This window comes from Levilactobacillus lindianensis, from assembly GCF_003946095.1.
Taxonomy (GTDB): Bacteria; Bacillota; Bacilli; order Lactobacillales; family Lactobacillaceae; genus Levilactobacillus; species Levilactobacillus lindianensis.
The window spans coordinates 1-97317 of record NZ_RHOD01000010.1 but is presented as its reverse complement, the minus strand read 5'-3'; the positions used below and the strand labels follow the sequence as shown (position 1 = coordinate 97317).

The 97317-nt window shown below is 51.2% G+C and carries 92 protein-coding genes, 1 other RNA gene and 1 riboswitch; of the genes, 19 read left to right on the top strand and 74 right to left on the bottom strand.

What is annotated here, in order from left to right:
- Nucleotides 1-126: 126 nt before the first annotated feature.
- Nucleotides 127-297 (bottom strand): hypothetical protein, encoded by a 171-nt coding sequence (locus EKM70_RS11370; RefSeq protein ID WP_164506339.1) that lies wholly within the window; start codon nucleotides 295-297, stop codon nucleotides 127-129.
- A 486-nt stretch (nucleotides 298-783) separates the two neighbouring features.
- Here EKM70_RS11370 and EKM70_RS05905 point away from each other — a divergent pair, with 486 nt between their 5' ends.
- Complete coding sequence (locus tag EKM70_RS05905) at nucleotides 784-1320, top strand: hypothetical protein (RefSeq protein ID WP_125546140.1); 537 nt, start codon at nucleotides 784-786, stop codon at nucleotides 1318-1320.
- 113 nt (nucleotides 1321-1433) lie between these two features.
- The gene (locus EKM70_RS05900) at nucleotides 1434-2261 is read left to right on the top strand and encodes a hypothetical protein (RefSeq protein ID WP_225416387.1); all 828 of its coding nucleotides are present in this window, start codon (nucleotides 1434-1436) and stop codon (nucleotides 2259-2261) included.
- A 117-nt stretch (nucleotides 2262-2378) separates the two neighbouring features.
- Here EKM70_RS05900 and EKM70_RS05895 read toward each other — a convergent pair whose 3' ends face one another.
- Together EKM70_RS05895 and EKM70_RS05890 are read right to left on the bottom strand one after the other, a co-directional pair.
- A complete protein-coding gene (locus EKM70_RS05895) occupies nucleotides 2379-3920 on the bottom strand; it encodes an endonuclease MutS2 (RefSeq protein ID WP_125546138.1) in 1542 nt (513 codons plus the stop codon).
- A gap of 227 nt (nucleotides 3921-4147) precedes the next feature.
- Complete coding sequence (locus EKM70_RS05890; protein WP_125546136.1) at nucleotides 4148-4477, bottom strand: MazG nucleotide pyrophosphohydrolase domain-containing protein; 330 nt, start codon at nucleotides 4475-4477, stop codon at nucleotides 4148-4150.
- Between the two features lie 261 nt (nucleotides 4478-4738).
- Here EKM70_RS05890 and EKM70_RS05885 point away from each other — a divergent pair, with 261 nt between their 5' ends.
- Nucleotides 4739-5248, top strand: coding sequence for a VanZ family protein (locus EKM70_RS05885; protein ID WP_125546135.1), 510 nt, complete (start codon nucleotides 4739-4741; stop codon nucleotides 5246-5248).
- Nucleotides 5249-5409: 161 nt separating this feature from the next.
- Here EKM70_RS05885 and EKM70_RS05880 read toward each other — a convergent pair whose 3' ends face one another.
- The 4 genes from EKM70_RS05880 to EKM70_RS05865 all read right to left on the bottom strand — a co-directional run bounded on the left by EKM70_RS05880 (nucleotide 5410) and on the right by EKM70_RS05865 (nucleotide 8462).
- Nucleotides 5410-5850 carry a GtrA family protein gene (locus EKM70_RS05880; RefSeq protein WP_125546133.1) on the bottom strand — a complete coding sequence of 147 codons (441 nt, stop codon included), beginning with the start codon at nucleotides 5848-5850 and terminating at the stop codon, nucleotides 5410-5412.
- A gap of 278 nt (nucleotides 5851-6128) precedes the next feature.
- Nucleotides 6129-6653, bottom strand: coding sequence for a folate family ECF transporter S component (locus tag EKM70_RS05875; RefSeq protein WP_225416386.1), 525 nt, complete (start codon nucleotides 6651-6653; stop codon nucleotides 6129-6131).
- Nucleotides 6654-6695: 42 nt separating this feature from the next.
- Nucleotides 6696-6793: riboswitch (THF riboswitch) on the bottom strand.
- Between the two features lie 50 nt (nucleotides 6794-6843).
- A complete protein-coding gene (locus EKM70_RS05870) occupies nucleotides 6844-7710 on the bottom strand; it encodes a DegV family protein (RefSeq protein ID WP_125546129.1) in 867 nt (288 codons plus the stop codon).
- Between the two features lie 314 nt (nucleotides 7711-8024).
- Complete coding sequence (locus EKM70_RS05865) at nucleotides 8025-8462, bottom strand: MarR family winged helix-turn-helix transcriptional regulator (RefSeq protein WP_125546127.1); 438 nt, start codon at nucleotides 8460-8462, stop codon at nucleotides 8025-8027.
- A 200-nt stretch (nucleotides 8463-8662) separates the two neighbouring features.
- Here EKM70_RS05865 and EKM70_RS05860 point away from each other — a divergent pair, with 200 nt between their 5' ends.
- Entirely contained in the window at nucleotides 8663-10378 is a 1716-nt protein-coding gene (locus EKM70_RS05860) for an NFACT RNA binding domain-containing protein (protein WP_125546125.1), read from the top strand.
- 142 nt (nucleotides 10379-10520) lie between these two features.
- On the opposite strand, the gene EKM70_RS05855 is transcribed toward EKM70_RS05860, so the two are convergent.
- The 7 genes from EKM70_RS05855 to EKM70_RS05825 form a co-directional block, all read right to left on the bottom strand.
- Nucleotides 10521-13094 carry a carbamoyl phosphate synthase preATP-grasp domain-containing protein gene (locus EKM70_RS05855; protein ID WP_125546123.1) on the bottom strand — a complete coding sequence of 858 codons (2574 nt, stop codon included), beginning with the start codon at nucleotides 13092-13094 and terminating at the stop codon, nucleotides 10521-10523.
- A 2-nt stretch (nucleotides 13095-13096) separates the two neighbouring features.
- Nucleotides 13097-14173, bottom strand: a complete 1077-nt coding sequence (locus EKM70_RS05850; RefSeq protein WP_125546121.1) for a carbamoyl phosphate synthase small subunit — start codon at nucleotides 14171-14173, stop codon at nucleotides 13097-13099.
- A 23-nt stretch (nucleotides 14174-14196) separates the two neighbouring features.
- A complete protein-coding gene (gene pyrR / locus EKM70_RS05845) occupies nucleotides 14197-14730 on the bottom strand; it encodes a bifunctional pyr operon transcriptional regulator/uracil phosphoribosyltransferase PyrR (protein ID WP_125546119.1) in 534 nt (177 codons plus the stop codon).
- Nucleotides 14731-14866: 136 nt separating this feature from the next.
- Nucleotides 14867-15790: an RluA family pseudouridine synthase gene (locus EKM70_RS05840; protein WP_125546117.1), complete on the bottom strand. Its 924-nt coding sequence runs from the start codon at nucleotides 15788-15790 to the stop codon at nucleotides 14867-14869.
- Nucleotides 15790-16254, bottom strand: a complete 465-nt coding sequence (lspA, locus tag EKM70_RS05835; protein WP_125546115.1) for a signal peptidase II — start codon at nucleotides 16252-16254, stop codon at nucleotides 15790-15792. Before lspA ends, EKM70_RS05840 begins: the two co-directional genes overlap by 1 nt.
- A gap of 235 nt (nucleotides 16255-16489) precedes the next feature.
- Nucleotides 16490-18145: a formate--tetrahydrofolate ligase gene (locus EKM70_RS05830; protein ID WP_125546147.1), complete on the bottom strand. Its 1656-nt coding sequence runs from the start codon at nucleotides 18143-18145 to the stop codon at nucleotides 16490-16492.
- A 1-nt stretch (nucleotide 18146) separates the two neighbouring features.
- Nucleotides 18147-18563 (bottom strand): EbsA family protein, encoded by a 417-nt coding sequence (locus EKM70_RS05825; RefSeq protein ID WP_125546113.1) that lies wholly within the window; start codon nucleotides 18561-18563, stop codon nucleotides 18147-18149.
- Between the two features lie 39 nt (nucleotides 18564-18602).
- Between EKM70_RS05825 and EKM70_RS05820 the strand changes: the two genes are divergently transcribed.
- Nucleotides 18603-19010, top strand: a complete 408-nt coding sequence (locus EKM70_RS05820) for a ribonuclease HI family protein (protein WP_125546111.1) — start codon at nucleotides 18603-18605, stop codon at nucleotides 19008-19010.
- On the opposite strand, the gene EKM70_RS05815 is transcribed toward EKM70_RS05820, so the two are convergent.
- From EKM70_RS05815 to EKM70_RS05805, 3 genes are all read right to left on the bottom strand, one after another.
- A complete protein-coding gene (locus EKM70_RS05815; RefSeq protein ID WP_125546109.1) occupies nucleotides 18986-20110 on the bottom strand; it encodes an NAD(P)/FAD-dependent oxidoreductase in 1125 nt (374 codons plus the stop codon). The two genes, EKM70_RS05820 and EKM70_RS05815, sit on opposite strands and share 25 nt — an antisense overlap.
- Nucleotides 20111-20269: 159 nt before the next feature.
- Nucleotides 20270-20872: a nitroreductase family protein gene (locus tag EKM70_RS05810; protein ID WP_125546107.1), complete on the bottom strand. Its 603-nt coding sequence runs from the start codon at nucleotides 20870-20872 to the stop codon at nucleotides 20270-20272.
- Between the two features lie 117 nt (nucleotides 20873-20989).
- Nucleotides 20990-21511: a TetR/AcrR family transcriptional regulator gene (locus tag EKM70_RS05805; RefSeq protein WP_125546105.1), complete on the bottom strand. Its 522-nt coding sequence runs from the start codon at nucleotides 21509-21511 to the stop codon at nucleotides 20990-20992.
- 185 nt (nucleotides 21512-21696) lie between these two features.
- On the opposite strand from EKM70_RS05805, the gene EKM70_RS05800 reads away from it, so the two are divergent.
- Nucleotides 21697-22362, top strand: coding sequence for a CPBP family intramembrane glutamic endopeptidase (locus EKM70_RS05800; RefSeq protein ID WP_125546103.1), 666 nt, complete (start codon nucleotides 21697-21699; stop codon nucleotides 22360-22362).
- A gap of 170 nt (nucleotides 22363-22532) precedes the next feature.
- Here the strand turns inward: EKM70_RS05800 and EKM70_RS05795 are convergent, their stop codons facing one another.
- From EKM70_RS05795 to EKM70_RS05755, 9 genes are all read right to left on the bottom strand, one after another.
- On the bottom strand, nucleotides 22533-22868 hold the full coding sequence (locus EKM70_RS05795) for a hypothetical protein (RefSeq protein ID WP_125546101.1): 336 nt from the start codon (nucleotides 22866-22868) through the stop codon (nucleotides 22533-22535).
- A 72-nt stretch (nucleotides 22869-22940) separates the two neighbouring features.
- Nucleotides 22941-23411, bottom strand: coding sequence for an 8-oxo-dGTP diphosphatase (locus tag EKM70_RS05790; RefSeq protein ID WP_125546099.1), 471 nt, complete (start codon nucleotides 23409-23411; stop codon nucleotides 22941-22943).
- 282 nt (nucleotides 23412-23693) lie between these two features.
- Complete coding sequence (locus tag EKM70_RS05785) at nucleotides 23694-24488, bottom strand: acyltransferase family protein (protein WP_125546097.1); 795 nt, start codon at nucleotides 24486-24488, stop codon at nucleotides 23694-23696.
- A gap of 95 nt (nucleotides 24489-24583) precedes the next feature.
- Complete coding sequence (locus EKM70_RS05780) at nucleotides 24584-24778, bottom strand: hypothetical protein (protein ID WP_125546095.1); 195 nt, start codon at nucleotides 24776-24778, stop codon at nucleotides 24584-24586.
- 262 nt (nucleotides 24779-25040) lie between these two features.
- The gene (locus tag EKM70_RS05775; RefSeq protein WP_125546093.1) at nucleotides 25041-25421 is read right to left on the bottom strand and encodes an HIT family protein; all 381 of its coding nucleotides are present in this window, start codon (nucleotides 25419-25421) and stop codon (nucleotides 25041-25043) included.
- 5 nt (nucleotides 25422-25426) lie between these two features.
- Complete coding sequence (locus tag EKM70_RS05770; protein ID WP_125546091.1) at nucleotides 25427-26572, bottom strand: THUMP domain-containing class I SAM-dependent RNA methyltransferase; 1146 nt, start codon at nucleotides 26570-26572, stop codon at nucleotides 25427-25429.
- A 174-nt stretch (nucleotides 26573-26746) separates the two neighbouring features.
- Nucleotides 26747-27126, bottom strand: an RNA gene (gene rnpB, locus EKM70_RS05765) — RNase P RNA component class B.
- A gap of 19 nt (nucleotides 27127-27145) precedes the next feature.
- A complete protein-coding gene (gpsB, locus tag EKM70_RS05760; protein ID WP_125546089.1) occupies nucleotides 27146-27499 on the bottom strand; it encodes a cell division regulator GpsB in 354 nt (117 codons plus the stop codon).
- Between the two features lie 55 nt (nucleotides 27500-27554).
- Entirely contained in the window at nucleotides 27555-28124 is a 570-nt protein-coding gene (locus tag EKM70_RS05755; protein ID WP_125546087.1) for a DUF1273 domain-containing protein, read from the bottom strand.
- A 191-nt stretch (nucleotides 28125-28315) separates the two neighbouring features.
- Between EKM70_RS05755 and recU the strand changes: the two genes are divergently transcribed.
- Both recU and EKM70_RS05745 read left to right on the top strand, forming a co-directional pair.
- Nucleotides 28316-28918, top strand: coding sequence for a Holliday junction resolvase RecU (gene recU, locus EKM70_RS05750; protein ID WP_125546085.1), 603 nt, complete (start codon nucleotides 28316-28318; stop codon nucleotides 28916-28918).
- 33 nt (nucleotides 28919-28951) lie between these two features.
- On the top strand, nucleotides 28952-31228 hold the full coding sequence (locus EKM70_RS05745; protein ID WP_125546083.1) for a transglycosylase domain-containing protein: 2277 nt from the start codon (nucleotides 28952-28954) through the stop codon (nucleotides 31226-31228).
- A gap of 548 nt (nucleotides 31229-31776) precedes the next feature.
- Here EKM70_RS05745 and EKM70_RS05740 read toward each other — a convergent pair.
- The 5 genes from EKM70_RS05740 to EKM70_RS05720 form a co-directional block, all read right to left on the bottom strand.
- On the bottom strand, nucleotides 31777-32481 hold the full coding sequence (locus tag EKM70_RS05740; RefSeq protein WP_125546081.1) for a DnaD domain-containing protein: 705 nt from the start codon (nucleotides 32479-32481) through the stop codon (nucleotides 31777-31779).
- A gap of 103 nt (nucleotides 32482-32584) precedes the next feature.
- Nucleotides 32585-33880, bottom strand: coding sequence for an asparagine--tRNA ligase (gene asnS / locus EKM70_RS05735; RefSeq protein WP_164506338.1), 1296 nt, complete (start codon nucleotides 33878-33880; stop codon nucleotides 32585-32587).
- 28 nt (nucleotides 33881-33908) lie between these two features.
- Nucleotides 33909-35087 (bottom strand): pyridoxal phosphate-dependent aminotransferase, encoded by a 1179-nt coding sequence (locus EKM70_RS05730; protein WP_125546079.1) that lies wholly within the window; start codon nucleotides 35085-35087, stop codon nucleotides 33909-33911.
- A 14-nt stretch (nucleotides 35088-35101) separates the two neighbouring features.
- A complete protein-coding gene (locus EKM70_RS05725; RefSeq protein WP_125546078.1) occupies nucleotides 35102-35605 on the bottom strand; it encodes a cell wall elongation regulator TseB-like domain-containing protein in 504 nt (167 codons plus the stop codon).
- Nucleotides 35606-35653: 48 nt separating this feature from the next.
- Complete coding sequence (locus tag EKM70_RS05720) at nucleotides 35654-38497, bottom strand: helicase C-terminal domain-containing protein (protein WP_125546076.1); 2844 nt, start codon at nucleotides 38495-38497, stop codon at nucleotides 35654-35656.
- 225 nt (nucleotides 38498-38722) lie between these two features.
- Between EKM70_RS05720 and mvk the strand changes: the two genes are divergently transcribed.
- Genes mvk through fni form a run of 4 tightly spaced genes read left to right on the top strand, consistent with a single transcriptional unit; the run spans nucleotide 38723 to nucleotide 42809 of the window.
- Entirely contained in the window at nucleotides 38723-39670 is a 948-nt protein-coding gene (mvk, locus tag EKM70_RS05715; protein WP_125546074.1) for a mevalonate kinase, read from the top strand.
- The gene (gene mvaD / locus EKM70_RS05710) at nucleotides 39667-40644 is read left to right on the top strand and encodes a diphosphomevalonate decarboxylase (RefSeq protein WP_191985886.1); all 978 of its coding nucleotides are present in this window, start codon (nucleotides 39667-39669) and stop codon (nucleotides 40642-40644) included. The genes mvk and mvaD overlap by 4 nt, the downstream gene beginning before the upstream one ends.
- 42 nt (nucleotides 40645-40686) lie before the next feature.
- Nucleotides 40687-41760: a phosphomevalonate kinase gene (locus tag EKM70_RS05705; protein ID WP_057877898.1), complete on the top strand. Its 1074-nt coding sequence runs from the start codon at nucleotides 40687-40689 to the stop codon at nucleotides 41758-41760.
- Nucleotides 41761-41771: 11 nt separating this feature from the next.
- Nucleotides 41772-42809, top strand: coding sequence for a type 2 isopentenyl-diphosphate Delta-isomerase (gene fni / locus EKM70_RS05700; RefSeq protein ID WP_125546070.1), 1038 nt, complete (start codon nucleotides 41772-41774; stop codon nucleotides 42807-42809).
- Between the two features lie 72 nt (nucleotides 42810-42881).
- On the opposite strand, the gene EKM70_RS05695 is transcribed toward fni, so the two are convergent.
- Nucleotides 42882-44237, bottom strand: coding sequence for an RsmF rRNA methyltransferase first C-terminal domain-containing protein (locus EKM70_RS05695; RefSeq protein WP_125546068.1), 1356 nt, complete (start codon nucleotides 44235-44237; stop codon nucleotides 42882-42884).
- A gap of 222 nt (nucleotides 44238-44459) precedes the next feature.
- On the opposite strand from EKM70_RS05695, the gene EKM70_RS05690 reads away from it, so the two are divergent.
- The gene (locus EKM70_RS05690; RefSeq protein WP_125546066.1) at nucleotides 44460-45272 is read left to right on the top strand and encodes a Cof-type HAD-IIB family hydrolase; all 813 of its coding nucleotides are present in this window, start codon (nucleotides 44460-44462) and stop codon (nucleotides 45270-45272) included.
- A 42-nt stretch (nucleotides 45273-45314) separates the two neighbouring features.
- Here the strand turns inward: EKM70_RS05690 and EKM70_RS05685 are convergent, their stop codons facing one another.
- From EKM70_RS05685 to EKM70_RS05670, 4 genes are all read right to left on the bottom strand, one after another.
- On the bottom strand, nucleotides 45315-46460 hold the full coding sequence (locus EKM70_RS05685; RefSeq protein ID WP_125546064.1) for an ArgE/DapE family deacylase: 1146 nt from the start codon (nucleotides 46458-46460) through the stop codon (nucleotides 45315-45317).
- A 327-nt stretch (nucleotides 46461-46787) separates the two neighbouring features.
- Nucleotides 46788-48290, bottom strand: a complete 1503-nt coding sequence (gene glpK, locus EKM70_RS05680; protein ID WP_125546062.1) for a glycerol kinase GlpK — start codon at nucleotides 48288-48290, stop codon at nucleotides 46788-46790.
- 176 nt (nucleotides 48291-48466) lie between these two features.
- A complete protein-coding gene (locus EKM70_RS05675) occupies nucleotides 48467-48655 on the bottom strand; it encodes a 2-hydroxymuconate tautomerase (protein WP_048736130.1) in 189 nt (62 codons plus the stop codon).
- A 71-nt stretch (nucleotides 48656-48726) separates the two neighbouring features.
- Entirely contained in the window at nucleotides 48727-49680 is a 954-nt protein-coding gene (locus EKM70_RS05670) for a YitT family protein (protein ID WP_225416385.1), read from the bottom strand.
- 233 nt (nucleotides 49681-49913) lie between these two features.
- Between EKM70_RS05670 and EKM70_RS05665 the strand changes: the two genes are divergently transcribed.
- Both EKM70_RS05665 and yjeM read left to right on the top strand, forming a co-directional pair.
- Nucleotides 49914-51335, top strand: a complete 1422-nt coding sequence (locus EKM70_RS05665) for a C69 family dipeptidase (RefSeq protein ID WP_125546059.1) — start codon at nucleotides 49914-49916, stop codon at nucleotides 51333-51335.
- A 53-nt stretch (nucleotides 51336-51388) separates the two neighbouring features.
- Nucleotides 51389-52897, top strand: coding sequence for a glutamate/gamma-aminobutyrate family transporter YjeM (yjeM, locus tag EKM70_RS05660; protein WP_125546057.1), 1509 nt, complete (start codon nucleotides 51389-51391; stop codon nucleotides 52895-52897).
- A gap of 214 nt (nucleotides 52898-53111) precedes the next feature.
- Here yjeM and EKM70_RS05655 read toward each other — a convergent pair whose 3' ends face one another.
- The 6 genes from EKM70_RS05655 to EKM70_RS05630 form a co-directional block, all read right to left on the bottom strand.
- Nucleotides 53112-55109, bottom strand: a complete 1998-nt coding sequence (locus EKM70_RS05655; RefSeq protein ID WP_125546055.1) for a KUP/HAK/KT family potassium transporter — start codon at nucleotides 55107-55109, stop codon at nucleotides 53112-53114.
- 150 nt (nucleotides 55110-55259) lie between these two features.
- On the bottom strand, nucleotides 55260-55562 hold the full coding sequence (locus EKM70_RS05650; RefSeq protein ID WP_125546053.1) for an LlsX family protein: 303 nt from the start codon (nucleotides 55560-55562) through the stop codon (nucleotides 55260-55262).
- A 296-nt stretch (nucleotides 55563-55858) separates the two neighbouring features.
- On the bottom strand, nucleotides 55859-56245 hold the full coding sequence (locus EKM70_RS05645; protein ID WP_125546051.1) for a DUF3021 family protein: 387 nt from the start codon (nucleotides 56243-56245) through the stop codon (nucleotides 55859-55861).
- An 11-nt stretch (nucleotides 56246-56256) separates the two neighbouring features.
- A complete protein-coding gene (locus tag EKM70_RS05640) occupies nucleotides 56257-56712 on the bottom strand; it encodes a LytTR family DNA-binding domain-containing protein (protein WP_125546049.1) in 456 nt (151 codons plus the stop codon).
- A 20-nt stretch (nucleotides 56713-56732) separates the two neighbouring features.
- Nucleotides 56733-57608: an ABC transporter permease gene (locus EKM70_RS05635; protein WP_125546047.1), complete on the bottom strand. Its 876-nt coding sequence runs from the start codon at nucleotides 57606-57608 to the stop codon at nucleotides 56733-56735.
- 1 nt (nucleotide 57609) lies between these two features.
- Nucleotides 57610-58470, bottom strand: coding sequence for an ABC transporter ATP-binding protein (locus EKM70_RS05630; protein ID WP_125546045.1), 861 nt, complete (start codon nucleotides 58468-58470; stop codon nucleotides 57610-57612).
- A gap of 430 nt (nucleotides 58471-58900) precedes the next feature.
- On the opposite strand from EKM70_RS05630, the gene EKM70_RS05625 reads away from it, so the two are divergent.
- A complete protein-coding gene (locus tag EKM70_RS05625) occupies nucleotides 58901-59968 on the top strand; it encodes an acyltransferase family protein (protein WP_125546044.1) in 1068 nt (355 codons plus the stop codon).
- A gap of 170 nt (nucleotides 59969-60138) precedes the next feature.
- On the opposite strand, the gene rplS is transcribed toward EKM70_RS05625, so the two are convergent.
- The 12 genes from rplS to EKM70_RS05565 form a co-directional block, all read right to left on the bottom strand.
- Nucleotides 60139-60495: a 50S ribosomal protein L19 gene (gene rplS, locus EKM70_RS05620; RefSeq protein WP_057879180.1), complete on the bottom strand. Its 357-nt coding sequence runs from the start codon at nucleotides 60493-60495 to the stop codon at nucleotides 60139-60141.
- A gap of 112 nt (nucleotides 60496-60607) precedes the next feature.
- A complete protein-coding gene (trmD, locus tag EKM70_RS05615) occupies nucleotides 60608-61378 on the bottom strand; it encodes a tRNA (guanosine(37)-N1)-methyltransferase TrmD (protein ID WP_125546042.1) in 771 nt (256 codons plus the stop codon).
- The gene (gene rimM, locus EKM70_RS05610) at nucleotides 61378-61896 is read right to left on the bottom strand and encodes a ribosome maturation factor RimM (RefSeq protein ID WP_125546040.1); all 519 of its coding nucleotides are present in this window, start codon (nucleotides 61894-61896) and stop codon (nucleotides 61378-61380) included. Before rimM ends, trmD begins: the two co-directional genes overlap by 1 nt.
- Before the next feature lie 85 nt (nucleotides 61897-61981).
- On the bottom strand, nucleotides 61982-62242 hold the full coding sequence (locus EKM70_RS05605) for a KH domain-containing protein (RefSeq protein ID WP_057879183.1): 261 nt from the start codon (nucleotides 62240-62242) through the stop codon (nucleotides 61982-61984).
- Between the two features lie 9 nt (nucleotides 62243-62251).
- A complete protein-coding gene (gene rpsP / locus EKM70_RS05600) occupies nucleotides 62252-62527 on the bottom strand; it encodes a 30S ribosomal protein S16 (RefSeq protein ID WP_125546038.1) in 276 nt (91 codons plus the stop codon).
- An 87-nt stretch (nucleotides 62528-62614) separates the two neighbouring features.
- Nucleotides 62615-62911 carry a hypothetical protein gene (locus EKM70_RS05595; RefSeq protein ID WP_125546036.1) on the bottom strand — a complete coding sequence of 99 codons (297 nt, stop codon included), beginning with the start codon at nucleotides 62909-62911 and terminating at the stop codon, nucleotides 62615-62617.
- Nucleotides 62912-62913: 2 nt separating this feature from the next.
- Entirely contained in the window at nucleotides 62914-64260 is a 1347-nt protein-coding gene (locus tag EKM70_RS05590) for a vWA domain-containing protein (protein WP_125546034.1), read from the bottom strand.
- A 3-nt stretch (nucleotides 64261-64263) separates the two neighbouring features.
- Nucleotides 64264-65445 carry an ATP-binding protein gene (locus tag EKM70_RS05585; protein WP_125546032.1) on the bottom strand — a complete coding sequence of 394 codons (1182 nt, stop codon included), beginning with the start codon at nucleotides 65443-65445 and terminating at the stop codon, nucleotides 64264-64266.
- A gap of 120 nt (nucleotides 65446-65565) precedes the next feature.
- The gene (locus tag EKM70_RS05580) at nucleotides 65566-68214 is read right to left on the bottom strand and encodes a cation-translocating P-type ATPase (protein ID WP_125546030.1); all 2649 of its coding nucleotides are present in this window, start codon (nucleotides 68212-68214) and stop codon (nucleotides 65566-65568) included.
- Nucleotides 68215-68559: 345 nt separating this feature from the next.
- Nucleotides 68560-68862, bottom strand: coding sequence for a hypothetical protein (locus EKM70_RS05575; RefSeq protein ID WP_125546028.1), 303 nt, complete (start codon nucleotides 68860-68862; stop codon nucleotides 68560-68562).
- A gap of 111 nt (nucleotides 68863-68973) precedes the next feature.
- Nucleotides 68974-70431: a signal recognition particle protein gene (ffh, locus tag EKM70_RS05570; protein WP_125546026.1), complete on the bottom strand. Its 1458-nt coding sequence runs from the start codon at nucleotides 70429-70431 to the stop codon at nucleotides 68974-68976.
- Between the two features lie 19 nt (nucleotides 70432-70450).
- The gene (locus tag EKM70_RS05565; protein ID WP_057879191.1) at nucleotides 70451-70792 is read right to left on the bottom strand and encodes a putative DNA-binding protein; all 342 of its coding nucleotides are present in this window, start codon (nucleotides 70790-70792) and stop codon (nucleotides 70451-70453) included.
- Nucleotides 70793-71011: 219 nt separating this feature from the next.
- Here EKM70_RS05565 and EKM70_RS11500 point away from each other — a divergent pair, with 219 nt between their 5' ends.
- Nucleotides 71012-71203 carry a hypothetical protein gene (locus EKM70_RS11500; protein WP_125546024.1) on the top strand — a complete coding sequence of 64 codons (192 nt, stop codon included), beginning with the start codon at nucleotides 71012-71014 and terminating at the stop codon, nucleotides 71201-71203.
- Between the two features lie 54 nt (nucleotides 71204-71257).
- Here EKM70_RS11500 and ftsY read toward each other — a convergent pair whose 3' ends face one another.
- From ftsY to EKM70_RS05520, 8 genes are all read right to left on the bottom strand, one after another.
- Complete coding sequence (gene ftsY / locus EKM70_RS05555) at nucleotides 71258-72667, bottom strand: signal recognition particle-docking protein FtsY (protein WP_125546022.1); 1410 nt, start codon at nucleotides 72665-72667, stop codon at nucleotides 71258-71260.
- Nucleotides 72667-76221, bottom strand: coding sequence for a chromosome segregation protein SMC (smc, locus tag EKM70_RS05550; RefSeq protein WP_125546020.1), 3555 nt, complete (start codon nucleotides 76219-76221; stop codon nucleotides 72667-72669). The genes ftsY and smc overlap by 1 nt, the downstream gene beginning before the upstream one ends.
- Before the next feature lie 12 nt (nucleotides 76222-76233).
- Nucleotides 76234-76929 (bottom strand): ribonuclease III, encoded by a 696-nt coding sequence (gene rnc / locus EKM70_RS05545; protein WP_125546018.1) that lies wholly within the window; start codon nucleotides 76927-76929, stop codon nucleotides 76234-76236.
- Nucleotides 76930-77034: 105 nt separating this feature from the next.
- Entirely contained in the window at nucleotides 77035-77286 is a 252-nt protein-coding gene (acpP, locus tag EKM70_RS05540; protein WP_125546016.1) for an acyl carrier protein, read from the bottom strand.
- Between the two features lie 78 nt (nucleotides 77287-77364).
- A complete protein-coding gene (gene plsX / locus EKM70_RS05535) occupies nucleotides 77365-78399 on the bottom strand; it encodes a phosphate acyltransferase PlsX (RefSeq protein ID WP_125546014.1) in 1035 nt (344 codons plus the stop codon).
- Between the two features lie 15 nt (nucleotides 78400-78414).
- Nucleotides 78415-80448: an ATP-dependent DNA helicase RecG gene (recG, locus tag EKM70_RS05530; RefSeq protein WP_125546012.1), complete on the bottom strand. Its 2034-nt coding sequence runs from the start codon at nucleotides 80446-80448 to the stop codon at nucleotides 78415-78417.
- A 71-nt stretch (nucleotides 80449-80519) separates the two neighbouring features.
- The gene (locus tag EKM70_RS05525; protein ID WP_125546010.1) at nucleotides 80520-82208 is read right to left on the bottom strand and encodes a DAK2 domain-containing protein; all 1689 of its coding nucleotides are present in this window, start codon (nucleotides 82206-82208) and stop codon (nucleotides 80520-80522) included.
- A 32-nt stretch (nucleotides 82209-82240) separates the two neighbouring features.
- Complete coding sequence (locus tag EKM70_RS05520) at nucleotides 82241-82603, bottom strand: Asp23/Gls24 family envelope stress response protein (protein WP_057879200.1); 363 nt, start codon at nucleotides 82601-82603, stop codon at nucleotides 82241-82243.
- A 241-nt stretch (nucleotides 82604-82844) separates the two neighbouring features.
- Between EKM70_RS05520 and rpmB the strand changes: the two genes are divergently transcribed.
- Nucleotides 82845-83030: a 50S ribosomal protein L28 gene (gene rpmB / locus EKM70_RS05515; protein WP_057879201.1), complete on the top strand. Its 186-nt coding sequence runs from the start codon at nucleotides 82845-82847 to the stop codon at nucleotides 83028-83030.
- 133 nt (nucleotides 83031-83163) lie between these two features.
- On the opposite strand, the gene EKM70_RS05510 is transcribed toward rpmB, so the two are convergent.
- The 11 genes from EKM70_RS05510 to gmk form a co-directional block, all read right to left on the bottom strand.
- The gene (locus EKM70_RS05510; RefSeq protein WP_125546008.1) at nucleotides 83164-83841 is read right to left on the bottom strand and encodes a thiamine diphosphokinase; all 678 of its coding nucleotides are present in this window, start codon (nucleotides 83839-83841) and stop codon (nucleotides 83164-83166) included.
- Nucleotides 83841-84494: a ribulose-phosphate 3-epimerase gene (gene rpe, locus EKM70_RS05505; RefSeq protein WP_057879203.1), complete on the bottom strand. Its 654-nt coding sequence runs from the start codon at nucleotides 84492-84494 to the stop codon at nucleotides 83841-83843. Before rpe ends, EKM70_RS05510 begins: the two co-directional genes overlap by 1 nt.
- Before the next feature lie 12 nt (nucleotides 84495-84506).
- On the bottom strand, nucleotides 84507-85403 hold the full coding sequence (rsgA, locus tag EKM70_RS05500) for a ribosome small subunit-dependent GTPase A (RefSeq protein ID WP_125546006.1): 897 nt from the start codon (nucleotides 85401-85403) through the stop codon (nucleotides 84507-84509).
- An 85-nt stretch (nucleotides 85404-85488) separates the two neighbouring features.
- Nucleotides 85489-87513: a Stk1 family PASTA domain-containing Ser/Thr kinase gene (gene pknB / locus EKM70_RS05495; protein ID WP_125546004.1), complete on the bottom strand. Its 2025-nt coding sequence runs from the start codon at nucleotides 87511-87513 to the stop codon at nucleotides 85489-85491.
- A complete protein-coding gene (locus tag EKM70_RS05490) occupies nucleotides 87513-88256 on the bottom strand; it encodes a Stp1/IreP family PP2C-type Ser/Thr phosphatase (RefSeq protein ID WP_125546002.1) in 744 nt (247 codons plus the stop codon). Before EKM70_RS05490 ends, pknB begins: the two co-directional genes overlap by 1 nt.
- Before the next feature lie 12 nt (nucleotides 88257-88268).
- Nucleotides 88269-89612: a 16S rRNA (cytosine(967)-C(5))-methyltransferase RsmB gene (rsmB, locus tag EKM70_RS05485; RefSeq protein WP_125546000.1), complete on the bottom strand. Its 1344-nt coding sequence runs from the start codon at nucleotides 89610-89612 to the stop codon at nucleotides 88269-88271.
- Nucleotides 89612-90556 carry a methionyl-tRNA formyltransferase gene (gene fmt / locus EKM70_RS05480; protein ID WP_057877917.1) on the bottom strand — a complete coding sequence of 315 codons (945 nt, stop codon included), beginning with the start codon at nucleotides 90554-90556 and terminating at the stop codon, nucleotides 89612-89614. Before fmt ends, rsmB begins: the two co-directional genes overlap by 1 nt.
- 50 nt (nucleotides 90557-90606) lie before the next feature.
- Nucleotides 90607-93027, bottom strand: coding sequence for a primosomal protein N' (priA, locus tag EKM70_RS05475; protein WP_125545998.1), 2421 nt, complete (start codon nucleotides 93025-93027; stop codon nucleotides 90607-90609).
- Nucleotides 93028-93037: 10 nt separating this feature from the next.
- Entirely contained in the window at nucleotides 93038-94249 is a 1212-nt protein-coding gene (gene coaBC / locus EKM70_RS05470; RefSeq protein WP_125545996.1) for a bifunctional phosphopantothenoylcysteine decarboxylase/phosphopantothenate--cysteine ligase CoaBC, read from the bottom strand.
- Between the two features lie 95 nt (nucleotides 94250-94344).
- Nucleotides 94345-94560 carry a DNA-directed RNA polymerase subunit omega gene (gene rpoZ, locus EKM70_RS05465; RefSeq protein WP_020089007.1) on the bottom strand — a complete coding sequence of 72 codons (216 nt, stop codon included), beginning with the start codon at nucleotides 94558-94560 and terminating at the stop codon, nucleotides 94345-94347.
- 3 nt (nucleotides 94561-94563) lie between these two features.
- Nucleotides 94564-95178 (bottom strand): guanylate kinase, encoded by a 615-nt coding sequence (gene gmk / locus EKM70_RS05460; RefSeq protein WP_125545994.1) that lies wholly within the window; start codon nucleotides 95176-95178, stop codon nucleotides 94564-94566.
- Between the two features lie 265 nt (nucleotides 95179-95443).
- On the opposite strand from gmk, the gene EKM70_RS05455 reads away from it, so the two are divergent.
- Nucleotides 95444-95770, top strand: a complete 327-nt coding sequence (locus tag EKM70_RS05455) for a hypothetical protein (protein WP_057877921.1) — start codon at nucleotides 95444-95446, stop codon at nucleotides 95768-95770.
- 55 nt (nucleotides 95771-95825) lie between these two features.
- Here the strand turns inward: EKM70_RS05455 and EKM70_RS05450 are convergent, their stop codons facing one another.
- On the bottom strand, nucleotides 95826-97028 hold the full coding sequence (locus EKM70_RS05450; protein WP_125545992.1) for an MSCRAMM family protein: 1203 nt from the start codon (nucleotides 97026-97028) through the stop codon (nucleotides 95826-95828).
- Nucleotides 97029-97317 lie beyond the last annotated feature (289 nt).

The window sequence follows — 97317 nt, the reverse complement described above, 5'->3', positions numbered from 1 at the left end:
GTGCTAGTGCGCCACGTTGAAAACGTGATAAAGTAGATGTACCCAAAGTAATCACTCCCTATATTGGTTGGAATTAGCTACTACCATTGTAAGTGATTGCTTTGGGCTTTTTAATTTCTGTTCGGATTAATTATAGAATTTGCCGATATAATAAGCTTTTTCGGTTCGTAACTTTTGGTGACTCGGAGTCTTAGCTGCATCAGCTTTGATCACCGACAATCCCAAGCTTAGGGTTATGACAACGCCAAGAATTGCTACCCAAATTGGAAGTGATCTTCTAGATTCATCATGTTGCATGTCAATTCCTCCATTCAACTATGCCAATGTGTTGCTGCCAGATAAAAAATATGAGAGTTGATCCTACCCCATCTTTAGCAAATGTATATCTTTAAATTGATACTTAATAATTTTATTGTTGCTGTGTGCTGGCTAATAATAGCACTCATTTTGCCGCAGAAATCCTAGAGCCCCTAAACCTTATCATCCAGCAACTCTCCTGGCAAGCATCAAGAACGCGATGCCGTTCTTCCACCGAAGTATTAGCATATTGGTCTGGTCATCGGAACACCACACTAACCGATCAAAAGTCATACTTTCACAGATTGGGTCAGGAGAAGTTACAAATAAATTTGTACTGGTATTTTGACGCCATACCTTCACTTTCTGTTAACTGCCAAGAGGCACCTGTTCTTCAAATTAACTTTTAAAGCATTGTTCCTACACTCCTATAAAAGGTGTATACTCAAAATTCAAATTCAATAAATCATGTCAAGGAGTAAACTCATGCAAAACTTAGACTTAACCAATCTTGTTCTGGGAACTTGGCTACTATTTGTCGTTATCAAGCGACAGTTGGCACCCAAGATCGTTCGATTCAAAATTGAATCTTTCATTTTAGTGATCCTACTCGGTGCAGCCTCAATTGGGGATGCCTTCCAGAAACAACATTTACAAATTACGTTGCAACAAGCCTTGATTTTCGGTGGTTTGAGCTTGGCCAGTGCCGTGATATTCGCGGGATTACGGGCCTGGTCTTACCACTTTTGGGTGAACGATGAGGGAATTGTCATGCGCCAAGGAAATTGGCTCACCCTAGTTTGGTGGGCTGTCGGTATCATTGGTCACCTCGGTGTGGACCGTATTTGGACCGGGAGCTCGGTAACCTTGCTCCTCTATTTAGGCGTAACCTTGCTGGTTCAACGTGGCTGTGTCTGGCTACTAGCATCGCGACAGTACCCCACCGAAATGCGTCACAATGCGGCCCTGCAAGCGGAGAGCCGGCATGACCGCCACGAACAAAAGCGTTCAAGAAAAAAATAGATAAAGTCGTATGTAAGTTCTCAGAAAGCCATTTAATTTCCGAGGACTTTTTGCTATCAAACGATCGAATGTCCTATAATGTAGATGTATCGGAAAATCAGGGGGTAATTAGATTGTTAACGCTAAATCATAAAGTTCTTCGGGGATTACTTTTGTTTGGAACTGTTGTGGGGATGGGGCTTACATCCGCAACACTTCCGGCTCAAGCTTCCAATCACTACTTAAAGCTTCCATACCAGGGCTATGTTCGAACAAGAAAGACCATGTACGTGGGCATCTCTCAAAAACACGGGAAAAAATATAAGCCTCTCCTCGTAAAAAAAGGAACAGTTCTTCAACTTTATTCTCAAAGTGAAAACGGGCATAAAGTCAAGGCTTCCTTCACACTCGGTGCTGTCCATTACGATAAGATTAGAAACCTTCGATATGCGCAAAAGCCAACCATACCACTCACTAAATCTAACTTTAAAAGAGTTAACCTAAAAGCACCTATTCGGGCAACTGTTCTACGGCAAGGAACAGGTTTTAAACTCAGAAAACATGGCTACTCTTCGGCGCCATTATTTTATCTGACATTAGACAACTATATTCAATATTACAATATATCGACGGTTAATCGCTATGATCCTTGTTCCCAAGATATGTACGTCCTTGACGGCCTTCAAGAGGATGTTTACAAACCATCTGCGTCCGCCAAAATGATAAAAACGACGGTCAAAGGAAATACGACAACTGTCAAATATCGCCCTGCAATTAAGGGACTCCCCGGGAAAAAGATCGGGCGTAACACGTATCAACTTAAGATTAAAGATTTAAAAAAGCATGTTGTTTTTGATGACGGTACTGGTTCAGATGAGCCCATTTGGGACGGTGGATGGGACTGTTACACAGTTAATGGTAATCCCTACTACGCAGGAAGGATGGCCACAACAGACATCTAAGCTTGATTATCACACCCTCACTGAACCATTTTATTTAAATGATTCTAAACCAAAACTGGTTCCGAAGATCACAATAATCTCCGAAACCAGTTTTTTTCATCACTCAATCTGATTCACTCATCGACCGGCCTGTTCCATTCGGGACTTCGCGGCCAATCGGCGTCGTGTATCCTCTAAAATTGGCTTTGCCAGCCCTAAGCGTTCGGCCAACCAAACCGCCTCACTAGCTCCAACCTGATGCAGAAGCAAGCGATACGTGGGCCGTAACGTCTTGGGATCAAAGGCCATGGTAGCCGTCATAAATGTTGGACAATCCACTGCGTATTCCTTAATAGCACTGAAGTGGGTTGTCGCAATAATCGTCGCCTGTTGTTGGCGGAGATACTCAATAATCGAAATACTCAAGGCAGACCCTTCTTCAGGATCAGTCCCACTCCCAATTTCATCAAGTAAAACGAGAGCGTTGGCTTGAATATTAGCGGTCATATCCACCAAGGTCGTCATCTCAGCGGCAAAGGTACTCAGCTGAGCAGTCAGGCTTTGGTTATCCCCAATATCGACCCAGAACTGACTAAAGACCGCCATTTCTGTGCCCTTCTCAGCAGGTAGTTCCAAGCCAAATTGAACCATCAACGCAAATAGCGCAATCGTCTTCAACACCACAGTCTTCCCACCGGAGTTTGCCCCGGTAATCATCAGGCCTTGATGTGGTGTGAGTTCGATATCCAAGGGAACGGCATCCGGTCCCAACAAGGGATGGCGACCAGCCACAATCTTAATGTGTTGGTCGGTATTCAGTTTAGGCAAATGACTGTCCGTCTCCAAACCATACTGTCCTTTGGCCATCGTCTGATCGAAGTCACTGAGTAAGTCTTGATTTGCTTTCAGATCATCCCAATGATCCAGAACGTCTCCGGTCAATGTGGCCAGCAATTGATAGATTTCATCACTCTCGGCATTGATCAGACTGGTCAATACGGCTGACTTTTTCGCCGCAGCTTGTGGTTCGAAGAAGACCGTCGACCCGGTCCCAGATTGGTCGACAACCTGTCCTGGAAACCGGTTCTTATAACTCGCCTTCAACTGCACGCAGACCCGGTCATTTCGGGTAATCAGGCGATTGCTTTGAACCGCCTTAGCATGCTTCTGAACGAATTGGGTCAGCGTCGTTTGTACCTGTTGGCGTTGTTTCTTAATCTGACGCCGAATATCGGCCAACTGCGGCGTGGCATCATCTGCGACCTGCCCTCTGACAATCACATGCGCTAGGCGGCCTTGCAGGCCGCTCAGACCCTTGGCAGAGGCTAACATGGTCGTTAACCCCGGTGCGAGCTGCTCGTGCTCACGCAGCACCGTCGTCAATCGTTGGAGGTTTGTCAGAAAGTCACTCACCATTCCCAATTGTTCTGCCGTAAGTAAGAGTCCTTGGTCTAATTTTGTTTGTAGCGCTGTCAGCTGATCCAGATCAAAGTACGTCAACATGACATCGTTGGCAAGTAAGCGATGGGCCTCGGCCGTCAACTTTAACTGTTGTCGAACGGTCTTCATGTCCGTCACGTTAGGGGCCGTCTGCAGGGCATTAGCTGCTCGGTCACTATGAGTAAACTTGGCGACGGTCGTTAGGATCTGATCAAGCTGGGTAATTTGTTTTAAAGTCATTTTTTCTCCTTGCAGCAATCAGCATGGAGAAACATTCATTGGTTTGAATTGTCGGTCCTGCTGTTGCTAATTCATATACTTTGGGGTATCGGACATCGCGCGACAATTATGCACACTCATTAACTTCACTCCTTATAGCGTAGGTTTCCACCTTAGCACACCTAGGTTTTTCGAGCAAACGCACCAACTAAATAGCCACCGTCATCGCTGATGGTGGCTGTTAGGGTCTAATCTGGTTGACTATCCTTGAAACGTTCGGTTAGCTTAGTCTCACTGGCCGCCAACAGGTCACTAGCATCGATATCATACAGACTGCTGATCACTAAAACCTGATCGAGCACATCTGCCAGCTCCTCCCGTAAATTAGCCTGACGCACCGCGGGAGTGGTTTGCTTTTCGCCAGGATGATCCCGACCAATCTCAATTGCCCGAATGGCCCGCGAAACCTCGCCGGCCTCCTCAGTTAGGAAATTCAAATGAACGAAGGGTGAATACTGATACCAATGCCGCCGCTGGTAGAAATCGACTAGCCAATCTTGATGTTCCGTAATTGTCACGTGTTCGTCCCCCTTTTAGTGTTCTTTCAACTGTACCAGATCCCAGCTGCCAGCCCTGCACAGACGTCTTATAAATAAATAAGTAACCGCAACTCCCCGAAAAAGTGTGATGATTCTTTGCCTAAGTCCTTATGGTTTTCCTAAAGGAACCAAGAAACCTTAAAGCTCTCCCCAAAAACCACCAAAATTGGCACTTCTGTTGTAGTCTAGGAACATGTTAACCAACACGACAGATAAACAAAATTTCATGGAGGTGGTTCGATGCGTTGGGAACCCTTATTGCTCATCATCTTACTGGCTGGACTAAGTGGCCTACTCATCGTCGCAACCGGCCGCAAACGCCGCTGGTTCGCCCTCTTAGTGCTAGGCTACTTAACTGGCTTGGCCGCCATCCTCTTTACCCCAATCTCATTTTCTGGCACGGCGATTTATATCATGCCCATCGGGATTGGTCGAGTCAACTTAACCAATCTGGGCGTCTTCAACCTCGGCTTCCTAGAGAACATTGTTTTGACGATTCCATTGGGACTGCTGGTCAAGTGGATGTTACCTAAGCTTTCACTCCTGGACGTCAGTCTCTTGGGCCTCTTCGTTGGTGGCAGCGTCGAAACCATGCAATACGTGCTCTCCCATGACTGGCTGATCAACCGTAGCAGTGATATCAATGACGTCCTGGCCAACGCCTTAGGCATTCTGGTCGGCGGCCTAGTTGTTGTGATCTTCAACCGAATAACCGGTCGCAAAACCCATACGGACCGCGTAATAGCTTAAGTAAACACATCACTGGCATTTCTTACGAAATGCCAGTTTTTTTATGGTACTTTAACCTTAGAAACGCATAACAATAGGCTGCACAACAACGACTCACTGTTTTACAGTAAAGTAAAAACCATCACCAGCGCACACACGCCAGTGATGGTTCATCAAATGATTTAATTCTGTTCATTGACCGATGAGGCTTTATTCTTCTTGAATACAAACCACTTACTAAAGAAGTAGTTAGCCAAGACGACAACCACTTGATCGACTAATTTGGTCAGCATTTCATTTTGCTGGAGTAACGTGACCCCGGCCCACATGATAGCCATATCCATAATCAAGGTCGCTCCCCGCGCGAGAAAGAACGACACAACTTCGCTGAAAAGGGCTTTAGTCGTTGTAAAATGAGAATGGAAGACCCAAACCCGATTGGTCAGATAAGCAAATAACACTGATAGGAACCAGGCCCAGACGTTCCCGACCTGATAGTTCCAACCCCATAGTGTGGCCGTGACGTAAAAGACGACCAAATTAACCAGCGTCGTCAATCCCCCGAATATCAGGTAGGCCAGCACGTCCTGATATTTGTAGTAAAGTTGCAGTAATCGTTGCATGTTTCCAGTCCCCCCTGAATAATCCTTGTCTTCTTTCGTTATAGCTGAAAACCTTTAATGACGCAAGGTGCCGCCCCCATTTAATAGAAAAAATTAAGGGTTGGATCACTGACCTGTGCTTACCGTTAATTGCGAGTTAGGCTGTGTTGGCAGGTTGATCAGTGTGGCGGTAGTGGTGAAATCTGGCTATTATAAGTTAAAGTAATTAATTTAATTTCCCTAGATGTAAGCCATTTAAAAACACCATCCCGGCTTAACCGAAACGGTGCTCGTGTTAGTTATCGATTTAATCGTTCCTGAATCGTTTGGACCACTCGGCTCTTCAACAAGCCGTAGACCAAAACAATCTGAATGGGCGTCACAATGAGTTGCTTGATGACCCGTAACGGTAACAGACTCCAGAACGGCGTCCGGTACATGATGGTCACCCACAACGTATTGAGGAAGGCATTCACCACCACCGCAATAATCACGGAAGCTAGCGTGATGCGACCCCAACTCACCGGTTGCTTATAAAGAAACAGCGCGTAAATCAAGGACCCTAGGATCGCCGATACCGTAAATCCCAAGAAGAAGGGTCCCCCGGTCATCAGGGTTCCCACCACGTCCACCACTGCTGCGGTCATCATGCCCCACCAGGGACCAAACCACTTGGCGAGTAACGCCACAATCAAGAAAGTAAAACTAAACTTGATAAAGTTATTACCGATCGAGAAGCGACTGATCACCAGTTGCAGCGCCATCAATAACCCCATCGTAACCATACTCAACGTGTCCAGCTTGGGTAGCTGGGTTTTTGCCATTGTCTTCAATTCAGACATCTCCTAAGGGAGTTGCCACATTGCTGCGGTCAATGCGGAAATAAGATCGCGGGACACATTCCCTTCGTCCGGTGTTCACATTGCGTTCCACCAGCACTTGACGCCTTACTTCCTACTCCGTAAATTTAATTACAGAAGACAGCATACCATACCCATTCCAGACTTGCACGCGTTATGCGCGGTCAAAGTCCTTCAACCAAGCTAAAGCCAACGCCTTTTCTCCAAGATGCGTCCCGATGACTGGACCGAAGTAAGACCGTTCCACAGGGATCTCAGGATACTGAGTCGCAATTTTTTCCGCCCAAGCTTTTCCACCATCTGGATCGTTAGCGTCTAGAACTAACGCTCGCAACGGGTAGTCGACTTTAGCCTGCGCTTGGACAAATAAATCTTCAACTCGTGCCAAGGCTTTCTTCCGTGAGCGGACCTTCTCGAAGGCAACGATCTCATGCGTCTCATCATCAAAGGTCAATAATGGCTTAATCCGTAAAACACTCCCAATGAATCCGGAAGCATTGGACAACCGGCCCCCACGAACCAGATTTTGAAGATCATCAACGACGAAGTACTCACCGATCGTCGACCGCAAGTCATCTAGCCGGGCGATGATTTCGTCCGGTTCGGCACCTTTAGCAGCCATCCGCGAGGCCTCAATGGCCAGGTACCCCATCAATTTGACCGTAATTTGGGAATCATAAGGAATGACCTTAATTCGTTCAATGGTGGGTGCCAAGGCCTTCAATTGGTTAACGAAACCAGAAATGGTGCTAGCCAAATGAATACTAATCACCGCATCATAACCTTCGTCGGCCAACTGATCGTATAGATTAATCATTTCACCCAACGGTGGTTGGGACGTACTTGGAAATGACTTCGAATTGCGTAACCGCTCGTAGAATTCACTCGTGGTAATATCAACATCTTCATCATAGGAGCGACCATCAATGATCACCGGAATTGGTACGACGTGAATATGATACCGCTCGACCTCTTCTGCGGACAAATAGCTAGTACTATCGGTGACCACAGCAATCTTCATTTCTTACACCTACTTTGTTTTTATCATTTAGAAACTAAAATACCATAAAACGCCGGGAACGCCTAGAAATTGTGCGTTCTTGGAAACGTAATCATGGCAAATTTAGACCGTCGAGACCCTCATTCTCTGAAAACCACCGTCAGTGGCGATGAGCTAACTTTCGGATAGCTAGCCGGTAGCCAACTCAAACTGCCTATGTAAGCGTTCTGGGGCGTCTAAACAACCGTTCTGAGACTGGTTTCTCCCTTAAATTGTAACACCGCCAAAACCTAGAAAACAATCCAATTGTGGAACCTGCGGCCAGTCTCTTGGCGTTAAGCCAAGGGTTTTTTGACGTTTCGTTGCCGATCCATACTCTTATCTAAACGGTTCAATAATATTTGAAGTAAATTACGTTCATCGGTTGACCAGTGTTCGAAAACCTCATCCGAGAGCGCTTCGAAAGCCGAATTAATCGTTGCGGCCGTCTCGGTACCCACAGGGGTAATGCTGTAAATCAACTGACGTTTGTCCCGACCAATGGCTTCCTTAGAGACCATCTCTTTGGCCACTAAGCCCTTTAGTTGGCGACTAAGTGTCGACGTATCCAACCGGGTCTGTTGGGCAAGAATTTCTTGGGTGTTTTCACCACCGCCGATATGATCCAAGAGTTGCCACTCGGAAACGGTTAGGTGCTGTTGCTTGGTCATCCGTTGCAGTAACGTTTGCTGAACTTTGTTAATGGCCATAAGCGCCGCTAAACTGGATTTCATTTGCCCTCACTCCTTTGATTGTATTGTACAACGATTTGGTTGCTAATCACAAGTCAATTTGATGACGTTTTTTAACCGCTTCTCCCCGGTTTCCGAGGAAAGTTCTTTGCACTTCGTCTAACCGCCCGGTATACTTTGAGTTGTGTCGTTTTATTGAACGATTTATTTAAGACTCTCTAGATAGAAAGGTGTTGTTCTCCATGTCATTTGACGGATCCTTTACCCACGCAATGGTTCAGGAATTGGGTCAAACCCTCACGACCGGTCGGGTAAGTAAGATTAACCAACCTTACGCCAACGAAGTCGTCCTCACCATCCGGGCTAACAGCCATAACTATCCGATTCTGTTATCGGCTAACCCAACCTATGCGCGGATTCAAGTCACGCAGATCCCTTACGTGAACCCGCCCGTACCCACTAACTTTACCATGATCTTGCGGAAATACTTGCAAGGGGCAATCCTCAAGAACATCACTCAGGTAGCCAACGACCGCGTCGTGCACCTGCAATTTACCTCTCGTAATGAATTGGGGGATCAACAAGATCTCCTCCTTATTATTGAAATCATGGCCCGTCACAGCAACGTCATTTTGGTCGACGGTGCCGAAGGCAAGATTCTGGATGCCATCAAGCACGTTGGATCTGACCAAAACCGCTATCGGCTACTGCTTCCTGGGGCGCAATACATCAACCCACCGAAGCAGGATCTCACCGATCCTTTTACCGGCCCGCGGGCTGATTTAGCCGATACGCTTCGTGACTTCCCTAATCAGGAAGTACTCGCCCAGACCCTGCAGCATCAATATCAAGGACTAGGCAAGGACACAGTAGCCGCACTAGCGACCGCTCTACACCAGCCTGGTGATGTCGACCAGCACTTCCGCGAGTTCTTCGCAACCTTCGACGCCCCACAACCTACCCTGACTATCTCGCCCAAAGGTAAGACTAGTTTCACAGCCTTTCCTTATCCCGGTAAAGGGTCAACGCAACAGACCGCAGCCACGCTCAGTGAACTCCTGGATACCTACTACCAGGACAAGGCCGAACGCGACCGGGTTCAACAACAGGGTAGCGTGCTGATTCGAGTCGTTCGTAACGAACTCAAAAAGAATCGCACCAAATTAAAGAAGCTCCAGCGGACCCTCGCCGATACCGAGAATGCCGATGACTACCGCATCAAGGGTGAGATTTTGACCACCTACTTGCACCAGGTTGAACGTGGTGCAACCACGGTTTCGTTGCCGAACTTCTATGATGACAACAAGCCACTGAAGATTGCCCTCTCTAACCAGTTGTCACCGAACCAGAACGCGCAGAAATACTTCAAACGTTATCAAAAAGCCAAGAATGCCGTTATTTACGTTAACGAACAGTTAAAGATTACGCAAGCTAACGTGGACTACTTCGACAACATCATGGCGCAGATCGAACTGGCCGCACCCAAGGACCTCGTAGACATTCGCCTCGAACTCCAGCAAGGAGGTTACCTGCGCGATCACGATCACTTGAAGAAGGCTAAGAAACAACGGCGTCAAAAAGTCAGCAAGCCCGATCGCTTCACAGCGACAGATGGCACGAAGATCTCCGTCGGTAAGAACAACTTGCAAAATGATCAATTGAGTCTGCATACCGCCAAGCGAACCGATATCTGGCTTCACGTTAAGGATATGCCGGGTTCTCACGTGATCATTCACGACGCCGACCCGAGCGAAGCCACCATCCTTGAGGCTGCTAACCTCGCTGCCTACTTCTCTAAGGGCCGCGAATCAAGCAACGTTCCCGTGGACTATCTGCCCGTGAAACGCCTGCACAAGCCTAATGGGGCCAAGCCTGGCTACGTGATCTTCACTGGTCAGCGGACGGTCTATGTTACCCCAGAAAGCGCGCTAGTTGAAAAACTTGCCGACAACAATTAAGTGTAATTGCTATATACAACTAATTATATAACCAAAGCGTCCAGTCATTTAAAACTTGACTGGACGCTTTTTGCTATCTACAACTATCGATTTATTAAAAAACGAGCCCAGGAACACTCCCAGACTCGCTCTAACTTTACTTTCAAATGGTTCGATTGATAATCCGATCTAATTCTTCGGTATCGCTCAGGTTGCGTAACGTCAAGGCCTCGCTCGATCCAAAGGCAATGGTGGCGCCGACCTCTTGATCGGTCGTTCCCGGCCGATTCAACACGTGCAACTGACGGAATGGAAAGGCCGCGTTCATCAAGGCTACCCGCGTACTATTCAGGTCAATCTTGATCTCGCCGAGTTCCTCATCATCCAAAGTCCCAATGTGTTGACGGGTCAGCATTCGAACCCAGTTAATTCCGGTGACCTTACTCAAGAAGGCCATCTCGGTCAACCGGGTCGGTCGCACCCCGACCACCGCGAGAGCGTCACTCTTGTCGGACTTAGGCGCGAAGAGCACATGTACCATCCCCGTGATCTGCCGTTCACTCACAGCCTGTTTAGCCAGCTCGACCAACCGCACCCGATCGGCCTTGGGCAACTCGGCTGGCATTCGAAATGCCGTCACCTGGGCCAGGTTCTGGTTCATCCCCGGCGCAATCATGTCCATGACGCCGGCCGCAATCTTATGTTGTCCGTGGACAAACAGGCTAACGCCGATCGTCGCGCGCTTCGGTTGCGGTTCCCCGGTCTCCTGATCGGGTGGCAACACGTGCAGATTTAAGTCAAGCTTACGCAACTCACGCGTCAAGTAATGCCGATTCCCTGGCACGATCACAATGTCCGGACGCTCCACCTGAATCACATTGCGAATATCGCCCAATTGAATGGGATCGACATACTGCTTATCGGAGAACTCCGGTGCCACCGCTATGGCATTCGGATTGGTGTTCATCAGAATGGTGTGGTAACCGGCGCGCTTGAGTTGCTTCAACATTTCTGTCGTAAAGTACTCGGCAGCGGAGTTGGGCCCCAATTGGTTCCCACCCCGGCCAAGAACCAGCGCCGTGCGATCACCCAGGGGCTGACTCTCATTTTCAAATTCAAACGTGCTGTAGTAGCCGCTGGCCTCTTCGTCGAACTCACCCCCGGTAGGCTCGATCATCTTATAGGTGGGCCGAACGTCCGCCGAAGCGGAGAGTTCTCGAATAGCGGCGGTATCCGTTTGCCAGATTCGCGCAATCATCCCATCCCCAAAGCCGTAGTACCGGCCACACTTCAGAGTATCAACATCCATGGGATGATCCATGATCCGCTTCTCAATTTGTAGCAGGTGCTGCAACTTAACGAAATAAAAATTATCAATTTTAGTTAATTCACTTAGTTCGTCGGGATCGTATCCCCGGCGCAACGCTTCAATTAACACTAGAATCCGATTGGCCAGGGGGTGAATCAGTTGGCTAATCATTTCACCATCGGTTAGATTGCTAACACTCGGCAACACATCTCGCGGCGAGAATTGGGAACTTCTGACCGACTTCAACATGGCTTCTTCCACCGACCGGCCAATGCCGACCGTGGACCCGACGGCCTTCATGGCCGTATTCAGATGCTGATCGGCATCGGGCACCTCTTGAAACGGCCAAATGGGAATCCGGACACTGACGTGGTCAATCGTGGGTTCCATAATGGCTGTCTGCTTCACGTAGCGACTGGGAAGTTTGATGTCGACTAAACGTTGTCCCAGCATCAAGGGACCAGCGACCATGGCCACCGGATATCCCGTCGTCCGGGCCGCCAAAGCAACCCCGCGGGTAAAGTATGGGGCCAGCTTCGTGACATAGAAATGCTGGTTATCGGGATTGAGGGCAAAGTGAATGTGCATGACCCCCACAACTCCCAGCTCCCGGGCGATATGGAAGGTTGAGTCCCGTAAATCCTGATATTCCCGGTCATTTAACGTTTGTGGTGGCGCAATGACGATTGAGTCACCGGAGTGAATTCCTAGCGGATCGACGTTTTCAAGGCCAGAAATGAGAATCGTGGTATCGGCCGCATCCCGAATGGCCACCATTTCCACTTCCTTGTAGCCGACCACACTGCGCTCCAACGTGCATTGGTCGAATCGTGATTGCTGGAAGCCTTGGTTCAAGGCGACCAACATATCATCGACGTTGTCACAGATGGTTCGGTTCGAATCAATGCGTGGCGCAACCGGCTTCACAATCAGTGGAAAGCCAATTGACTCGACCAGACCGAGGGCTTCGTCTTCAGTCCCCACGATTTGCGCCTCAATGACCGGCTCCTGAATGTCCTTTAATGTGGCGTTCAAGGCTGCCGGATTATTAATCTGGCGAACCGTGCTAGCGGGCATCCCCAGAATAGTAATCCCAAACCGGCCAATGTCCCCGTTTTCAATCAACTCTTGGGTAATCCGAATGGCCAAGAGGCCTCCCAGACTAGGCAAAATGGCGTCCGGCTGGTCGCGCTCGATAATATGGCGGACGTTAGCCGTTGTCACCGCTTGAACATACATGTTGGTTGGCTGGATTTCCTCCAAAGCCACGGAGAAAGGATTGTTATCAATAATCATGGTCTTAATCCCATGACGCTTAAAGCTCGTAATAATTTGCACGGTGGCGCTATCTAGCTCGGTCTCGTGACCAATCTCCGTCGGACCACTCCCAATGATCAAAACCTTTTGTAAGTCATCCAAGTTCTGCAAGTCTATCCCTCCCGTGCTGTCATTGCTTCCATGAATTCATCGAATAGGTCCCGGCTCTCGTGGGGACCCGGCGCACCATCCGCGAAGAATTGTACGGAGAACGCCGGAAAGTCCCGGTGCCGCAATCCCTGAACGGTGCCGTTAATCAGGTCAACGTAGGTGGTGATCAACCGATTACGGTCAATCGACTTGGCCACCACGGCATATCCCTGACCCTGAGTTGCATAAATAATATCGTTGGTAATGATTCGGCGAATCGGATGGCTACTCCCATGATATTCGACCGGCAATGCCTCCAGCTTGGCCCCATTGGCCAGTGCAAAGAGTTCATGCCCCAAACCAATCGCAAAGAGTGGAATCTCCGCTTGGACCGCACGAATCATCTCGAGGACGCCTTCACCCAAATCAAGAGGTGATCCGGGACCCGTCGATAGCAAGACGCCATCCGGATCCAAGTTTAAGACATCCTGAGCACTCGCCGTCCACGGCAAGACGGTGACGTTACACCGTCGTTCGGAAAGTTGCCGAAGAATCCCATGTTTTAACCCAAAGTCGATGACCACCACGTTCTTCCCGGTATCCGGGTTGGGATATGGCTTGGGTGTGGCCACTTGATCGACCTGCCGGTTCGTCAGGACCGTCGCGTTCAACTGGTCAAAGGCGTGGGCGTCGGCAACGTCGACGATGCTCCCCTTGACCGGCCCAGCCATCTTACGTAACTTACGAATCAAATGACGGGTATCAATCCCACTAATCCCTGGAATATTGTGCTGCTGAAGAAATTCATCCAGTGACAGCCGGGAAAGTCGATTGGTGGAGATATTCGTGACATCTCGCACCACCATCCCCTTAGCCGTGGGCAAGATCGACTCATAGCTATCGTGGTTAATGCCGACATTACCGATGGCAGGTTGTGAAAAGATAATGATCTGGTTGTGATAGATCTGATCGGTAATCGTTTCCTGATAGCCAAGTAAATTTAAATTGGAAATGACTTCGCCGCTCGTAGTGGCGCCAGCACCAAAACCCTCACCGGCGTAGGCCGAGCCGTCTTCTAAAATTAAATAGCGTTTTGCCATGCTAAATCGGCCCCTTCGTCAGTTTATGCCTGCTGGATCTCTACAGCGTCGCGATCGTCAATCTCACTGACGGAAACTTTGATTCGTTCTCGCTGCGAGCTAGGAATGTTTTTCCCGACGAAATCCGCTCTGATCGGTAACTCACGGTGGCCTCTATCAACCAATACGGCCAAATTAATGGACTGTGGTCGCCCCAAGGCCATAACGGCACTCATAGCGGCTCTAATGGTTCTGCCAGTATAGAGCACATCATCGACTAAGATGACCTTTTTCCCCGCTACGGAGAAGTCGATGTTTTCGCCACTCACCTGGGGATCCCCTTGGGCATCGTGGTCAATGTCATCACGATAGGGCGTCACATCGAGATCACCCACCGGTACCGTGACATTTTCAAGCTGTTGCAAGCGACTGGCAATCCGCCGCGCCAAATAGACACCGCGCGTCTTAATTCCGAGAATGACCAAGTCATCCACGCCCTTATTGCGTTCAATTATTTCATATGTGATTCGGGTCAGGGCCCGTTGCATTGCCATTGCGTCCACAACTACCTTTGCCATCTTTATTTCCTCCTTAAAATTCCCCGGCGTCCGCCTATGTAGAAGGCGGGCGAGTCTCTTCGGCAACAATGGTGAAGAAACCCGCCCGCCGGAACACCGGTAAACCCGCTATTCTCGTACGTTTAGCATAAAAAAACTAGATTGGTTTGTCAACTGGCAAACCGGCCTGTAACCGCAGGTGCTTGACCGCGGCGGCGAAGTTCGCCGGCACAGGTGCCGTGAAGACCAATTGTTCGCCGGTCGTTGGCTGCTTGAAGCCCAACTCTCTGGCGTGTAAGAATTGTCCTGCACCCTTCAGGGTCTTCTTCGGTCCATAAAGTGGATCGCCGGCGACTGGGTGTTGAATATAGGCTAAGTGAACCCGAATCTGATGGGTCCGGCCGGTCTCTAAGCGACAAGCAATCAAGGTGTAATTGCCATAACGCTCCAGGACCCTAAAGTGCGTCACGGCCGGTCGACCATCGGCCACCACCGCCTGCTTCTTGCGGTCCTTGGGTGACCGACCTAATGGGGCGCGAATGACGCCTTCCTCTTCCTTAAAGTTGCCGTGGACGATGGCCACGTACTCCCGAAGATTGGTCTTGGCCTGGAGCTGTGCCGACAGGCTCTGATGCGCATGGTCGTTCTTGGCGACCATGAGAAGTCCTGAGGTATCCTTATCGATCCGGTGAACGATCCCCGGTCGTAAGGTCCCATTGATACTGGAGAGTGGACTGTGGTACAACAACGCGTTCACTAAGGTCTTGTCGGGATGACCCGGTGCGGGATGCACCACCATCCCCTGAGGCTTGTTGACGACGATCACGTCGTCATCCTCGTAGACGATGTATAAGGGAATATTTTCGGCGACTAGGTCCAAGGGCTGCGGGTCCGGTAAGCTAATGGTCACCGTCGCCCCCACCGCTGGCTTATCCTTTGGCCGGGCATCTTGTCCATCGACCTTAATCTGGCCGGCCTCGATGGCCCCTTTGGCCTGGGACCGTGAGATTGTTGGGACCGTCTCGGCAACTAACTTATCCAGCCGGGCAGTCGCCGTGACTTTAAATTCTTCGTTTTGCATTATTGTGCCTCCCGGCGATCGGCGAGAAAGACTCCGACCGCGATTAGAATCACGCCAACTGTTAAGCAACTGTCGGCAAAGTTGAAAATTGGAAAATTAATGAAGGTGAGTTGGAACATATCAACGACGTAACCGTTGATCAGCCGGTCAATGAAATTGCCGATGGTTCCGGCCATCATTAGGGCCAGGCCCAGTTCCTCAACCCAGTGTTCCCGCCGGTTACGGTACTGCCAGAAGAAAAATCCCATGACACCTAAGGCAATCACGGCGATGACCGCAAAGAACCACATCTGCCCCTGCAGGATACTCCAGGCTGCCCCATCGTTACGTAAGTGAGTCAAGGACATGATCCCCGGGATCAAAGGCTTCTCGCCACCCAACGCAATACTCAGGACCACCGCATGTTTGATCCACTGATCGATTCCGACCAGCACCACTATTAAAATAATATTGGCAATCAGCATAAGTTTATGAAACACCTTTCCTATAAGTCGTTGTTGAAAAGTATACCAGAAAACCGGCTGGTCCGGCGGCTTCTGGCCCAGAAAAGTTCGGGAAAAGGGCCGATTGGAAAAGTCATTCGCTCAGTAATCGATTTGAGGCGCGATTCATCCCCAGAACAGCTGATTTTACCGCCAAATTTTGTCCAAAAAAGACGAGGACCATTTCCGACCTCGTCTCGACTTTCAATTCAATTAACTAAAACAATCCGGTAATCTTACCGTCGGCGTCGATATCCATATCGAGGGCCGCTGGATGACTCGGCAGCCCAGGCATCGTTAACACATTACCCGTCAGAGCGACTACGAAGCCAGCCCCTAGCAGCGGCGCAAACTCCCGGACGTGAATCGTAAAGTTCGTGGGCGCCCCCAGCTGATGTGCATCATCGGTCAGTGAATATTGTGTCTTGGCCATGCAGACGGGTAACTTGTCCCAGCCCTGCTTGGCCAAGGTCTTCAACTGACGCTGTGCCTTGCCAGACAATTCAACCTTGGCCCCACCATAAATCTTTTGCGTGATGGCAGTCATCTGCGTCATCAGATCGGCTCCCGCCGGCACCAGGCGATGGAAGTCTTTGGCCTGTTGCGTGGCCGTGACGACCTTTTCTGCCAAATCAGTAGCTCCGGCCCCACCATCGGCCCAAACGGTCGTGGTGGCCACGGGAACGGCTAATGCGTCCACCTCAGCGGTCAGGGCAGCTACCTCGGCATCGGTATCACTAGTGAACCGGTTGATGGCAACTACCACTGGCACACCATACTGTTGCATACTCTGGATATGCCGTTTCAGGTTGGCACTGCCTTGCTTCAAAGCCGTGACATTCTCCTGTTCCAGATCGGCACGCTTAACACCACCGTTGTACTTCAAGGCTCTGATCGTTGCCACAATGACCACGGCGTCAGGCGTCTTCCCTAAAACAGGCGTCTTGATGTCCATGAACTTTTCGCCACCCAGGTCGGCCCCAAAGCCGGCTTCGGTCACCGCAAAGTCTCCAAGCTGTAGGGCCGTCTGCGTAGCCAGCACGGAGTTACAGCCGTGAGCGATATTGGCAAAGGGTCCCCCGTGAATAATTGCGGGATTATGGGCCAGCGTCTGAACCAGGTTGGGTTTGATCGCGTCCTTTAAGAGTAACGCGATGGCCCCACCGACCTTCAGATCGGCCACCGTGACCGGCTCACGGTCATAGGTATAGCCGATGAGAATCCGGTTCACCCGCCGCTTCAGGTCCGTTAGGTCTTTGCTGAGGCACAGCACCGCCATCAATTCACTGGCAACGGTAATGTCAAAGCCGTCCTGCCGGGGCGTACCGGATGTTCGGCCCCCCAGCCCAATGACGGTCTGCCGTAACTCACGATCGTTGATATCTAAGACCCGCTTCCAGACAATCTGGCGGGGATCCAGGTTTAAGGCGTTACCGTGGTGAATGTGGTTATCGATCAAGGCTGCCAAGGTGTCATGGGCCTCGGTCAGCGCGTGCATGTCGCCGGTAAAGTGAAGGTTAATATCCTCCATTGGAACCACTTGGGCGTAACCACCCCCGGTGGCGCCCCCCTTCATCCCCATCACGGGTCCCATTGAGGGTTCACGCAGGGCTAGTACGGTCTGATGGCCGGCACGGTTCAGCGCGTCGCCCAAGCCAACGACCACCGTGGACTTGCCTTCACCGGCTGGCGTGGGATTAATCGAGGTCACGAGGACTAATTTCCCCAAATCATGTTTCTCCGGTAGTGGCAAGGTAATCTTAGCCTTGGTGTGGCCATAGGGTTCAATATCGGCGGGACTAAGCCCAACCTTGGCCGCAATCTTTTCGATCGGTTCCAGTGATGTCGCCTGTGAAATTTCAATATCTTTCAAATTAGTCATCCTCTCGTTCAACCGTCTCGGGCATGGCCGCGCGAATCAGAGCGGCTAACTCGATCACCGAGTTTTGTGGTAATAAGAATTGATAGATCCGCCCCTGGGCCACGATTCCTAACCGAAAGCGCGCCACCCGAACCCCTTTAACTTCTGATAAGGGAATCACCAAGTGATGGTGATTAAGCACCCGACTGACGGTCAACACCCCGTTAGCCATGGTGATATTACGAAAGTGGATCTCGATCCAACTGAGTAAGGCAAAAGCCACGAAGAAACCCAGGGTTATCCAATTAAAATGGGTCACCTCAAGCCAGAAGATCACACCGAGTAGAAAAACTATCAGCGTCCAGCTCCAGTTGATGATGCTTCCCAGTGGATAGGGTTGATACAAAAAGCGTCGTTGTTGCGTTATCATTAGCTTCAACACCTCACGAAAAAAATTGGAGTGATTCTTGTGTATTCTTTATATACGGATGCGGCGACCCAACCACAAAGCGGGCTGAGCGCCGGGGGCATCCTCATCATTCACGATCATCACCAGATACAATTGAAGGTCCCCCTGTTGGCCAAGACCAACCACGCGGCCGAATTTGAAGTCGCGCGGCTAGGATTTGAAAAACTCAGCCAACTAGTGGGACCCGCAAGTGCATCGACTACCGTTTTATTCTACACCGATAGTCAGATCGTTAACGACAGTTTAACCAAACATTATGCAAAACATTACCAAGACCAGGTGGACCGCTTATTAGTGGCACAGACACCCTTTCAATTGGTACTGGCCCAATGGGTTCCCGAAAAACAAAATCAAGGGGCCCACACCCTGGCCAATCAGGCGCTTCACTCCGCGGAGGTCGCCAAGTAAGTTGTGAGGGGCTTCTCGTAGTCACTCCAGTCGGGGGTTCCCCCGTATAAGGCGGACCCGGCTAATAACCGACCAATCTGAACCCCGGTTGTCAGGCCTGAGGACCCGAGCCCCGAAGCAACTAAGATGGCCTCGTGTTCGGGAACCGGTCCGAAGAATGGCGCAAAGTCTTGGGTATAGGCCCGCGTGCCGACCCGTGTCGCCCTGACATCTTCGGCCGTCAACCCACTCATCAAGCGTTGCGCACTCGCCAACAGATCGGCGGTGACTTCTGCCGTGGCTTTCAGGTCAAATTTACCTTCATCATCGTGCGTGGCCCCAACGAGGAGCTTCCCGTGGCCAAATGGAATAAAGTCCCGTTCACCCTCGGGCATCACGACGGGCATCCGTTCTTGTGACTCAAAGTCCTTGACGGCTAATTCAATTAATTGGCCCTTCTGTGGCCGTACGTCAGCAATCACGCCCAGTGGTGCCAAGAGTTCCTTAACCCAAGCCCCAGCGGCAACGATCACACGGTCAAATCGCTTTAACCCGAGCGAGGTCAGGACATTGCCCTGCGAATCGAGCGTGACTCGTTCTCGCCGAATCGTTAGGTTCTGTGAAGTCGCTTGCGTTAACAGCCCATCTACCAGAGCGGCACCATCGACGCGGGCCCCACCACTGATAAAGACACCGGGATGACTTGTCGTCAGTAAGGGCACCTTGGCTTGCACGTCAGCGGCACTAAGGGACCGAACATCCCCCATCGTTGCGGCATCTTGCCGGCGTTCTTGGGCTAAGGCAAACAGGGCTTCAAGATCACTGTCATCTGACCGGGTGACGATGGTTCCCGTCTGCTGGTAAACCGCCGTCCCCAGCTTGGCATCGTGAATGAGTTCTGGGTAAAGGTCGGCCCCGGCCTTGGCTAAGCGGTACCACTGCTGGTTACGCCGCTTCGAGAGCCATGGCGAGATGATACCGGCCGCGGCGCTAGTGGCTTGGCCCACGCCGTCGTCAAACAGCGTCACTTGCACGTTCTGCCCGCCCGGTAATTGACTGAGATAATAAGCTGCGGTGGCCCCGACAATGCCGCCGCCAATAATGGCAATTCGTTTTTGCATGCTGACCTTGACCTCCGATAATTAAAAGATTCTGTTCTAGCCCTCATTTTAGCATACTTGCACCCAAAACACGTGACCGTCCCTCGACGATTACTCTAAGAAAAAAAGCGCCTGCCCAACACCAATCCGGTGCGGGCAGACGCCTTTATTTTGTGCGTTTTATTTGAAGATTAAGAAGCGTTCGTCATCCGCTAGGTAGTCCTTGTCAGCGGCCGGCGCCTCGATTGACCCGAAGTCCATTTCGGCCCGCAAACGCCAACTAGCCGGAATGTTAAAGGTACTGTGAACGTCATCATCGATCAGTGGATTGTAATGTTGGAGATTAGCCCCAACACCATTCTCCGCCAGTGACGTCCAAACCGCATACTGGGCATTCCCTTGCGATTGTTCTGACCAATCCTGGAAGTTAGCCGCATAGAGTGGGAAGTCGTGTTCGAACTTTGCGACCGTCTTCGTCTCGGTAAAGAACAGGATCGTCCCATAGGCTGCCTTGAAACGGTTAACCTTGGCCGCTGTCCGTTTGAAGGCGTCGGCGTTTGGCACCTCTTGCTTCAACCGGTTAATGACGATATCCCAAAGTTCTTCGTGTGAATCGCCAAATAAGATAGCGACCCGCGTCGTTTGGTTGTTAAAAGCCGAGGGGCCCTGCTTCACGTTGTTCTTAATTAAAGTAACCAGGTCGTCTTGACTGAGCTTCACATCTCGACCTAAGGCGTAGATGCTCCGCCGCTTTTTCGCAAGTTCCATAAATTTCGTTTCCATAGTTAAATGACCTCATTTCAAATTCCCGTGATTGGGAAGGCTAATTGTCGGCACGATGGCTTTAAGTTTATCACTTACTTTTTGAAAGTAAAGAACTTTCCCCTACTGATCGTTGCGCTAATTACCCAGTAGTCGTGCCAGTTGGGTGGCCACCCATTCCGCCGTCATCCCCGCATCACGGGTCAAGAGAACGCCCAGTAAAAAGGTCCAGCAGGCTTGTATCGGCTTCTCTGTAGCGTTCGTGACTGGATGTTGAGCCATGTATAGGGTCACCACCGTCTGGAGGCTCTGTGGTACCGCCAGTGGCGTCGTTAGAACGAAAGCAATCGCTTGGGGATGTTGATCCGCATAGGTCAAGAGGTTGGTCACCATCCGCGTCAACATGACCGTCGCATCCGCCGAATCCAATACACCTTCCCGCAAGGTCGCGGTCAGTTCATCCCCAATCGCAGTACGTAGCTGGCCCAGTAGACTGGCCTTATCCGGATAATGCCGGTAGACCGCGGCCGGCGTCACGTCCAAGAACCGGGCAATCTGGCGTAACGATAGCTTGCCGACCCCCTGATCTTCCAACTGAATCCGCGCCTGCTGGGCAATCGCCGCGGCTAAATTTTCTCGATGATAGGGTTTCTCCGTCATTTGCCTCAACCTCCTTAAAATCCCGTCAAAGCACTGTTCACACTTCATGTTAACACTGATTACTTAAAATGTATACACTGATTACATTATTAGTTAGTCGTGTTCCTTACCTAAACTTTACAGTCAACTCGGTAAAAGTGTTCTACAATATGGGTAAACCTTTATTTTAGAAAAGAGTGTCGTCCATGTCACGTTCAATCACCTCTCGACGACTGGTCTTCAACCTCATTGGCTTTTGGCTAGTCTGGTTAATCGTCCAGATCGTCCTCAACGTCCCTATCGAAAACCACCTTACGGGCTGGTCCCAGGAACTAGCCTTGGATGCCATCAAACTCACCGTCTGGCTAGGTGCCGGGGCTTGGTTCCTCCATCAGGCAGCACCGAGTGACTTGTATCTGGCGAACCGCGATCAATGGCACCCTAACTGGCGATTCATACCCGGTTATCTTGTCTTGGCTTTGGTCATCGTCTACCTAGTTGGCCAATTCATCTTGGCCCATCATGGCCTGAGAATCAATCACAGCTTCCGCCCCGAGTTCTGGGGACGCTACTTCTTAGTGGTGGGGATCAGTGAAGAGTTCGTCTTTCGGGGCTACTTCCTCAATGTTTTGTTGACGCGTTATTCCTTAACCACAGCTAACATCATTCAGGCCGTGGCCTTCGCCAGTCTACACATTCCCCGTTACCTCACGACAGTTCCCGCAATGAGCCCCATGGCTTGGATTAGTAATCTCGTCTCCGTTGCCGCGCTTGGGGTCCTCTTCGGTTGGCTCTACGCTCGTAGCAAATCTCTCTGGCCTGGAATTGCGGTTCACATGACCTGGGATATTCTGGTCACCCTATTCGCCTGATTTAGGTAGCCGTGATCGGCCGCAGTTGATCACCACCAGGTAGTGACATATTGTTAAAAGGCGTCGAACAATTATCTTCAAGATAGTTGTTCGACGCCTTTACTTATTTATAAATTAAAATTGCTGATATCTCGTTCCAGATACACTGGCAAAAACCAATTCGACCAGTCCTAGATTAATCGCCGTAGATAGCCCAAAAGCACCACCAAAAACGTCAGCGGTAACAAGAATTCCAGGAAGGTTAGGAACAATGCCGGCGTCATTAAGGCCACGACTAAATCCAAAAGAATTAGGCCACCACCTATAACAACCAGCGTCAGCCACCACCCCCGAGTCAATCGGGACTGGTAACTAATCCCATAGGCCATCAAGGTCACCGCAGTTGTCAAAATCAAAGCCCGCTCTACTAAGGCTAACGGTAGTAGCCCCGCCAAAATCAGGGCAAGAACGCTCAAACCAATGAAGAAATAGCCATACCACCGTTGGGTCTGTCTCGTTGTTTTCATCATCATCGCTTCCTTTACCCTAATTATACACGTTTCTAACCCTTGCGCGGTTCCGGTTGCCTGAAAATCGACCTAGACCTGCCAGCCAGCGTCCGCGGCCAGATCGCCGTTCCACTCGCCACTGACCACGGCTGGAAGTTCGTGGTTAAAGACCCGTAACAACGTCATGAGACTAGAGGCACTATTGGCCGCCGTCAATTCCGACAAGGGTAGCCATGAATTAGGTCCCTCATTGCTATCACGCAGTTCACCAGAAAAATCATCGCTACGGTACAACAAGCCTAGCTTCCGTTTTTCTCGGGTTGGGTCGAACCATTCGCAGGTACCACAGAAACGCAAACTATGTAAGTGTAAACCTGTTTCTTCGGCCACCTCCCGCATTGCCGCCGTGGCACAGCTTTCGCCGACCTCCACGTGACCACCGGGAAAGCTGTGGCCGGCCTTCCAAGGTACATTGACTTTATCCTCCACCAAGACACGCTTAGTGACAGGATCCGTCACGAGAATCATCGTGACAAGTTCTACCGGTTGTGTTCTGTCCATGGCTGTTTCCTCCATTTGATTAAATTGATAGGACGGGCAATCAAGGCGCTAAAGCTAAATGAAACGATCCACGTCAGTCCATAACATACGAGAATTCCCAGACCTAGGTGCGCCCTAGTCAGCGTTGCCCCACCGCCGCGCCAGATCAGCTGAAGCCAGAAGACATTGGCGAGATACGATGGATAGGCCAATTGTGCTAATTGGTGAACGCACCCTAATGACGGGGCCTGACGTCGTATTTGAAAACCAGCAAACGCCAAAATCAAGCCGATGACTCCCAAATCAAAAATCACCGTTGCCGGTAAATAATAACTCGTCTGGGTAAAACTGACCGGCATCTTCCACTGACGCAACGACCAGTTCTGAGCGATCCACGCCACACACGTTACCAGAAAAAAATCCCCAGTAGCGTGACAGCCATCGTTGCCAGGCTACCCAGTAGCGCCAACACAAAACGCCGCACACGGCGTACAAGAGAAAGCCTGGGAAAATCCGATCCAAAAGATACCAGTGGTCAAAACGACTGGTCGGATAGACGAACAACGTAAATTCTCCTATCCCGAGCGCACAGAGGATTCCGATGCCTAATCCCCAACGCTTCGCAGCTTGCGGTCGGTTCGCCCGAGCACGCAACCACCAAAAGGCCGGCATCAATAGAATGAACTGAAGCATCATCGTGTTATACCACAGATGCGGCGCGGCATTGCCACTCACGGCTTGCCAGAGAAGTCCTCCCCAACCGTGAGCCCAGCCATGCTGCTGAACACCGGGCATTAGCCATAGATAGAGCGCCGTCCAGATCACCGTCGGTAAAAACAGTGTTGGCGTCTGATTCTTCAGGTAAGTCCCGTAGCCGGGAGTTGGCCGGGTCGTTCGACTAGTTGTGAAGAGAATTCCCCAAATAAAGGCGGGGGCCGTGAACTTCACCGCCAAATAAATAGCGGCCATCACCGCCTGGGCCCTTGGGGTTGGCCGAACCGTTAAGGCCAGACTCAACACCGATTGCCCGATGACCGCTGTGCACGCGGCCACCTTCAGGTAGTCTCCACCATCCGCTTGCTCTTCTTGCCAATTCACATTGCGTCATCATCCTTTACTCGTTCATTCTACCAAGCTGTTTGGCTAACGTAAACCACGAAAAAAGAGGCTCACCGGCCTCTTTATTTTTACGATTAAGCTTTGCGCTCACTGCGCTGTTGTTTTTTATTTTCGACAATTCCTTCTACGCCGTAACATACGGCACCCAGAGCGGCAAACGCCAGTGGGAATGCCAACCAAAGTGGTGACTTCATTAAAACGAGCACCAGGCTTAAGAACATGACCGCAAAGACGACTAAGGTCGTTAAGACAATCCGATCTTTTTTCATTTTAAACTCCCCCTTAGCTTAATTAAACTCGTGTGGCCCCTAACCACAAAGCTAGCTTATCAGTTTCACCCCGAAATAACCACTACTTCGGATAACCTTAAGAAAGTCACTAACTTTAGCAACCATGCAAACCCGATTGAGCTGAGTCGTACAGTAATCTCTTCACGCCAAATATTTACGCCACTAATTCATTGCGCATCAGGCGCTTTAACTCGAAAGCTAACAAAAGAGTCTCAGCGAATTTGCCAAGACTCTCATGAATTTATTTTAGAATTCGCTTCACGGCTGCGGGGATGAGCTTCCGAACACCACCACGTGGATCGGGCACATCGCCCGTATAACGGGGAATCAGATGAACGTGCGCATGCATCACCGTTTGACCGGCGGCCGCTCCCACGTTAATCCCGATGTTATAGCCGGCTGGCTGATAGGTCCGGTCCAACAGAGATCGGCCATCTGCCAAGAGCGCATCCATGGCCCGTTTGGTCGGGCCCGGAATATCAAAATACGTGGCATAGTGCTGCTTGGGCACGATCAGGAGATGTCCCTTACGGACCGGATGTAGATCCCAGAAGGCCTTAGCCAAGTCATTCTCCAAAACAATGTCGCTCTTTTGACAGAAAACACAATCCGTCTTAATCACGCTATCTACTCCTTCGACCGCCGTGGTTGTCGCTGTGCCCAGAACTGGAAGTAATCTGTCCGAAGCGCCCCGTTATAAAGCTTCCGGGTCTTCGTGGCCTTCTTACCGTAGAAGTGTTCAAATTCCAGATCGGCTGTCAGCACGTAGGTTGACCAGTCGGTCATGGGCCGGAAGACTTCTCCCATTTGCTTGTAGAGTTCCCGAACACTAGCCTGGTCACTTAATCGTTCCCCATAAGGTGGGTTGGCGACAATGACCCCATGCTTCAGGTCAGTTTCAAAGTCTTGAACCGCTAACTGGCGGAAAGTGATATCTTGTGACAAGCCGGCCTCTTGGGCGTTCTTCTTGGCAATGGCGACCATGTTTTCGTCGATATCACTCCCAAAAATTTGTAAGGGGGTGTCGTAGTCGGCCTTGGCGTCGGCTTCGTCACGGACTTGGTCACTCAACTCTTGTGGCACCCAGTCCCAACTTTCACAGGTGAAGTCGCGATTGAAGCCCGGGGCCAAGTTACGGCCAATCAATGCGGCTTCAATGGGGATTGTCCCGGACCCACAGACGGGATCCCAGAATGGCATATCTTTGTGCCAGCTGGTCAGGGCAATCAAGGCCGCCGCCATGTTTTCCTTAATCGGCGCGCCACCCTTACCAACCCGGTAGCCGCGTTTAAAGAGACTCGGGCCGGTGGTATCGAGCGTTAACATCACGTGGTCCTTGTCGATCATCACTTCCAAAGGATACGTCGCACCCGTTTCCGGCATCCGCGTCCGCCGGTGATAGACCGCAGCCAACTTAGTGGCAACGGCCTTCTTCACGATCGCTTGGGCGTCAGGCACACTATGTAATTGCGACTTCTTGGAACGACCTTCAACGGGGAAGGCGGCGTCCATTGGGAGTAATTCATCCCAAGCAACGGCCCTGGTGGCTTCGAACAATTCATCGAAGGTTACGGCATCGAATTCGGCCACGATGATCCGCACCCGGTCGGCCGTTCTGAGCCAGAGGTTCGTTCGCAGAATATCTTCGATCGTCCCATCAAAGCGAACTCGGCCATTCTCAACCTGGGTATCATAGCCCAGTTCCCGTAATTCACGCCCAGCGATGGCTTCGATACCACTCGCAGTGGCGGCGTATAAATGAAATTTTTTCATAACATCCTCCTTGTTTCTGACTCCACGGTACAATGCTTTAAATGGCGAACGCCGTCGACCGCTACCGCGACAAGTCGACTTTACCTTCAGTGTACCACCGAAGGCCTTTCACCCCATAAATTAGCTATAAAAAAAGGTGGGAGCAAGCTCCCACCGACCTGACATGGTGTAAATCCCTGTAAGCCATGTTTTGTACCACCCAACCGTTTCAGGCAAACGATTGACTGGCAGTAATCATCTATCTCGAGAGTTTCCTCTCCCCCCACATTTCGTTCATTTCCATATGTGAAGCGCCCCTACCAAAAGTTTGGGTTGCCCGCTCGAGGGGTTTACCGCGTTCCACCGCCTAGGTTTTCCTAGACGTATCGTCACTGTGGCACTTTTCAGGGATACTCAAGCATAGCCGAAGCCTTAGCCGTTTTTTCCCGCCGTAACGTTATTGCTAACGCTCCCCGGCTTATTTTTTCACCGAGCACGAACACTACAGACATCGCAGTCTGTGCGAGCATGGACTTTCCTCAGCCGACATAAGCCGACCGCGATTACTCAGGATTTACACCAGTCTTTATAATTCTACAAACGATGTGACTCGTTTGGATCATTATCTAATTGTGAACCGAAAACGTGACGTTCCAAGTTGGATAAACGCTTGAGAATATCCATGTTGGTGACACTGGACGTTGGTTGGCTGGTTGTCGAAGTTTGCGGTTGGCTAACGCCAACTTGCACTTGCTTCGTTAATTCATCAACCTTCGCTAACAACCGTTCGTTTTCGTCTTGCAGGCGTTGATTTTCCTTAACAAAGGTGTCGTAGTCCTTGATCACGTTGTCCAAGAACGTATCAACGTCATCTGGATCGTAACCACGCATCTTTTGTCGAAATTGCTTTTGCAAAATTTCTTTTGGAGTGAACTTAATGTTTTCCATCGATTATTTACACCTCGTTGTCATATCAAACCGGCAATATTAATAATACCAGTTTTCATTCAAATTGGGAACCATTATTTAAATTTTCTTGATATTCATTGGCACTTTCTTGTAGCCATTCCATATCAACCATCGTCAGGGGGTAAGTATGTTGCTCCTGGAACTTTTCAATCGCCCGGTAATCATACTTAGGTTTGCCTTCAACCTCTAAATCATAAACCATCACGGCTTCATCTGTATGGGTCAACATAAATTCTTGATAGTTTCTTAACTGTTGGGGACTGTGATAAGGTTGGGCACTGACCGGTTCATGGAAGTCCGTGCGACTCATGATGCTGGCTAATTGGGCCTGATTGGCTTCATTCCAGTTGTTACCGAATTCGGCAAACGGCGTCATCATCGCGATCTTCAGCTCTGGATACTCATCTCTTAAGGTCAAGGCAACCTCGATGACCCACTGCTCGACTCCCAGTTGCCCCCCGGTAATCAGCCAATCAGTGCCATTTTCAATTTTACCAATGAGAACTTTTCTTAGCGCGTCCTTTAGAACCAGAAGTTTCTTATCCTCGGTGCCAAAGACCCCGAGTTCATAGCTTCGATAACCCGTCACCCACAGTCGACTCACCAGAATTCCCCCTTTGTTCTTCCTATAGTTTAGCGAAGATTTTCGGTGGGAGCAATGAAAAGACGTTAAATTATTGGAAAAGTCTGGCGTCCAGTCTGCTTGGGAGTTTTTATTTCTGCCCCACCTTGGTATAATGTCAATAACTGGGCCACAAATGCGAACCAGCTTTCGACAAGGAGTGTGAGGAGTCGATGACTATTCGGTATCCCAATGGGAATGCCTATCAAACACCAGTGACACCGTCGGGGCCCAAGTTTCCCAGTTCCTATACTAATTATGGGAAACGGGGCATGACGCTAGAGGAAGAGCTCAACCAGAGTAACACGTATTATGAGACCCGTGGATTGGCGGTGGTTCACAAGAAGCCAACCCCCATCCAAATCGTTAAGGTCGATTATCCCAAACGCAGTGCAGCTGTGATTAAGGAAGCCTACTTCAGCACCGCGTCCACGACTGATTACAACGGGGTCTATCGGGGCCACTACCTCGACTTCGACGCGAAGGAAACCAAGAACAAGTCCTCCTTCCCGTTGAAAAACTTTCATCAACACCAGATCGATCACATGCGAGCCTGCACGGCTCAGGGCGGCATTTGTTTTGCTATTATTAAGTTTGTCAGTCGCCATGAAACCTATCTGTACCGTGCCGAAGACCTGTTCACCTTCTGGGATCAACAAATTCAAGGCGGCCGTAAGTCCGTGCCCTATGCGGACATCGCTGCCAAGGGAATCCTTTTGCCTGCGCAATTGCAGCTACCGGTTCCCTATCTCAAAGCCGTGGATCAGCTGCTCTAGCAGCGAACACGTTTAAACGCAAAGGAGATTAACATGTCTAGTAACAATTCTACCGGTGGTACGCGGATGAGTCGCCATAACGCGTCCACCTCCGGCCCCAAACGACCGCACAACGGTTGGCGCACTTTTCGCCGGGTGCTGTTCGTTATCGTGGCAATCGGTGTCCTAGGAATCTTGGCCGGCGCCGGGCTTTTCTTCTTCTACGCCCAGAGCGCCCCGAAGATTACCCAGTCCGCCCTTTCCAGTGATACCTCCACACGCGTCTATGACGCCAACGGTAAGGTCATCTCCCGGTTGGGGGCTCAGAACCGAAACTACGTTAGAAATAACGGGATCCCGACCACTCTGAAACAAGCCGTGGTTTCCACCGAAGACCGGCGTTTCTACAAGAACAATGGGGTTGACCCTATTCGGATTGTCGGTGCCGCATTTGCTAACGTCACCGGGTCTTCTCTGGGGATGCAAGGTGGGAGTACCTTAACCCAGCAATTGGTTAAACTGTCCGTCTTCTCAACGGCGGCCGCCGATCGAACCTTGAAGCGTAAGGCCCAAGAAGCCTGGTTGGCCCTCAAGGTCGACCACAACTATTCCAAAGATCAGATCTTGGAATATTATATTAACAAGGTCTACATGGGTAACGGGGTCTACGGGATGCAAACAGCCGCAGAGTATTACTACGGTAAGGACCTGAAAGATCTCGAATTACCACAGTTGGCCCTCCTCGCTGGGATGCCTCAAGCCCCCAACGACTATGATCCGACGACTTACCCCCAATATGCCGAGAAGCGGCGGAACCTGGTGTTAGACGCCATGGCGAAGAACAATGCCATCACGTCCGCCCAGGCCGCGCAAGCTAAGGCCACGAACATCAAGACCGGGTTGGTTAAGACCCATCATTCAACCACAACCGACGCCAAGACGACCAAGGTCATCGACGCCTACTTGAAACAAGTGTACGCCGAACTCAAGGCTAAGGGTTACAACACCACTACCGGTGGGCTGAAGGTCTACACCAACCTCGACATGGGTGCCCAGAAGAAGCTTTACAGCATCGTCAACTCAGGTAACTACGTCAACTTTCCTTCCAGTAAGTTCCAAGTTGGGTCCACAATTGTGAACCCTAATAATGGTCAAGTGGTCGCCATGATTGGTGGCCGAAAGACTGGGAATGTTACCTTTGGGTTGAACCGTGCCGTCCAGACGGACCGGTCCAGTGCCTCAACGGCTAAGCCTCTGATGGACTATGGGCCAGCCATTGAACATCTCTACTACCCAACCTACGAACCCGTCAAGGATACGGCATTTACGTATCCTGGGACCGACAAGAGCCTCTATGACTGGGATAAGCAATATCAAGGCACGATTACCATGCGTAAGGCCCTCTACGAATCTCGGAACATTCCGGCGGTTCGGACCTTACAAAATGTTGGGATTTCTAAGGCCACAAAGTTCCTCGAAGGCTTAGGAATGACATTTGATAAGACGTTGACCTTACAAAATGGGATCGGGTTGTACATCTCCTCCGAACAGGAAGCTGCCGCCTACGCGGCCTTCGCCAACGGCGGGACCTACTACAAGCCTTACCTGGTCTCCAAGGTGGTCACACAGGATGGCAAGAAGCATAACTACGCTTCCACTGGTAAACGTGCTATGAGCGCCGCTACAGCCTTCATGTTGACCGATATGATGAAGGATGTCATTACCAATGAAAGTGGTTCCGGTCGTTCAGCCGCCATCTCCGGGCTTTACCAAGCCGGGAAGACTGGGACTGATTCCTATCCTGACGACTACGCCGACAAGGTCCCAGATGGCGCCACGATGGACTCCTGGTTCACGGGTTACACCAAGAACTATGCCGTCTCTGTCTGGACTGGTTATGATAAGCAGTTCCAGGCCGGCCACTACGTCAGTGAATCCCAGACCACGATTGCCCAAGAAATTTACAAGTATGAAATGAGCTATCTTGCCGCTAAGAGTACCAACACCGACTGGACAGCCCCAAGTACCGTCACTCGGACGACTCAAAATGGCAAGACAGAATACTACGTCACTGGCCACCCTGGCACCGTCACAGATACCACGGCAACCAGTCAATATGGGTCGACCAACAACACGAATTCCTCGGCCTACAGCAGTAACAATCAAGCGACGACCAGTTCCAGCTCTTCTAAGACGGAATCCTCAACGACTGAATCTAGCACCAGTAAGGAATCCTCAAGCACGGAGCAGAAGCCTAGCGGTAACGGAAATGACGATGATAACAACACGCAGACGTCATCTACGAATAACGCTGACGACAATAAAAATTAACACGATAGTCTAAACCTCCCCGACTCAACCGCTTATGGTTGCGTTGGGGAGGTTTTTTGTTGTCTCCTAGTTTAGTGATAAAGGGCCGCCTGCGGCTGCCAGGGATTACGCCTGCTGTGGGGCCGCTTCAGCCCCTAGGGCTTCTCGCTCGACTTTAAGCCCCGAACGCGGGTCTTAAAGGTCGCCCGTACTGTAAGGCCGAGAAAGCCCTCTCGGTCTAACAGTACCGCCACGGCTGGCTCCATCCCTGGTCTCCTCCGGCTAAATTTGTTTTTATCGGCCACAGTGACGAAAACAAAACACTGCTGAAAACTTTGAATCAAACGCGGTGCCTGATCAATGAATTAAATAAAAATTTTCCGTTCAACTTTTTTAAAATTGACAATTATCCCTGCCTGTTATCTGGCAAGATACCTCATAACTTGTCACGCTAATCTTGTCAGCACATTGTTATACCAGCCAACCTATAAGAGCTCCATAGGCAACGACAAAAAAATCCCCACCAATCGTCATTAAAAAACGATCAACGGGGATTCCCCTTAGGCTATCTAATTATCCGTTAACTTAAAGATTGGCACGTCAGGTACCTCACCACCGGGCGTCGTCGGTTTGGCACTTCGCCGTGGCTGTTGGCGTTCCTTGTCACGTTGGACTTGGACTGCCGTTGTGAGGTTCTTCTTTTCCCAATTCAGTAGAATTCGGTCCATGTACTTGAGGTTATAGACCTGGTTGAGGACGGCCTCCTTTAAGGCTAGTTGGATCAGCTCGGGCTTGTAATGGTCGTCATCTAACCAATGGTTAATGCTCTCCATCTCCAGAGGCGAGAGTGGCCGACCAAATTCGGTTTCGATCTGGCCAAACACGGTGGCCCGGTCGGTGGTTTCGGCTTGTCTAGCGGCCTTAGCCACGACCGTTTTCTCTTGGACTGACAATTGGCTAAGCTTCTCGATTAGCAAACGGAAGTCATAGGCATCCTGACTCTGGCCTTGAGATGTTGTGACACTTTCAATGGTCATCAACTTATTTTCAATCATCTCATGTAATACCTGATAGACGCGCTGCTGGTTCCAGCCCAGTCTCTTGGCGAGCTTATCGGCATCGGGCATAAGCACGCCTCGATCCATCTCGCGACGCAACTGAATGTATACCAATAACTGATCCGTGGTCATCCCCACCGCTCGAAAATTATCGAGGAGATAGTTGGCCACACTGGTCTGACCACCCTGAATATAGCGTCGCATAAAATCATCCATTTATCATGACCCCCTATCATTGACACGTTACGGCTCACAAATCGCCGTATAAAGGAAACGACCGAACGCCAACAGGCAGTCCGGTCGTGTGATCCGTTAATTTCTATGGGTAAATACGGTTCAACAACCGTGGGAATGGAATCGCCTCACGGACGTGTTCCTCACCGGTAATCCAGGTCAGGAAGCGTTCGAGACCCATCCCGAAACCAGAGTGAGGCACGGACCCGTACTTCCGCAAGTCAAGGTACCAGCTGTATTCCTCTGGATCGAGGCCAGCCTTCTTAACTTGTTCGAGTAACTTGTCGTAGTCTACTTCACGTTCGGACCCACCAATGATTTCCCCATAGCCTTCTGGGGCTAAGAGGTCAGCACAGATGTAAACATCGTCACGCGTTGGATGTGGCTTCATGTAGAATGGCTTGATAGCCTTCGGGTAGTTCAACACGAAGACGGGCTTGTCAAAATGATCGGCCAGGAAGGTTTCTTCTGGTGATCCGAAGTCGACACCCCAGTCCACGTCAAAGCCATTAGCCTTCAACAACTCAATAGCTTCATCGTAGCTGATTCGTGGGTAAGGCAGGTGCGTGTACTTCTTCAGAACGTCAACGTCACGGTCCAAGGTCTTCAAGTCAGCGGCACAGTGGTCAATGACATTTTGAACCAAGAAAGCCACGTATTGTTCTTGAACTTCAAGACTTTGTTCTTGGTGCATGAAGGCCATTTCGGGTTCAATCATCCAGAATTCGATCAAGTGACGACGCGTCTTGGACTTTTCAGCCCGGAACGTTGGACCAAAGGTGAAGACCTTGTTAAAGGCCATGGCCCCGGCTTCGGCGTAAAGTTGCCCGGATTGTGACAGGTAAGCGTCACGATCAAAGTATTCCGTGTGGAACAAGTCGGTCGTTCCTTCAGGCGCACTCCCCGTCAAGATTGGGGAATCAATCTTGGTGAAACCTTCCTTGTTGTAGAATTCATAAGTGGCCCGGATAACCTCGTTACGAATCCGCATCAGAGCGTGTGGCTTAGATGAACGCAGCCAAAGGTGACGGTGGTCCATTAAGAAATCAACCCCGTGTTCTTTAGGTGTAATAGGATAGTCTTCACTTTCGCCAATAACTTCGATCGATTCAACTTCGATTTCATAGCCAAAGTGTGACCGGTCATCCTGGTGAATGATCCCTGTGATCCACATACTGGTTTCTTGACGAATTTCCTTTGCTAATTCAAAGGTTGCTTCGTCGACGGCTTTTTTAAGAACGACACCTTGGAAAAAAGCGGTTCCGTCCCGCAATTGTAGGAAAGCAATCTTCCCACTGGAACGCTTATTGGTGAGCCAGACACCAATTTTTACTTTTTCATCGACGTGCTTGCTGGCATCAATAATGTTGATCTGTTCCACAATCATTCCTCCATCTCACAATAAATTTTTAATCTTGCATAAACTGTTTTAAACGGTCCATCGCCGTCAAGAGCACGGGCAGACTAGACGCGTAGCTGAGGCGAATATGCCCCGGCATGCCGAAGGCTTCTCCCGCGACGACCGCCACGTGAGCTTCTTCTAACACCTTGGCGACAAACTCACTCGACGTGGCCACCTGTTTGATGGCCATCGCCGCCGTAATATCTGGGAAGAAGTAGAAGGCCCCCTGCGGCTTACCCGCTAAATGAAAGCCAGGCAAGGCCGTCAGCAGTGGGTAAATTGCATCACGTCGCCGTTTGAAATCAGCGCGCATGGTAACAACCGATGCTTGGTCCATGGTCAACGCCGCCTGAGCGGCCACCTGACTCACGGCAGCCGTATTCCCGGTCATATGGGATAACACGGTCTTCATCGCTTGCATCAGTGCTGGTTGGCCAATGGCATAGCCAATCCGCCAGCCGGTCATCGCATAGGTCTTGGAGACCCCACCGATCAACACGGTCTGCGCCGTAATGGCCGGGGTAATCCCCACGATCGACGGCGCTACTGTCGAGCCATCATAAACGAGTTCACCATAAATATCATCGGCAATGACCAGCACATCTCGGGCAACTGCCCATTCACCAATCGCCTGTAATTCCGCTTGAGAGTAGACTACCCCGCTGGGATTCTGTGGCGAATTGAGAATCAAGGCCCGGGTACGTGGCGTATAGGCTTGTGCCAATTGGTCTGGTGTCACCTTCAAGTTTGCCTGAGGATCGACCGTTACCGGACGACCTCCGGCCAGCCCCACTTGTTCAGCATAACTGACCCAGTAGGGTTTTGGCAAGAGGACTTCGTCACCGGGATCCAATAAAACTTGGCAAAGGGCATACAAGGCCAACTTGGCCCCAGTCGTCACGACTACCTGATTGGCGGACACGTCAATCCCATGTAACCGCCGAACCTGCTGGCTGACAGCCTCGCGCAGTGGGAGGATTCCCGCCGTATCCGTATAACCGTCGACCGTTCCGGCATTAATGGCCGCCACGGCCTTGGCATTGATGGGCGCCGGCGTCGGGAAATCCGGCTGGCCCACACTCAGATTGATCACGTCGACTCCTGCTGCTTGGAGTTCTCTGGCCCGTTGGCCGGTTGCTAAAGTTGCCGAAGGGCGCACTGCTTGTGCTCGCTTAGAAAGTCGCATCGTCATCCTCCTTGCTAAATGTTGGCGATCTGCTGGAGAACCTTTCCATTACTGTACTGGAAGGTCACGTAGCAGAGCTTACCACTCTGATTGAGATAACCCACTTGCCAGGCCGGCTTGCCGTTAAAGATCCGTAGAGCAGCCGACAGCACCTTCTTGGGATTACGTTTCCAGACCTGCTGGAGTGCCGTATTCCGTGACATCCCCGCACTTTGTTTTAGTACGGTGACATCCTTGCCCGACTTGGAGATAACCGCATAAACATCCTGTTTCTGCTTATTCTTACCGGCTACCGTGTAATAGGTGGAATTTAAATTCGTCCAGTAAAAATCACTGGTACTCGTCAGATGACCTGATTTCTGGGCGATTCGTTCCGCCCTAATCTGATCCTGGCTGAGCGGCTTAGTAGCCCGCCGAATCACATAGCCTGCACTGATTAACAGCACTAGGACAATGACCAGAATGCTCAGGAGCACCCAGTGGCGTGGCCGCCGACGCCGTTGATATTGTTGTCTCATCAATTCTCTTCGTACTCCCTTATCAGAATTCAATCTTTTCCAATTATATCAAACTTCCGGGGGCGTCACCGGGTTGTTCGGCTTTTTTTCAAAAAATTTAACCAACCCTTGTGAAATGGTGGTAATGTCGCCGTCCGTCCGGCTAAGATCGGCGGGTAAGGCTCGCAGAATACTCTTGCCATATTGTCGCTCTAGGAGCCGTTGATCCAAAATCACAATGGCTCCGCGATCGGTCGGCGTTCGAATCAATCGACCTACCCCTTGACGCAGGCGTAAGGTGGCCGCCGGTAATGCCGCATTGTAGAACGGGTTCTTCCCCGCTGCCTCCAAACGCGCATAATTGGCCTTCACGAAGACCCGGTCAGGCGAATCAAATGGCAGGCGCGTCACAATCAGAAGTTCCAGCTGCTCTGCGGGCAGGTCAATCCCTTCCCAAAAACTAGCTGCGCCTAACAAGATGGCGCCATGACTGGTCGCAAATCGTTTGGCAATTCGTTCGCGACTCCCACTGATCCCCTGGGCAAAGATCTCCCGATTAGCAAATTCGGGTTGCTTGACCAACTGCTGGTAGACCTGTTCGATCACACTCAGCGAGTTGAAAAGGACCAACGTTTGCTTGTTTACAGATCCCGCCAATTGGGTTATTGCAGTAGACAAATAGACAATATAGTCACGTGTTGACACCTTACTCAAGTCTGGACCATCGTCCGCCACAAACAACTCGGCCTGTTCACTGTAGTCAAAACTCGACCGCATGCGATGCGTGGTCGTCTCATCCCGTTCGAGGTCGAACTGATCGAGAATGTATTGTGAACGTCCCGAGGAGAACAGGGTCGCCCCGGTTAACAAGACCGGCTGGAAATGCGTGTAAATCTGACGGCGCAAGAAACCTTCCGTCGCCAATAAACCACTAGCCAGTTGCAGGCTATTGCGATCACCAACGTGGTTAATCGTCAGCCAGAATAGACTAGCCGGTCCCTGTTGCGTCACCTGATCGAAGATCGCCACTAGCTGCACCACGTCATCATCAATCACGTGAACCCGCGTGTCAACTTGTTCGAAGATGTAACGTTCTGAAGATGCAAACCGATCACGGTGCTGTTCAAACTGTTGCCGCAGTCGACCCAACTGAATCAGTAAGGTTGTATTATCCTTCTGAATCGTATCGAGAAGTGGCTGAGTCTGTTGACTCATGGCTGCTAGTTTAGCGGTCGGGATAAGTTGTTCAATGACTTGGTTTTGGGTATTTCCCCTTTGACCGGCTAAGAAGGTCAAGAAGAGTTGGTTAACCAATTGGCGCAGCGTCTTCTCTAGGTTCTGGCTGGTAACCAACAGGCTATTGAGACTGCGGACTGCCGCGGTATTCCCATGGAACAACCGCAGGAGACTCGTCCCCATCTCACGACTGATCTCGCGTTGAATATGATGTAGTTCATTGACGATGTTGGCAAACTTCACCTGAGTCCGTCGCTGACGTAGCGTACTGTCGGCCAAGTGTTGGGCTTCATCGATGACCAGATATGGCCGCGAGAGGTTCTGGCCCAACTCACTTGCATGCTCACTCAGATAGGCATGATTGACAATCACAATCTGGGCCTGGGCGACCCGCTGATCCCGGCGTCGAACGAAATCATCTTCATAGAAGGGGTTATCGTTAGCCACGGTCCCCTCGTGGACAATCTCTTGGAAGTATGGGGCACGATAAGTTGCTAGATGTAACTCATCAAGATCACCGGTGGTCGTCATGGTCAGCCAGACCAAGAGCCGGAGTTTCAGCAATTGCGTCTGCTTGGAACTTTCGGCCACCTTGAGAGTCGTGGCAAACCGTTGTAGATCCAGGTAGTGCCGCCCGCCCTTAACCAAAACGGCATTCATGGTGAAAGGCACGATTTGATTAAGCAGTGGCACCGTTTGTGTCAATAATTGTTCTTGGAGTAATGTTGTGGCCGTGCTGATCACGACCGTTCGGTTGCCCTGCGTCAGGTAAGCCATCGGCAAAAGATACCCGAGACTCTTCCCAATGCCCGTTGGGGCCTCCACAATCATCTGTTTAACCGGATGAAGATCACTGTGGGCGTAATTGTTGTAAATGTAATTCATCATCTTAGCTTGTTCCGGACGCCATTCCAGGTTATCCGGCATCAGCCGCTGTTTTTGTTTCTTTGTTTTCGGATACGTGCTCGGTTCAGCCAGTGTTGCCGTTGGTAACGGCTGTGTCTGCCGCAAGGCTAAACCATTCTTCACATAAAGATAGTCCGGCAGCTTGCGTGGTGTCGCCGTATTCAATCGCACCGCCACGTCAAAAAGAGCCGCCGTTTGGAGCGGTAGTTCCGGTCGTAAATCAATCATCTGTTGAAGCGTCACCAGTGGTAACCCCCGCAACCGACGGAAGAGAAAGATAAATAATTCCGCGGTCGCCCCGGCGTCACTGTCCGCCGAATGGGGGTTGTCATGTTCGATGTTGAAGTAGCTACTCAGATCTCGTAACCGAAAGCTTGGGGCTGTCGGCAAGAGAATCTGGCTGAGAGAAACGGTATCCACCGCCGCAATGTTTAATTCTGGATAACCCACCCGAGCGAATTCCGAGTTGATGAAGGGTAAATCAAAATTAACGTTGTGGGCTACAAACACCGTATCCGTCAACAGGCTATAGAGAGTCCCGGCCACGTCGTCAAAGAGTGGCGCGTGACGAACCCGTTTGTTGGTGATTCCCGTTAGCCTTGAGATGGCCGCGGGGATCTCTCGAAGCGGATTCACATCCGTTTCAAAATGATTGATCACCTGATTATGCTGGACGAAGACGCACCCAATTTGGATAATGCGGTCGCCATCTTTCACACTGGTCCCGGTAGTTTCAATATCCACCACCGCATAAACCGTGTCTTTATCCATAATATGCTCACCAATTTCTGCACAATTGCGATTATAACTGGCACTATGATACACCACTTAGCCAGGCAACGCTATCGTGGCGTTACCCCGATCGGACGGTAATTCTATAGAAAGGGTTAATTTTTGACAGATTGGCAGTTTTTCAGGGGCAAAGCTAGCGCAATAGTTATCAGTAGAGTATGATATTCTGGTAGATAATTTCATGAAGAAAGCGAGCGAGTAGACGTGGCTAGAACCGTTACCGGGCAAAGTAATGCCAAAATTATTCTTATTGGTGATCACAGTGTTGTTTATGGGCAACCAGCCATCGCCTTACCCCTGCCTTCGGTCCAAACCAACGTGACGATGCGCCCAACCACTACCGGCCAAACGATCTCGAGCCGTTACTTTGACGGCCCAATCGACGAACTGGGACAGAACCTTGCGGGCGTGGCGAAGCTCATTCACACACTGCTAGACCGATTCAATGGCCATCAAACGCCTTTTGCCATGCGGATCGAGAGTGATTTGCCTGCCGAACGTGGCATGGGATCCTCAGCCGCTGTGGCCGTGGCGATCACGCGCGCAATGACTGCTTTTTTTGATCGGACAATGACCCGCGACCAACTCTTGGCCACCGCCGCCATCGCTGAGAAGATCACTCACGGGAATCCAAGTGGGATCGATGCGGCTACGGTCAGTTCGGCTGTGCCGATCTGGTTCGTGCCGCACCAAGCCATTACGCAGATCCCCTTTGCCTTAAATGGCACCCTGGTCATTGCCGACAGTGGGATCAAGGGCCAGACGGGTAAGGCCGTCGCCGCCGTCGCCCAACGCAAAACCTTATTTCCACAGGAAACGACCCGCCAGATTGACACGTTAGGTCTGCTCGCACAAGAAGCTAGAGTCGCATTAGCCCAACCAGACCTCCCCGCACTTGGACACGTCATGAGTGCCGCTCAGGAGCAGCTCCGTGGGCTAGGCGTTAGTTCCCCGGAACTGGACCAACTGACGGCCATTGCCACCGCTAACGGCGCTTTAGGGGCCAAATTAACTGGTGGTGGCATGGGGGGCTGCCTGATTGCCCTGTGTGCCGACCTACCAACTGCAAAACACGTGCAACAAGAATTGACGGCCGCCGGAGCCACTCAGACCTGGCTGGAAAGCTTTAACTTAGAGGAGGAACCCGAATGATGCCTGCTGTTACAGCTCGTGCTCACACCAACATCGCCCTCGTTAAATACTGGGGAAAAGCCGATACCGAGTTCATCTTACCTCAGACCAGTAGCCTTTCCCTGACCCTCGACCAGTTTTACACCGACACCACCGTCGAATTTGACGATCGCCTGTCTGCCGATGAGGTCACGTTAAATGGCCAACGGCTCTCAGAAAAAGCCAGTCAAAAAGTTCATACGTTTCTTAACTTGGTGCGCCAAATGACTGCGGGCACCTCTTTTGCGCGAGTATCCTCGACGAATCACGTGCCAACCGCGGCCGGCCTAGCATCTTCAGCCTCAGCTTTTGCGGCCTTGGCCGGCGCGGCCAGCAAGGCTGCCGGCCTTAGCTTGGACAAGCCTGCCCTGTCACGGCTTGCGCGTCGCGGCTCTGGATCGGCAACCCGTTCCATCTATGGTGGCTTCGTTGAATGGCAGGCAGGACATCGCGATGCCGATTCCTACGCCGTCCCCATTGCTGAACAGGTCGATTGGCCACTAGCAGTCGTGGCCCTCGTCTTGGACCCGCACCATAAGAAGGTCAGCTCACGTCAAGGAATGCAGAGTAGCGTGACCACGTCGCCCTATTACGCGGCCTGGCGTGACGTCGTGGCTCAGGATCTCGCAGCCATCAAGCCTGCGATCCACGACCATGACTTCCAGACGCTGGGCGAGATTCTCGAAAGTAACGCCATGCGGATGCATGCGCTGACCCTAAGCGCCCAGCCACCCTATACTTACTTTAATGGCGACACGCTAACGGCCATGGCCGCCGTTCAAGAACTGCGCGACCAAGGCGTCCCCTGTTATTACACCCTGGATGCCGGTCCTAACCTCAAGGTTTTCTGCGAGGAACCGACCGTTCCCGCCATCACGCAGCGCTTCAGTGAACTCTTTGGCGCTACCAATGTTATCGTCGCCCACCCGGGCCCCGGTCTGAAATACTTATCCTAAACCATCAAATTTATTGAACAGCAACAGAAGGGACCTGATCTTTTGATTTCCGCGCAAGCACCCGGAAAACTTTATATTGCCGGTGAATATGCCGTCGTTGAACCCGGTTACCCGGCAATTATTGTCGCACTTAACCAGTTCGTGACGGTAACCATCACACCAAGCCACGATTACGGGCGAATTGCTTCCAAGCAGTACCAAGAAAACTCACTCTACTGGCAACGTCAAGGGAACGAGTTGGTTTTTGACAACCGAGACAATCCCTTTCACTATATTTTGTCGGCCATCCGGCTCACGGAACAATATGCCCAGTCACTGGGTAAACCCCTGGCTATCTACCACTTAAACGTCAACAGTGACCTCGACAGCGCCGACGGCAAAAAGTACGGTCTGGGTTCTTCGGCCGCCGTCACCGTTGCCACGATCAAGGCCCTGTGCCAATTCTACGGTCTCGAAATGAGTAAGGACCGGCTCTTTAAGTTAGCCGCCATCGCCCACCTCGACGTCCAAGGGAACGGATCCCTGGGAGACATCGCCGCCTCTGTTTACGGTGGTTGGATTGCCTATCAGGCCTTTGACCGCGATTGGTTGGCCTCCGCTCGGCGTGAACTCAGCCTAACGGACCTCTTGAATACCGACTGGCCAGGGCTCCAGATTGAACTGTTGACCCCACCAGAATCTCTACGTTTGATGATCGGGTGGACTGGAACACCAGCTTCCACCTCCCATCTCGTCGACAAGGTCGCCCTCTTCAAGGCCACGCAACGACACGAATACCACACCTTCCTGCGCGAAAGCAAGGCCTGCCTGCAACGCATGATTGACGGGTTCCACGATCAGGATCTTCAGGCCATTCAACGCGAGATTGCGGTTAACCGTAACCTGTTGGATCACTTGGCTACCCTGAGCCACGTCACCATTGAAACCAAGTTACTCAAGACGATGTGTGACATCGCCGTGGGTATCGGTGGCGCCGCCAAATCCTCCGGAGCCGGTGGCGGCGACTGTGGCATTGTCATTATTGATGCCGCTCGCGATCTTGCCAGTCTGCTCCACGAATGGGAACAACGCGGGATTGAACCCTTGAAATTAAACGTCCATCACGTGATCGAATAAGGAGTTTTATCATGGAAATTTCACGCCACGCCCACCGCAAGGACGAACACCTGTCGCTGGCGGAAAAATTTTATACGCCGGTGGCCGCTAGTCAGTTCGACGAGCTCCGTTTCATCCACCAAAGTCTGCCCGAAATGGCTGTGACGGATGTGGATCTCACGACTCATCTCGGCCCCTTGTCCCTGCCAGTGCCCCTGCTGATCGAAGCCATGACCGGTGGTTCACCACGTACGGGCAAGGTCAATGCGAGTCTGGGACGGATTGCCGCTTTGACCGGCATGGCTGTGGCCAGTGGTTCGCAGAGCATTGCACTCAAGGATTCGCAAGCTATCGCCACCTTCACGCCCTTACGAGAAAATAACCCCGACGGTTTAGTCTTCGCAAACATTGGCGCCGGTCACGGCTCGCGGGACGCTCGAACCGTGGTGGACATGCTGGCAGCCGACGCCCTAGAAATTCACATTAATACGGCTCAGGAACTGGTCATGCCCGAGGGCGACCGGACCTTTCACTGGTTAGACAACATCGGCGAGACCGTGGCGCGCCTCGACGTGCCGATCATCGTCAAGGAGGTTGGTTTCGGTATGGCCCATGAGACTCTTCGACAATTAGCTGCGGTCGGCGTCACCTTAGTCGACCTGGGTGGTCGTGGAGGCACAAATTTCGCTCAAATCGAAAACTTTCGGCGACCTGGCAAGGATCTCGATTACCTAGCCGGTTGGGGCCAGACAACCGTGGAGTCGCTCCTAGAAGCCCGGAGACAGCCTGAGTTACAGGTGATCGCCACCGGTGGTGTTCGCCAACCGTTAGACATTGCCAAGGCATTAGCGCTAGGAGCCAACGTCGTCGGTAGCGCGGGACAAATTCTCCACCACCTGATCAAGACGGATGAGGCCACCACGACGCAGTTCCTCTTGGACTGGCAAACGGGTCTCAAAACCATCATGACACTGCTGGGAACGGCGTCTATTGACGAGCTTCAGCAACAACACCTTTTGCTCTCACGAGAACTGCGAGACTATTGTGAACAACGACAACTGACTTATTAAGCTAAAATCAATCGCCATTATACAAAAAAACGTGAGCACAATAGTTGTGTTCACGCTTTTTGCTATTAGCAATTAATCATCATACACCATGAAACGTAAGCCCTTAGGGAAGAAATTCTTCACCGTATTCCCCACAACCTTGCCGAAACCAACTGGCTGTTCCTGGCAGGTCAAGAGGTACCAGCCCTTAGTTGGGGCTGACGCCAAGCTAAAGGTGTCACCGTGGACCCATTTGCGCCACTGCTGATCATCAATGGTCAGGGTGTGGGCTGTGGTCCGGGGATCACTGGCCAGGGCTAAGGCATAGGCTGGTTCGAAACGATTCTTCTTGAAAGTTCCGAGATGTAGCCCTGGGCGGAAGACGTGACACCGCTTGAGGTCCGGCAGATTAGCTGGCACCGCAAAGAGTTGGTCTTTAACCGTGACAAGATCGGTAAAGTCGGCGGTACCCAACACATCCTGGGCGAAGTCGGCCCACAAGTGACGTTGATCGGCGGTAAGTGGCGTCCCTAATTTAGCCTTGCCCCGCGGTTGCCGGGACTCACCGGCATCCCGTTCGAGCTTAGCCACGAAGTGCCCTTCACCTTTCATCAGATGGGGAAACAGACGCGCTGCCTTCTTCAACTCGGGATTACCATCGGCCCATTCGGGGATGGCATCAATCACACCAGCCGTCTTCTCGATCGGTACCAGGTGGAAATCTGGATAATTGTCTAGTACCCAGGCCATGGTCTGTTCGTCCTCTTCGGGGGCAAACGTACAGGTCGAGTAAATCAACTGACCACCCGGCTTAACCATCTTGAGAGCTTCCGTTAGGATTTGGTGCTGACGTTCCGCACACTCCTGAACATAGTCCAGTGACCAATAATCCATGGCCCCTGGATCCTTACGAAACATGCCCTCACCGGAACAAGGCGCGTCGACTAGAACCTTATCGAAGAAGTCCGGGAAAACAGGACTGAGTTGTTCGGGCGCATCATTTAAAATCAAGGCATTCTTAACACCGAATCGTTCGACGTTTTCGGCCAAGACACTGACCCGTTTACGATTGATTTCATTGGTGACCAATAACCCGGTCCCTTCTAGGTAACTTGCCAGGTGCGTGGTCTTGCCGCCGGGAGCCGCACACAGGTCAAGAACTCGCTCGCCACGTTGGGGGGCAGCCGTTGCGCCAACAAACATGGCACTCGGTTCCTGACTGTACACGGCGCCACTCTGGTGAGCGAGACTTCGCCCACTGACCGGACCATAGTAGCCAAACTTAGCATAGGGCACAGCCGGGGCAGCAGTTAGTGCCGGCACCTCGGGACGTGACGGATTAACGCGGTAGCCCCCTTCACTTGTTTCATCGAAACTTGCAAAAAATGCCGGGGCATCCGGTCCCAAGAGGCGCTGATATTTTGTGATAAAATCTTTTGGCAAATCCACCGTTATTCCTCCATTTTGTAGCTTACAAATTGTTGTTTTTAGGGTTCAAACTGTCGGTTTTTTCAAACTTCTCCAATCATTATACGCGTTTCAATGGCGATCGACTACCCCTGTAAAGAGGTGTTCCGGTCGCTTCTTTTCGCGGAATATGGTACATTGAATGGGCTAGCTTAATTATCGGTCAACAACCAAAACTATCAATTTACTGTGAGGTGTCCTTTGATGGAACGAAAATTAATTGCGATTGATCTCGATGGCACAACGCTCAATGCGGCCGCTCAGGTCTCTGCCAAAACTAAGGCCGTTCTGACCCAAGCCCGTGAAGCCGGCCACATTGTCAGCATTGTGACGGGACGGCCCAACCGGATCTCCGCCGACATTTACGACGAACTCAACCTTGATGGCCCCATGATTAACTTTAACGGGAGCCTTGGCCACATTCCCCACCACCAATGGGCAGACGAATATCAGTATACTTTTAACCGTGAGGTCGCTTTCGACCTGTTGGCTCACCGTGAAGAACTGGGTATCAACATGTTGGCCGCGGAAGGTAAGAATCTCTTCTTAGCCGTACGTGACCATCCCGTTGAATTAGGCTTCTTCCCCTCAATTCTTCAGACAAACCAAATTCTCAATCAAAAAACGTTAACAGAAAACCCCACGAGCTTGACCGTTGCCGTCGACCGATCACACCAAGAACACCTGTTGAGCTACATTCAACACCAGTTCAGTGATGAGATCGACGCCGCACCTTGGGGTGGCCCCAATGCGGTCGTTGAACTCGGCGTCAAGGGCGTGCAAAAGGCAACTGGTATGGAGGTTCTCGCCCATCATTACCACATCAAACGCGAAAACATTATCGCCTTTGGTGACGAACACAATGACACCGCGATGATTGACTACGCCGGCTGGGGAGTCGCGATGCAAAATGCCACGCCACAGATTAAGGCCCTGGCCAGTGACGTGACGCCACTAGATAACGATCACGATGGTCTCGCGACCTATCTCCAAGATTATCTAAAATTAGCTAAATAAGCACAAACGAAAGCGCCGATCATTGTGATCGACGCTTTTTCTTTACTGGAGATAAGCCTCCAGCAACTGTTCATATAACGTAGTAAAGTTCAAATACATCTGACGGTCCACGTGTTCATCGATCTGATGTGCCGTTTCGTTACCCGGTCCAAAGACGATGAATGGGAACTGATCGCCCTTCTTCTTTAAAAGATTCGAGGCATCCGTCACCGCCGGCAAGGCCAAACGCGGAATTGCCTGTCCGGAGAAGGTTTCACCGACTCGCGCGGCAACTCGGCTTAGCGGGTTGTCTCGTGGTTCCACGACAGGTGACTGGGACATGTAGATGTCCATCACCACGTGACCCCCTTGATCATTTTGCTGGGTCACCAATTGCTGTAAAGTCTGAATGACTAATTGATTGTTAAATTCTGGAATCGTACGCACGTTAATCTCAGCCACGGCCTGACCCGGAATCGAATTAACCTGATCCCCGGCATTGAAGACCGTCGTGTTAAAGGTGAGATCTCCCAGGAGGTCGTTGTGATGGTCGGTGTCTCTGAACGCAACGTTAGCTTGACTCAACAAGGCTAATAAGGGGTCAATCGCATTGGAACCTAACTCTGGCATGGAGCTGTGAGCGGTCTTGCCCGTCGAAGTTAACTTGATATCCATCGACCCTTTGTGTGCGGAGAAGATCCGATACCCCGTTGGTTCTCCAATCAGTAAAGCATCAACGTCGTCCATGTCACCGGCTTCAAAGAAGGCTTCGGAACCCAGTTCCCCGACCTCTTCACCAACAGTGGCCAGCAACCGAATGGTCCCATGAATCGGTTTCCCCGCCGCATGAAGCTCGATCATGGCGATCACCAGCGCGGCTAGACCCGCCTTCATATCGGTGACCCCGCGACCATAGAGGCTACCCTCACGTTCAGTCAGCGTAAATGGGGCGCTGTGCCACGTTGACACATCACCCGGCGCCACGACATCCATATGGCCGGAAATTCCCAGAACGGGACTCCCTTGGCCAATTTCCGCAATGAGGTTCGAACGGGTAGCGCTTAACGGAATTAACCGTGCCGCAATCCCATGTTCACCCAAGATTCGTTGTAAATATTGGGCGACATCCAACTCGTGATCGTTCACCGATTGAATGGCGACCAGATCTGACAATAACTGCACTTTTTGTTCATCTGTAAACACTGCCATCGCTGATTCCTCCTTCTAAAATAATTGTACCGCTTTTATGGTAAAAGCTCATTTATTGCGTTTGACTTGGCAAGCGATGTTCTTGAGCTTAACACGGAAGTTGCTACATACAACAAGCTGATATCAAGCCGTTCGTATTCGACGGCAGGTTGCCTAAAATCTTATCGTTTTATCCTGTAAGCGCTTGATAAGCCGTCAAAATGGACCTGTCTGCCTCTGTGCTATGTTATGCGACTAGCATTCTCCAACTTTGTATTTTACAAAAACCGATTTAACAACAAAAATCGCACCTCAGCGTTATCCGAGATGCGACCATTTATAAGTGTTTTATTCAGCTTGGAACGCTTGCGTTGCCTTGATGGCTGCCTGCCAACCGGAGTAGCATTTATCTCGCCGGTCCGCCGCCATTTGTGGCGTGAACTCATCGCGTAAAGCGTGCATCTTCCGAATGACATCCATGTCGGGCCAGAAGCCAACGGCTAATCCAGCCAGATAGGCTGCCCCGAGCGCCGTGGTTTCGTTGATGGCAGCCCGCTTGATTGGCGTGTTCAAAATATCCGCCTGGAACTGCATGAGGAAGTTGTTATTCGCTGCCCCACCATCGACACTGAGCGATTGGATGTCCAGGCCAGTTTCGTTGGTCATGGTGTCCACGACGTCTCGCGTCTGGTAGGCAATGGCCTCAACCGTGGCCCGCACAAATTGTTCTCGCGTCGTCCCCCGTGTCAGACCGAAGACGGCCCCACGAGTTTCTTGGTTCCAGTATGGAGCTCCGAGTCCCGTAAAGGCTGGGACCACATAGACGTTCCCGGTCGTCTTGGCATCGACGGCCATCTTTTCGGATTCACTGGCATGTTCGAAGAAACGCATCCCGTCACGGAGCCATTGAACGGCGGACCCAGCGACGAAGATGGACCCTTCAAGCGCATAGGTTACCTTACCGTTTAAACCATAGGCAATGGTGGTTAACAACCCATTGTGGGACAACGTTGGCTCTTCACCGGTGTTCATCACGATGAACGCCCCGGTCCCATACGTGTTCTTGACCATCCCTTTGTCAAAAGCGGTTTGCCCGAATAAGGCGGCCTGTTGGTCCCCAGCGATCCCAGCGATTGGCACCTGAACCCCAGAGAACGTGTAACCGGCGGTGTACCCGTAAATTTCGGATGATGAACGCACGTCTGGCAACATGGCGGCTGGAATGTTTAACCAACCCAAAATATCGTCATCCCACTTCAAGTCATGAATGTTGTACAGCATGGTCCGACTGGCATTGGTGTAGTCAGTAGCGTGTACCCGGCCGCCTGTGAGCTTCCAGAGAATCCAGGTATCAATGGTCCCAAAGAGGAGTTCACCGCGTTCAGCGCGCTCCTGGGCCCCCTCTACGTGGTCCAGAATCCAACGAATCTTGGTGGCAGAGAAGTAGGAGTCGATGACTAACCCTGTCTTGTCGTGAATGGCGTCGGTGTACCCGTCAGCCTTCAACTGATCCGCAATTTCACTGGTCTGCTTGGATTGCCAAACGATGGCGTGATAGATGGGTTCCCCCGTCTTCTTATCCCAAATAATGGCGGTTTCCCGTTGATTGGTGATCCCAATCCCACGAACCTTGTAAGGTTGCACGTCGGAATCAATCAGCGCATCGGAGATAACCGATTGAACCGCATTCCAGATCTCGTCTGCGTCATGTTCAACCCAGCCTGGTTGGGGGAAGTATTGGTGAAATTCCCGTTGTGCCTGCCCCGCAATTTGGCCGTGCCGGTCGAATAAAATAGCCCGGGTACTCGTCGTCCCTTCGTCAATTGCCATCATGTATTGTTGATCATTCATTGTCATAGACTCTCCATTCATTCGTTGTTAGCAACGGCCTAAAAACACCGTGATGTTGCGCATGGGTCTAGTATACCGAAAAGTGTGCCCCACGCCAAACGTTTTTATAAATGAAACCGCCACCAAGCCCGATGTAACGAGAATGGTGGCGGTTTATAAGATTTCGGAAATGTTTTTTACTTTTCGTCGCTCTTCAAAACACCCGCAACCCCGTAACGGTTGGGCTGCATCTCACGTAAAATGACGTGCACGTGTTCAGCTGGCGCCCCGGTATTCTTGGTGACCGCGGCAGTAACGTCTTGCACTAAGGCCTTGAGTTGGTCCTGTGAGCGGCCGGCGATTAAGTCGATATTAACGATTGGCATGGTTGGTCCATTCCCTTCTGTTTTTGGATAGGGCTATTATACCGATAACGTCCTGTTAGAACAAGCCTCGCCTATTGTTGACTGTCTTTCGCGGCTTTCAATGAGGTCGCCTGCTTCAACTTCAGCTGTTCCGTTTCATTATAGAAGTTCCCCTCGATATCCACGGTATTCACTAGGTTCACGAAAGCGTGCGGATCGACGTCCTTCACGGCATGTTCCAATGCATAAAGTTCATAGCGCGAAATGACCGTCATGAGGACGGTACTGGCCTTGCCGGTGTACGCCCCAAAGGAAGGAATAGCCGTGATCCCCCGGATTAATGTCCGATTTAACTCGGCAATGACCTGTTCTTGATGAGCGGTCACGATAAATGCCGTCAGTTTCTGATGCCGCGTGTGAATGCTATCCACCACCCGTGACATTGCATAAATTGAGATAATTGTGTATAAAGCACTCTCCCAGCCAAAGAGAAAGCCGGCAACTAACACGATGCCAAAATTAATCATCAGCATCAGCGTCCCAATGGTTCGGCCCGTCGTCTTCTCCAAGACCACGGCGATGATATCCATCCCCCCGGTAGAGAACCCATTCTTCAACGGGTAGGCCACGCCAACCCCGGTCAGAATCCCCCCAAATAACGCCGCTAGTAGTGGGTTGTTAGCAATATTATGAACCGGAATCACGATTGCCAAGACGGAGGTCAGAATCGCCACCAGGATGGAATACAGGGTAAATCCGCGCCCCACCTTGAACCAACCTAACAACCCGATCGGTACGTTGAATAGTAGAATAAACCACCCGGTACTGAGGTTAAGCCCCACGCCCTGCAACAGCATGGCAATAATTTGGGAGATCCCATTGATCCCCGCACTAAATATCTTTCCCGGAACCAAAAACTCATTCAGGGCAATGGCACTAATGACGGCAGATCCCACCATAATTAAGAGGTGCGTCACAACCTCACGGCGATTCTCTAACAGGCTTCTCATCTTGGTACCCCTTTTCTGGCCAATTTCTTTCATCATTTAACCACATCTAGCCGTCATTAGCTAGCCCCAAATAGCCACCAAACCGCGCATGATGTCGCGGATTAAGGCAAATTCGCCGACAGACGGGCATACAGTGGAATGTATAAATATTTATTTTTATGAGAATTCTCGAGAAAATAATTAAAGTTCCCCGGAAAGGCAACCGGTTCGATTATAAAAATGATAAAATAAGATCGTTAATTTATTCAACTTGCGAAAGGAGCGCTCCCATGAATTATTCTGCATGTACCAGTATTTTAATTGGGCCGCGGGCCACCATGGATGGCTCAGTCATCATCGGTCGAAACGAAGATTCCAAGGCCGCTTGGCCAAAGCACTTCATCGTCCACCCAGCCACCACGGCAACTACCCCGCAGACCTTTGTCAGCAAGGATAAAGATAATGGCTTCACCATGCCTCTACCCCTGCATGCGGCAAAATACACCGCCACACCCGAATGGACCGATGAATACGGCCTGTTTGAAGAAGATGGTTTTAACGAATACGGTGTTGCCATGAGTGCCACCGAAAGTACCTACTCCAACGAACGCGTCTTAGGCGCCGATCCCCTCGTGAAGAACGGGATTGGTGAGGAAGCCATGGTTACCGTGGTCTTACCTTACGTCAAGACGGCTCGTGAAGGGGTCGCCCTGCTGGGTCAAATCGTTGAACTCTACGGAACCAGCGAATCTAGTGGGATTCTCTTCGCCGACCAGAAGGAAGCTTGGTACCTCGAAACGGGGGCCGGCCATAACTGGGTTGCCCAACGCATCCCCGACAATGGCTACGCCGTCATCGCCAACCAAATGGCCATTCAGACCATTGACTTCAATGATCCTGACAACTTCATGTTTGCCCGGAACCTGCAGTCCTTCGTTGCCGAAAACCACTTGAACCCCCATTCCGATCGGTTTAACTGGCGTGAAATCTTCGGGACGCAAGACCAATCTGACCTGTACTACAACACCCCACGGGTCTGGTACGGTCAGAAACAATTTACCCCGGCCGTCGAAGCGCAACCGCAATCATTTGATTTACCATTTATTCAGTACGCCGACCGGCTCTTATCCGTAGACGACGCCCAGGATTACCTGAGCAGTCACTATCAAGAAACCCCTTATGATCCGGTGGGATCTGGTACTAAGGAACAGCGGACCAAGTTCCGGCCAATCAGTTTGGCTAAGACTCAAGAATCACACGTCTTACAGGTTCGACCCGATATGGACCCAGCCTTAGCTGGTATTCAGTGGCTCGCCATGGGTGTGGCCGCTGAGAGTGTCTACGTGCCGTTCTACTCCGGTATTGAGAGCACACCGGAGTCATACCACTCCGGTAAGGTCACCTACGACAGTGAGTCAGCCTACTGGGTTTACAAGCACGTCGGGGTCCTTCTAGATGCCCACTACCACGACGCCTTGCCTGCCGTAGCGGCTGTGCAAAAGGAATTACGGATCGCCTTCAAGCAATCCGTCAAGCACACCGATGCCGTTGGGCGCCAATTATCCGGCCCCGAATTGAATCATTTCTTAACGCAACAAGCCAACGAGAACGCCGCATTGGGAATTCGGCGTTACCGTGAGCTAGCGGCGACCTTGATTACGCAGGCCACCGACCTGGGTCCTTTGAACTATCATCAGGACCTCAATTTATAACACGGTCGGGACTGGTCTGTGACTAGCCCTCACCATTAATGGGAGATTAAATAATGGAAAATCAAAAAAAGATTAAATTATCGAATTTAATCTTGATGATCTTTACGGCCATTTACGGCTTCGCCAACACGACGGTTGCCTATGACCAAATGGGATATGCAAGTATTATTTGGTACGTTTTAGCTGCTTTACTGTTCTTCTTACCGAGTGCCTTGATGCTGGCCGAATATGGTTCAACATTTAAGGAAGCCAAGGGGGGAATCTACTCCTGGCTAGCCGGTTCCATCGGTGAAAAGTGGGCCTTCATTGGGACCTTCATCTGGTTATCATCCTGGATTATTTGGATGGTTTCCACGTCAACGAAGGTTTGGATCCCACTTTCAACGTTGCTATCCGGTGGCGACAAGACGCAGACCTGGAGTGTCTTAGGCCTGTCTTCCACCCAAACGGTGGGCCTCTTGGGGATCTTCTGGATCCTCGCCGTCACCTTCTTCGCTAATCGGGGGATGAATTCCATCGCCAAGATTTCTTCATTGGGGGGAATCTTCGTGATGTTCCTGACTGGTCTGTTCTTGGTAGCCAGTGTGATTATCTTCTTCTTGAATGGTGGTCAACTCGCTGAACCAATCAACGGTGCCCACAGTTTCATCGCCTCACCAAATCCTGGGTTCTCCTCACCGATGGCCCTACTCTCCTTCATCACATACGCGGTCTTTGCCTACGCGGGGATGGAATCCATGGGTGGGATTACTGATAGTATGGACAAGCCCGAGAAGACGTTCCCTAAGGGGTTAATCATCTCGACCATTGCCATTACCATCATGTACTCTCTGTCCATCTTCCTCTGGGGGATCAGTGCTAACTGGCACAGTGTCCTGGGCAAGAGCCAAGTGAACTTGGGAAACATCACTTACGTCTTAATGAATAATCTTGGGGTCGTTTTAGGCCACGGGATGAACTTATCAACAGCTTCTTCCGTTGGTCTGGGTCATTTATTAGCCCGGTTAACTGGACTGAGCATGTTCATGGCTTACTTAGGGTCCTTCTTCGTTCTGGTATACTCCCCATTGAAGTCCTTCATCTTAGGGTCATCACCAAAACTCTGGCCCAAGAAGATGACGCAACTCAACAAGGTGGGCATGCCTGCCTACTCGATGTGGATTCAAGCCATCGTCGTGGCTGTCTTCATCTTCCTCGTGGCCTTTGGGGGCTCCGCCGCTAATGAATTTTACTTAATCTTGACCGATATGGGGAACGTTTCCACGTCCTTCCCTTACCTGTTCTTGATTGGGGCCTTCCCATTCTTCAAACGTCGGCAAGACCTAGAACGGCCCTTTGTCATCTTTAAGAGTCGCCTCTGGACGAACATCATCGTTGGTCTGGTTCTGGTTATCTTGGTCGGTGGGATTGGCTTCACCTGTCTCCAACCAATCTTGGATCACGACTACATGACAGCCTTCTGGACCATCATCGGTCCGATCTTCTTCGGGGCTGTTGCCTGGATCTTCTACTACAACGGTCAGAAACGCACTGCCGCAGATACGAGTACTAGCGAAAACTAATTGCGTCTATTTGAAAAGGTGGTTTACCGAGAGATCGGTGAACCACCTTTTTTGGTGTACTGCTATTTTTCTGGAGACAATCTGCGCGTCAGTTTTATCTGGCCGAAACGTGCGCCCAAGGGCAGCTGACTCCGCTTAAACCTGATAAGCAAATAATCCAAACCCAGGATTATCTGCTTATCAGCCTTAATGCTCGCCAGCTAACCGCCCTTGGTCACACTCTTCTCTTCAGTGTCCGATCAGGCGCCTGGCCAATAAACAATGGCACTCGTTCCTCAACGACGTCACTGAAGCCCAGTCCATACCACCGTTGTGGGGACAGACTGATGCGTTGCAACAAGAGCCGACCACCAATCAGGATCAGATCGCCAGTTGGAATGTTCTCTTGGGCGCCCAGATCCTGGAACTGTTGATTCAACATGATGAATTTGAAGTTACCGACCTGCCGGTTAGGCATGCTGGAATACCGCGGCGTCTGATCCGTCAGTACCCCTTCCGCCAAAAGATCATTCACGATCTGACGGAGATAAACGTTCAGTCGTTGTGGCTTCTTGAAGCCCAGGTAGAGTTGGACGTCCACTACGTTACTCGTGCCCAGCGTATTTACCGAATAGGAGCACTCATAAGGCGTATCGGTCTCGTTAACCGTCACGAACCAGTAAACCGCGGCTCGTTTAGGCTGTTGATCCAAGATGGAGTAAACGATCGCACGTTTAATCTGGTAACCCGGGGTCACTTTACTGATATAGACCAGATTCGTGGCAAACGAAGGAATCTGGTCGTCTTTACTGAGCGCTGTCAACTGCGGTAAGAAGTCTAAGAGTGACACATCTTCCGTATCCTCCAAGTAGGCGTCACGCCGTAAGTTACCGTAGTACCAGAAGACCATAACCGTCAGGATCACCACCGTAATCAGCAGGGTGACGTACCCGCCGTGAACGAACTTGGCGAGACTGGCCAGTAAGAACAGACTCTCCAATAAACCAAAGCTGACCACGTAAACCTTGGCCAGCACCGGGTGGTGTCGTTGCATGAGAAAGGCGTGCAGTAATAGCGTCGTCATCAACATGGTCATCGTAATCGCTAGCCCGTAAGCCGCCTCCATGTGACTAGATGTTCTGAAGTACCAAACGACACTCAAGGTTACCGCACACAAGAGCCAGTTCACGGCACCCACATACAGTTGACTCTTAACCTTGCCCGGAAACTTAATCCGTAACCGTGGCAGGAGTTTGAGCCCGATGGCTTCGTGAACTAAGGTATAGGACCCGGTGATCAACGCTTGTGAAGCGATGATGGCCGCCACCGTCGCAATGATGATGGCAAATAACCGCCACGCCGCTGGTACCATCGCATAGAAGGGATTGACCCCCTGCGTCGCCAGCACCTGTTCAGCGTGACGAATGACCCAGGCGCCCTGACCCAGATAACTCAACATCAATGTGACATAGACAAACGGCCAGGTCCCGTAAATGTTCTGCTTACCAACCTGACCCATATCCGAGTACAAAGCTTCTGCCCCGGTCGTTGCCAGAAAGACACTGCCCAGGATGAAGATCCCCTGCTTATTCAATGGGCTCATCAGAAAGGTTACGGCATACACTGGTGACAAAGCCTTTAAAATAGCCGGATAGGCCCAAAGATTGTGGAGGCCTACTAAACCAATGAAACTAAACCAGATAAACATCATCGGCCCAAAGGACCAGCCAATTCGCTCCGTTCCGAAGCGTTGGACTAGAAAGAGTCCCAGTAGAATTCCTGTGACTACCAGGAGTACCCAGCCCTGACCGTCACTAAAGTGTAATGGGCCGATGGTCTGGCCCTTCAATCCTTCAATGGCCGACGTCACCGTTACAGCTGGTGTCAGCGTGCCATCGGCCAATAACGCCGCCCCACCAATCAGAGCGGGCACAATCAGCCATTTCGCATGCGGCCGAACCAGGGCATACAGGGCGAAGATCCCCCCTTCATGCCGGTTATCAGCGCGCATGGCCAGTAAGATGTATTTAATCGTCGTAATCAACATCAGCGTCCAAAAAATCAAGGAGATACTCCCCAACATGATCGGTGCCGTCGCCGAAAGCGAATGCTTCCCCGACTGAACTAAAATGGCATTCATCACATACAATGGCGACGTCCCAATGTCTCCATACACGATCCCCAACGTGATGAGCATCCCCACTGCGGACAATGTCCGTGTCGATTTTTTCATGATTGACCCCCCTCGTCTGACGCTACCCCCATCATAGCGGGTCATCCGAGGAACCCCAAGTAAGCGGGCGCAATTGGTGCGGTGACTAACCTAAGTTGGGTCACAATAAAAAAGGTCACCAATCGTTTAGGCCACCCAACTAATTTACAGCTAAACTGAACGCTGGTGGCGACCATGATCCCGGTGACTCTCAACGAAGATTCCCATAATAATAATTAGGCTTCCCAACCAGGTAATCACCATCCCCGGATTCAACCTCTGACCGGTCACACTGGTTGTGCCCTTGCTAATTCGATAAAAAGCCAGATGTCCCAGCCTCAAGGTTAATTCACCACGACCAGTGGCGTAGAAGGTCGCGTATCCTAAGAAAATCACCACGGAGAGTCCCAGCGTCGCGAGTAACAAACTCTCTAAAATCCAGGTTGCCCATTGAATCATCACTTTTTGACGCATCGTCCCCACCTCCTAGTCGCAGACTACACCCCACCGTGTGGCTCGACAAAACGCCTCGACCCCATAACCGCAATGAACAAACGAACGCAAAAAAAGCCGCCCCCCATTCCTGCGAATGAGCGAGCGGCTTTTAAAATCTAAGAAACTCCGGCTTGCTAATCAATCTCTCTGAATTACGTTATTAGCATCTCTTAAACTCTAATAAGTAACTATACAGGATAAAGTGGCTATCGTCAAGGATTATTTTAATTTTCTTTTCCATGACGATCAATTCTTGCTATCCGACCTGCTTCCAGCTACTTATTTCGTTTCTGCAGGGCCCGATTGATCTTGACCACCCGAAAATGCTGATCGACGCTGACGACGAGCCAAACAACAACATAAAGCAGAACGAAGATGCCCCAGAAGGACCAGTCAAGTGACCAGCCATTGAACAGCATGTACCCCATGACCAGAAAAGCGGTCCCAACGAGGTGAATGCCCAATTCCAGCGGCCACGGCAACCCTTGATAATCCTCATCAAAAATCATACTGAGAACACCAATCACCGCGCTCACTAGGAGCAAACTGATCGCATTTTTTGGGGAGACATGCGCGGGAACCTCCTGCATGGCCAGCAGAACCAGATAAGACACGGCCCCATAACCCATGCCATTCATGGCATAGTGGAAAATCTTTGTCATATCCACCCCTCCTACAGACCTAATTGGCCCATTAATTGTTTGACGTATTTGCGACTGACTGGAGCCTTCACCTGATCCGTCAAGATCGCCGTCATGTTCCCAGAAAAACTGTCCTCTAATGATTGAAGGTGATCTAAATTCAAAACCCCATGCTTGGAGACTTGCACGAAGGTCGGATCCCCCAGACGTTGGACCAGGTGTCGCAACGTTTCATGCGTGGTGACCGTGCCAGTCGTCGTGTACAACAGAAGCGTCTCGTGTTGCACATCGGCGAGAATAATCGTGGCCGTCTTCACCATCACCAGGCGATCAGGCGTCTTCACCGGGATAATTCCCGGATGTGGCGCCTGATAACTATCGAGATAGGCCGAAATGGCCGCGGTAGCGGGACTCTCAGCGGCTGCTTGGACGACCACCAGTGGATCCGCGGGATCGATCGCCGCATTCTCTTCAAATTTATGTCGCACCTGGATCCCCCCATTTTTACTTACCGTTCACGGACGACGCGCCGCCGACGCCGGATTCGTAACCATTCCGGACCAAACGCCAGGGCGGCCGCCCCAATCAACATTAATCCCATTATGTGGTAAGTTTCCTGCTGGGTCAATAAAGTTGACCAGTTTAACCGGATACCCATCAATTTATCAAAACTGGTCCGCGCTGCCGCATTTCTACCAAAAGCCGCATCCAACTTTCTTCCCATCAAAAATTCGCGATAGAGTGCTGCCACGTAACTTCCCGGAATAAACTTGACCAGATTCTGAGCGAAGCTGGGGAGGAGCCCAATGGGGATGTAAGTTCCCACCAGAAACCCAGCCGCGGTTCCGATGATGGTGGCCAACTTACCCAGACTATCTACCGAATGGATGCCGCGAATAAAGACGGCATTGACCATCGTCGCCAAGAGTGAACTGAACACCATGAGCCCCAAGGTATTCAGAACCGCTGTAACTGACAGGGTCAGGCCGTCCGTCACGTAGAAGCCGCCCCACATGATGCCAAACATGGCAAGTTGCATCAGAAAGCCAATCACGGCCGCACTACCGAGATAGCTGGCAAACAGTCGTAATGGCCCAGCATCGGTCAACTCGAGGTCTTCAGCGACGTGGTCCGCCCTATCGGTCACCATGAGCGCTAGGCTACTCAGCGTCGTGGTAATGCCCGTGATGGCTAACGTGCCGCCAATCAACCAAGTATCCAAGAGCGCTTTGGCATCGGGTACCCGGTGCCAACTTGACAGCATATTTTGTTTCAAGAAGACCAGGTACAAGACAAATGAGATGAGAGCGCCTAGAAGTGAGAAGAAGACCCCACTCCAATCCCGAAAGTATAAGAGCAAATTGCGTTTAATCATGGCTGTCATGCTAACGCATCTCCTTTCCAGTTAAGGCCAGGAAGGCATCATCCATGGTGCCCGGCCGAAATTCAAAGTTACTGATGAGGGCCCGATTGGCCGTCAGAATATCCAGGGCATCCTGCATGTTCGGGAGACTAAAGGCCACCTGGGTACCCGTCATTTGCGTTGGCTTCCAGGCAACCTTGGCCGCCACCTGAGCGACATCCGGGGAGGTTATTGTCAAAAGATCCGCCGCATAGCGATCCTTAATCTCGGCCGCTGTCCCGTGAGCCAACACCTTACCGTGGTCAATGACAATCACGTTATCCGCAGAATCGGCTTCATCCAAGTAGTGTGTGGTCAGAATTACCGTCATATTTTGTTCCCGCTGGAGGCGCTGGACGAGGGTCCAAATGGCCCGGCGCGTCTGAATATCGAGGCCGGTTGTGGGTTCATCCAGAAAGAGAATATCAGGATTGTTGAGTAAGGCCCGGGCAATGTCGACCCGCCGTCGTTGACCACCGGATAAGGTGCCATAGCGTTGTGCCATGAACCCCGTCAGTCCCAACTGGCGGCTAAGGACCGTGACGCGATCAGCCGGGATATGACGATACTGACCCGCCCGAATCTGGAGGTTCTCTCGGACCGTCAGCATGCTATCGAGGACGCTTCCCTGGAAGACGACTCCCAGTCTGGGCTGCTGGTCATAGACCACCTGCCCAGCGGTTGGTTGGCTCAACCCAATCAACAGGTTCAACGTCGTCGACTTCCCTGCGCCGTTTGGTCCGAGTAGCGCTGTGAAGCTACCCTTTTCAATCTGTAAGTCCACCGCGTTCACGGCGACCTTTTCCCCAAAGGTCTCCGTTAAGTGTTTCGTTTCTAATAGCATCTGCCTCATCTCCTATGCCCGGAGAATACACCCCTAATCACCGCACCGTCTCGATAATCGGGATAAGTGGTTATTTTGGAAGTGTAAGTGGTGCGAATGGCCCCGTAAAATTTTCGCCCCCCAATAGACTAAGCTCAGCGCTATTCAACTTGTCTCGCCCATTGTAATCTCGCCCTGTTCTCACTATAATGGTACTTATCCCAAATTAAGAACAGCGTGAGCTATTTAGAACTTAAATCGGCTAAGTTACCCATCATGACGCCATAAGTTTAGGTCTTGGTCTTAGTGTTTCAGATATTTCAATTACATAACTACTGGTAATGACGCGATCATTGCCTAGGCCAAGTCTCATCGGGGAACGCGTTTTCTGAAAAATCTGGCCGAACAACTGCCAGACTTTTAAGGGGTATGAGGAGAGGTTTTCAGTCAAATGGATTTAATTTTGTTAATCATTATCATTAGTTTCGCAGCGTCTCTACGTTATCGATCAAGTGGGCCGGACGTGGAAGACCTGAACCGCCAGACGACTATTACGATCAATGGTTTATTCTTATTGTTAGTGGTTTTTAGTCACTTCATGACGTACATTCCCATGCCCCACGACTTGGCCAAGCTCACCCGAATCTGGATGCTGGTCAAGGGCCAACTCATTGTCACCACGTTTCTCTTTTTCTCGGGTTACGGTATCTACGTCCAATTTGAGAAACGGGGTCGGCAATATTTAAAAACCTTCCCCAAACATCGACTCTTATTTTTATGGCTAAAATTTGCGGTGGCTGTAACCATTTACCTAATCACCGGCCTGCTGGCACAACGTCCGATGACCCTACCGCACGTGCTACTGAGTTACTTGGGACTCGCCACAATTGGAAATAGTGCCTGGTACATCTTTATCATCTTATTTCTCTACCTGCTCACCTACCTGGCATGGGAACTCTTCCCCACCAATAACCGCCGCGCCATTGCCTTTATCATTATCGGTAGCGGCGCCTACATGTTAATTGCCGGCTGGTTACTCCCAGAGTATTATGCCAACACGGTCTTCTGTTACGTTGCAGGGATGCTCTATGCCCACTATAAAACGGCGATTGAACGGGCCGTTTGTCGCAACTGGTTCCGCTATCTGGTCGTGGGATTAGGCGCGTTCATCGTATTTGCTGTCAGCTATCTGGTCTGTGCCAAGACGTCTGGCTTGATTCGCCTCGCCAGCTATCAAGTTGCTGGCATCATGTTTGCCTTTTGCTTTGTCTGGTTGGCCATGCGCTTTAAGATTCATAATCCGGTTCTGGCCTACATTGGGGGCCCTGGCATGTTCTCCATCTATATCCTCCAACGACTTCCCATGATGCTCTTAAAGCAAACGGAACTGGCTGGTCAGCCCGTGCTGTACTTTGTCAGCGTCTTGGTAAGTGCCCTGCTACTAGGCTGGCTGTTCGATAAGGCGTATGGGGCCGTCTGGTCCTATGGGCTCGGCCACCGAAAAACCAGTGCCGCATGATAAGTTAATTTCTGAAATTTTTGGATTTTAAAATGGCATGACGCCGACTAAATATCGGAATCATGCCATTTTGTCTTTTCTTGGGATCATTTAGCTACTAGTCGACTTCATTAAATTCATTTCAAATAAAAAACACCAATCGCCTAAACGATTGGTGTTTTTTGCTGAAACTACTTGCGACGGCGTTCGGTAATCCGAGCAGCCTTACCATTACGGTCACGTAAGTAGTAGAGCTTAGCACGACGTACCCGACCTTGACGGATAACATCGATTTGAGCAACACGTGGTGAGTGAAGTGGGAAGATCCGTTCAACCCCAACACCGTTACTGATCTTACGTACAGTGTAGGTAGCTTGGATACCGGCACCCTTACGCTTGATTACGACACCTTCGAACAATTGGATACGTTCGCGGGTACCTTCGACGATCCGGGCGTGAACCCGAACAGTGTCTCCGGCACGGAAGTTAGGAACATCGTCCCGCAATTGTTCGTTGTTGATCTTTGCAATTAAAGTATTTTGGCGCATATTTTATTCTTTCCTTTCGCCAACATTCATTCTCAGTCTCGACAGCGGAATGTTGTTTCTGTGGCTAAACAGCCAAAAGTAAGTGTAACATAATCGAAAATGCCTGTAAAGGTTATTTTCTTGACTCGTTATGGCGTTCCTCTTCCTCGATCCGCACGTCGGCCAACAGATGTTTCTGTTCCTTGGTCAGCTTGCTATGGTCGATGAGATCGGGCCGTCTGAGATAAGTCCGCCGCAGGGCCTCTTTCTGGCGCCATTCGTCGATCTTACCGTGATTGCCGCTAATCAAGACATCCGGTACCGGCATCCCCCGGAAGTCGGCTGGTCGCGTGTATTGTGGGTATTCCAGCAGACCTGAGGAGAAAGAATCGCCCGGTGCTGATTCGGCATTGCCAAGCACGCCTGGCAACAGGCGCACCGTGGCGTCGATCATGACCATAGCGGCGAGCTCGCCCCCGGTCAGGACAAAGTCTCCCAGGGAAACCTCATCGGTAACCAGACTGCGAATACGTTCGTCATAGCCCTCGTAGTGCCCACACAGGAAGGTTAAATGGTCCTCGTGCGCAAATTCTTCGGCCACGTGCTGGTTGAAGGTCACACCGGCCGGATCCATCAGAATCACGCGACCCTTACCAAGACCCTCCGCCGCGGCCTGCTTCTCGGTCGCGGCAACGGCATCGAAGATTGGTTGGGGTTGCAGAAGCATCCCCGCGCCACCACCGAATGGGTAGTCATCGACGTTGCCATGTTTGTTCGTTGAATAGTCCCGAAAGTTGGTGACGGGCATGGTCAGATGACCATTCTCAATGGCCTTGCCGACGATTGAGTCATGCATGGGACCCGTGAACATATCTGGAAATAAACTTAATACATCGATCCGCATTACTCGAGTCCCTCCATTAATTCCACCGTAACCTGGTGCTGATCGAGGTCGACGCCCTTGATCACCTGTTTAATCTTCGGTAACAATAGATCCGGCTTGCCGGGACGCGCCACGACCCAAACATCATTGGCGCCGGTCTGCATGATATCCTTGATGGTGCCTAGCTTCTCGCCATCTTCGGTGACCGCATCCAACCCAATGATCTGGTGGTAGTAATACTCGCCAGGCTTCAAATCGTCGTCTTCCAATTGGTCGGCGGCGATCTTTAAGGTGCTTTGCTTCAGGTACTCCACGTCGTTAATGGACGGCTTACCCTTAAAGCTCAGCAGGATAAAGTTCTTATGTTGCCGCACGGAGGCAATCTCAAAAACCTCTGGCGTTGGTTGGTCCTTGCGAAAGGCGTAGACCTTGTGCCCCACCACAAACCGTTTCTCGGGGAAATCCGTGGTAGCAATCACCCGAACTTCACCCTTAATGCCGTGGGTATTCACAATTGTCCCAATCGTATAGTAGGTCATCTGACCCGCCTCCATTCGTTTTAAATTAATTTTGTATTATTTACTTATTTATGAGAACAAAAAAACTCGAGGAAACGTTACCGCCTCACTCGAGAGTCTTTGTCGGGCGGTCATCAATGATGAGTCGAACCCGTTTATTGCCTTGAACGCGAACGCTATAGACGATCGTACGAATCGCCTGCGCCACGCGGCCTTGTTTACCGATCACCCGGCCGATATCGTCCGGATGCACGGTTAACCGATATTCGTAGAAACGCTCCGTCTCCTGAGGTGTAACCACCAGAGCTTCGGGATGTTCCACGAGTGGGCTAACAATTGCTAGAATTAATGCCTTAAAATCGGTCATGGCTAATCACTACTTTTTAGTGTATTTAGCTTCGTGGTATTGCTTCATGATCCCGGCGTTAGAAAGCAAGTTCTTAACCGTATCTGAAGGTTGAGCACCATTGTTCAACCAGTTCAAGATAGATTCTTCTTCTAACGTGATTTGGGCAGGTTGGGTAACTGGATTGTAAGTACCAACTTGTTCGATGAAACGACCATCACGAGGGCTCCGTGAATCGGCAACCACAATTCGGTAGAATGGGCGCTTCTTTGAACCCATCCGCTTTAAACGAATCTTTACTGACATGTAGACACCTCCTGTATTTCTTTCAACGTGTAATAATATACCAGTTTCTCAATGTGATGTAAAGGGTTTTTTCTTTACACCTGCAATTTATTCAAATGGGCGTTGTAACCAGGCCCGATCGTCCGGGGTTAAATAGGACCGATTGGCGGCGATCCACCGCTGAACTGCACCGTAGTCCCTGAAGTCCAGTCGGCTCTTGAACAGCCCGGCCTGACTCAGGTCACGGGCAAATTGTAAGTCGGCTACCGTAACGGGCGCCTGAAAGAGTGGATTTTCCTGCGCCCGAGCACCCCACTCGTCGGCGAGAATGGCACGGGCGTTTTTAAACCACACCGTTTGATTAATCAAAGCACGTAATTCCTTACCCGATAATTGAGTTGTCATGGCTACGACCTCCTTAAGGCTTGCCACTGTGGATCAGCACTCAGACTGATGACCGTTCCTGGTGGATTTTTAACAGAAAATTGGTCCGTGGGACTCGTGAGTAGCCAAATGATCGGCACCGGGAGCGTCGGTCGCAAGTGCTGTTCGCCATAGCCATCCGTGAGAATCAGGACCAGTTGACCACTAGTCGTTGTCAGTAGGCGTGGCAACCCATCCAACACGGCTTGAAAGGCCGTTCCACCGCCACCCGTTCGTACAAGGTGCTGAGGACGCCTCTCCAGCGTAAAGCGTTGATCGAGATGAACGACAGCATCGAAGGGATAGACGGTCACCTGCGCCGGATAAACGGCCAATAACGCCGCCAATTGGCCCAGGAGATAGGCAACCTCCCGATCACCCATTGAGCCCGACTCGTCGACAAAAACCGACAACTGTTGCCAGGTCGCAACTATTTGCCCCGGCAACTCCATACGAGCGGGTTGGCGGCGATTGAACCGACCATAGGCCGCCTGCCGTCCCGCAGGAACCTGTCCTAGGCCCCGTTTAAGCAGGGTTTGCCAATTTAGTGGAGACGTAGCCACGATTGGCGTCAACGCCGCTTGTACGGCCCCAGGAAGCGTCCCACGTTGCTTAGCGGTTAGACTCTCGGCCGTCTGGGCCAGGACTTGTTGGCGCCACTGTTCCCTGGCAGCCTGGGTTGTGACTGATCCCGACTGCCAAGCATTGTGGCCGTCCAAGACTGTTTCAGTGGTCGGATCTGGCGTCAGATCGTGCGTCACGCGGTCGCCAGTCCGTTGTGGCCCACCGGTTTCACGAGTGTGATCTGTCGGGGACTGTTGGGCCTGCCACTCTCTGAGCTGTTGAAAATACACCGCCGAATCCTGTTTAGCCGCCACCGGTTGTCCCAACAGCTGTTCCAAGGTTCGACTGGTGATCGCTCCGGCCGGCAAATCTGACAAATAATCGTTAACGGCGGCATCGGTCGCCCATCGCGCTAGCCCGGCCTGCGCTGGCGTCTTGAGCGCCGTGGCATAGCGGTCAGGATGTTGCCATAACAGATGAAGCACCGTGTGCCGTAGCATCGCCAACCACTCCGCACTGGTCCAATTACGTTTAACGAGTGCGGCTGGATTGACCTGAAGTTGCCACTCACGATCCGTAGGCAACAAGGCCAACGGTGCGCGCTCAGTCCCCACTTGTACCGTAAGTTGGCTTAACACTCGGCCGTAGAAGGGATCATCTCGTAACAGCACCATCACGGCCTCGCGATAGAGCTGTCGGGTCGCCTGAACTCGTTCACCCGTAGCCAAGGTTGTTAATTGTTTTAAATCGTGCGTAAGACTCGTCATGTATTACACCTCAATCTGACTCCCACGTTGGCCAATCGTTGTCAATGCTTGATAGAGTTCGGCAACACCGGGTTCATTCGCCGTCCGATCGGCTAGGCTTTCAAACAGATCGGCAATTCCTGCCATGTCTCGAGCCACCGCATACTGGGCATCGGCCGGACAAAGTTGCAGCAACGTCACAAACCGATGGGCATTCGCATCCTGCGTCAGTGGCCAGGCCGCCAACTCATTCAGGCACTGCCGCAGAATCTGCTGCTGTTGGGCTGGCGTCAAATCGGCAAAGATCGTCGTCGCATTGGCCGCCGTATAGGCCTCCTCTACCGTTAAACCTGGTCGTCGTTTCTGCACGTAGCTCGCAAAGGTGGTCCCGACCGTGGTTCCCAGGTTTCCCTGTAGGATGGCGGCCAGAATAGCCGTTTGGCCCAGCAGCTGCTGACGATCCATCTCACGTAAGGCGTCTGAGACCCGTTCCCAGGCCCGTGGCGTTGGTTGCAGGTCTGCGTCAGCCATTGCTGTGCCTTGCGCCACCAGGTGCAAATCAGCGGGGTTCTCAGCCACGTAGTCCGTGACCAGTGGTGTCAAACGGGGTTCACCGGCAACCCTCGTTGTCGCCCAATCTAGCCAACTGTCACTATCGGCCGTCAAGATCAGCCGAGTCGTCCGATCGGCAATGGCCGCGTCTCCGGGCGTCACGCCGTAGTGACTCTGTTCAAATCCCGCCATGGTGGCATCCGGATTTTCGGCCAACACCAGGTGAACCTGCTGCGGTAATTTAAGCGTATTAATTTGGCGTTGCAAAACCAGGTTCATCAGCTCACTCTGCACGGCTTGAGTCCCACGATTGAACTCATCTAGAAACCAAATAATCTCCTGTTGCGGATGGTCCTGGGCATAACGAATCATTGCCACCAGCGTATGCGAATAACCGAACTGAACATCCGCCAGTGACCCATAATCCGCCGTTTGAACGAAAGAATCACTGGTCAGTGGGGGCACAGGAATCACTAGATCTCCCTTTTCCACCAGGCTAACCACGGTCGTGAAGAGCTTGGCCCCACGTTGCCGAGCCAAGTCGGCGACCAAAGCCGATTTCCCGATACCGGCTTCCCCCACAATCGTGGGCACACTGCCACTGGCAATGACCACGTTGACGGCTTGTAGACAGGCTTGATAAGTTAAGGCCAAGCGACTCACTCCATTTCCTTTAGATATAAAAGAGGTTGCGCCAGAGCCTCCCGTTCCAGGTTCAGAACGGCAGTCACGCGCAACCCCTTTTTAATTTGTACTTAGTTGTAACGCGTCGTCTTATTTTACCACGCGACGCTGGAAGAATTTAACAATTTCCACAATCACAACCATCATGAAGGACGCTGCCAAAACGATCGCCCACTGGAAGAGATCCAGATGAGCCACGTGGAACATGCTGTTAAGTCCGGGAACCAGGATGGTCATGGCCAGTAACGCGAAGGCAATCACGATCGCTCCGTTGAAGAATTTGTTCTTAAACAAACCAACCGAGAAGATGGACCCGTGAATCGACTTGGAGTTAAAGGCATGGAACAGCTGAATCAGTCCCAGCGTGGCAAAGGCCATGGTTAAGGCATCGGCGTGAGCCAGTTGTGTGGCTTGGTGAACCGGGTAGGTAATTGCCAGCCAGTAGACAAACAGTGTAATACCACCTTCAAGCAGTCCCTGGTAAATGATTCCTCCCAGCACACCACCGGAGAAGAAGTTCGACTTCCGCCCGCGTGGCTTCTGTTTCATAATGTTCTTTTCCATCGGTTCAATTCCCAAGGCAATTGCTGGTAACGTGTCGGTCACCAGATTAATCCACAGAATATGCACCGGTGCCAGAATTTGCCAGCCTAACATGGTCATCATGAAGAGCGTCAGGACTTCCCCCAGATTGGCGGATAACAAGTACTGGATGGCCTTTTGAATGTTAGCGAAGACCTTCCGTCCCTCTTCAACCGCCACCACAATAGTGGAGAAATTATCGTCGGCAAGGACCATGTCACTGGCCCCTTTGGAAACTTCGGTCCCGGTGATTCCCATTCCAATTCCGATGTCGGCAGCCTTCAACGCTGGTGCGTCGTTGACCCCATCACCGGTCATGGCTACGACCTTACCGCGTTTCTGCCAAGCCTTCACGATACGAACCTTGTGCTCGGGAGCAACTCGCGCGTAGACTGCGTAATCACTAACCTTTTTGGCAAAGGTAGCATCATCCATCGCATCGAGTTCGGCTCCGGTAATTACGGCGTCGGTCTCGCCGGCATCAATGATCCCCAGTCGCACGGCAATTGCGGCCGCCGTGTCGCGGTGGTCTCCAGTAATCATCATCGGGCGAATCCCTGCCGCCTTGGCATCCGCCACGGCTTGGGCCACCTCTGGCCGTTCGGGATCAATCATGCCGACCATCCCAGCAAGGATCAAGTCATTTTCCACGTTTTCGCTGGTCAGATCTGTTGGCACCTGATCGACAATCCGATAGGCAAAGGCCAAGACACGAAGCGCCTGAGTGGCCATATCATGGTTGGTCTCTAAGATTTGTTGCCGGTCGGCCTCGGTTAGCGGTGACACATCACCGCTCTTCGCCAACTGTGTCACGCGTTTCAGCAGTTCATCCGGTGCGCCCTTCACGGCAATCAGGAACCGACCATCGGTCAAAGGATGGACCGTTGACATCAATTTTCGTTCGGAATCGAAGGGAATTTCAGCAACTCGGGGCATGGCACTCAATACCTGACTCACTGGGTAGTTTCGGTCCATCTGATACTGGACTAAAGCCGTTTCTGTCGGATCACCAGCCAAACCATCGGCGGTAACCTTGGTATCATTACTAAGAATCATGACCTGGGCCAAGCGATTCTCGCGGTCAAAATCAACCTTGTGGGCATCAACGAGGTTTAAGTCTTCATAAACCTTCTCAACAGTCATCTTGTTTTGCGTCAGCGTCCCGGTCTTATCCGAGGCAATAATATCGGTACTGCCCAACGTTTCCACAGCCGGTAACTTGCGGACAATGGCGTGACGTTTGGCCATCCGCTGGGTTCCTAAGGCCAAAGTAATCGTGACGATGGCCGGTAACCCTTCTGGAATGGCCGCAACGGCTAAGGAGATGGCTGTCAACAACATGTCAATCAGACTCTCGGCCTGACGCCACATACCCATCCCAAAGACAATAGCGGCGATCACGAGGATTAGAATCGTTAAGGACTTTCCAAGTTGCGTCAAATTAGCTTGTAATGGCGTAGTAGTCTCGTCGGCAGCTTCAATCATGCCGGCGATCCGACCCACTTCCGTCTGCATCCCCGTGGCCACAACCACCCCGGTTGCGCGGCCATAGGTCACATTGGAATTCATGAACGCCATGTTGTGGCGATCACCAATCGGTAAGTCGTCGCCGGTCAACACGGCCGCGGCCTTTTCAACGGGAACCGATTCACCGGTCAGTGCGGATTCCTCAACCTTGAGGGAAGCCACGTCGAGGAGCCGCAAGTCAGCGGGGATAATGTCCCCAGCTTCTAACAACACGATGTCCCCCACCACCAGCTCGTCAGACTTAACGGTCATTACCTGACCGTCTCGACGAATCGTGGCATTAGGTGCCGACATTTCCTTTAGCGCGTTGATGGCTTCTTCGGCCTTAGCCTCCTGGAAGACCCCGAAGATAGCGTTTAACACGACCACGATCAGGATAATCACGGCATCCACAACTTCTCCGGTCAACCCGGCAATCAGGGCCGCTACTAGCAGGACGATAATCATGAAATCCCTAAACTGGGCGATAAACTTCTGTAATAGGGACGAGGTCTTCTGTTGGTTCAGCGCATTGTGGCCATTGGTTGCGAGTCGCTCACTGGCGGTTGCGCTACTCAGCCCCTGATCACTTGTCTGAAGTCGCTGATACAGGGTATCTTTTGATTCTTGATATAACGGTATTTTGGCCATTGCCAATTCCTCCTGAGGTGTGCTCGTCAGCCCATCTTTATCCCATTTAAGGGGTAAAAAAAGAGACTCACGCGTGCACACAAATAAGTTTGTGAACACACATAAGTCTCACTATTTAAGGCAATCCCGGATTGGCAACCGACTGACAAACAGTCAATTCCAAAGAAATCTTGCTGACGGGTATTGCCGCAGAGTTGCACTGCTAGTTACTCCCTTATGGTTGCTTGTAGGAACAGTATACCGGAATGATTTCGCCGCGTCTACCCAAAAGCCCTTAAATTATTAATAGTATCAGTAAGCTGAGTCCAATCATTGTTGCGATGGTAATTCACTCAAACTATCGGGTTATTCAGACAGTGGGCGATAATCAATTGCCACCACGTGACTCGTGATTCGCATGGTATGGTCACTGGATCCCAAAGGTTCTAAGAGGATCTGAGCGCTCTGGCCCACCTGCGCATTCACCAGGTCGAGAATCTTGATCGGCTGGTTGTCTCGCCGCAAGTTTCCTTCTGGCGTCCTGGGCCGACGCACCAACGTCTTGTTGGCACCATCGAGAACAATTTCATACTGTGACCCCGTAGCCGTTGTGAATTGGTAACGACCCGCTATCGCCGGATTAATGACCTTTACCTGTGTCATATGCATCACGCTCTCCTTACTGTCTGAGATTAACCAAAAGTGACCATCCAAATTTAGAAAAAAGGCCCAGAGTCAACAAATAGATTGCCACCTCTAGACCTTAGGATCAGTCAAAGCTTACTTCCGCTTCTTACGCTTCAGTCGCTTACGTTTATTCTTCTTCATTTGCCGTGTCATGCGGTTCATGGCCATCTTTTGCATCCGGCCACCGATGCCACCACCCATGCCACCGCCCATTCCTGAGTTGCCCATGAGTTGCTCCATGCCAGACATGTTTCCCTTCGACATTTGATTCATCATTTTTTTCATTTGGTTAAACTGCTTAATCATCCGGTTCACTTCATGAATCGGCCGACCAGCACCACCTGCAATCCGGCGGCGACGGGAAGGGTTCAACAGGTCAGGATTCGTCCGCTCTTGCGGCGTCATCGAGTAGACTACGGCCTTCAAGTGTGCCATGTCCTTAGGATCCATCTGAACATTCTTCATAGCGGGGTTATTAGCCATCCCCGGAATCATCTTCATCAGGTCCTCCATGGGCCCCATTTTCTGGATCTGTTCGATCTGATCCAAGAAATCATTGAAATCAAAGGAGTTTTCCTGAATCTTGGTGGTTAACTCCTCAGCCTGCTTGGCATCGTATTCCTTCTGGGTCTTTTCGATCAGGGACAGCATGTCCCCCATGCCCAGAATACGAGAAGCCATTCGGTCTGGGTGGAAGATGTCCAGCGCGGTCATCTTTTCCCCTTGCCCAATGAACTTGATTGGCTTGCCCGTGACGGCGCGAATTGAAAGGGCAGCCCCACCACGGGTGTCCCCATCTAACTTGGTGAGCACAACCCCAGTAACATCGAGCTTGTCATTGAAACCTTCAGCCGTGGCAACGGCGTTTTGCCCCGTCATCGCATCAACCGTCAGGAGGATTTCGTCGGGATGCGCGAGATCCTTGATCTCTGCCAACTCGTTCATGAGTTGTTCGTCGATCTGCAAACGACCGGCGGTATCAATGATCACGTAGTCATTGTGATCTTCTTGGGCCTTAGCTAACCCTTGCCGAACGATTTCGACTGGGTTCACGTCTGTCCCTAGTTCAAAGACGGGCACGTCAATACCGGCAGCGACCTGGACCAATTGGTCGATGGCGGCTGGCCGGTAAACGTCGGCGGCAATCATTAATGGTCGAGCGTTTTCTTCATTTTTGAGTTTCAGGGCTAGCTTGCCGGCCGTGGTCGTTTTCCCGGCCCCTTGAAGCCCAACCATCATGATAATCGTTGGAATCTTCTCGGACTTGTTCAGTGGGACGGCTTCGTCCCCCATAGTTTTCGTCAGTTCTTCGTCAACAATCTTAACGATTTGTTGGGCAGGGTTTAACCCTTCGAGAACGTCGGCACCCATGGCTCTGTCACGGACTTGCTTAACGAAGTCCTTAACTACCGTAAAGTTAACGTCGGCTTCCAATAAAGCGAGCCGAATTTCTCGCATTGTTTCTCGTAAATCACTCTCGGAGACCTTACCCTTGCCCCGAAGCTTGCGCATTGCGTTTTGCAGTCGTTCAGTTAATCCTTCAAACGCCATTCGTTTTGCCACCTAACTTTCATTGTTCTTCTAGATTTTCAAGTCCCGCGACTAGCCGATTTAACTTGGCATCCTGCGGGTAATTCTGCGCCACGTAGGTCTGAATCTCATCGGCCTGTTGGTTGCGCGCGGTAAATTCCTGGTAGAGATGCAACTTACTCTCGTAGTCCTCCAGGATTTTTTCGGTCCGTCTCAAATTGTCGTAGACCGCCTGGCGGCTCACATTGAACTCCTCGGCAATCTCTCCTAAGGAGTAGTCATCACCGTAATAGAGTTGCATGTAGTTATTCTGCTTCACCGTCAACAGCGGCTGGTAGAACGCAAATAAGGAATTAATCCGATAGTTTTTTTCAATCTCCATGCTTGGTCCTCCAGTTCGTGTCACACTCTACCAGAATACCGATTTTTAGCCGTTTCGTCAATTTTTTCGGTAAGTTCTGGGCGAACCTCATGACATAAGAAAGCTATCGTGCCGAGTAAGCAGGATAGTTTACTGGCCGGCCTTTTCAATCCGCCCACCTATACCTAAAATTCAGAACGGCTTTATGATGAGCGCAACACCACTGGAGGAGATGGGCTCATGCACTTATATTTTAACAAGCACTTTTTATCCAACCGTCATTTTTGGACCGGAGTGGTGGTCATCTTTGTCTTTTGGCCGATACGCGCGAGTCATAACCCCTTGGCACTAATTGCAAGTCTACTATTGCTAGCATTTGGCCTAACCGAAGTTGGCATCGCTCTCTTTCAGAATCCCGACAACACCGACTAAATCGATTTAAAAATGACCACCCCAGCAATCCACTGGAGTGGCCGTTTCTATCAATTAAGCTTTTTTGTCCAACGCCTTGACGTCAATCAAGCCCTTGAACAGACCGTAAACGAACTCGTTTGGGTCAAATGGCCGCAGATCCGAGATCTGTTCACCCAATCCAATGAACTTCACGGGCACGTGGAGTTCATTACGAATGGCAAGCACGATCCCCCCACGAGCAGTCCCGTCCAACTTGGTGAGGACGATCCCGGTAACATCGGTGGATTCCTTGAATAATTTAGCCTGGGTCAATGCGTTCTGACCCGTCGTCGCATCCAACACGAGTAAGACCTCGTGCGGGGCGTCTGGAATCTCACGCGTGATGATCCGTTTCATCTTTTCCAACTCATTCATCAGGTTAACCTTGTTCTGTAAACGACCGGCGGTGTCCACGAATAGGATGTCATAATCCTCTCGTTTAGCCTTTTGCACGGCGTCAAAGACCACCGCGGCCGGATCCGATTGGGACTTTCCCTTCACGATATCCACGTCGGCACGTTGCGCCCAAACGTTCAGTTGTTCGGTAGCCCCGGCTCTAAAGGTGTCGGCCGCGGCCAACAAGACCTTCTTACCAGCCTGGTGATAACGATTGGCCATCTTTCCGATGGTCGTGGTCTTCCCAACCCCGTTAACCCCGACAAAGAGGATAACGGTTGGACCCTCGGGTGCCATGTTCATAGCTGTGGTTTCGTTGTTGCCAGCGGCCTCATAAATCTCGACCAGCTTCTCAACCACGACGTTCTGCACGTCGGCCGACTTCTTGGCATTCCGTAATTTAACTTCGTCACGAAGTTCATCACTGATCTTCACGGCCATGTCAAAGCCGACATCGGCCCCAATCAAGGTCTCTTCCAAATCGTCGAAAAAGCCCTCATCAACGTGACGGAAGTTCGCCAGTAAGGCATTCAAACGTTCGCCAAAGGTATGGCGGGTCTTCTCAAGCCCCTTATCGTAGAGTTGCTCATCACTGACTGGTTGAGCTATCTCGTCGGTCGTTGGCTTTTCAGTTGTCGCTGCTTCTGAAGCTGTTTTCTCGGCAGGTTCGGCCTCTGACGAAGTCGCCGTAGAAGTTACGGCAGACTCGGGAGCTACCTCGGATTCCGGCGCTACCGTGGATTCCGCATTCGCCGCACTAGCTGGCGTAACGGCCTTGTCAGATCCCGTGGTGGCATTGGATTCAGCAACCGGTTCGGCGGACACAGGTTCATCGACCGCATCACTGCTTGCCTCGGGTTCGGTCGTGGCTGCCGCGCTGCTCTCAGTTTCGGGCGCAACACTCTCAACCGAGCTAGCAACACTTGTTTCAGTGGCCGCACTAGACGACGTGGCTTCGGCTTCACTGCCGGCCGGCGCCGTGGATTCAGGTGCTTGGCTATCGGGCTCTTGCTTAGCCCGACGGCGAAAAATATCAAATAATCCCATTAGGATTGCTTCCTTTCCGTAGTGGTTTCTTGGTCCAGATCAACGGCGACCATTTTGGAAACGCCGGACTCCTGCATCGTCACCCCGTAAAGAATATCGGCCTGCACCATGGTTTCCTTCCGGTGAGTAATGACAATGAACTGCGTCTGATCTTGGAACTGATGGATGTAACGGGCGAACCGGGTCACGTTGGCCGGGTCCAGTGCCGCCTCCACCTCATCTAAAATACAAAATGGCACGGGTTGTACCTGTAAAATTGCGAACAGTAACGTAATCGCCGTTAACGCTCGTTCACCCCCAGAAAGCAGTCCCATGTTCTGGAACTTCTTGCCAGGTGGTTGCGCCATGATATCAATTCCCGTTGTCAGGAGATTGTCTGGCTCGGTCAGCACTAATTTTGCTGTACCCCCGCCAAACATCTGACGGAAGGTTTGGGTAAACTTGGCGGCAATCTGATCGAAGCTGTGCTTAAAACGCCGCTTGACCTGTCCATCCAATTCATCCATGGTGGCGGTCAATTGGTCCTTAGCTGTCAAGAGATCATCGCGTTGCTTCGTTAAGAAATCGTAGCGCTCACGCACCGCTTGATACTCTTCAATTGCACCCACATTGACCGAACCAATCTCATCTAACCCCCGCTTCAGCAACTTCAGCTGGACGGCCAACTCGTTATCGGGTAGGTCACTCACATCCGTTTCCGCAGCGGCCAGACTGAGTTGGTACTTCTCAGACAACTGGTTCTGTTGTTGGTCGATTAAAGCGGCTAGCTGGGTCTGCTGGACCTGCGCCTGCTGTAACTCATCATTTGCCAGTTGCAGCAGGCCACTGGTTCGTTGGTTCGCCGTCTCGGCCGCTTCCAGATCATCATTAACCGTGGTTAACGTGGCATTCAACTTTTTGAGCTGTGCCTCAATCTGGTCACGATCAGCCTGTGCCTGAACCAACTGTTGTTTAGCCGCAGCCGGGGTCAGTGCCTGTTGCTGATCGCGACGTTGTTGTTCCGCATTAAGCGACGCCACTTTTTCCTGAGCCACGGCAATTTGATCGGCCAAGGCCTCACAGCTCGCTTGTTGCTGTTGTTGCCGTTCTAAAGCCCCAGCACGCCAAGTTTGCTTGGCAGTCAGTGCGGTCTGATTGGTGGCTTGTTCGGCAGTGACCATTTTAATTCGCTGTTGGACTGCCTTAACCTGCTCTTCGGTCGCCGTAATCTGCTTCTCACCGGTCAGAATCTGCTCGGCCAAGTGGGCATCCTGCTGGTCATCCCCCGCATTCTTCGCCTGGTCGATATCCAACTGAGCCGCCTTAACCTGGCGACTAGCCTGTTCCAAGGCCGTTTTGGCCCCGGCTAACTGGTCATCCAGTTGACGACACTTAGGTTGCAGATCGGTAATCCTAGCCTGGAAACGTTGGCTCCGTTGTTCACTGGCCAGCAAAGCCTCTCTAGCGGCCTTAATTTTACTTTCTTGCTGCGATAATTGCTGTTTCATTGTCACGATCGACGCTTGTAATTGTTGTAAATCTTGTTGTTGGCGCAACACACTGTTGTGGTTTTGCCGCGACTGGCCCCCGGTAATGGCTCCACTGGCACTGACCACATCCCCCGCCAGACTCACCACGCGATAACGGTGATGGATCTGCTGGCTAATGGCCACTGCCGCATCCAGATTGGCGGCAAAAATTGTCGTTCCTAAGAGATAGCCTAGAATGCCCTGAGCTCGTGAGTCAATCTTAACCAGATCACTCCCAATTCCCAGAAAGCCACTGAGCGTCGCCAAGGTCTGACGAGTGGTGTGATCGATCTGTCGACCACGAATCGCGGTCAGGGGCAGAAAGGTGGCTCGCCCGGCCCGCTGGTTACGCAGGTAGGTCACGGCCGCCTTAGCCGTCCGTTCCGAATCGACGACGACCTGTTGGAGCTGGCCTCCTAAGGCATACTCGACAGCCGTCGTATACCGTTCCGGCACCTCTAGCAATTCGGAAACGGCCCCTAACAGCCCGGAAAATTGGTCACGGTGCTTCAAGATCGCCCGAACACCTTGATAAAAACCGCCGTACTCAGCCGAAGCCGCCTGTTGACTCGCGGCCTTAGTCTGTGCCCGTTGGTAAACTTCAAGCGCCGCCTGCCAGTTATGTTGTAGCTGACGGTACTGTTGCTGCTGTTGTTGGTAATCTCCAGCCTCGGCATCGAGCCCGTGTTCGGCCTCATTGAGCTGTTGCCGTTGCCCGGCTGCCTGTTGTTGAACAGCAGTCACCTTGTCCTGAGCAGCCTTTTCGCCAGCCTGGAGATCGGAGAGTTGCCGGGCCACCCGTTGCCCCTTCTGGAGCAAGCGTTCTTGGTTCTGCTGGATATACTGTCGCTCATTACGCCAATTGGCTACAGCCTGCTTCTGATCGAAATAGGTGGTTCGGAGTTGTTCCAACTGATCGCGGAGATCGGTGACTGTCTTGGGATCGGTGGCCTGCTTTAACTGTTTGATTTCAGCTTTTGCCGTCACAAGTTCGGCATCTAAGGATTTTAACCGGGCTTGTGTCGTTGCTAACTTTTCCTGAGTCGTCGTGATCGCTTGCTTGAGCTGGGCCAACTGTTCTTGCGCCTGTTGCTTTTGCTCCGCTTGATGGCGTTGCTGTTCACCCGACAGGTTAACCTGTCCCTGACACTGTTCAACCTTCTGGGTGGCGGCCACCAGTTTAGCTTGAAGGTCATCCTTCTCACTCAGTAGGTCGGCCTGTCGTTGCTTGAGACCTTGAACCTTCGCCGTTTGCTGTTTCGCAGCGGCTTGATGACTTGCCACTTGTTGTTGCTTGGTAGCTACCGCATCATCCGCAGACCCCTTCTGATCCAGCTCTGTATGTAGTTGGCGAACCAATTGGGTTTTCTCCAATTGGACAAACTTTTTTTGCTGGTCGAGATAATCCTGAGCCAGGCTACTCTGTTGCTCGAGTGGCTCCAGACGACCTTCCAGTTCGGCGATGATGTCCTCCACTCGGTGAAGATACGTCATCGTTTCTTCAAGCTCACGTTGAGCCTTTTCCTTATGCTTCCGGTATTTGTAGACCCCTGCAACTTCTTCGATGATGTTACGGCGATCTTCCGGTTTGCTGTTAAAGATGGCCTCAACCCGGCCTTGAGAAATGATCGAAAAGGAATCCTGGCCCATGCCAGAATCCATTAGGAGTTCCGTAATATCCCGGAGCCGACAAATCTGTCCGTTGATTTGATAGTCGCTTTCCCCGGAGCGATACAGGACACGACTCAAGGTCAGCTCCGTATAGTCACTCTTCAGATAGTGATCACTGTTATCCAGGGTGATCGCCACCGCGGCACGATTCAACGGGTGCCGGTCGGCGGACCCCGCGAAGATCACATCAGGCATCTTACTTCCCCGCAAACTCTTGGCGGATTGTTCCCCCAAAACCCACCGTACGGCTTCCGAAATGTTGCTCTTCCCACTACCGTTAGGGCCGACGATGCCGGTCATCCCCGGCAAAAATTCAATTCGAGTCTTATCCGCAAAGGACTTGAACCCGCTAATTTCTAATGTCTTTAGCCGCATCGTTAGTCATCCTTACTCTTCTTTCAAATTCTCCAAGGCGTGGCGCGCCGCGTTCTGTTCGGCGTGTTTCTTGGAATGGCCGTGGCCCTCACCAAGTAGCTTGTCGTCAACATAGACGGCAACCTTAAAGGCCCGATCATTGTCCGGTCCCTTTTCATCCAGTAAGCGATAGTCAATCGTGACTGACCCGTTCTTCTGAACTAATTCCTGTAATTCGGTCTTGTGATCGAAGAATTCGTCGAACCGGCCCTCATCGAGCTTAGGAAAGACCACCTTGGTCACAAAGGGCACAACGGCGTCGAGACCCTGATCCATGTAGAGCGCCCCAATAAAGGACTCAAAAATGTCACATAGAAGTGAATCTCTGTGCCGAGCCTGTGCCTTCTCTTCACCGCGCCCCAAGCGAATGTATTGATCGAAGTGGCATTCTCGCGCAAAGCTGGCAAAGCTCTGTTCGTTCACCATGGCTGCCCGCAGTCGGGTCAACCGACCTTGTGGCATCTTCGGATAACGTCGGAAGATGTAGTTGGAAACAACCAACTGCATGACGGCATCCCCCAAAAATTCGATCCGTTCGTAGAACTTCAACCCTTGATTAGGGTGTTCGTTAACGTATGATGCCTGCGTAAAGGCTTCATCCAATAAGGATTGGTCCTTGAAATGAATCCCAAAATTATCCTGTAACTCTTGATTTAATCCCGCAATCACGTGTGACCCCTCATTTCTTTGTTACTTGATCCGCTCACGCCTTTTTAGGGGCATGAGATTGAAAAAGCCCGGGACGAAAAGTTGCGGCCCGGACTCGCTCAATCATTATTTTTGTTCTGCTTGATGGGCAACGATGTAATCCACCACTTCACCGATCGTATTTAATTTCTCGGCGTCCTCATCGGAAATTTCAGACCCAAAGGTGTCTTCCAATTCCAGGACAAATTCCACAAAATCAATGGAATCTGCGTCTAAGTCTTGCTTGAAGTTTAACTGTTCGTTAATGCCATCGCGTTCGACTTCAAAATGGTCGGCAATGATATCTGCTACCTGATCAAAAATTTCTGTTCTCGTCATAATTTAATCCCTCGCTCACAGTATTCAATAAGTAGTCTAACCGTTTTAACGGGCCTTGTCTAGCAAATTAATGGCTGCCTACTTAAGCGATTCCTTTAAGGCCGCCATTTCATCGGTATGCTGGTCGAAATAGCTCACCAATTTAGCTGCACTCTCGGTCTGAATCAGTTCGTGAATCTGGCCGATCGTGTTCTTAATGGTTGGTGCCTTACTGGACCCGTGGGTCTTCACCACGGGGGCCTTCAAGCCCAACAGTACGGCCCCACCATATTGAGAATAATCCATGGCTTGTTGGACGTTCTTGAAGACTGGCTTCAACATGCTGGCCCCGATCTTACCACCCAGGCCACCACTCATGATTTCACCCTTGATCAGCTTGAGCATCGACAGCGCCGTACCCTCAATAGCCTTGAGCGTCGCATTTCCGGTAAAGCCATCGGTCACGACCACATCGGCCGCCCCGTTCAGGAGCTCACGAGATTCCACGTTCCCAATAAAGTTCAGGTCGTTAATTCCACTCAGGGCTTGGTAAATCGCCTGATGGGCCTTATCACCCTTGTCGGCTTCGGTCCCGTTGTTCAGGAGACCCACTCGAGGGTGGTCGACGTGCATCACGGACTGGGCATAGTACTGACCCATGACCGCATATTGCACAACGTTAAACGGCTTAGTGTCCGCATTGGCCCCGACGTCTAACATCACAAAGCTCGACTGATCAGGTTTGCGCAGGACAGGGAGTGTCGTCGTCAAGCCGGGACGGTCAATTCCCTTGATCCGACCGACAATCAGGAGTCCCGCAGCCAAAACGGCCCCGGAATTTCCGGCAGAGAAAAAGGCATCCGCTTGGCCTTCCTTAACCGCCGTCGCCGCGAGCACAATGCTCGACTGTTTCTTACGGCGAATGGCCCGAACGGGTTCGTCCTCCATCGTAATCACTTCACTGGCTGGAACCAGGGTGATCCGTGTATCATTTTGAATCAACGGCTTGACCTGGTCCTCCTGACCAAACACCAGAAATTCAATGTCTGGATAGGCATCGCGTGCCTGCTCAATTCCTTTAATAATCTCGGCGGGGGCGTAGTCGCCTCCCATTGCGTCAACGGCAATTTTCATGATTCGTCTCCTTATCTAATCCATGGTGGTGTTCTGATGAGCCGTGGTACTGAGAAAGGCAGCCAAAGCAAGATTAGCATCCTTATCAGCCCAATTTGGCGAGGCCACCGTCTCCTTGGCCGCCTGCTGAGCAGCACTCAAGACGTTCAGATCCGCCACCGGGTCTCCCACCTTGAAGTCGGGAACACCGGACTGCTTTTTACCCAGAATATCACCTGGGCCTCGTAATTCCAAATCCTTTTGCGACAAAACAAAGCCATCGTTGGTACTGGTCATCGTCGTCATCCGCTCTACGGCCAATTCATTTTTCGGATCGGCGATGAGGATGCAGGCCGAGGCCTTCTTGCCTCGACCAACCCGTCCTCGTAATTGATGCAGCTGGGCCAACCCAAAGTGATCGGCATCGTAGATCATCATGACCGTCGCGTTGGGCACGTCCACCCCAACTTCAATCACGGTTGTCGCCACTAACACTTGAAATTCATTATTTTTAAACGCGTCCATGACAGCGTTCTTTTCATCATTTTTCATGCGACCGTGCAGTAGTCCCACCCGATACGTGGGTTCAAACTGTTCCTTGAACCGCTCGTAAATTGCCTCGGCATTCTTCATGTCGACGGCTTCCGATTCTTCAATCAACGGCGTCACCACGTAGGCCTGAGACCCACTGCTCAACTCCGCCTTAACCTCACGCAACGTGGAATCAACCTGATTGCTGCGAATCCAACTGGTCTTGATCGGTTGCCGCCCGGCTGGCAGTTCATTAATCACAGAGACATCCATCTCACCGTAGGCGGTAATCGCCAGGGTCCGGGGGATGGGTGTGGCCGTCATCGCTAGAACATCGGGCTGTTGACCCTTCTCCCGCAACGCCTGTCGTTGATTAACCCCGAAACGATGTTGTTCGTCAATGACCGCTAGCCCGAGATCGGCATAGTCGACCTCAGGTTGGATCAGGGCATGGGTCCCGACAATCAAGTTGACAGTTCCCTTGGCAATCTGGGGCAGCAAGGTCTTACGGGCCGCGGGTTTGGTGGCTCCCGTTAACAAGGCCACGTTGACCGGAAAATCAGCAAAGAGTTTGGCCAAGTTGTTGGCATGTTGCTCCGCCAAAATTTCGGTTGGGGCCATCAGTGCTGCCTGAGCCCCGGCAGTAATCGCGGCGTACATAGCGATCGCCGCCACCACCGTTTTCCCACTGCCAACATCCCCCTGCAACAACCGATTCATGTGGATCGGCCGCTTCAAGTCATAACAGATCTCGTTGACTACCCGTTTCTGGGCATTTGTCAACTCGTAGGGTAAGGCCGCGATAAAGTCTTTGAGCCGCGGCAAATCGTAGGTCAACGCCTGTCCGTGTAAGGTGTGGTCCTGTTGTTTGACCACTTGAAGACGGACCTCAAACAGATAAAATTCTTCAAATTTAGCCGTTCTTCGGGCCGCCTGAGCCGCGCGATCACTTGCCGGAAAGTGCATGTCGTGAATCATCTCACGCCGATGTAATAACCGATACTCATCGCGCAACGGTTCCGGAATCAGATCCACAATCACCGGAGCATAGGTTTCATAGGCGCTCTCAACCAGCTTCTGAATAGTGCCCTGGCGAACTTCCTTATTAGCGGGATAGATCGACCCCATACCACCATCGGCACTTGCAATAATCTTCATGCCCGAAAGACTCTGGCGCTTGGCATCGAACCGACCATAAACGGCGAGCTCCTTACCAACCTCCACCTTGTCCTTCAACCACGGCTGATTGAAGAAGGTCACTGGGATAATCGTGTGCTCGTCCAATAGCAGGCGAAAGGTCAGGCGCGTTTTCCGGCGACCAAATCGTGAGATTACCGGGGCAGCCGCCACCGTTCCCTTTAACGTCACCTTGGCTTGATCCGTCAATTCCGTGGGATCCTTAGCCTGCAAGTCTTCGTAGCGAAATGGAAAGTACGTCAATAGATCATTCACATTTTCAATGTCTAATGCCCGCAACGCTTGTGCGCGCTTAGGACCAACACCCGCCAAATCACTAACCGGATCACTTAAACTCGTCACACCCAGTACCTCCTCTCTTAAAATTGAAAAAAGATTGGACCAACTAGCCCAATCTTCCTGCCGTCAATCGGCTATTCAACGGAAATTAAGAACGGATAGACCGGTTGGCCCCCCGCGTGAATTTCTGTCTCTAATTCATCATCCATGCCTTCAATGGCCGTTTGTAACTCTTGAGCAACAGCCTCGGTCGTATCGGCACCGTAAATAATCGTCACAATTTCGCTATCATCATCGAGCATGGCTTGAACGGTCTCTTCGGCCGTCTTCAGGAGATCGGCATCGGTAACCTTAATGGTTCCGTCGACAATTCCCATGAAGTTACCTTCCTTGATATCAAAGCCATCAAGTTCGGTATCGCGAATGGCGTGGGTCACTTGACCACTCTTAACCGCGGCCAGGTTCTCTTCCATGGCGGATTGGTTATCGGCCAATTCGGCGTCGGGATTGTAGCCTAACATTGCCGTCATTCCTTGAGAAACCGTCGTTGAATGCACGATAACCGTTGGAATATCCGTTACCTTAGCCGCTTGTTCGGCAGCTAGGAAGATGTTCTTGTTGTTAGGCAAAACAATGGCCCGTTTAGCCTTACTCTGGTTCACAGCATCCACGATGTCCTGCGTACTTGGGTTCATCGTTTGACCACCGTTAACCACGTAGGTCACACCCAGACTCTTAAAAAGCTTAGCGAGCCCATCACCGGCAGCGATCGCGATGATGGCCGTATCGGTCTCTTCACTCTCGGCTGGCACGGCGTCTGATTCAGCCGGTTGGTCGTCGTGTTCCATGATGGTTTCTTGTTGCATCCGCATGTTATCAACCTTGACCTTAGCCAGGTCCCCGAACTCTTGACCCCAAGCAATGACCTTGCCTGGGTGTTCGGTATGCACGTGGACCTTCACAATTTCCTCATCGTTAACGACTAACAGTGAGTCACCTAAGCCGGCGAGGTACTTGTAGAAGGTATCGTAATCGAAGTCGTGTTGGATTTGCTTCCCCCGACCGATTCGTACCATGATTTCGGTACAGTAACCATACTTGATACTGTTAGGATCGAGCTTCCCTTGCACACTCTGGTGGTGGGCAGCATCGATCATTTCATCCATTTCGGCGTCGTCTGGCTTGTAGTCGCCTTCCTCGGCAACCCGGCCATTCAGCGAGTCGTTAAAGGCTTCCAGCACAAAGGTCAACCCTTGACCACCGGAATCCACAACGCCCACCTGCTTCAAAACCGGCAACAGATCTGGCGTCGTTGCCAAAGCTGCCTTAGCAGCCTCGTAAACGGCATCCATAACAGCCAAGACATCGTCAGAGTCTTTAGCGGCGTTTAAACCGGCCTGTGCGCCTTCACGAACCACCGTCAGGATTGTTCCTTCAGTTGGTTTCATAACGGCCTTATACGCCGTTTCTGCACCCGCAGCGAAGCCATCAGCTAGGTCTTGAGCCGTCAACGTCTGGTTGTCGGCTAATTTCCGAGAAAAGCCCCGGAAAATCTGTGACAGGATAACCCCAGAGTTTCCCCGGGCACCCATCAATAAACCTTTAGCCAAAGCCACAGCTAAGACACCCACAGCCGTGCTGTCGGCGTCACGTTCATACTTGGCCCCACTCTGCAGTGACAGGCTCATATTGGTCCCCGTGTCCCCATCAGGAACCGGGAAAACATTCAGTGAATTAATAAAATCAGCGTTTTGGTTTAGCTTTTGCGAGGCGGCTTGGACCATCTTACCAAACTCAAGATTAGTAATTTCTGTTACTTTCAACTAAGTATCCTCCTTGATTTCAGTACGTCTGGCTAGTCAGCCAACACCCGCACCCCTTGTACAATCACGTTCACTGAGTTTGCGGAAACCCCCAGCATTGTTTCTAGGTTATATTTTACTTTAGATTGGACGTTCCGTGAGACTTCGGAAATCTTGGTTCCGTAACTCACAATCACGTAAACATCGATTGCCACGCCATTTTCTTCCTGGCGAACAACGACACCGCGGGCATAATTCTCCCGCCGTAAGATATCATTCACGTTATCACGAATCTGATTCTTACTTGCCATACCCACGACACCATAGTTATCAGTCGCGGCACCCCCAACAACGGTCGCAATCACTTCATTGGTAATATCAATTGTTCCGTACTGAGTCTTAATCTTTACGGCCATGGAAATAGCCTCCTTATTCTAGATAGTCAATCTTAACAGAGATTAATCTTACCACAACCACGCCAAAAATAGAAATGGGAACTCCCAAAACCTCATGACGACGGTAAATAAGTGTCAAGTATATTTGCTTGAAAGAAACCATTGCGTTCTAGAAAAGATTATGGTAAATTAGTCAGGTGAGCAAAATGCACTGCTTTTTAAAAAAAGTAATGAATGAATCCACAAAGGAGGGTTTTACGCCATGGCAAAGGATTTTCTTAACGGCAAGCGGACACGTTTTGGTAACAAGCGTTCCCACGCCTTGAACTCAAGTCGTCGCGCTTGGAAGCCGAACTTACAAAAGGTTCGCATCTTAGTGGACGGTAAGCCAAAACGAGTTTGGGTTTCCGCTCGGACTTTAAAATCAGGTAAAGTAACCCGCGTCTAGTGATAGATACGGTTAAACAAAAAAATGAGGAGTTCCGGTTTGCCGGGCCTCCTCATTTTTTTGTGAGTAGGAAAGGCGTCTGATTGCGATGACTAATGTCATGGCAATCGGACGCCTTTTTCATATACAGTGCCTACTCGTGTCGGGCTTCGAAGGTATCGCAACTTTGAATCACACAGAGTAGTCCCGTATCGAACTGAAACTCCCCCGTCTCACCGACAAACTCGTTGCTGGCAAACGAGATCGGGTAAGGAATCGGCTCGTTATGAAGCTGATACTTTTCATTCGTTAAACTCAGATGATCAATCGGTGTCAAGGGAATAAACGCCAGGTAGTTCTTATCGGGTTCCTTAGTCACCGTATAGTGACCCGGCAGATAGAAGGAAATCGTATTCTGCTGGTCAATCAATCGAATCCGGTGGGCATAGGCCTTGTATTCCGGTTGAAGCACCAGAAACAGATTCGCCAAGAAGTGGTCGAGACGACCACCCGTTGCCCCATAGATATCAATTCTTTCTGCCCCATAATCGTTTAAGGCCACGGTGACCGCAAGCTGGGTGTCCGTGTAATCCTTCTCCGGTTGTGACTGCCGAATATCCTTGACGTTACGCCGGACTCGTTGCAGTTCAGGCGCCTGCAGGGAATCGAAATCCCCCACCGCCGCCACGGGCTGAATGTTCAGATCAATTAAGCGTAAGGTCCCTCGATCAACGCCAATCCAGGGGCCCGCAATGTTCCGCGTGCTGAGATCTTCCGGCCAACTGGCCTTAGGACCACCCACGAGGAGATTGAAAGTTCCCCCACGTGGCATTACTTAGTGGCGTCCTTTAAAGCTTGAACACGGGATGCAGGGTCTTCGGCGTTGAAGACGTATGAACCCGCAACGGCCACCGTGGCACCAGCCTTGGCACAATCAACAACCGTTTCATTGTTAACCCCACCGTCGACTTCGATATCGAAGGTGTAGCCCTTTTCCTTCTTGATGGCTTCCAATTGAGCAATCTTTTCAACGGTACTGTGTAAGAACTTCTGACCACCGAAACCAGGGTTAACGGTCATAACCAATACTTGGCCAACCATGTCCAAGACGGGTTCGATAGCGGCCACTGGCGTCCCGGGGTTGATAACAACTTCTGGAGTTACACCGGCGTTTTGGATCATTTGTAAGGCCCGGTGAATGTGAGGCGTTGCTTCAACGTGAACCCCGATGATGTCGGCACCGGCCTTGGCAAAGTCGTCAACGTAACGTTCTGGGTTTTGAACCATCATGTGAACGTCTAAGACCATCTTGGTAATTGGCCGAATAGCCTTAACCCAACCAGGACCATATGACAGGGCTGGGACAAAGTCACCGTCCATAATGTCGATATGTAAGACTTCAGCACCGGCTTGATCGACCTTTTCGATGTCCTTTTGTAAGTTGACGTAATCCGCACTCAGGATTGATGGCGCTACTTTAATCATAAATTATCTTCCTCATTTCTTTTTGTTATAAACTGGTTTTTGATTCTTTAACAACGTAAGTAACTGAAGGTAGTTGTCATAACGACTCTGCATCAAGTCGCCACGCTCAACGCCTTCCTTGACGGCACACCCCGGCTCATTCAGGTGCACACAACCCCGAAAACGACACTGATTAGCCACCGCTACGAATTCTGGGAAGTAGTGTCCCAGATCCCGGTAATCAATGGTCAACGTGTCATACGACGAGAATCCAGGGGTATCGGCCACTAGACCACCAGCAATTGGCATGAGACTAACCTTCCGGGTCGTATGTTTCCCCCGGTTTAACGCCGTGGAAATCTCACCGGTTGCCAGTTCTAGGTCGGGTGCGATGTGGTTCAGCAACGTGGACTTTCCCGCCCCCGTTTGACCCATGATGACCGTTTCACGGTCAGCCAAGGTCGCCTTAACCTGATCCAGCCCGTCGGCCGAGAACGGCTCACGAGTCAGAACCACCGGATAACCAATCTGCCGATAACCAGCAGCCAATGTTTCAAACGCTTGGTAACGATCATCGTCAATCAAGTCGGTCTTCGTAAAGACAATAACTGGTCGAATGCCGCTGATCTCCAGCGCAATCAGTTGGCGGTCCAGTAGGTTCGTCGAAAATTCTGGCGCCGCCACTGCCGCGACCACGATCCCCTGATCAATGTTGGCCACGGGTGGCCGGGTCAGGGCATTGGTTCTTGGGAGAATCTCGAGAATGTAGCCTTCCTTTAGTGTCGAGCTCTCAAACTGCACACGATCTCCCACGAGTGGCGTGATGCGCCGCTTGCGAAAGTTACCTCGTGCCCGGGTTCGATACATCTTCCCGTCACTGAAAACATCATAAAAGCCGCTCAATGACTGGCGAATCTGTCCCTCTGACATGCAGCACCTCCTTTGTTTCTGTTGATCTAAAAAGCTCAGTTCTCTTTTATTATAAAAGAACTGAGCCGTAAATGCAGGTTTTTTATTAATTTTTCGTCACATGACTGTCGGAAGCAATGACGTGGCCATCGCGGACGACCTTGTAAGCCCCCGCCTTGCCCGACGCCACCGTGAACGGTAAGGTGACCGAAGTATCCGCGGTAATCGTCATCTGCTTGTAGATTGCACTAAGCGAATGATCCTGATCCTTTAAATAGATCTGAATCAGATTACTCTTATTCGGCGTGGTCGAGGCACCACTATCGTCACTGGTATCGTCACTGTTGCCGTCGTCAAACGGAATCTTGACATCCACGTTGAACTCGTCGGTGTCCGAGCTACTATCGCTCTGTTCACCGCGTGACAGGGTCAGTGTGATCTCGTCACCCTCTTGAACCACCGCACCCTCGCCTGGCGACTGACGAATGATCTTGCCCTTGGCAACGTCGTTAGAATAAGCGTAACGAAAGGCCAGATTCAAGTTATGATCCGTGGCGTAGCTCTGAGCTTGGGCCTTGGTTTTGTTCGTCAGATCGGCCAGTGTGACCGTTTCCGATCCCGTTGACACGGTAAAGGTCAGGTCTGTTTTAGACGGTACGACCCGCTTGCCGGCAGGCACGCTCTGTTGAATGATGCGCCCGGATGGCACGCTGGTCGAGTGTACCGACTCCCGTCGAACGGTGAAGCCCATGGCCTCGAGCTTAGCCGCCGTGCTGGCATACGAATCACCTTGATAGTCCGCCAATTTGACGCGACGGGGCCCGGTGCTGACCCAGAGGTCTACCACCGTGTTCTGCTTGAGCTGGGTACCTGAACGGGGTTCCGTGCGGGCCACGCGGTTGGCTTTCACCTTAGAACTGGTGGTCTTATGAACCTCGCCCACTTGTAAATGAGACGACACTAACGCCTGCTTGGCCAGAGTCTCCCGTTGGCCAACGACATTAGGCACGTTGGTCATCTTGGGCCGAAAGAGCGCCATCCCAATCAGAATACCCACAATGAGGAGGAAGATGGTCCCCCCCGCCAACATGAACTTTCGCCGACGTGGGTGGCGATCCTTATACTTCAACCGTTTTTTCTTCGGTTCTTCCGTTGCCGCTGCATCTTCATCGCCCTTGGCCGCGGCCTTCGCCGCTTCCGGCGTCACGACAACATGGGGAATCGGCATTTCCTTTAGGGCACTGATTGGTAAGACCTTGGTCTCCCCATTATCATTGTTTTCGGGAATGAACCGTGCCTCATCCGCTCGTGTCGGTGACAACGCCGTCTTCAGGTCACTGGCCATACTTTCAATGTCACTGTAACGATCCGCCGGCCGCTTAGCCGTCGCCTGGAGCACGACGTTCTCCAAGGCTTGCGGAATTCTAGGATCGATGTCTCTAACGGATGGAATCTCCGTTTGATAGTGTTTTAAGGCAATCGACACCGCCGTTTCCCCTTCAAAGGGCACGGTGCCCGTCAACATTTCATAAAGAATAATCCCGAGAGAGTAGATGTCGGATTGCTTAGTGGCCATCCCCCCACGAGCCTGTTCCGGCGACAGATAGTGCACAGAACCCAAGACCGTATTGGTCTGGGTCAGACTGTGTTCCGACAGGGCCACCGCGATCCCAAAGTCTGTAATCTTGGCCACCTGCTGATGGTCGATCAGAATATTTTGGGGCTTCAAATCTCGGTGAATGATGTCGTGGTCGTGCGCCGTCTTCACGGCACTGAGAATCTGTTCCATGATCTGAATGACTTCCTGGTAGGGAATTGGGAAGTGATCCTTGATGTAAGCCTTTAGATCCGTTCCCTCGACGTACTCCATGACCAGGTACTGCATGCCATTCTCTTCACCGACATCGTAGACCTGCACGATGTTTTCCTGAACCAACTCCGTGGCCGCTAGGGCCTCGCGTTGGAAGCGCCGAATGGTACTCGGATCATCGCGCAGATCCAGCCGGAGTAACTTAACTGAAACGTCCCGATCTAAGATCAAATCGTGAGCCAGGTAAACGTTGGCCATGCCGCCCTCGCCCAAGGCACGGACGATGCGGTAGCGGCCGTTAAGCGTATATCCCGCACGCATCAGCTCACCTCCCCAGCCGACTTCGCCAGCAGGAGAACGGTAATGTTGTCCAATCCCCCGGCGTCGTTGGCCAGTTCAACTAGCCGATCACACTTTTCGGTCACCGTTCGGTCACTCAGAAGCACCGACTGGATCGTGTCATCATCCACCATGTTGGTGAGACCATCCGTACAAAGTAACAGCTGGTCACCACCGACTAGCGGATAGGTATTCAGGTCAAAGCGGGCGTCCTCCGAAATCCCTAATGAACGAATGATCACGTTCTTTTGGGGATGGTGGCGCGCGGCCTGACGACTAATTTCACCACGTTTAACCAGTTCATTTACCAGCGAGTGGTCCTCGGTAAGTTGCCGCAATAGGTTATCTCGTAGCAGGTAGGCCCGAGAATCCCCAATGTTGGCAATGACAACCTCTTCGTCATAGTAGAGTGCGGCCACCAGCGTGGTGCCCATCCCATTGAGATCGGCAAACTGGTTCGATTTATCAATGATCGATTGATTTTCGGCAGTGATTTCGGTGGTAATCCACTGGCGGGCCGCCGCTGGCGTTGGCAAGGTGGTCTGTTGAAACTCATGACCCAAGTGAGATACCGCCATGGCACTGGCCACGTCGCCCCCCTGATTGCCGCCAATACCATCGGCAATGATGGCCAAGTGTTGCTTGGCCTGATTCGTGAAAACATCCACGTAATCTTCATTATCGACCCGTTGCTTCCCAATTGATGTTCGATAGGCCACTTCCATGACCGTCACCCCCTACTTCTTACGACGAAAGGCACTGACGAAGAACCCATCTGAATCAAAGTCATCGGGGTAAATTGCCAGGGTGTCCGTCGTTCGGTCATCCTTAAGGTTTAATTTGGTGGTTACACGAAGGGCTTCGAAATCAGGATGTTCAGCCAAGAATCTCTCGGCAACTTCGTTATTTTCTGTCTTTAAAATGGTGCAGGTACTGTAGACCAAAATCCCATCGGCCTTAAGCTTAGGAACTACAGCATCCAAAATACCTAATTGCACTTTTTGCAGTTGTTGGATGTCCTGCGGCGTCTTTTCGTAACGGATCTCAGGCTTCCGACGAATCAAGCCTAACCCGGAACATGGTGCATCAACTAGGATGCGATCAAACTTGCCATCCTTGAATTTGTCGTCCACCTTGCGGGCATCTAAGGCCATGGCGTCAACGCGATCGGCCACGTGCATCCGTTCGGCATTCCGTTCAATCACCTGGATTTTCTTTTCGTGAAGATCCAAGGCGGTCACTTTACCCCCAGAATGGGGATCGAGTAAGGCAGCAATCTGCGTCGTCTTGCCCCCAGGTGCGGCACAGGCGTCCAAGACTTGGTCACCGGGACGGACTTGTAAGGCTTCAACGGGTAACATGGCACTCTCGTCTTGAATCGTGACCTTACCATCTTCAAAGACCCGGCTCTCGCTTGCTGGATGATCATCCAAACGAAAGGCACCGGCAGCGACAACACTTGGCATCACTTCGTAGCCTTCGGATTCCAGGGACTGTTTAACGGCTTCTGGCGTGGTTACCAGTGGGTTGACTCGCACAGATTGGGCAGCCGGCTGGTTGATAGTTTCTAAGATGCTGATCGTCTTTTCTTCACCGACTTGTTCTTGCAGTGCGGTAATCAACCATTCCGGGACGGAATAGGTGATGCTAAGACGCTTCAGTGGATCCTTAATTTTGGAAACATCGGGCAAGCCCTGACGATCCATGGCATGTAAGACCCCGGTAACGAAGCGCCGAATCCCTTCATGACCCCGATCCTTAGCCAATTGAATAGCTTCGTTAAAGATCGCGCGCTTAGGCACCCGGTCCAAATAAATTTCTTGGTAGAGGGCAACTAACAGGGTCATCTTGACCCATGGTAAAACCTTTTGGTTGGGCTTTACGAAGCCTTCCAAATAGTATTCCAACGTCAATTGATGTTGAATCGTTCCGTAAACCAAGTTGGTTACGAAACGCCGATCGACATCACTGAGGTTGTGACTACTTAGGGTCTGTTCCAATTGTAAGTTTGAGTATGCCCCATTGGCAACTCGGGTCAGTGCTTCAACCGCTAACGCTCTGGGCGTTACATTTCTCGTCATTATTCAACCACCTGTTCGCCCACATTAAGGGCATCTTGAGTTCCGTTTAGAAAATCGGTAATACTTAGCTTTGGCTTGCCGGCCGGTTGGAGCGTTTCGATTGCGAGCACCCCGTGATCCCCGGTGGCGATAGCCAAGTGATGCTTGTCATGACTCACCAGCTGACCGGGCTTGAGGTCCGTCGTCTGGTCGAGCACCTTCACCTGCCACAACTTGGTCCGCACGCCATTGAGATAGACGTGGGCCGTTGGAAATGGCCGCAGGGCGCGAACCTTGCAGTCAATCAGGTGCGCACTCAGCGTGATATCCACGCGTTCTTCTTCCGGCTTAATCGTTGGCGAGAAGGTCACTTGACTCTCATCTTGCGGCACTGGCGTGATTTCATTTGCCAGTAGCTTCGGTAACGTGGCCAATAAGAGGTCGCGACCTAACAGGCTCAGTTTGTCAAACATACTGCCCACATCGTCTTGATCCGTGATGGGCATGGCTTCTTGGGCGATGACATCCCCGGCATCCATCTTCTTTTCCATGAACATGATGGACACCCCGGTCTCCTTGTCACCATTCATGATGGCATAATGTACGGGTGCACCCCCACGGTACTTGGGCAACAGTGAGGCATGGACATTAACTGCCGCCACCTTGGCTGCCTTCAGCAGCTTGGTTGGCAGAAATTGACCAAAGGCTGCCGTCACGATCAGGTCTGGGGCCAGTTCAATGGCCCGAGCCATCTCAGGACTCCCGGAGATCTTCTCGGGTTGTAAGACCTCGATGTTGTGGTCCACGGCCACCTGTTTGACGGGTGACGCCGTTAACACATGCTTCCGGCCGACACGCCGGTCTGGCTGAGTCACCACGGCCAGGACATCGTAGCCATGGTCAATCAAACTACTCAGGATCGGCGCAGAAAACTGCGGCGTTCCCATAAAAATAACTGAAGTCATTGGACACCATACTTTCCATAGTTAAGTTTCAATTTTATTTGGCTAATCGCCTACATAAAGGACATTGGTTCCGAATCGATCGTCACGGCTAACCCGTGCCTTGCTGGCACCTGAGCTGCCTGACGAATCTGTTCGAGCACCGCCCGTAATTTCGGCTCGTGTTTATATTTAATCACAACTTGATAATAATACTTCCGCTTGACCCGTGCAATCGCCTTGGGCGTGGGTCCGAGGATAATGGCTTGGGGACTGAGTCCTTGCTTTAAGGCATCGACAATCTGAAACATTGCCTTGGCCGCCACCGCCTCTTCTTCATGACTGGCCGTCAGCTGAACCGCAAAGTAATATGGCGGATAACTGCCTTGATGCCGCATGTGCATCTCGGTCACGAAGAACCGTTCGTAATCCTGCTGTTGGGCCAACTGAATGGCATAGTGATCTGGATTAAACGTCTGGATGTACACCTCACCGGGCTTATTAGCTCGACCAGCTCGGCCACTAACTTGCGTCAACAGTTGAAAAGTCCGTTCACTCGCGCGAAAATCTGGTAAGCCTAGCGCCGTATCGGCGTTCAGGACCCCCACCAGCGTAACGTTGGGGAAGTCCAGGCCCTTGGCAATCATCTGGGTTCCCAGCAGAATATCTGCCTTGTGTTCGCCAAATTGACGTAGTAGACGTTCGTGGGCGCCCTTCCGGCGCGTGGAATCCACGTCCATCCGCAAGATCTTTGCATCCGGTAACCGCTTCTCTAAGGCCTGTTGCACCTTCTGGGTTCCGGTACCGTAGTAACGAATCTTCTTGCTATGACAGTTAGGACAGACGTGAGGAATAGCCTCCTCATGCCCACAGTAGTGGCATTTCATGCTATGCGTATCCATGTGCAACGTCAGTGAAATATCACAATTCGGGCATTTCAAGACGAACCCACAGTCCCGACACATGACAAATGACGAGTAACCACGCCGATTCAGCATCAAGACAATCTGTTCGTGTCGGTCCAAACGCTCTTGAATAGCCGTCATTAGGGGCTCTGAAAAGTCGCTGTCCCCCTGTAACTTCATCTGTTCGCGCATATCAACCACGTGAACGGTTGGCATCATCGCCTGCGTTTTGGCCCGCTTGGGTAAGACCAACCGGGTGTAGAGCCCCTTGGCCGCCCGGGCACGCGTCTCTAAAGACGGTGTGGCACTTCCCAGCACCACTGGACAATGATTGTACGCACCACGCCACAACGCCACGTCACGGGCATGATAGCGCGGATTTTCATCTTGTTTATAGCTACTTTCGTGTTCCTCATCCATGATGATAATCCCGAGATTTTCCACAGGGGCAAAGACTGCGGATCGGGCACCGACAACCACCGTTGCCTCGCCCCGGTCAATCCGCCGCCATTCGTCGTACTGTTCTCCCTTGGACAGCCCACTGTGCAGGACCGCCACCCGTTGGCCAAACCTGGCTTTCACCCGATTAACCATCTGCGGTGTGAGGGCAATTTCAGGGACCAGCATGAGGGCCGTCCGTCCCTGTTCCAAGGCCACCGCGATACTTTGTAGATAGACTTCGGTCTTGCCACTCCCGGTGACCCCTTCAACCAAGAAATTCTCGGTCTGCTGCGCATCAACGGCGGTAGTAATGGCACTAACCGCCACCTGTTGCTCCGCATTCAAATGTAAGGGTGTCGTGGGCGTGACCGGCTGATGAAACGGATCCCGGTAGACCTCTAATGTTGACCGGGTCAACCAGCCCTTCTCGGCAGCGGTTGTCATGACTGCCGCACTCACATTAGCCTGCTTCCGAGCTTCACTCTGGGCAATAACTTTATCGGCCGGCATTTGGGCCAGATAGGCCAACAGATCTGCTTGTTTTGGTGCTCGTTGACTAACAGCCTCACGAATCTCGTTTAATTTAGTTGAGGGCAGGGCTGGCGTAATCCCAGTCGTGGTCTTCGCCGTGGCTTGGTTCTTCACCTGATAAACCACCTCAACCTTGCCCGCCCGTTGGAGTTTAAGTAGGCCCGCCACCATCTGTTCATCGAGCTTGGTGGCATCGAAGTCACGCGGCGCACCCTCCGGAAAGTAGGTCGCCATTTCGGCATCACTCAGTGTGGTCGTTGGCCGCACCTGCCGTTTGGGTTGCGTCTTGAGTAGGTTAGGTAACATCGTTTGAATACAAGTCATGCGAAAGGCGTAGGTTGTCGTCGCCAACCAATCCGCCAACTGACGTAATTCACTGTTGAGGACCGGGGCCAAATCAAGCACCGTTTCAATCGGCTTTAACTGACCATCAAAACTGGTGACATCACTGAGACCCACGACCACACCGTCTACCAGACGGTGACCACGGCCAAATGGCACAATTACCCGCATCCCCACTTGAACTTGATGTTCTAACTCGGCAGGGATCGCATAGGAGTATGGGTCATTTGTCTGCATTGTGGGCACGTCTACTAAAATTTGGCCAATTTGGGCCATGGTTGTCACCTCACTTCGTTGCTAAAATTTTTGCTAATTGATCAACCAATAAGGTTGCAATCTGATGCTTACTGGTCTTCGGTGTCTGGATTTCTTCACCGTTGGCCCCAATCAAGGTCACCTGATTGTCATCACTGTTGAACCCAATATCAGTCCGCGAGACATCATTGGCGGCCAACAGGTCTAACGACTTGCTGTGTAATTTATGTTGCGCATTGGCTAAGAGATTCTGGGTCTCCGCCGCAAAACCCACGGTCACTTGATGCGGTTGCTTAATCTTAGCCACTTTTGCCAAGATATCTGGGGTCTTTTTTAATTTTAAAACTAATTCATCATTATCGGCACTTTTCTTAATCTTCTGGTCGGCGACGTCTAACGGCTGAAAGTCAGCCACGGCGGCGGCCATCACCAGGGCATCGGCCTGGGGGAAACGTTCCAAGACAGCCTGAGCCAAGTCACTAGTACTCTGAATCGGCACGACCGTCACGCCGGCCGGTGGCGTCAATCGTGTTGGCGCGGTAATCAGGATAACCGTTGCCCCCGCCTGTTGCGCGGCTTCAGCCACGGCATAACCCATTTTGCCAGAAGAATCATTGGTCAGAAAACGCACGGGATCGAGCCGCTCACGAGTTCCTCCGGCGGTCACAATCACCGACTTCCCTTGCAGGACCTGCTCACCAAAGAGTGGTAACTCTTGCAATTGACGAGTAATCTCGGCGGGTTCTAAGAAACGTCCCGTGCCGCTGTAACCTTCGGCCAAGGCGCCCGTCGCCGGGGCCAACACTGTCACGCCATCGGCAATCAACGTCTGCCGGTTACGTTGGGTGGCTGGCGCCTGCCACATGTGGGTATTCATGGCTGGAACAACTACCTTGGGGGCAGCTGTGGCCAGCCAAGTCGCGCTGGCAATATCATTGGCCAATCCGTTGGCTAGTTGGGCCATGAGATTGGCTGAGGCCGGTGCCGCGATGGCCAGATCCGTCCAGTCAGCCAATTCAATGTGGGAAATCTGACCGTCCGCTCGCCACCACTGATCATCGGTCAGTACCCGTTGTTTGGTCAAAGCGGCAAAGGTTGCCGGCGTCACAAACTTGGCGGCTGCGGTCGTCAAAACAACGCGGACGGTTGCCCCGAGCCGCTGTAAGTCACGAGCCAAGATTGCAGCCTTATAGGCGGCCACACTCCCACTCACCGTTAACGTCACATGCTTTCCTTCAAACATAGTAGCCCTCCCAATTTAACAGCAATTGTTAAGCTTTTGTGATAAAAAAAGCCAGATCACCCAATGGCAACCTGGTCTTTCCTGAAATGCCCGCGTTAGGCGTTCAAATCCTTTTCGTCCGGATCAATCATTAGTGCGCCGGCTGCAATTTCTTCCAGGGCACGACCAATGGTCTTAGGCGACTTGTAATCGGTCAAGAGTGGCTTAGCACCGGCGTCCAACTCGTGGGCCCGCTTGCTAGCCAACATGATCAATGAATAACGTGAATCAACTTGTGCTAATAAATCATCAACTGAGGGATAAAGTAGCATCTTCTATTCGTCTCCAATCATTTGTTCGTAATCCGGCATGACCCGGGTTACCCGTAACCGTTCACTGCGAATAATCATTTGAATCCGCTCAACTGCCTTGCTAACTTCGTCGTTGACCACGGCGTAGTCGTAGTTGCGCATCATCTGAATTTCACCAACGGCCTTCTTGATCCGCTTATTAATAACGTCCATGGCGTCAGTTCCCCGACCAATCAGACGATGCTTTAATTCCATCAAATCTGGCGGCGTCAAGAACACAAAGACGGCATCAGGACAATTAGCCCGAACCTGCATGGCACCGTTGACTTCAATTTCCAAAAAAACATCCTTACCCTGATCGAGGGTCTCATTAACATATTTTAACGGGGTTCCATAGTAGTTGTCAACATACTTGGCATATTCCAGCATCTGACCGGTCCGAATATTTTCTTCGAACTCCTCTTTGGAAACAAAGTAATAGTCGACCCCATTGACTTCACCTTCGCGGGGTTGCCGCGTCGTCATTGAAATCGAATATGAAAAATCGGTTGCTCCCGTTTCAAAAAGAGCCTTGCGCACCGTTCCTTTACCTACTCCGGAAGGACCCGAGAGCACAATGAGCATTCCACGTTTAGCCATCGTTTAAAAATCCCTTCATCCAAAAAATTTATTTAAGCGCCGGTCACCACCGAGTCGGCGTTACCCTCACAACATCGGCAGTCTCTGCTATTAATCTATAGGTAACTATATTACCACTATTTACGCTCGAATAGGTTGAATCCCACCCGAAAAACCAGAAAAAGTCCGGATCACTGGTAATTTCGAACCCCCGAGAAAAAAGCCTTGCCTTTTCAAACGTATGTTCGTATAATAAAGACACAAACAAACGTTCGAGGTGATCAGCATGCAAAACTTAAATCTTAATCGCGCAGCCCTATCCGATCGGGTTGCCACTGCATACAAAGAATTATTTAGTTCTCGTCCCGTTGTTCAGGGACAAGTCGTTGACGCACAGATGCCAGAATCGCAACTGACCTATTTTATTCGTCAGGCGCTAGACCGGCACTACTTTGTTCGCTTACAGTTTAAGAGTTCAAACCCAGACATTGCCCCCGCAGTGGCTATGGGTCATTTGAAAGAAGACACCGCTGGTCACCTCGTCCTGAAGCAAGACCACCGGTTGACGACAATCGTTGCTCCCCGACTTTTGCGTTCAATCCAAAGATTCTAAAGCAAATAAAGTCCCCTAGACCATAGACTAGGAGGCGTTATTTTTTTTGACTAAATTAATGTTTCAGTGAACGTAACCAGGCACGGTTCCATTCCCCAAGGCTCAGGCTAATCCCAAAGATTGCCAGGCCAATAATCATAACAGCCAGACTCTTCTGCTCATTTGTCTGTGGCAAGTAACGCTGCAGGCCAGGCTTAGCAGAACTCCCACTCTTAGGACCGTGGCTACTGCTCGTTGACGTTACACCGCCATTGGCAATCTTGCCAGAAGTCATTGAAGAGCTAGAACTGCTGATCGAGCTGACCTTGTTTGGCTTGCTTGAAGGTGTGGACGTGGAGCTGGAGCTTGAACTCGAGCCGGAGTTTGAGCTGGTACTTGAGCTACTGGTAGCGTCTGAACTCGAACCAGAGTTATGGTTTGAGTGTGAACTGGAAATAGAGCTGGAAGCACTGCTGTGACTCGAATCGGACCTAGAAGTGGAACTTGAGTCAGAGGTAGAACTTGAGCTGGCGCTCGACGTGGAACTAGAATCGGAACTGGAGTCAGAGCTGGAACTGGAACTGGTGCTAGAACTGGTACTAGAACTAGAACTGGAACTGACTGCTTTAAGCGTATCCTGTTGTTCAACTCTTTTCACAGTTGTATCCGTGTTTGTGATGGTCACTTCAACAGGATCCTTATTTATATTGTATCCGTCAGGTGGAACCATTTCTTCAAAGTAATAAGTTCCAGGTGCTAACGGACTGACCGTAACCTGCCCATTGTCATCTGTAACTAAACCACTTTTTACAATCGAACTGTCATCAGGACCTGTGGCCTTGACTAATTGGTACGTGGCCCCCTTGAGAGGATTACCAGAGGGGTCATTCTTAGTTAATGTAACCGCGTTGGGACTATCGCTCTGTGTTAGCATGTTAACTTTATCCCCATCGGTAGCAGAAACGGTAAACTGCTGAGGCGTAACTGCCGTACTTGCTGGACTATCAGTACTGTTTAAGAGGTACCCGTCCGGCGCAGCCGTTTCGATCAACCGATATGTACCAACTTCAAGGGTTGTATCCTTCAAAATACCATCAGCACCGGTCACTAATCCCGTCTGGTAGTTCTCCCAATTTCCAGCATCAGATAGCTTTTGTAGGTCATACGTTGCACCTGCCAATCCCTTTGCAGAATCTCCAAGGGCTGTCTTCGTTAATTCAAGCGATCCTGTATACCAGCCATTAATATCGGCCGCCGCCCCCCAGCTATAATTCTTCATGACGCTGTCGTGAGCTGGAACGCCATCTGCCGTTCCAGGATCTGTTGTGGTACCTCCACCTCCAGATGTACTGCTCAACCCAACTGAGTTACTGAAATTGCCCCACTTGTAATTGTCAAAGTAATGAACATCGATTTTTGTATAAGGCAAATTCTATAATTAATCCGAACAGAAATTAAAAAGCCCAAAGCAATCACTTACAATGGTAGTAGCTAATTCCAACCAATATAGGGAGTGATTACTTTGGGTACATCTACTTTATCACGTTTTCAACGTGGCGCACTAGCAC

Coding starts and splice junctions, on each gene's coding strand:
- EKM70_RS11370 (WP_164506339.1), bottom strand. CDS start 297: ATGCAACATGATGAATCTAGAAGATCACTTCCAATTTGGGTAGCAATT.
- EKM70_RS05905 (WP_125546140.1), top strand. CDS start 784: ATGCAAAACTTAGACTTAACCAATCTTGTTCTGGGAACTTGGCTACTA.
- EKM70_RS05895 (WP_125546138.1), bottom strand. CDS start 3,920: ATGACTTTAAAACAAATTACCCAGCTTGATCAGATCCTAACGACCGTC.
- EKM70_RS05885 (WP_125546135.1), top strand. CDS start 4,739: ATGCGTTGGGAACCCTTATTGCTCATCATCTTACTGGCTGGACTAAGT.
- EKM70_RS05880 (WP_125546133.1), bottom strand. CDS start 5,850: ATGCAACGATTACTGCAACTTTACTACAAATATCAGGACGTGCTGGCC.
- EKM70_RS05875 (WP_225416386.1), bottom strand. CDS start 6,653: ATGGCAAAAACCCAGCTACCCAAGCTGGACACGTTGAGTATGGTTACG.
- EKM70_RS05870 (WP_125546129.1), bottom strand. CDS start 7,710: ATGAAGATTGCTGTGGTCACCGATAGTACTAGCTATTTGTCCGCAGAA.
- EKM70_RS05865 (WP_125546127.1), bottom strand. CDS start 8,462: ATGAAATCCAGTTTAGCGGCGCTTATGGCCATTAACAAAGTTCAGCAA.
- EKM70_RS05860 (WP_125546125.1), top strand. CDS start 8,663: ATGTCATTTGACGGATCCTTTACCCACGCAATGGTTCAGGAATTGGGT.
- EKM70_RS05850 (WP_125546121.1), bottom strand. CDS start 14,173: ATGGCAAAACGCTATTTAATTTTAGAAGACGGCTCGGCCTACGCCGGT.
- pyrR (WP_125546119.1), bottom strand. CDS start 14,730: ATGGCAAAGGTAGTTGTGGACGCAATGGCAATGCAACGGGCCCTGACC.
- EKM70_RS05840 (WP_125546117.1), bottom strand. CDS start 15,790: ATGCAAAACGAAGAATTTAAAGTCACGGCGACTGCCCGGCTGGATAAG.
- lspA (WP_125546115.1), bottom strand. CDS start 16,254: ATGCTGATTGCCAATATTATTTTAATAGTGGTGCTGGTCGGAATCGAT.
- EKM70_RS05825 (WP_125546113.1), bottom strand. CDS start 18,563: ATGATAACGCAACAACGACGCTTTTTGTATCAACCCTATCCACTGGGA.
- EKM70_RS05815 (WP_125546109.1), bottom strand. CDS start 20,110: ATGCAAAAACGAATTGCCATTATTGGCGGCGGCATTGTCGGGGCCACC.
- EKM70_RS05810 (WP_125546107.1), bottom strand. CDS start 20,872: ATGGAAACGAAATTTATGGAACTTGCGAAAAAGCGGCGGAGCATCTAC.
- EKM70_RS05805 (WP_125546105.1), bottom strand. CDS start 21,511: ATGACGGAGAAACCCTATCATCGAGAAAATTTAGCCGCGGCGATTGCC.
- EKM70_RS05800 (WP_125546103.1), top strand. CDS start 21,697: ATGTCACGTTCAATCACCTCTCGACGACTGGTCTTCAACCTCATTGGC.
- EKM70_RS05795 (WP_125546101.1), bottom strand. CDS start 22,868: ATGAAAACAACGAGACAGACCCAACGGTGGTATGGCTATTTCTTCATT.
- EKM70_RS05790 (WP_125546099.1), bottom strand. CDS start 23,411: ATGGACAGAACACAACCGGTAGAACTTGTCACGATGATTCTCGTGACG.
- EKM70_RS05780 (WP_125546095.1), bottom strand. CDS start 24,778: ATGAAAAAAGATCGGATTGTCTTAACGACCTTAGTCGTCTTTGCGGTC.
- EKM70_RS05770 (WP_125546091.1), bottom strand. CDS start 26,572: ATGAAAAAATTTCATTTATACGCCGCCACTGCGAGTGGTATCGAAGCC.
- gpsB (WP_125546089.1), bottom strand. CDS start 27,499: ATGGAAAACATTAAGTTCACTCCAAAAGAAATTTTGCAAAAGCAATTT.
- recU (WP_125546085.1), top strand. CDS start 28,316: ATGACTATTCGGTATCCCAATGGGAATGCCTATCAAACACCAGTGACA.
- EKM70_RS05745 (WP_125546083.1), top strand. CDS start 28,952: ATGTCTAGTAACAATTCTACCGGTGGTACGCGGATGAGTCGCCATAAC.
- EKM70_RS05740 (WP_125546081.1), bottom strand. CDS start 32,481: ATGGATGATTTTATGCGACGCTATATTCAGGGTGGTCAGACCAGTGTG.
- EKM70_RS05730 (WP_125546079.1), bottom strand. CDS start 35,087: ATGCGACTTTCTAAGCGAGCACAAGCAGTGCGCCCTTCGGCAACTTTA.
- EKM70_RS05725 (WP_125546078.1), bottom strand. CDS start 35,605: ATGAGACAACAATATCAACGGCGTCGGCGGCCACGCCACTGGGTGCTC.
- EKM70_RS05720 (WP_125546076.1), bottom strand. CDS start 38,497: ATGGATAAAGACACGGTTTATGCGGTGGTGGATATTGAAACTACCGGG.
- mvaD (WP_191985886.1), top strand. CDS start 39,667: ATGATGCCTGCTGTTACAGCTCGTGCTCACACCAACATCGCCCTCGTT.
- fni (WP_125546070.1), top strand. CDS start 41,772: ATGGAAATTTCACGCCACGCCCACCGCAAGGACGAACACCTGTCGCTG.
- EKM70_RS05690 (WP_125546066.1), top strand. CDS start 44,460: ATGGAACGAAAATTAATTGCGATTGATCTCGATGGCACAACGCTCAAT.
- EKM70_RS05685 (WP_125546064.1), bottom strand. CDS start 46,460: ATGGCAGTGTTTACAGATGAACAAAAAGTGCAGTTATTGTCAGATCTG.
- glpK (WP_125546062.1), bottom strand. CDS start 48,290: ATGAATGATCAACAATACATGATGGCAATTGACGAAGGGACGACGAGT.
- EKM70_RS05675 (WP_048736130.1), bottom strand. CDS start 48,655: ATGCCAATCGTTAATATCGACTTAATCGCCGGCCGCTCACAGGACCAA.
- EKM70_RS05670 (WP_225416385.1), bottom strand. CDS start 49,680: ATGATGAAAGAAATTGGCCAGAAAAGGGGTACCAAGATGAGAAGCCTG.
- EKM70_RS05665 (WP_125546059.1), top strand. CDS start 49,914: ATGAATTATTCTGCATGTACCAGTATTTTAATTGGGCCGCGGGCCACC.
- yjeM (WP_125546057.1), top strand. CDS start 51,389: ATGGAAAATCAAAAAAAGATTAAATTATCGAATTTAATCTTGATGATC.
- EKM70_RS05655 (WP_125546055.1), bottom strand. CDS start 55,109: ATGAAAAAATCGACACGGACATTGTCCGCAGTGGGGATGCTCATCACG.
- EKM70_RS05650 (WP_125546053.1), bottom strand. CDS start 55,562: ATGCGTCAAAAAGTGATGATTCAATGGGCAACCTGGATTTTAGAGAGT.
- EKM70_RS05645 (WP_125546051.1), bottom strand. CDS start 56,245: ATGACAAAGATTTTCCACTATGCCATGAATGGCATGGGTTATGGGGCC.
- EKM70_RS05635 (WP_125546047.1), bottom strand. CDS start 57,608: ATGACAGCCATGATTAAACGCAATTTGCTCTTATACTTTCGGGATTGG.
- EKM70_RS05630 (WP_125546045.1), bottom strand. CDS start 58,470: ATGCTATTAGAAACGAAACACTTAACGGAGACCTTTGGGGAAAAGGTC.
- EKM70_RS05625 (WP_125546044.1), top strand. CDS start 58,901: ATGGATTTAATTTTGTTAATCATTATCATTAGTTTCGCAGCGTCTCTA.
- rplS (WP_057879180.1), bottom strand. CDS start 60,495: ATGCGCCAAAATACTTTAATTGCAAAGATCAACAACGAACAATTGCGG.
- trmD (WP_125546042.1), bottom strand. CDS start 61,378: ATGCGGATCGATGTATTAAGTTTATTTCCAGATATGTTCACGGGTCCC.
- rimM (WP_125546040.1), bottom strand. CDS start 61,896: ATGACCTACTATACGATTGGGACAATTGTGAATACCCACGGCATTAAG.
- EKM70_RS05605 (WP_057879183.1), bottom strand. CDS start 62,242: ATGACCGATTTTAAGGCATTAATTCTAGCAATTGTTAGCCCACTCGTG.
- rpsP (WP_125546038.1), bottom strand. CDS start 62,527: ATGTCAGTAAAGATTCGTTTAAAGCGGATGGGTTCAAAGAAGCGCCCA.
- EKM70_RS05595 (WP_125546036.1), bottom strand. CDS start 62,911: ATGACAACTCAATTATCGGGTAAGGAATTACGTGCTTTGATTAATCAA.
- EKM70_RS05590 (WP_125546034.1), bottom strand. CDS start 64,260: ATGACGAGTCTTACGCACGATTTAAAACAATTAACAACCTTGGCTACG.
- EKM70_RS05580 (WP_125546030.1), bottom strand. CDS start 68,214: ATGGCCAAAATACCGTTATATCAAGAATCAAAAGATACCCTGTATCAG.
- EKM70_RS05575 (WP_125546028.1), bottom strand. CDS start 68,862: ATGCATATGACACAGGTAAAGGTCATTAATCCGGCGATAGCGGGTCGT.
- ffh (WP_125546026.1), bottom strand. CDS start 70,431: ATGGCGTTTGAAGGATTAACTGAACGACTGCAAAACGCAATGCGCAAG.
- EKM70_RS05565 (WP_057879191.1), bottom strand. CDS start 70,792: ATGGAGATTGAAAAAAACTATCGGATTAATTCCTTATTTGCGTTCTAC.
- EKM70_RS11500 (WP_125546024.1), top strand. CDS start 71,012: ATGCACTTATATTTTAACAAGCACTTTTTATCCAACCGTCATTTTTGG.
- ftsY (WP_125546022.1), bottom strand. CDS start 72,667: ATGGGATTATTTGATATTTTTCGCCGTCGGGCTAAGCAAGAGCCCGAT.
- smc (WP_125546020.1), bottom strand. CDS start 76,221: ATGCGGCTAAAGACATTAGAAATTAGCGGGTTCAAGTCCTTTGCGGAT.
- acpP (WP_125546016.1), bottom strand. CDS start 77,286: ATGACGAGAACAGAAATTTTTGATCAGGTAGCAGATATCATTGCCGAC.
- plsX (WP_125546014.1), bottom strand. CDS start 78,399: ATGAAAATTGCCGTTGACGCAATGGGAGGCGACTACGCCCCCGCCGAG.
- EKM70_RS05520 (WP_057879200.1), bottom strand. CDS start 82,603: ATGGCCGTAAAGATTAAGACTCAGTACGGAACAATTGATATTACCAAT.
- rpmB (WP_057879201.1), top strand. CDS start 82,845: ATGGCAAAGGATTTTCTTAACGGCAAGCGGACACGTTTTGGTAACAAG.
- EKM70_RS05510 (WP_125546008.1), bottom strand. CDS start 83,841: ATGCCACGTGGGGGAACTTTCAATCTCCTCGTGGGTGGTCCTAAGGCC.
- rpe (WP_057879203.1), bottom strand. CDS start 84,494: ATGATTAAAGTAGCGCCATCAATCCTGAGTGCGGATTACGTCAACTTA.
- rsgA (WP_125546006.1), bottom strand. CDS start 85,403: ATGTCAGAGGGACAGATTCGCCAGTCATTGAGCGGCTTTTATGATGTT.
- pknB (WP_125546004.1), bottom strand. CDS start 87,513: ATGCGTGCGGGATATACGCTTAACGGCCGCTACCGCATCGTCCGTGCC.
- EKM70_RS05490 (WP_125546002.1), bottom strand. CDS start 88,256: ATGGAAGTGGCCTATCGAACATCAATTGGGAAGCAACGGGTCGATAAT.
- rsmB (WP_125546000.1), bottom strand. CDS start 89,612: ATGACGAGAAATGTAACGCCCAGAGCGTTAGCGGTTGAAGCACTGACC.
- fmt (WP_057877917.1), bottom strand. CDS start 90,556: ATGACTTCAGTTATTTTTATGGGAACGCCGCAGTTTTCTGCGCCGATC.
- priA (WP_125545998.1), bottom strand. CDS start 93,027: ATGGCCCAAATTGGCCAAATTTTAGTAGACGTGCCCACAATGCAGACA.
- coaBC (WP_125545996.1), bottom strand. CDS start 94,249: ATGTTTGAAGGAAAGCATGTGACGTTAACGGTGAGTGGGAGTGTGGCC.
- rpoZ (WP_020089007.1), bottom strand. CDS start 94,560: ATGCTACTTTATCCCTCAGTTGATGATTTATTAGCACAAGTTGATTCA.
- gmk (WP_125545994.1), bottom strand. CDS start 95,178: ATGGCTAAACGTGGAATGCTCATTGTGCTCTCGGGTCCTTCCGGAGTA.
- EKM70_RS05455 (WP_057877921.1), top strand. CDS start 95,444: ATGCAAAACTTAAATCTTAATCGCGCAGCCCTATCCGATCGGGTTGCC.
- EKM70_RS05450 (WP_125545992.1), bottom strand. CDS start 97,028: ATGAAGAATTATAGCTGGGGGGCGGCGGCCGATATTAATGGCTGGTAT.